We start from the raw sequence: 112,386 nt of genomic DNA, 5'->3' as shown, positions 1-112,386 counted from the left end.
CGGCCACAACGTGCTGGTGGCATGGAAGGAAACGCGCGAGTCCGCGCGGGCCGTGACTGCCGCGCTGCCGTGGCTGCGCAAGGCGGCGCGAGTGCATGCCGTTGCCTACGGCGAGGACGCGGAAGCGTCCCTGCAGAGATTGCAGGACTACCTGCGGATGCAGGGCATCCAGAACCTTGCCCTGCATTCCGGTGGGGAGAAGGACGACGACGTCGGCAACAAGCTGCTGTCCTTCGCCGCCGACCTGAGTTCCGACCTGCTCGTGATGGGCTGCTATGGACACAGCCGGGCGCGCGAATGGGTGATGGGTGGCGCCACGCTGTCCATGCTCCAGTGGATGACGCTGCCCGTGTTGATGTCGCACTGAGGCACCCCGTGCGCATCGATTTCCTCGGCGGCACGGGTACCGTCACCGGCTCGAAGTACCTGCTGACCCACAACGACAAGCGGCTGCTGGTCGATTGCGGACTCTTCCAGGGGTTGAAGCAATTGCGCCTGCGCAACTGGGATGCATTGCCGGTCGATCCATCCACCATCGATGCCGTGCTGCTGACCCACGCGCACATGGACCACAGCGGATTCGTGCCGCGCCTTGTCCAGCTTGGGTTCAAGGGCAAGGCGTATTGCACGTCGGCCACCCGCGAACTCTGCGACCTGCTGCTGCCCGACTCCGGCCGCCTGCAGGAAGAGGATGCCGACTTCGCCAACCGCCACGGGCACTCGAAGCACAAGCCCGCGCTGCCGCTGTACACCGAGCAGGATGCGCGGGTCGCCCTCAAGCGTTTCGAGGCCATCCCGTTCGGCCAGGAGTGCTCGCCGTGGCCGGGCTGGTCGTGGCAGTTGCGCAGGGCGGGCCACATACTCGGCGCCGGCAGCCTGCGTGTGGGCTGGGACGGCGGGAGCATCCTGTTCTCGGGCGACCTGGGGCGCGGCGACGACCTGCTGATGCGTCCGCCCGAAAGCGCCGAACCAGCGGACTACGTGGTGGTGGAGTCGACCTACGGCAACCGAAAGCATCCGGCGACGGATACGCTGGTCGAACTGGCGGGCGTGATCAACCGCACGGCCGCGCGCGGCGGCATCGTGCTCATTCCAGCCTTCGCCATTGGGCGCGCACAGACGCTGCTGCATTGCATCCAGCTGCTCAAGCAGGCGCGGCGCATTCCCGAAATGCCGGTGTACCTGAACAGCCCGATGGCGGCGGACGCCACGCGCATCTATCGCAAGCACATGGACGAGCACCGGTTGAACGCCGAACAGTGCGCCGCGATGCAAGGGAAGACCATCATCGTCAACACGATCGAGGAATCGCGACGGCTGAACTTCCTGGACTTTCCGTCGATCATTGTGTCGGCCAGCGGCATGGCAACCGGCGGGCGGGTGCTGCACCATCTGAAGGCCTATGCGCCCGATGCCCGGAACACCATCCTGTTTGCGGGCTTCCAGGCGGCGGGCACGCGCGGTGCGGCCATGGTGGCTGGCGCCGATGCGGTCAAGATCCACGGCGCCTACGTGCCGGTGCGAGCGGAAGTTGCAAACCTGGAGACACTGTCGGCCCATGCCGACCGCGATGAACTGCTCGCCTGGCTCGATGCCCAGCAGGCACCTCGCAGGGTGTTTGTGACCCACGGGGAGCCTGCGGCAGCCGATGCCTTGCGACTGGCCATCGAGGAGCGCCACGGCTGGCCGTGCACCGTGCCCGACTACCGCGAGTCGCGCGAGCTCTGAAGCCCGGCGCGCTTGTGGCTTCTCCATTTGTCTCAGCCGCCGGGACGGTGGCCTGCGGGCAAGACTGCGCCTGGACAACGCTCTCGCGCTTGATGCGGATCAAGTCTGGTCCCGGTTCAGCACACGGTCTCAGGGGACAAGCACTGCCGCGCCCTCGATGCGACCTGCGCGCAGGTCGTCCAGCGCCTCGTTGGCCTGTGCGAGCGGATAGGTCCTGACGTGCACCTGCATGGGGTGCTCCTGCGCAAAATCCAGGAACTCCCTGGCATCGGCGCGCGTGAGGTTCGCCACCGAGATCACGCTGCGCTCTTCCCACAGCAGCCGATACGGAAAGGCCGGAATGTCGCTCATGTGGATGCCGCCGCACACCACCCGGCCGCCCTTGCGCAGGACGCACAACGCGGCGGGCACCAGGTCGCCGGCGGGCGCGAAGACGATGGCCGCATCCAGCGATTCGGGCGGCCGCTCGTTCGAGCCTCCAGCCCACTCGGCGCCCAGTCGGCGTGCGAAGTCCTGCGTCTTCAGGTCCCCCGGGCGAGTGAATGCGAAGACCTCGCGCCCCTGTGCGATGGCGGCTTGCGCCACCAGGTGCGCCGCGGCGCCGAAACCGAAGATGCCCAGACGATGCGAGTTTTCGCCAGCCGCCTTCAGGCTGCGCCAGCCGATCAGGCCCGCACAGAGCAGGGGGGCGATGTGCACGGCGTCGGTCTCGGGCATGCCCAGCGGCAGGCAGAAGGCCGCCTCGGCGATCACGTGGCTCGCGAAGCCGCCGTCGCGGTGGTAGCCGGTGAAGCGTGGTGCGTCGCAGAGGTTCTCGTGGCCGTCCTCACAAAACGAGCAGCAGCCGCAGCTGTGACCCAGCCACGGCACGCCCACGCGGTCGCCCAGCCTGTACCCAGTTTCCCCGGAGCCGATTGCTTCCACCACGCCCACAATCTCGTGCCCCGGCACGATCGGCAGCACGGGCAGCGGTAGTTCACCGTCGACGACGTGCAAGTCGGTGCGGCAAACGGCGCAGGCCAGCACGCGCAGGCGCAACTCGCCCGGGCCGGGTTCCGGGATGTTGCGCCGCTCCATCTCCAGCGGCAGCAGCGCGGCGTTCAGCATCATGGCGCGCATGGTCGGCGTGCCGCTAGGGAAGGGGTCGCGGGCGATTTGCATCGCAGAGGTCGTATGCATGGCAGGACTCGCTGACGAGTGCGACGCGCATGCTCAGGCGTCCACGAGCAGGTCGTTGACCACCACGGAGACGCCGGGTGTGGCCCACGCAGCGCCTTGCACCGCGTCGCGCTCGGTCCACGAGTGGACGGTGCCGCGCAGCGTGACGTGCGAGCCATCGACCAGGATGGAGAGCTTGTGGGCTTCGCGGTCGGCCTGACGCGAGAGCGCGTCGTGAATCTTCTTCTCGACGTCGGCGGCACTCACCTTGGGCTTGACCTTCACGAGGTTCGACACGCCGGTCACGCCCATCAGGTTGCGCACGGCGATCTCGGCGGCGCTGCGCTGGTATTCCCACTCGACTTCACCGGTGAGCGAAAGCCAGCCTTTCTCCACCATGGGGCGGATCTTGTCGTCGGGCACGAGCACGTTCCATTCGAGCGCACGTTCGGCTGCCAGCGCGATGTCGGCATCGGTGCGCTGGTTGTCGAAGGGCAGCTTCACCGTCAGTTCGACAGCCAGTGCCTTGACGCCATGCACGCGCTGCGCGGCGCGCTCGACGGCGTACTTCTCGGCGTAGCTGGCCAGGTGGCCTGTGAGGGTGACCACGCCGTCCTTGACGATCACCCCGATGTCGGAGGTCTTGACGTCTGGCGCCCAGTTCAACTCGGCCTGGATGTCGTCGCGCAGTTGGGTATCGGTCTTCATGGGAGATTCCTTGCAGTGGATGAACGGAGGAGAGAAGCGGTCGGCGCCCAAAAGCGGGGGCAACCGTGGAATCCACTGTAGGAAGCGCGCGGACGGCCCGTATTGCGCTGGATCAAGGAGCGCGCGGAGTGTGCCCGGCGGCTCAGGCGATGGCGTCCAGCAGCAGGGCCTGAAGCACGAAGCGCCGGTTGTCCGCTAGAGGTGTCTTGTCGCCCAGCAGCTCGGCGAGCTGGTCGGCCGGATGGGCCTTCGTGGCGGCTCCATCGAAGACCGGTATGCCGGCGTGCTGGCCGATGCGCTGCACCAGCACGGGGTCGAGGCCCTGGCATTCCACTGCGTCGTAGAGACGGCCGAGCATGCGGGCCGTGTGTTGCACTTGCTGCGGTGCGCTCGCGAGCGACAGGCCCGGGCGCATGACGGCCACGTGCGCCCCCAGCTCCTCGGCGGCGCTGCGGAACAGCGCCTGCGACTCATCGGGCGCCGTTTCGCACAGCAGTCCCAGGTTCTTGCCGCGCAGCAGCCTAGGCGTGTTCCCGTCCAGCGCGGCGCGCTGAAGCAACCGCGCGCGGCACAGCAGACTCGTCACCTCCAGCGGCGAGAGCGATGACGGCGCAGCTTCGAGAGCGCAGGCCTGATTGGCAAGGGGCATGGGAATGGTCATATGTGACCTGCCAAGACTAAGTGCGCCGGGCCCTCCGGGGTTTGATGCAAGTCAAGGTGCGGGGCGGGCACGTTCGACTTGCTACGCGCCGCATGTCCTTGATACACGCCGGACACATTGCATTCACCGAGCGTTACCCATCGATTCCGGCCGTTGTCATTGCATTGCCGCGGGCTTCCTAGCATCCATCCATCGACACGCGACAGACAACCAAGGAGTCCCAGATGCTCAATACCGCCACCCCCTCGATGACCGCCGCGGTCGCGCCCAGCATCGGCCGGGAGTGCCCGGGACAGCACAGCACGGCAGACACACTGAAACTTCTCTGCGAGCAGCTCAAGCCGCAGCGCCGTGTCGTGCACACGGGCGACACGATCTACCAGGCGGGCGAGCGCTTCGGCAACCTCTACATCCTGAATTCGGGCTTCTTCAAGATCGTGAATCTTTCGGCCGACGGGCGCGAGCAGGTGGTGGGCCTCAAGTTCCGAGGCGACTGGCTCGGCTTCGACGGCATTTCCAGCGGGCGCTACTCGTGCGATGCGGTGGCCATGGACACCGGCGAGATCTGGGTCGTGTCGTATGAGGCCCTGCTGGCCGCTTGCGCCACGCAGCCCGCTTTGCTGCAGGTGCTGCATGCCGCCATGAGCCGCGAGATCGCGCACGACCGGGACTCCCTGATGTCCGTCTGCACGCTGCCCGCCGATGCCCGCGTGGCCGACTTCCTGCGCTACTGGGCCGAGACGCTGGCCGAGCGCGGCATGCGCACCGACGAGATCACGCTGCGCATGACGCGCGCCGAGATCGGCAACTACCTGGGCATGACGCTGGAGAGCGTGAGCCGCGCGCTGTCGCGGCTGGCGCGCGACAAAGTCATCGGGTTCGCAACGAAGGGGCGTCGCGACGTGCAGATTCCCGATGTGGGTGCACTGTCGGCCTTCGTGCAGCGCTGCCTGGCGCCGGCGCCTGCAATGCTCCAGTAAGGATCGCCGCAAGCACGCCTTCAGGCACGGCCGGCCAGCAACTTTGCCATGGCCCTTGCAAGTTCGGAGCGCGTATAGGGCTTGCGCAACAGTTCCCAGCTCTGCGGCACTTCGCGGTCGGCATCCAGCAATTCCGACGAGAAGCCAGACATCAAGAGCACCGCCAGCTGCGGAAAGCGCTGCTGCACCTCTGTTGCGAGCCGCGTGCCGCGCATGCCGGCGCCCAAGGCGATGTCGCTCAGCAGCAGATCGAAGGGCCCGGCGCCTGCATCCAGTGCCGACAACGCCTGCTCGGCCGTGGCAGCGGTGAAGACTTCACAGCCCAGCGTGGTCAGGAAGGTGTGCACGACTTTGCGGACGTCTGCGTCGTCCTCGACCAGCATCACCCGCAGGCCGGGCGGAATTGTTTCGTCGGTGAGTTCATCCTCATCGATGGGCGTGGCCGCGGCTTCTTCCAGCTGCGGCAGATAGAGCGTCACGGTAGTGCCCTGTCCGACCTTGCTGTCGATCGAGACTGCGCCCCGGGACTGATTGACGAAGCCGTACACCGTGCTCAGGCCCAAGCCGGTGCCACGGCCGGCTTCCTTGGTGGTGAAGAAGGGCTCGAAGGCGCGCTCTTTCACCTCCTCGGACATACCCGTGCCGCTGTCAGCGATGGAAACCGCGACGAAGCGCGCGAAGGCATCGCCGTGTAGGTCGTTGCGCTGGCCGTGCAGGGCCGTCGGCAGCGCACCGCACACCTCGGTGCGAAAGCGCAGCGTGCCACCCTCGGGCATGGCGTCGCGCGCATTGATGGCGATGTTCAGCAGCGCGGATTCCAGCTGACCGGGGTCCGCCACCAGGGGCGGACAGCCCGGTGCGGTGTCGATTTCGATGCGGATGCGCTGGTCCAGCGTCCGACGCAGCATGTCGGCCAGCGAGTGCAGCAGCGCATGCGTGTCGACAGCGCTCGGCTGCAGCACCTGTCGGCGTGAAAACGCCAGCAGCTTGCCGGTGAGCTCGGCGCTGCGCCGCGAAGCGCGGATGGCGGCACCCAGAAGTTGCTGCGCATAGCTGTCCTGCGCCAGCGCAGGCAATTCTTCCAGCACCTGGAGGTTGCCCTGGATGACGGTGAGCAGGTTGTTGAAGTCGTGCGCGATGCCGCCTGTGAGTTGGCCGACGCTTTCCAGGCGCTGCGCGTGGTTGAGCGCCTCTTCGGTCTGCACGCGCTGCAAGCTGGTGGCGAGCAGGCTGGACAGCGACTCGAGAAAGCGCACTTCCTCGTCGCCGAAGCGCTTGGACTCCTTCGAGCGCACAGACAGCATGCCGATCACGCGGCCGCGATCGCTCAGCGGCACGGCCAGCGCGCTGACCAGGCCGGCATCGAGATAGCCCCGGGGCACGGCGAAGCGGTGCTCCAGACGGTAGTCGGGCACCACGACCGGCCGGCCGTGGGCCAACACGAAGCCGGGCGGCGTGTTGGGCCGGTTGGCGACGCGTGTTCCGATCTCCTCGCCGGCGACCAGGCCGACGCCGCTGGCCACCCGGAATTCGAGCCGGTTGCTGTCGAGCAGCCACACCATCGCGACCTCGACCTGCAAGGCCGTTGCGATGATCTTCGGCACGTGCTCGAGCACTACCTGCAGGTCGCGAGTGTCCACGGCGAGGCGACCCAACTGGGCCAGGTGCTCGCTGTAGCGGGCGCGTTGCAGCGCCTGCTTCACGCGCGGGTAGGCACCGATGTCGCGGATGGCGGCCACCACGAAGGGCAGGCCATGGCTCTGCAGCGGGCTCAGCGCGATCTCGACCATGACCTCGCTGCCGTCCTTGCGCTTGGCCACCAGCTCCATGTGCGTGCCCATGGGGCGAGGGCGGGGCGCGCGGCCATAGGCTTCGCGGTACGAGGCGTGGCGCGGGCGGATGCTGTCGGGCACCAGCACGTCGACGTTCAGGCCCACCAGCTCGTCCACCGCGTAGCCCAGCAGTGCAGCCGCCGAAGGGTTGGCGAGCAGGATGCTGCCCGACTGGTCCACCAGCAGCAGCGAATCGGGGTAGGCGACGAAGAGCGAACGGAACACGCTGCCTTCGTCGAAATCCGAGAGCGAGCCGGGGGCGGTCGCATCGGGCAGGAAGGGCGGGTTGTTCGCAGCGTCAACCATGGGAAACCGGTGGCACCAGGATGTAGCCCGCGCCTCTCACCGATTTGATGAGCTGCGGATCGTCTGCGTCCGCCTCGATCTTCTTGCGCAACCTGCCGACCTGCACGTCGATCGTGCGGTCGAAGGGGGCGGCTTCGCGTCCACGCGTCTGCTCGAGCAGGAAATCGCGCGACAGCACGCGGCCCGGGTGACGGGCAAAGGCCTGCAACAGGTCGAACTCGCCACCGGTCAACGGCACTTCCCCGCCTTGTGGGTTTCTGAGGTTGCGCGCGGCGGTGTCGAGTTGCCAGCCCGCGAAGTGCAGCTTGTCCGGGGAGGCCGTGGCGGCCGCGGGCGTCTCCGGCATCAGCCGGCGCAGCACGGCCTTCACACGCGCCACCAGTTCGCGCAGGTCGAAGGGCTTGGTCACGTAGTCGTCGGCACCCACTTCGAGGCCCACCACCTTGTCGACCGCATCACCCCGGCCGGTGACGATGACGAGGCCGCAACGCCAGTTCTCGCGAATGCGGCGCGCGATGGAAAAGCCGTCTTCGCCGGGCAGGCCGAGATCGAGCAGTACGAGGTCGGCGGGATCGGCGTCCATCAGCGTCATGAGGCTGCGACCGTTGTGGACTTGGGTGACACGAAACCCGTGGCCCTGCAGGTAGTTGGCCAGCAGCAGCGTGATATCGACTTCGTCATCGAGGACGGCAATGTGGGGTGCGGGTTTCATGCGCTGGCAAGGGAATAGAGCACGAATTTCTTGGGCATTCTGAATCGATATGAGCGTAGCACGCAAGCGCTTGCTGGGTCCGCAAGCACCGCTGTCGGCTATCGCGTCCAGCGCCAGTTCTCGATCTCGGGCATGTCCCGGCCGTGGCGCGTGATGTAGGCCCGGTGCTCCAAGAGCCTGTCGCGCAGTTGCTGCTGCACGTGGCCCGCGCTGTCGCACAGCCTCGGCACGCGCGCGATGGCATCGGCGGCGAGATGGAAGCGGTCGAGCCGGTTGAGCACCGTCATGTCGAAGGGCGTGGTGGTCGTGCCTTCCTCGCAGTAGCCGTGGACGTGGAAGCCGGGATGGTTGCGCCGCTTGTAGATCAACCGGTGGATCAGTGCCGGGTAGCCGTGGAACGCGAAGATCACGGGCCTGTCCATGGTGAAGATGGCGTCGAAGTCCTCGTCTGAGATGCCGTGGGGATGCGCCGCGGGCGATTGCAGCGCCATCAGGTCAACCACGTTCACTACCCGCACCTTCAGATCCGGCACCTTTTCGCGCAGCAGGTCGACAGCCGCCATCGTCTCGAGCGTGGGCACGTCGCCGGCGCATGCCATCACCACGTCAGGCGCGCCGCCTTCATCGTTGCTCGCCCATTCCCAGATGCCGAGGCCCGCGGTGCAATGGCGCGTTGCAGCTTCGATGTCCAGCCATTGGGGCGCGGGCTGCTTGCCGGCCACGATGACGTTTACATAGTTGCGGCTGCGCAGGCAATGGTCGGTCACTGAGAGCAGGGTGTTGGCGTCCGGCGGCAGGTACACGCGCACGACCTCAGCCTTCTTGTTGACCACGTGATCGAGAAAGCCGGGATCCTGGTGGCTGAAGCCGTTGTGGTCCTGTCGCCAGACGTGGCTCGTGAGCAGGTAGTTCAATGACGCGATCGGTCGCCGCCAACCGATACCGCGCGACACCTTGAGCCACTTGGCGTGCTGGTTGAACATGGAGTCGACGATATGGATGAAGGCCTCGTAGCAAGAGAAGAAGCCGTGCCGCCCCGTCAGCAGGTAGCCTTCGAGCCAGCCCTGGCAGAGGTGTTCGCTCAGCACCTCCATCACGCGGCCGTTGGGCGAGAGGTGGTCGTCGCCCGGCCATATCTGGGCGGTCGTGGTCCGCCCGGTCACCTCGAACAGTGCTCCGAGCCGGTTCGATGCGGTTTCGTCCGGCCCCACCACCCGGAAGTTGCGCTGGTGCTCATTTGCCCGCATGACCTCGCGCAGGAAGTTGCCCGCGACGCGCGTGGCCTCGGCATCGATCGAGCCCGGAGTCGCCATCGGCACGGCATGCGTGCGGAAGGGCGGTATCGCCAGGTCCTTCAGCAGCAGCCCGCCGTTGGCATGCGGATTGGCGCTCATGCGGCGCCGGCCCGTAGGAGCGAGTGCGGCGATCTCGGGGCGCAGGGCGCCGCGCGCATCGAACAGTTCCTCGGGCCGGTAGCTGCGCAGCCATTGTTCAAGCAGCTCGACGTGCCCCGGCCTGGCGGCAAAATCGGTGAGCGGCACCTGGTGCGCGCGGAAGGTGCCTTCGACCTGCACGCCGTCCACGTGGCGCGGCCCGGTCCAGCCCTTGGGAGAACGCAGCACGATCATGGGCCAGCGCGGCCGCGTGCGAAAGCCGTCCTTGCGGGCGTTCGTCTGGATGGCGCGGATGCTGTCCAGCGCCGTGTCGAGCACGGCCGCCATCTGCCTGTGCATCTCGGCGGGCTGCTCGCCCACGACAAAGTACGGTTCGTGGCCGTAGCCGCGCAGTAGTTGCGTCAGTTCTTCCTCGCCAATGCGGGAGAGCACCGTGGGGCCGGCGATCTTGTAGCCGTTCAGATGCAGGATCGGCAGCACTGCGCCGTCGCGTTCCGGATTCAGGAACTTGTTGGAATGCCAGCTTGCCGCCAGCGCCCCCGTCTCGGCCTCGCCGTCGCCGATCACACAGCAGGCCAGCAGCGAGGGGTTGTCGAACACAGCGCCATAGGCATGCAATAGCGAGTAGCCCAGTTCGCCGCCCTCGTGGATGGAGCCGGGCGTCTCCGGCGCCACGTGGCTCGGAATGCCGCCGGGGAACGAGAACTGCGTAAACAGGCGTCGCATGCCGTCGGCGTCCTGCCCGATGGCCGGGTATACCTCGCTGTAGGTGCCTTCGAGCCAGGTGTTGGCGATCACGCCCGGTCCGCCGTGGCCCGGGCCCGCGATGAAGATCGCGTCGAGATCCCGCGCGTTGATGGCGCGGTTCATGTGCGCATAGATGAAGTTCAAGCCCGGCGTCGTGCCCCAGTGCCCGAGCAGGCGCGGCTTGATATGCGCCAGCGCGAGCTTCTCGCGCAGCAGCGGGTTGTCCATCAGGTAGATCTGGCCCGCCGAGAGGTAGTTGGCAGCGCGCCACCACGCGTCAAGCAGCGTGAAGTCGTCCGGATTTGCCGTGGCAGGGGAGGAAGCCATGTCGAACTGCTTTCTGGGTAGGGACGCGCCAGTATGGGCGTGCGAGCGCCCACCGGGTTGATGTCGCTCAAGGCGATAACAACCGATACAGGGCGCGCGGTCTTGTGTTGCCTTGATCCCGCGCAAGCCGGGCGGGGCGGCGCCGCGTCAGCATTCGTGTGAGCGCCCTTCGGGCGAGAGGACACACCATGAGCACCGACTTCACTTTTCCGCTGGCGCTGTGCAAGGCGCAATGCAGCATCTGGCTGCACTCGCTCGAGATGTTCGAGACGATCGGATCGCGCCTGCTGCAGGACGGCATTGCGCTGACCCGCGCGGAGGCTGATGCCGTCACGCGCGCCGAGGACTGGCACGCGCTGGCCATGGCGCCGATGCGCGCGTTGCAGTGCCCGGATACGGACGGGGTTGCCTGCGCTTCGCCGGTGGTCGAAACGCCACCATCCCGGCGAACCGCGGTGAGCGATGCGTTGCGCACCCTCCACGTCGCGCTGGCCAGGACACCCTCCGTACGCCAGCGGCATGCCGGTCGCAAGGCCACCGCGACGCGAGGCCGAGCGTGACGCTCTCGACCATCTCCGTGCACCTCGACCACACCGAGCGGTGCGAGGCTCGTACCCTGCTTGCGGCGAGGATCGCAAGACTGCATCGCAGCCACCTCATGGGCATCGTGCCGACCGGGTGCACCCCGGCGCCTTCACGTCCTTGCTCGGAAGAGCCGGCCGGCAGTGCCCTCGTCGAGGCCTCCCTGTACCTGCGTAGGCGGGCCGAAACCGTTGCGCACGTGTTTCGTAGTCGGCTGAGGCCCACCCCGTTGTCCTGCGATGCGCGGCTGGTGGACGGCGAGCCTGTACAGGCTGTCGTCCATCTCGCCAGGGCCAGCGACCTGGTCGTGGTGGGGCAGGCGGACGAGGCCGCGGCCGTGGGCAGCGCGGAGCGTCGGCTGCCCGAGGAAGTCATGCTGAACGCGGGCCGGCCCGTTCTCATCGTTCCGAGCACGGGCTGCGTCAAGGAAGGCCTGGACAGGATCCTGGTGGCCTGGGACGGGAGCAGGGAGGCGTCGATATCGCTGCGCGGTGCGATGCCACTGCTGCGCAAGGCAGCTCACGTCACGCTGGTATCTCTCCTTCGGGACGGTGACGCGAATCCGGCGGATGCGCTGAACCCGGTGGAGATGAGCGGCTGGCTGCTGCGGCACGGCGTCCAGGCCAACGTCGAGCGCCTGACCACATCGCTGCGCTTTGCCGACGTCCTGCTGGATCGCGCCGAGGCGTTGGGCTGCGAATTGCTCGTGATGGGGGGGTATGGCCATGCCCGCGTGCGGGAGCAGTTGCTGGGCGGCGTGACGCGCGACATGCTGATGCAGGCCGGAATTCCCCTGTTGATGGCGCACTGACGCGCGCGGCTACAGCAGCCCCCGGTCGATGGCCGCGATCACCGCGCGATCTCCGCTGCAGGCCGGACGGTAAGCCCGTTCAGCAGCGTCGTCATGCCCACGGTGCGGCGTGCGGCGCGTTCCGCGGCTGCCCGCTGGGCCTCGTCGGCCACCCTGCCAACCAGGGTCACCACGCCATTGGTCACGCGCACGTCGACATCGCAGGCGTTGACGGCCGGATCCCAGTTGAGCTGGGCGAAGACATCGTGTCTGAGTTGAATGTCCGGGTTCATGGCAATCCTTTCTTGAAGATCAGGGCAGGGCGGGTGTCCTTTTTTCTCGGAGCCGGCCGGGCAGGCGAATTCTCCCGCCGCGCGGTGATGCCGGTCTTGCGCCACATCAACATCGTTCCAACTCGCTGGCGGCTTGATGCGTGCCGAACCGGTGCGCCATGGCGCGTGGAGACTTCCGGTCATCTGCATGTATTGCGCGACGGTTCCCCGATTCCCGTGCTGCTGGTGCATGCCTCGCATGCAGAGGAAGCCGACCTCGCGCCGGCAGAAGCCTCTGTCGCAACCGCCGCCTGAATCACGGCGGGCCGCATGGCCCGCACGCCTGTGGAAGACCGTCAAACCTCGCCTGACCGTCGGGCTCATGCTGGCGGCGGCGCTGGCTGCTGGCCTCTTCGTTCGGCTGGCGCGACGAAGACATCGTTGAGGTTGCGCGCAACCTCAACGGGCGCTTCTACGGGTTCACGCCGACAAAGGCGGTGGGCTTGCTGAAGTCTTCAGCTCCAACACCATCCGCCGCAGGCCCGATGCGGGCGGCTCAGCCGGATCGGCCTTGAAGCCCATCGCAGCCGAAAGCTTCAGCATGCGGATGTTCTCGCGCAGCACGAGGCCGACCAGCCGCTCGATGCCTCGGCGGCGCGCATGCTCGATCAAGCATTCGAACAGCATGGCGCCCAGCCCTCGGCCTTTGAGGTCGGAGCGCACGATGATCGCGAACTCGGCCTCCACATTGTCGGGGTCGCTCACCGTGCGGGCCACGCCCAGTGTCTCAGCGCCGCCCTGTGCGTCGGTGGCCTCGGCAATAAAGGCCATTTCGCGGTCGTAGTCGATCTGAGTCAGGCGCGCGAGCTCGCTGCGCGGCAGTCCCTTGCGGGTGGTGAAGAAACGCATGCGGATGTCTTCCGCATCCAGCGACTCGAGAAAGCGCCGGTGCTGCGCCTCGTCCTCGGGCCGGATCGGCCTGACCACGATCGCACGACCATTCCAGGTCTGCGCGCGCACCCACTGCGCGGGGTAAGGCAGGATGGCGAAGCGCTCCGCGCCGCTCACCGGCGTGGGCGAAAGCCGCACGCGCGCGTCGAGCGCCAGCGCGCCGTCCTCGTCGACCCAGAGCGGGTTGATGTCCAGCTCGGCCAGCTGCGGCAGATCGGCCAGCATCTGCGACACCGCGATGAGCACGTCGTACAGCGCATCGAGCCGGGCCGGCGGATGGTCGCGAAAGCCCGCAAGAAGACGTGCCACGCGCGTGCGCGACACCAGTTCGTGCGCGAGCGCGCGGTTCAGGGGCGGCAGCGCGATGGCCGTGTCGTCGACCACCTCGACCGCCGTGCCCCCTTGGCCGCAGAGGATCACGGGGCCGAAAACTCTGTCTATGCTCGCGCCGACGATGACTTCCTGCGCATGTGGTCGGTGCACTGTCCGTTGCACGGTGAAGCCATCGATCCGCGCCAGCGGCCTGGCGGTTCGCACCGTGTCGAGCATCTCGCAGGCGGCTTTGCCCAGGGCAGCTTCATCGCACAACCCGAGCCGCACGCCGCCCACGTCCGACTTGTGGGTGATGTCGCGCGAGAGGATCTTGAGCGCCACCGGGTAGCCCAGCCCGCGAGCCGCCTCGACGGCCGCCTCGGCGGTCGCTGCCACTGCCAACGTGGGCACCGTTTCGATTCCGTAGGCTTGCAGCAGCGCCTTTGCCTCCTGCTCGCCCAGCCACTCGCGCCCCTCGGCCATGGCGGCGGCGAGCGTTGCCCGCACCGATGCGCCGTCCGGCGCGGCGTTGCGGCTGGCGCTCGGCGTTTCCATCAGGGTCTGCTGGTTGCGCCGGTAGGTCTGCAGCATCGCGAAGGCGTGCACCGCCTCTTCCGGTGTGGCGTAGTCGGCCACGCCCGCGTCCTCGAAGAGCTTGCGCGCCTGCGCCACCGCGTTGTCGCCGAGCCAGGTGCTCATCACGCGCGAAGCGTGGCTGCGCACCAGCGGCAGGCAGGCGCGCGCAATGTCCTCGCTGCGCACAATGGCCGTCGGCGCATGCATGAAGAGCACCGCGCCGGCCGATTCATCAGCCAGCAGGGCTGAGAGTGTTTGGGCATAACGCTCGACCGGTGCGTCTCCGATGATGTCGATCGGGTTGACATGTGACCAGTTCGCGGGCAGCACCGCGTCGAGACGGGCCAGCAAGTTCGTACTCGGGTCGGCGAGCGTGACTCCTTCACGCGCGGCGGCATCGGCGGCCATCACGCCGGCGCCGCCGCCGTTGGTCATGACCGTGAGCGTGCTGTGCCGGTTGCCGCGAAAGCGCGACAACGTTTCCGCGGCGATGAAAAGCTCCTGCAAGGTATCGACGCGCAGCATGCCGGCTCGCCGGATGGCGGCGTCGTAGACGGTGTCGGAACCCGCCAGCGCGCCCGTGTGCGAGGCCGCGGCCTTCATGCCGTTGCCCGCGCGTCCGGCCTTCACCACGATCACCGGCTTGTTGCGCGCGGCCGCCCGTGCGGCCGACATGAACTTGCGCGGCGATTCGATCGCCTCCACGTACAGCAGGATCGACCGCGTGCGCGCATCGCTGGCCAGGTGGTCGAGCAGGTCGCCGAAGTCGACGTCGCAATGGTCGCCCAGCGAGATCAGGTGAGACAGGCCGACGCCGCGGCTACGCGTCCAGTCGAGCACGGCCGTGACCAGTGCACCCGACTGCGAGACAAAGGCCACGTCGCCCGCCAGCGCATCGGTGTGCGCGAAGCTCGCGTTCAGGCCAATGTGGGGACTGAGCAGCCCAAGGCAGTTGGGGCCGAGCAGCCGCAGCGTGAAGGGGCGCGCCGCCTCCAGCGCGGCCTGTTTCTGCTGCGCGCTCAACCCTGCCGTGACGATCACCACCGCGCGGGTGCCGAGCGCGCCGAGTTCCGCGATCAATGGCACCACAGTGGCCGGCGGCGTGCAGATCAACGCCAGGTCGGGCGCGGCGGGAAGATGCACCGCGCTGGAGAAGATGGGCACGCCATCGAGCGAGCCGTGCTTCGGGTTCACGCCGTACACCGGCCCCGCGAAGCTGCCGGCGCGCAGGTTGCGCCAGACCGTGGCGCCGACGCTGCCTGGTCGATTGGAAGCGCCGAACACGGCTACGGAGGCCGGCGACAGCAGGCGGTCGAGGTGGCGAATGCTCAAGGGAGGCTCCGAAGTGATCGTCCATGGTGCGACGCAGCGCCGGCCTTGGGCTTGATGCACGTCAACCCGAGGGCGCGCAGACCGGACGGACCCTGCACAAGGCGCGGATTGTGGGCGCAGCGGCAAGACCCGACGGGTGATCTCGCAGGTGGGCGATGGGAGTCAGGCGTGTTGACCTGCATCAAAGCCCGGAGCCAGTGCAGTCCGCAAAATCGTCCGCACTATTCACGAGGTACGAATGCAATCCCTGCTTTATTCCGGCGCTCTCGATCTTTCCTGGTGGGGCGTGGTGCTGGCCGCGCTGGCGCTCACGCACGTCACCATCGCTTCGGTCACCATCTTCCTGCACCGCCACCAGGCGCATCGCGCTCTCGACCTGCATCCGGCGGCGAGCCATTTCTTCCGCTTCTGGTTGTGGCTGACCACCGGCATGGTGACGAAAGAGTGGGCCGCGGTGCACCGCAAGCACCACGCCAAGTGTGAAACACCTGAAGACCCGCACAGTCCGCAGGTGTACGGGCTCAACAGGGTGCTGTGGGGCGGTGTGTTCCTCTACGTGCGCGAAGCGGGGCATGCGGAAACGCTCGAGCGCTACGGCCACGGCACGCCCGACGACTGGCTGGAGCGCAATCTCTATTCGAAGCACAAGATCCTCGGCATCGTGCTGATGGGCATCGTGGACATGGCACTCTTCGGCGTGGTGCCGGGCGGCCTGGTCTTGCTCACGCAGATTGCGTGGATCCCGTTCTGGGCGGCCGGCGTGGTCAACGGCATCGGCCACTACTGGGGCTACCGCAACTGGCCCGCCCGTGACGCCAGCACGAACATTTCGCCGATCGGCATCCTGATCGGCGGGGAGGAGCTGCACAACAACCACCACGCCTTTCCCAGCTCGGCCAAGCTCTCGAGCAAGTGGTTCGAGTTTGACATTGGCTGGCTCTACATCCGCACGTTGCAGGCCCTGGGGCTGGCGACGGTGAAGCACGTGGCACCCACGCCGCGCCTTGTTGCGCCCAAGGCAAATGTCGATCTCGCCACGGTGCAGGCAGTCATCCGCTGCCACTACGACGTGCTGTCGAACTACACGCGCTCGCTGAAGAAGGCCTGCGCAGTGGAGCTCGATCGACTGCGCCGCATGTCGCCTGAAGCCGCGCGTGCCCTCAAGGCGGTGAAGCCATTGCTGGGCAAGGACCAGGGCCTGCTCGGCCCGTCGCGTTACCAGCAGGTGATGCAGGCATTGAACACATCGCAAGCGCTGGCTACGATGTACTCGATGCGTGGGGAACTGACCGCCTTGTGGAGCCGTTCCACGACCACCGGCGAGCAGCTCGCCCGGCAATTGCAGGACTGGTGCCAGCGCGCCGAGGTGAGCGGCATCGCGCCGCTGGCGGATTTTTCGCGGCGCCTGCGTTCCTACGCCTGAACGGCCCTGCGCCCAGGAGATGCAAATGAAACTTGCGCCGGTGCTTTCCGCTTCGTGCGTTGCACTGGCGCTGGCCGCCTGCGGCAGCTTTCCCGGGCGCACACCAGCCGGCAGCATGCTCACCGGAACTCTCGCGGGTACGGCGCCCGGCAGCGTGGCGGCCAGGGCGATGGACGACAACGACCGCCGCCGCGCGGCGAGCGCACTTGAAACGCTGGCGAACGGCGAGTCCTCTGTCTGGCGCAATCGCGAGACGGGCGACAGCTTCGTGTTCACGCCCACGCGCAGCTTCGACCAGCGCGGCGCCCGGTGCCGCAACTTCAAGCTGGAAGTGTCGGTCGGCGGGCGGTCCGACAGCATCGGCGGCAGCGCGTGCCGGCAGGCCGATGGGGCCTGGCGCATCCCGGGCTGAGGCACGAGGACAGGGGACCGAGCCGTGGTCCGGCGATTCGATGTCTGCAATGGCGACGCCGACGGCCTCTGCGCCGTCGTGCAGTGGCGGTTGCACGAGCCCGGGCCGGCTGAACTCGTAACGGGGCTCAAGCGCGATATCGCGCTGCTCGGCCGTGTTCAGGGACAAGCCGGCGACGAAGTCAACGTGTTCGACATCTCGATGCAGCGCAATCGCGGTGACCTGCTGCGCCTGCTCGATGACGGCGCACGCGCGCGCTACTTCGACCATCAAGCCGCCGGCGATGTGCTGGTGCACCCTAACTTCGAGGTGCAGTTCGACGAGAAGAGTGCGGCCTGCACCAGTCTGCTGGAAAGGCGCTGGACGAAGTTTTGGCGGGCGCAGCCGCTCAGTGCGCCATCCAGACCGGGACCGTGGCCGATTCCAGCATCGCGCGGGTGGCGCCTCCGAGCACGAGTTCGCGCGCACGGCTATGGCCATAGCCGCCCATGACGATCAATCCGGCGCCGATCTTCCCCGCCAGCGACAGCAGCGCTTCGCCAGAGTGCCTGCTGTCTTCCAGGGCCCGGTGCTCCTGCACCTGCCCAATGCCGTGCAGGCGCAGGTAATCCCGCAGCCGGGACATCGGCGGCACGGGGTCTTCGCTGTCTGCAGAAGCCACCAGGTGGACCTCCTTCGCCGCCTGCAGCACGGGCAGGGCCGTGGTGAGTGCGTGGGCGGACTCGCGTGTCGGGCGCCAGGCGACCAGCACCTTCTCCGGCTTCGGGGACACCCTGCCGGCAAAGGGAACGATCAGCGCAGGCTTGCCGCTGCCGAGCATGACTGCCTCGACGAAGTCGCCGGGCACATCGAAGCCGGCCGCGTCCCGCGGATTGCGTTGCCCCAGAACCATGAGGTCGCAGGTGAGCGCGCGGCGGACGAAGCTCTCGATGACGGGTTCGCCGCGCAGTTCGCGCCAGTCGCTGCGGTTGGCGTGGTCTTGCAGAAGGCGCTCGAACACCGCTGCGGCATGGGCGCGGTGGTCGGGATCGATCTCTCCGGCCATCGGCATCGACGGAATCCCGCCCATCAACGGCAGCACCGCCAGCACGGACGGGGATACGGCGAATAGCGCGGTCAATGCCGACTCGTGCATGGCAGCGAGCCGGTGCGCAAGCCGCAGCCGTACTTCGGCGCGGTCCGTGCCGTCCAGGTGAACGAGGATTGAGCGCAGTGTGTTCATTTCAGGAACCATGCGCAGCGGACATGCGTTCGGTGTCCGCCAAGCCCGCTTCCAGCGGAATGCCAGTGGCCTGGAGCAGGGCGGTGCGCCCCGGTTCCGTGGTCCCGAACGGGATCCGGATGGTGATGTCGGTAATCGGGTAACGACGTGCCATGGATTCTTCTCCTGAATCTGCGGCCCGTGTCGGTACCGCGTCGCGCGATGCGGATGTATTTGGTGAATCAGGGGAACTCTAGATGTCTGCCGAGCCCGGCGTCTTGCGTTGGATCAAGGTGCCGGAAGGGCATGAAGCTTCTCACCCCCCGAGCCAGGCCGCTACGCAAGCGCAGGCCAGGCTCGCCGCCAGCGCGGCCGCCACGCGCAGCGCATAAGCCCTGCCGCCGGCAGCCAGCGCCACTGCGCAGCGTGTGAGCGTGTTGGCTCCGACCGCCACGAGCACGCCGCGGACGAACTGATCCGCGGACAAGGCGCCGGCCGCATGCAACGAGGCGAGCGAGGCCACGGGCGCGTGCGCGTCGACCAGCGCCGCGAGTGCGATGCCGACCTGCAGACCGGTGTCGCCGAAGTGTCGCTGCGCCGTGCCGACCAGGAGCGCAACGAGCGCCAGCGCCAGAGCGACGGCCAGTGCTTCGCGAGGGCGCAGCGCGCTGCGCGTGCTGGCGGGCGGCTCGATCGCCGCGGATGGTCGGGAAAACAGAAGCGGCAACAGGCCCGCGGCCGCAGCGCCTGCCGCGCCGGCAAGTGCCATCGGCAACAGCGCGAGCCCGGCCTGCGGCGACAACGCGGCGGTCATCGCCAGGGCCAGCACCCACGTGGCCACCGCCGACAAGGCCGCGGCGCCGGCCAGCAGGCCGGTGTGCAGCGGCTGATCGCGCGCACGGTTGCCGAACGAGGCCACGGTGGCCGTGCTCGACACGAACCCTGACGCAAAGCCCGCGCCCAGCAGGCCGCCGCGCACGCCAAGCCATCGCACCGCGGCCTGTCCCGCGGCCTGTATCGCCATGATCAGCAGCACCATGGAAGCCAGCGGCCGCGGATTGATGCCGCCGAGCATCTCGATGGGCCGGGAGGGGATGAGCGGTAGCGCGATGAGGGCGAGCGCTGCCAGCAGAACGCCGTCGTGGAGCTCCTGCTCGCCGAGCAGTTCCGTCGCAAACCGGTGAAGCCTGCGGCGCGCCGCCAGCAACAGCGCCAAGCCGGTTCCACAGGCCGCACCCAGCGAGGGCTCGATGACGCACAGCACGCCGATCAGGTACGTGGCGAACAGGGCGATCTCGGTGGTCATGCCCGGGTCTTGCGAGCGGCTCTTCCAGTGCGACACGGCTGCCAGGATGGCGACGAGCGCTCCCCCGATCGGAACGAGCGTCAGGACGGGCAGGATCTGCGCGATGGCCCCAGCCAGCGCCACGATGGCGAAGGTGCGCAATCCCGCGGCCGCGCGCCGGTCGCCGTCACCCTTGCGGCGCTCGCGCTCGACGCCGACGATGAGGCCGATGCCCAACGCCACGGCGAGCCCGACGATCGCAGTCGATGGGCTGGTGGTGTTCATGCCTTCAGTGTCGCCCCGGGCGGCGTCGCGTCAAGACTCCGCAGCCGCCGGGCCCTGCACGAGATCACGCGGGCTTGATCTTCCGCAAGCCGGGAACACCGGGTGGTGCCGAGGATGGTTCCGTCTCCGTTCCGCCGAACACCATGTCCAGAAAAATCCTCTTGCTGCAAGGCCACCCCGATGCGTCAGCCGTGCATTTCGGCCACTCGCTCGCCGAGGCCTACGCGCGAGCCGCGCGGGCCGCCGGCCATGAAGTCCGGATCATCCGGGTCGCGGACCTGGAATTTCCACTGCTGCGCAGCAAGGCGGCGTGGGACACCGAGGCCATGCCACCGATGTTGCAGCCAGCGCAGGATGCGATTCTGCGGGCCGAGCACATCGTGCTGTTCTTTCCCTTGTGGCTCGGCGGGATGCCGGCCATCACCAGGGGTTTTCTCGAGCAGGTGCTTCGCCCGGGGTTTGCGCTCGCACGTTCATCGGAAGGCAGCATGAGTGCGAAGCTGCTCAAGGGGCGTTCGGCGCGCATCGTCGTGACGATGGGAATGCCGGCGCTGGTCTATCGCTGGTATTTCCGCGCCCACAGTCTCAAGGCGCTGGAGCGGAACATCCTCGGTTTCGTGGGCATTTCGCCAGTCAACGAAACACTGGTCGGCCTGGTCGAGGGCATGGACGACGCCCAGCGCGGGCATTGGCTGCGCCACTTCGCGGTCCTGGGGCGCGAGGGCAGGTAGAGGCCGTCCTGCACAGCGATGCGGGGATTCCTTGCGCTATCTCAAATGGCGAACGGGCGCACGCGCATAACGTGGCGGCATGAAAGCACTCGTCTACCAAGGCCCCGGCCTCAAGTCGCTCGAAGACCGTCCCAAACCGGAAATCCAGGCCCCGGGCGATGCGATCGTGCGGATTCTCAAGACGACCATTTGCGGCACCGACCTGCACATCCTCAAGGGCGATGTGCCGACCTGTACGCCGGGCCGCATCCTCGGGCACGAGGGTGTGGGCGTGGTCGAGGCCGTCGGCGCGGGCGTGACGGCCTTTCGGCCAGGCGACCATGTGCTGATCTCGTGCATCTCCTCGTGCGGCAAGTGCGAGAACTGCCGCCGCGGCATGTATTCGCACTGCGTCACCGGCGGCTGGATCCTGGGCAATACCATCGACGGCACGCAGGCCGAATACGTGCGCATCCCGCATGCGGACACCAGCCTGTACCCTGTGCCGCCCGGAGTGGACGAGGAGGCGCTGGTGATGCTCAGCGACATCCTGCCGACCGGTTTCGAGTGCGGCGTGCTCAACGGCAAGGTCGCGCCCGGCAGCACGGTGGCCATCGTGGGAGCAGGACCGATCGGCCTGGCTACGCTGCTGACGGCCCAGTTCTATTCGCCGTCGCAGATCATCCTGATCGATCTTGACGACGGCCGGCTCGAGGTTGCGCGCCGCTTCGGCGCGACGCACACGATCAACAGCACCGACGGGAAGGCAGCCGAGGCGGTGCTCGCGCTGACCGCCGGGCGCGGCGTGGACGTGTCGATCGAGGCAGTCGGCATACCCGCCACCTTCGTGCTGTGCCAGGACATCGTGGCGCCTGGCGGCACCATCGCGAACATCGGCGTTCACGGGCATCCGGCCGATCTGCATTTGGAGCGGCTGTGGTCGCAGAACATCGCGATCACCACGCGGCTGGTCGACACCGTGTCGACGCCGATGCTGCTGAAGACGGTGCAGTCCCGCAAGGTAGACCCGGCCCGGCTGATCACGCACAGGTTCCGGCTCGACCAGGTTCTCGATGCCTACGACACCTTCGGACGCGCTGCCGAGACGCGCGCTCTCAAGGTGATCATCGAAGCGTAGGAGCCTTGCGGAGGCATTCATGAATTTCAAGACCATCCTCGTCCACCTGGACCACTCGAACCGAAGTCCTGCGCGCGCCGCCATGGCCTCCCGGTGGGCCCGGGCGCACGAGAGCCACTTGATCGGGCTCGTGCCCACGGGCTTGTACGACGGCGTGATTCCCGCCGACGCCATCGCCACCGGCATGGCCGACTACATCGCCGAGTCGGCCGACTATCTGCGGCGGCGGGCCGAAGCCATCGCACGGGAGTTCAGGGAAGGCATTGCCGGGGCGGGTCCCTTGTCGTACGAGGTGCGGTTGGTCGATGGCGTCACGATGGATGCAGTGGTGCGGTACGGGCATGCGAGCGATCTGTTGGTGCTCGGACAGAGCGATGACTCGAACGGAAAGGACACCACGGGACGGGGGCTCGCCGAGCAGGTGTTGATGGAAGTGGGGCGGCCGGTGCTGCTCGTTCCTTCGGCCGGCATCTTCCCTGATGTACCGAAGAACATCGTCGCGGCCTGGGACGGTTCGCGCGAAGCCGCCATGGCCCTCCGGGCGGCATTGCCCGCGTTGCGCGGTGCACGACGCGTCACGCTGGTGTCGCTGCGCCATCCGCGCGACGAGGACAACGCGCAGCGGTTGCTGGTGTCGGACATGATCCAGTACCTGCTGCGTCACGGCGTGCGGGCGTGTGCCGAGTCCGAGGTGACCGAGATCGACATCGCGGACGCGCTGCTGTCGCGGGTCTCGGACCTGGGCGCAGACTTGCTGGTAATGGGCGGCTACAGCCATTCGCGCCTGCGCGAGCGCATTCTGGGCGGCGTGACGCGGCAGATCCTTGCGCAGATGACAGTGCCGGTCCTGATGGCGCACTGATATACCCGGGCGTCATGGCGCCTTCTCGTAATTTCTTAAGGCCATTGAATCGAAAAGACGCCATATGGACACCACGCTGGTCTGCGCACTGCGAGAAGCACTCCAGCGGGAGACCGGGCAGCCGGTGGCGCTGGTCGAGACGCACATTTCCTGGGTGCTGCTGACGCAGACGATGGCCTTCAAGCTCAAGAAACCGGTGCACCTGCCGTTCGTGGATTTCAGCAGCGTCGAGGCCCGCAGGCATTTCTGCCAGGAAGAACTGCGGCTGAACCGGCGCTTTGCACCGGCGCTCTATCTGGACGTGGCGCCGGTCTGCGGCACGAGCGATTCGCCGCGCATCGGCGGCGCCGGAGTGCCGATCGACCACGTGGTCCGGATGCGGCGATTTCCGGAGTCGTCGCTGCTGCGTGATTTGCTGCCGGCGGGGCGGTTGGAGTACGGACTGCTCGACGGCTTCGCCCAGCGGTTGGCGGCCCTGCATGGAGCCGCGGAACGGGCGACGCCGACGTCCGGCTTCGGCAGCCCCGACCTGATCGCCCGCGCCGCGACGGACGTGCTGGCCACCTTGCAGTCGCAAGGGCAGGGCGACGAAGCTCACCTTGCCGCGCTGGGCACGTGGGTTCAAGAGCAAAACCAGGCGCTGCGCATGGCCTGGATCGCCCGCCAGCAGAGTGGGGCCGTACGCGAATGCCATGGAGACCTACACGCGGCCAACGTGGCCCTGGTCGACGGCGCACTCACGCCTTTCGACTGCATCGAGTTCGACCCGGCACTGCGCTGGATCGACATCATGAACGACGTCGCGTTCCTCTCCATGGACCTGAAGGCCCACGGTCGCGGCGATCTCGCGTTCCGCTTCCTGGATGCCTGGCTGCAGCACAGCGGCGACTATCCGGGACTGCAGGTACTGCGCTTCTACGAGGTCTATCGGGCGCTGGTGCGGGCCGTGGCCTCGGGACTGGGGCCAGGGCGAGCGGACGGAGACACACGGCCCGACTACATGGCGTGCGCGATGCGGCTGGCGGCGCAGCCTGAAGGAGGAGCCCGCCTGATGATCACGCATGGCTTCTCGGGCTCGGGGAAATCCAGCATCGCCTCGCAACTGCTGTGTGCCGCGGGAGCCATTCGCCTGCGTTCGGACGTGGAGCGCAAGCGCCTGTACGGGCTCGATCCGCTGGCGCGCTCGGCTGCCCTTGGCGTCGACATCTACGGCGCGGAGGCGACCCGCCGAACCTTCGACAGGCTGCGCGCCTGCGCCCGCGACGCGCTGCTGGCGGGGTACCCGGTGATCGTGGATGCGGCCTTCCTGCGCGTCGCCGGGCGACGCAGCTTCGAGGCCCTGGCGACGGAGCTGCGCGTGCCTTTCGCGATCCTGGATTGCAGCGCCTCGCCGGCCACGCTGCGCCGCCGCGTGGTCGCTCGCGATGCGGCTCGCGCGGACGCCTCGGAAGCGAGGCTCGAAGTGCTGGAGCGCCAACTGGAAGGGCACGACCCACTGGAAGCCGACGAACGTGCTGCGGCGATCGAGGTGTCCACGGAAGAGGGTGTGGACATTGAACTGGTCGAGGCGCGCTGGTGCGCCTCGACCGTGTTGCGCTGAATCCTCACTGACTGGCGAGTACCCCGCTCGGCAGCGTGAAGCGCTCGTGTTCAGTCTTGGCGCTCTCGGGTGCACGAACAAGCAGCACCGGTACGGGCGACATGCGCAGGATGTGCTCGGCGCTGCTGCCCATGACCCAGCGGCCGACCCCCCGTCGGCCATGGGTGCCGATGACGATCAGCTCGGCCTTCGAAGCCTGTGCTTCGGCGATGATCTGGTCGTACACGGTGCCCTTGAAGCTGTCGAGCAGCGCGACGTCCGCCTCGACGCCTTCCCCGGCCGCCTTGGCCCGTGCGTCATCGAGAAGCTTCGCAGCGTTGCCGCGCAGCTCTTGGAGCCAATTGCCGGCATAGCCCGCGTAGGCATCCATGGCCAGCGCGAACGACAGCTCGTCGATGACGTGCGCCACGCGCAGGCGACCACCCGTGAGCTTTGCGAGCTGGATGGCTTCGGCCAGGCCACGGGCGGACGTGGAACTGCCGTCGATGGGAACAAGAATTCGCTGGTACATGGCACGACTCCGGTTTGTTGATTGGATCGCTCCAGTATCCGGACGGGCTCCGCGGCACGGCTTGATATCGATCAAACGCGAAGTCCGTGGCCGAACGGGGTTTGATCTGGAACAAGCCCGCGCGCCATGAAAGCGCGACCCTCGGGACATGCACAGGAAGAAACTCATGCCCCACGCCACCGTTCGCATCATTCGCCAGGAGCACGCCGCGCTCGCCGCCATGCTTCGCTCCATCGTCATGCTGCTCGAGCAGCACCGCAAGAAAGGCACATTGCCCGACTTCGCGACGCTCCGGGCCATGCTCTTCTACGTGGACGAATTTCCCGAGAAGCGCCACCACCGCAAGGAGACCGAGCTGCTGTTTCCCAAGCTTCGCGCAAGGACGCCGATCTCGCGGGATCTGCTGGACAAGCTCGACGGCGACCATGCAAAGGGCGAACGCAGGATCCGGAACGTGGAGCACGCGCTTCTCGCGTTCGAGATGCTCGGAGAGTCGCGGCGCGAGGACTTCGAGCGCACGGTCGGCGAGTACGTCGACTTCTATCTGGACCACATGGCGCTCGAGGAGCGCGAGATCCTGCCGCTCGCCGAGCGCGTGCTGACCGAAGACGACTGGCACGACCTGGACGAGGCTTTTGCTCAGAACCGCGATCCGATGACCGGGCATGCGCCCGACCTCGAATACAACGCGCTCTTCACGCGCATCGTCAACATCGTTCCCGCGCCCATCGGGCTGGGCCCGGCCCTCTAGACCGGCTTTCCGCGCTGCTCCACAGCGCGGACCGCCAGCAGCCCAAGGATGACGATGACGAGTGACGTCGCCTTCCCATTTCAGTGCCGGTGGCTTGCTTCCAACGCTGTCTGGCACGCGGCGCACCGGATGGCGGTGGGCTGCGCGAACAGCCGCGCGCGCGGAATTTCCGCGCCGCAGTCTTCGCAGACACCGTAGCGCCCGTCCGCCAGGCGCGCGAGCGCAAGGTCGATCTCCTCGAGCCTGGTGCGATCGATCTCGATCTCAGCCAGCTTCACGTCGGTGGCGCGCTCCGCCTCGGCCTCGTCGGCATGGGTCGTCACGTCCCGATTGCCGCCCGATTCCAGGAACTGGGCCGTGGGCGCCGAGGCGCGGAGTTCGTCGAGGACCTGGCGCTTCAGCATGTCGAGCTGCCGATGAAGTGCACGGCGGTCGGCGGTGTCGAGGTGTTTCATGGCGTGTCCTTGCGATGAATGGAGCTGTAAGCGGGGCTTCGCGCCGGCGTCAGGTGCTGCCGCGGCGCGAGGCCGGAAGGCGGACCGCCACATAGGCGAGCCGGCGGTCGCGCATCATCAGCAGCGCGACCGTGTTCCCGGGCGGTACCTGCCAGAGCGCCCGCTTGAGGTCTTCGATGCGATAGAGCTTCGTCGTGTTCACGGCCACGACCACGTCGCCCGCGCGGATGCCTTCGCTGCGGGCGAGGCCGCCGGCCTCCCGTACCATCAGGCCGCTGTCGATGCGCAGTTGCAGTCGCTGCGCCGCAGAAAGTTCCCCCAGGCTCAGGCCCAGGCCGTCGTTCCATTCGGGCGTCGCGGCTGTGAAGGACGTGCCTGCGGAGGCCTGCATTGCCAGCGCCACTTGGAGGATGCGGGCCTTGCCCTGCCGCCACACCTCGAGCTGCATGCGGCTGCCGGGCGGGCGTTGCGTGATCTGTTGCGGAAGGTCGATGAAGTGCGCGATTGGCTTGCCGTCGAGGGCCAGCACCGCGTCGCCTTGCGCGAGCCCTGCAGCTTCCGCGGGACTGCCGGCCTCGACGCGGACGACCAGGCCACCAGTCTTTGCTGGCAGGCCGAAGGACTGGGCCAAGGCCTGCGTCATTTCCTGGAACTCGGCGCCCAGGTAGGACCGGCGCACCGAGCCGTGTTCCTGGAGTTCGCCGGCGATGCGCAGCGACAGGTCGATCGGCACCGCGAAGGACAGGCCCATGTAGCCGCCGCTGCCGCTGTAGATCATCGAATTGATGCCCACGACCTCGCCGCGGCTGTTGAACAGTGGGCTGCCCGAGCTGCCCGGATTGATGGCCACGTCGGTCTGGATGAAGGGGATCTCGCCCGTACCGCCCATGACACGGCCAACGGCGCTGACGACGCCCGCCGTCACGCTGCCGTGGAAGCCGAAAGGCGAGCTGATCGCAGCCACCCAGTCGCCGGGGCCGAGCGCCGACGAGTCGCCGATGACGGCCACTGGCAGGGCCGTCGCATCGATCTTCAGCAGTCCGACGTCGGTGCGCTTGTCGACGCCCATCACGCGAGCCGTGAAGCGGCGGCCGTCGTCCAACTGCACCTGCACCTCGTCAATGTTCGCGATCACGTGGGCGCTCGTGAGAATCAGGCCGTCGCTGCGAATGATCAGGCCCGAGGCGAGGTCGCGGATCTGGCTGATCCGCGTGCTCGCCGGCAGAGGCCAGGCCAGCCGGTCGGCGAAGTCGTGTTCCGGGGCGATTTCCAGTTCGATGTCCTCCGGGCTCTCGTCACGTCCGATGCGCAGCGTGCTGATGTCGACCACGGATGCACTGCGGCTCGCGACCAGGGATGAAAAGCCGGCCACGGGGGGCACTGGTGCAGACCGGGTCACCGACGCCGGCCCCGTCGCGGCGCAGGCGCAGAGAAGGAAGAGGCCCGCGATGAACGAACCGGCGAGGCGGGTGGTGCGTTGCATCGCACCCGCATGAAGGAAGAGGGCTGTCACGTCGATCCGGTCCCGGCCTTCAGATCGATTGCGGCGACAGCATGACGGGGCGCGCCACGGCTTGCGAATCTTCCGCACTCCTGACGGCGGTGCCGAAGGCCTGAAGACGCGCCGCGCAACTGCCGTCGTCCACCTCGCGCATCGTGACCGAGGAACTCAGGATGGGGGCACGCTTCAGGATGTCGCCGATTTCGGCAGCCGCGTTCGGCGCCCCCTGGCCACCCATGACCGAGAGCACGGCAACGTCAGGCAGTCGGCTGCGCTGGCGGGCGACGAAGCTGCGCATGGGACCGGCCAGCCTCAGCATCCAGATCGGCGACACCAGCACCACGGCGTCGAAGTCACCGGGCGGCGGACCGTCATAGCGGATGGCAGGCTGTCGGCGGAAGAAGGAGTCGAGCATGCAGCGCAAGCTGCCCAGGGCACCGCTGCGAGGACGCACGTCGGTGACGTTCGCGATGTGCCAGTTCTGCTGGTTGCACAGGAGTTCAGCGACCCGGCGAGAAGTGCCGGTGTAGGAATAGACGATCACAAGGATGTTGTTCATGGCTGCCTCTGCTGCGTTCATGGCAGTCAATGTAGGCAGCGTGGGGGGGCGCGGACTTGCGCCAAATCAAGAGGTGAGGGTGTTGTCGCAGCACGCTGCGAGCCGTCGGGATTCTTGATTTGGCGCAAGGGCTCGCACGAGTTGTGCAACGACCATCGAAGCACCGGGGAACATCCCGCCCTGAAGGAAATCATCATGAAAATCCTGCTTGCCGTCGACGGCAGCGACTACACGACTCGCATGCTGTCTTACCTGACCAGGCACAAGGAATGGGCGAATGCGGGCCACGCATTCACGGTGTTCCACGTCGTGCTGCCCGTGCCGCATCGCGCCGCGGCCTTCGCGGGACCGGACATCGTGCACGGCTACTACGAAGACGACGCGCGGGTGGTCATCGAGCCCGTACGCGCCCTGCTGGCCGGGAGCGGCATCGAGGCCCGCTTCGAACACCGGATCGGCCACCCCGCCGAGGAGATTGCCGCACTCGCGCAGAGGGGCGAGTTCGATCTCGTGGTCATGGGTTCGCGAGGCCATGGCGCTCTGGCGAACCTGGTGCTGGGCTCGGTTGCCACCAAGGTGCTGGCCGCGTGCACGGTGCCGGTGTTGCTGGTGCGCTGAATGAACGCCGTCACCTTCGCGCGGGGCGCGATCGTCGCCGCCTTCTTCGGCGCATTCGCGCTGGCGGGCGGAACGAATGCCTGGTCGCAGACGCGCTCTTGCCTGGAGCGAGTGCGGTCGGCGTCACAAGCCGCCGATTTCTCGGCGGCCGCAGCGCGGCAATCGCCTGCGGTGGTGAGCGTCATGGTCACGGGCCCTGGCAACGACCGGGCCGCTGCGAGTGACCTGCGGCCCGCTATGCCATGGGGGCAGGGTGTGGGACGCGGCTTCGCATCGGGATTCGTCATCGGCAGCGACGGCTACGTCCTTACCAGCGCGCACGTGGTGAGCGGCGCCCAGGCGATCCACGTCACCACGGCCGACCAGCGCCGCTTCGACGCCGAGGTGGTGGGGATCGACCGCCCGACCGATGTCGCGCTGCTCAGAGTCGCTGCGACCGGCCTGCCGGTCGTCGTTCTGGGCCGCAGCGGCGAGCTGTGCCCGGGCGAGTGGGTTGCCGCAATGGGCGCTCCGTTCGGCTTCGAACGCAGCGTGACCGCCGGCATCGTGAGCGCCAATCCCCGCTATTTACCTGGTGGAAGCGGGGTGCCGCTGATACAGACCGACGTCGCGCTGAACCCGGGCAACTCGGGTGGACCGTTGTTCGACGAACGGGGCGAGGTGGTGGGCATGAACTCGATGATCTACTCTCCCGATGGCGGGTACTTCGGCGTGTCGTTCAGCTTGCCCATCGACACGGCGATGCACATCGCGGACGAACTCCGCACCAGCGGGCGGGTGACGAGGGGCCACATCGGCGCGCGTACTCAGCCCTTGACCGCCGAGCTGGCGCCAGCCTTCGGCCTCGATGCCGCACTGGGAGCCCTGGTGGTGAGAGTCGATGCAAACAGTCCGGCCGATGAGGCGGGACTTCGCAGCGGCGACGTGGTGCTGGCCGTCGGCACAGCTGCCGTGATGAGCTATGCCGAGATCCAGAACCGCGTGGCGGCAGCCCGCAAGGGCAGCCAGATCACGCTGAAGGTCTGGCGTCACAAGGCACCGCTGACGATGTTGGTGGGCGTGGCCGAGAACCCACCGGATACCGTACCCAGGCCGGCCGCGCGTGCCGTGGCGGGAGAGACGCGGTTCGGGCTCGAACTGGTGGAGCGCAAGGGCGTACTGGGCATCAGCCTGCCAGCGCCCGGGCTCTATGTGGAGTCGGTCTCGGGATCGGCCCAACTGGCGGGATTGCGCTTTGGAGATGTACTTATCGCGGTCAACGATGTGGAAGTGGCCAGGCTGGCGGATTTCGATTCGGCGATCAGGTCCGTTCGAGAAACCGATACGGTGGCGCTGCTGGTCATGCGCGGATCGGTTCGAAACTATGTGCCGATTCTTCCTCGCAACTCGCAGCGCGCGCCGGGGACTCGGCACGCAGGCGACGCCGCCACGTTGACGCCCTGAGTCCTGCGCGATGGAAAAGTCGACCAGTTGCGGCGTTCTGGTGCTCGATGCAACTGGGCAGTTGCTGCTATGCCATGCAAGCGACAGTCGGTATTGGGACATCCCCAAGGGCGGACGCGACGCGCGGGAGCAGGGCGCCCAGACGGCCGTGCGCGAAGCGTTCGAGGAATGCGGGTTGCGGCTGTCGCCCGCGCAATTGAGGGAGATCGGACTTTTCCGTTACCGCAAGGAAAAGGATCTTTGGCTCTTTGCGGTGCTGGTGAGACATTTCGAGGCGAAATCCTGCGTGTGTTCAAGCTTCTACACGGATCGCCACGGAAGACAGCGCCCCGAGATGGAAGGGTTCCGCTGGGTTGCATTCGAGCAGCTGTCCCGGTTCTGCGCCCCAAGTCTTGTCACCGTGCTGACGCAGGCGCTCTCGCTGGCCGCCATTCATGGGCAGTTGCTCTATGAGGTCGGTCCGGTCGACGCGGTGCCGGGATCGCGCAACCTCTCCGGGATTGATCCTGCGCAAGATCGCTTGCAGCCGCTCGCTCAAGAATGACCGCAGGCCATTCCAAAAACGCCCATCACGAGGTCACCCCATGAACATCACATTGAATGCAGCCCTGCAAGTTGTCGGGTTCTGTATCGGAACGCTCCTGGCCACAGGTGTTCTCGTGTTGGCGGAGCTGAGTGAGCGCAACGCCGCGCCGGGCAGTCTGGCACTCATCTCACACACGACGAAAGATCCACGATGAAATCCAACCGCCGCATCTTCATGCTGACCATTGCCGCGACAGGGGCCGCAGCCTCCGTCACGGGAGCGTTCGCGCAGGCCCGGCTCGACGAAAAAGATCCGCAGGCCGCGGCCCTGGGGTACGTTGCCGATTCGGCGAAGGCCGATGCGAAGAAATTTCCAAAGCATGACAACGCCCAGCTCTGCAACGGCTGCGCGCTTTGGCAATCGAAGCCGGCGGACGCGCAGGGAAATTGCGCGTTGTTTGCAGGGAAACAAGTGAATGCCAAAGGCTGGTGCAGCGCTTGGGCAAAGAAGGCCTGACGACGCTGCGTGTGAACCGATCGTGAAGGGCTTGGCGGGAGAGCGATCACACGTCTGTACCTGAACGAGATTCACGCTCGTTCTCGACCTCCAGATTGCATCGGGCGAAGAGTGGGTGACCCAGTTCGCCCCGCGACTCGAAGCCGCAGACCGCCGAAGCGCTGTATCGCCGAATCCTGGCTGACGATCCTTCCTACGCCCATGCCTATCTGAACCTCGGGTTCATGCTGTGTGAATCCGGCCGTGCCGAAGCCGCTGCGACGCTGTATCAGCTTGCGAGAAGGGCAATGTCAAATTGCGTGCATAGTCTGGTCAGCGCCATTCGTGGTTTCTCAACAGTCACCACCGAGGACGGCCCGGCCTCTGTGGAACCTGGCGGGGCGGCCGGTCTGGCAGCCGCGATGTTTCGTCGCTTCCCAGCGGATGCTTCGGGCGTGTTGACGATTCTCTCGGGCGGCAACGTGGACGCGAAAGTCTTCGAACGCAGCATTGGCCGTGTGCCCCGCTGAACGAGTGTCAAATCAAGGTGATCTTTTGCCGGCTTTCAGCTGGCGTATGACCCGTTGGAAATTCGCAGTGAAATTCTTCAAGTGCAGCTCCGGCTTCGTTTCGCAGATCCTGTTCGCAGCAAGGTGCTCGGCCATGTTTGCGGCGGTGTGCGTGCTCCCCGGAGGATGCGCCACGGCAACACCCTCAACGCCTGCCGCGACAGCGGTCTTCCCCGGCGCATCCTGGGCGGCGGCACCCGAGCCTGAACCAGGCAGCGCCTGCCGCCGCGAACTTGACGCCACCCGCAGCTACCTGCGAACGCTGGATACAACCGCTCTCATGGCGGTACAGGATGGCCGTGTGCTGTTCAGTGAGGGGCCGGTCCAGAGCGTCAGCATCGTGTTCTCGGTGCGCAAGAGCGTGCTCTCGATGATGTACGGCAAGTACGTGGCCAACGGCACCATCGACCTCGATAGCACGCTGGCCGACCTGAACATCGACGACGTGGGCGGCCTGCTGCCCATCGAGCGACAGGCCAAGCTTCGCGACCTGCTCGCCGCGCGTTCGGGGGTCTACCACGCAGCTGCAAATGGCGGTGATGACGCGGCGGCAGCGCCCCCCGTGGATCACATATGCCCGGCAGCTACTTCTTGTACAACAACTGGGACTTCAACGCCGCGGGCACCGTCTTTGAACGCCTGACCGGGCGCGACATCTACCGGGCTTTCGCAGACGATCTGGCTACACCTCTGCAGCTCGAGGATCTCGACCTGGCCCGCCATGCACGCAGCGGCGACGCGCGGCGCTCGCAGCACTTGGCCTACCCCTTCTACCTGTCCACACGCGACATGGCGCGTCTGGGCTACTTGATGCTACGCCAGGGCAATTGGCGTGGCCAGCAACTCGTGCCGGCCGACTGGGTCAAACAAGTGACGAGCCAGACGACGCCCGCTGCACAGATGCACCCGCCGCACACGGCACGACGCGGCTTCGGGTACGGCTACCTGTGGTGGCTGTTTGAAGAGCCGCAAGACTCGCAGCTGAACGGCGCGTACATGGCGTGGGGCGTGCATGGCCAGTACATCCTCGTGGTGCCGAAACGCGATATGGTGATCGCGCACAAGCGCCAAGTGCCGGTCGCGGGCAATTGGAACGTCAGCTGGGTCGGGCCGGTAGCATTTCTGCGGGCAGCGCGGATGTTGGCCGCAGCACCGTGCCGCATGGAGGAGTGGTGAGTATGCTGCTCGCCTGATGTGACGAACGGCGAACGCCGCCGCCCGTTCCATCTTGACGGCAGCTAGGACTGGCGCGTTCAGCCCAAGGCTTTCATCGTCTACCGAGAGCCGCACTCCCGCTGCCTATGCAGCGACGAGGCGGGGGGAAACTTCTGTCCGTTGCCGAGCAACCCGCGCCCCGAGCCAATCACGTCCGAGCCGTCCGCCGCACGCAAATCCATTCCGGCGCATCGATCCCGGCTTGGCTTGCTGACCTCCCTTGCGTTCGTCGTGTTGATGGTCGACCAGGTCACCAAAGCCTGTGCGCTCTCCGCTCTGGAGCAAGGGGTGCGACGTGCCTGCGAAGCAGTGCAGGGTCCGTGCACGGCGCGCAGCTAGCCTCGGAGTTGCCTGCGATTTCGGTGGTGACGCCCTGGCTGATCTGGCTCTGGACGCGCGAGTCTTCCAGGAGTGCGGCGTCCGAGTGCATACCCGAACGGATTCCGAACCACTTCGTAGCCCAGACTCTCAAGCGGCCCGGACACGGAGCGTGGAATGCGATTCGAAATCAGTGCAGCAGATAGAAGCGATAGTCCGAGCCGCCAACGGACGCCCTCCTTCGACAGCCCTGCGCTGGCGGCGCGAAACGCCCCCACTCGCAGAATGAAGCTCAGCGCTTTTGCGATGACCATGGTGCGGGCTTGCTACGCCCCGCGCCGCAGGACCTTGCCGGGTCGCGCTTCAGTCATCGCGGCGTCGCGCATCACGGCCGCGCCGTTGACAAAAACGTGAGTCACACCTGTCGACCTGACGTTCGGGTTTTCCAACGTGGAGTGACAGTGGATTCGATCGAGATCGAAGACTGCTAGGTCCGCGTAATATCCAGCCCGGAGTTCTCCCCGATGCTCCAGCTGGAAACGCCGTGCTGGAGTCCAGGTCAGGCGTCCTACCGCCTCGACAATATCCAGAACGCGCTGATCTCTCACGTACTTCTGAAGGAACGACGCTGCCCACGAGAAAGCGATCGGCGAGAACCGCAGGTCTTTCAAAGCGCCCACTTCACTGACGGACACGCCATCGGAAATCACCATGCAGTCGGGCTGCCGGATCAATGTGTCAATGTCTGCTTGGCTCGATACCCGCCCGCACCACATCAAGCGAGACATCTCGGCACCTTCTTCCAGGAGGAGGTCGCAGATGCAATCCCAAGGCGTGGATTGCCGCTCGACGGCAATCTGCTGAATGGTTTTTCCCATGTAAGACGGGTTCGCTCCGCAATGGTAGAGAACCAGCCAGTCCCACCGGTGGTCGGCGAGCAACTTCCAGTTGGGAAATGCGTTCTCCTGCAAGCGCGCACGGGAAGGTCCGGGTCGCAGTAGGGACCGCAGTTCGTCGCTTGGCAGCTCAAGTGCCCAAGCCGGGAGAGACGCAACGACTTTCGTGGGCCCCCATTCATCGGGAATGACATCGAAGCCCACATCGGCGCCATCCTCGCGCGCCCAGCGCACCATCTCCAGCAGACGATCCGCCGCGCCCTGCGGCGCACCGTACTTCGGAGCTATGTGAGACAGCTGGAGTTTGGACCGGGTCGTGCGAGCGACGCCGAGCGCTTCACCGACTCCCATTTCGATCAACCAGTCGCGGTTGCGGACGTGACTGGCGTACACCACGTCGAACTCCGCCGCAATCGCACCTGCCTCCAAGAGCTCCACGGCGCTCGCGTGCATGCCTGGCGCGTACTCCAGCCCAGTGGAGATACCAATCGCGCCGTCGTCTAGAGCTTGGCGCAGATACTTCCCCATCGCTGAGAGTTCGTCCGCACCGGCTGCGGAACTAGCTGTTCCCTTAACAGCAAGGCGAACGGTACCGTGGCCAACGTATGAAGCGACGTTCAATACGGGGCGCGTGGCCTGTAGCACGTCGAGGTACTCGGCGAACGTGCTCCAGGTGATCTCTGTCGAATCTTGCACCGCGAGAAGGTGCTTCCTCAGCAAAATAGGGTCGGCGCAAGGTGCACAGCTATGACCGCAGTTGCCGGCAATCTCGGTCGTGACTCCCTGAGTGATCTGACTCTGGCCACCCGAATCCTTGAGAAATGCAGCATCCGAGTGGGTATGAATATCGATGAACCCAGGTGCAACGATCAGGCCAGAACAGTCGATCCTCTGACGCGCAGGTGTGTCAACGATGCCTTGCTGCACCCACACGATTCGTTCTCCTGCGATTGCCACCGTGCCTATGAAGGGCTCCGCTTGGCCCTCGCTGGCGACAACCTGGCCGCCGATGAGTAGGTAATCGATCACCATGCGAGTTGGCCTCAGTTGTCGATGCGAATGTTCTTCGCCTTGATCAGCCCGGACCACCGACCTTCTTCGGCCGCCATGAAGCGAGAGAACTCGTCGGCATTTTTTGGCTGGACCACCATGCCCCGGCCTCGCAGGTCTTGCAGCACCGTGGGGTCCTTCAAGACTTCTAGGATTTCCTTCGCCAGGTAATCCTTGATGGCAGAGGGCGTCTTGGCGGGCGCCGTGATGCCATACCAAAGTGAGACATCGATTCCAGGAAGGCCCTGTTCTGCAAGGGTTGGGACGTTGGGGAAGGCGTCCATCCGCTTATCTACTGTCACCCCCAGAATTTTCACCTTGCCCGATTTTTCGAACTCAACGGCACTCAGCGCCGACAGGAACATGAGATCGATCTGTCCACTGAATACTTGAGCCATCGCAGGAGCCGTTCCCGGAAAGGGAACGTGCAGGAGTTCCACGCGTGCGGTCTGCTCCATCAATGCGATAGCGGCGTGCGCAGTGCTTCCAACCCCCCAGCTTGCTGCCGACACTGAGCCGGGCTGTTGCTTTGCCGCGCGAACGAGATCCGGAACAGTGGCCGCCTTCGAGCTCGGGTTGGCAACGAGCGCAAAAGGCATGACGCCTATGAATGCCACTGGGTCGAGATCCTTCGAGGAATAGCCGGTGTTTTTGTACACCATCGGGTTCAGCACGTTAGTCTCCGGCAGCGCCAACATGAGGGTATAGCCGTCAGGCTGCGCATGAGCGACGGCCGTCGTGCCGATGATTCCGTTCGCGCCGGGCTTGTTGTCTACCACCACCTGTTGATTTATTCGCGCCGAAAGCTTCAAGGCCATCAGCCGTGCGATACCGTCCGTGTTGCCCCCTGCGCTCCAAGGTACGACCAGCCTGATTGGTCGGGATGGGAACTTGTCGGTCTGTGCGGAAGCCGGCAGAAGGATGGCCGCCAGCAGGGCGCCGAATGCGAGATTGCGGAAAGACATGGTGGGTTCCTAGGTAGTGACGTTCCAAATCTAGTTGGATCGATTTCTGCCCCGCATGCCACTTTGTCGGAAAGGGAAAGACCGGTTACGGACTTTCGGATGCACTACTTATCGCGGGCCCAAAGGTGCCGCGCGCCGCAGGACACGCAGGTCCTGGATTTTTCAAGCCGGAGGGTCAGAGGAGGGCGCGCGTGCACAAGGTCACGCAACTGCGTCATCAGGCGCCAGGTGAACACCCTCACCCTCAGTGGCAGACCACGACGAACTCGCATTGTCCCAGCGTGCAATTCGGCCATCGCGGACTTGAAGAATCTCGATGGCTCGAGTGTGCTGCAGCGTTGAGTGTTCAGGCGACTTCCAGCGCAATCGCGCGTCACAGATAACCAGGTCGCCGGCGACTGCGCGAACAGTCTTGCGAAGGTCGTAGTGGGTGTATCTCGAATACCGATCACGGATGATCGGACGCAGCTGCTCCTTGCCGGTAAGGAGGACTGCGCCGAGGTCGGCGATAACGTCATCCGTGAAGATATCTAGGATGAGATCAGGATCCAGGGTGCTGCAGGTCGCCACCACTTGATTCAGCCAATTCTGTGCGGTCTCCGCATCGAGGGCTGCACAGCCGTCTTGATAGCTCTTCCAATCGGTCATGGGAATATCTCCGGTAAATAAAGGTGGAATCAGGTCGCCTGACGATCAAGCCTCGTAAGCCACGCCGTCGCGGCCAGGGTCGGCGCCACCCTCGAGCCGTTCGCCGTTGATGCGGATCCCGTGCACAGATGCAATCGTGTACCCGAAGGGGTTCCGAACCACTTCGTAGCCCAGACTCTCAAGCGGCCGGGACACAGAGCGTGGAATGCGATTCGAAATATCGATGATGTTGCTCGTGGACGAGAAGCGTGGAGCAGATACGGCTTCTTGCATGTTCATCCCATGATCCGCAACGTTCAGGATTACCTGCAGTACTCCCATCGCGATCTGCGTTCCGCCCGGCGCGCCGAGCACAATTTCGGGCTCGTCTCCGCGGAACACAATGGTGGGACAGGCCGAAGTGAATCTTGCTTTTCCGGGTGCGATGCTGCCCGTTCTGCCTGGTCGCGGGTCGAAAACACCCATGCAGCCGTTGTACATGAAGCCAAGGCCGGGCGTCATCACACCGGATGGCATCGCGAGCGAATGCGTGATGGCGGCACAATTGCGTTCCCCATCCACCACGGACAGGTGCGTCGTGTCCTTGGGAACAGTTGCCCCCAAGTTGAGACGGGGCACGTCGGCCTTCTCGCCGGCTTTGATGGCGGCAGCAGCCTGCGCCGCGTAGGCTTTTGAGAGCAGGCGATCCAGCGGCACCTCTAGAAACGCCGGATCGCCGAGATGACGGTCTTTGTCGATGGTGGCGCGCTTCATGGCCTCACATACGATGCGGATGTATTCCGGCGTGTTGTGCCCGAACGCCTTCAGGTCGAACTGCTCCAGAATGTTGAGCATCTGGAGCAGCATCGCGCCGCCACCGGGGGGCTGGTTGGTGGTGATGCGCCGGTCCCTGTAGATTCCTACCAGCGGAGCGTTCTCGCGTGGTGCGTAAGTCGCGAGATCTTGCAAAGACAGCAGGCCACCGTGGGTAGCAAAGTCCTCCACCATACGGTGGGCGAGCTCACCGCGGTAGAAGGACGCTGCTCCATCACGCGCGATCGTTTCCAGCGTGTTCGCGTAGTCCGGGTTTCGCAGCGGTGTGCCGATGGTCTTAGGAGTGCCGTCCGGCCGGCAGAAAAGTTCCCGACCGGAGGCCGAGTAGAGGAGCCGATCTCTGTTGCTTGCTCGACCAGCGAGCGGCTCGTCGATCCAGAACGCATACATTGCCGGCCGTACCATGAACCCGTCCCGGGCCCATGCAATGGCTGGCGCGACCACTTCTCGCCACGGAAGGCGGCCATGCCGCTCGTGCAGGCGCTCCAGCCCGCTGAGCGTTCCCGGAACGGCGATGGCCTGGTAGCCGATGTCGTTCAAGCGGCCCTTGATGCTGAAGCCGAAACCGTCGCGCGTCTCACCCTCCAGCAAGTGCTCCCACATGTCTGCGCGAGCGCCAAGCGGCGCGGGAGCGTGGAAGTCCACATACTCGTGAATGCCGGCTTCTGGGCGGTGTACGACGGCCGTGCCGAAGCCGCCAATGCTGCACATCAGCGGATCCACCACGGTTTGCACAAGGGCGCAGGCGACTGCTGCGTCGACCGCGCTCCCGCCTGCCCGCAGGATTTCAACGCCCGACTCGGCCGCTTCAGGCTGCGGACAGCTCACCATTCCTTTGCTGCTCATGTCGACTCTTGTATCAAGTTGAGCCCACGGCGCCGATGGCCGCTGCCGCTTCTCCGGGCGGAGTGTGCTATCGGAGCGTCACGCGTCCGGAGTGTTATCGACCTCCTGCCGTTCCACGCTGGGCAGCTTCTCGTACTCCTCGATGTACCGCGGCACCGGGACGTCCTGCCGCCCTTGGGGATCGCGGATGGCACCCGCGAAGACCTGCTTAATCAGCAGTTCACCGGCCCAGCAATCGCGGTCCAGATCGAACTCGAAATCCGTGGGCGGACCCGACCGCATCTTTGCCACAGCCTCGGCAATGGGAATGCGCATCACCGTCGTGCTGTTCAACTCCTTGGAGTTCGGAGGCCTCACATCGGCAAAACGGCCTTTCAGGACGTGGCGCGCGTAGGCCTCGAAGGAGGCGACTTTCTCCTGTGGATCCGTCACTTCTTCTGGACGCCCGAACACCACCACGGAACGGTAGTTAACGGAGTGGTTGTAAAGTGCGCGTGCCAAAACCAGGCCATCCACATGAGTGACAAGGACGCACACCTCCCCACTCAGCGCCGCGCTGAGCATGGTGCTCTGGTTGGAGCCGTGAATGTAGATGTAGTCACCAATCCGGCCGTAGCCAGTCGGCAACACGCGGGGCGCGCCTTCGTGGACGTAGGCCACATTGCACATGAACCCTTCGTCCAGGATGGCGCGGATGGCCTCCTTGTCGTAGATCCCACGGTGCGGACGACGGGTTAACTTCGTCCGTTCTGTCACTTCATACGTCTCAGTCATCGACTTTCCTTCGGATTGCGGGGCTCTTCCCCTGGAGCGCGGGGTGCGAAAAAGTGTCTTGCTAAATATTCTTGACGGATCTAAGTGTCACTGTCGGGCCACTTCGCGGCATTGCTGCAGGCCACTTTGGGAGCGTGCATGCTGCACGGCCGCCTCAAGCCTCAATCTACTTCGCGGGTCTGACCTATGCCGGTCGCCTCGCGATGAAATCCCCGCGGATCTGCTCGTATGCCGCTCCTGCACGCAGCACCTTGGCGTCGCCGCCGTACCGTCCGATCAGCTGGATGCCCATGGGCCAACGGCCGTTCGGATGGAAGCCGGCGGGTACCACCAAGGCCGGCAAGCCGCCCAGGGTGGCATAGATTGCGACCTCCATCCAGCGGTGGTAGGTGTCCATCTCTCGTCCTGCGATCTGTCTGGGCCAGCGCTCCCCCGCGTTGAACGGCCAACACTGCGCGGAGGGCAGCACGAGCAGGTCCCACCGATCCAGCATGGTGCGCATGTGCTGGTAGTAATTCGTGCGAACCTGGCTTGCCTGACGGAAATCGGTGAAGCTCATGCCGAGCGAGCACTCGTACTCCCACTGAGCCTCCGGCTTGATCTTCTCCTTGGCACCCGGCAGTTGCATGAGCGCCCCGACACGTGGCCCCGCGCCTGCGCGGCGCCAAGTCAGCCAGCATTCCCACAGCTGCTTGGGATCGAACCCCAATGGCACCTCTTCGACCACGGCGCCCGCCGCTTCGAGGTGATGCAGCGCTTCGCGACAGGCGTCCAGCACCCCGGTTTCCATGGCGAGGTGGCCGCCAAGGTCGCCCAGCCAGCCTATGCGCATGCCCCTGAGAATCCCCGGATCGACGGCCTCGTTTTCGTTACAGCCCAAAGGCATCTGCATGGAAAGCGGCGAGCGCGGATCGAAACCGCTTTGTGTGGTCAAAAGCCGCCCCACATCGCGGATGCTACGGCCCATGGGACCCTCGTTCGAGAGCAGGTCGATCCACACGTCCGACATTCCAGCCTGGGGCACCCTTCCTTGCGACGGGCGCATACCGAAAACATGGTTCCAGCCTGCCGGGTTCCGCAGTGAACCCATTCCGTCTGACCCGTCCGCGACCGGGAGCATGCGCTGCGCCAGGGAAACGGCCGCGCCTCCGCTGCTGCCGCCGGCGCTCACTGCCGGATCCCATGCATTGCGGGTCACACCCCACAGAGTGCTGAACGTATGCGAGCCCAGTCCGAACTCAGGCGTCGTCGTCTTGCCGATCACGATGCAGCCTGCGGCCTTCATGCGTGCAGTCAGGATGGAGTCGCTCGTCGGCATATTGCGGGCCAGTAGCTCGCAACCTTTCGTGGTGGGGAAGCCAACGACGTCTGCGAAATCCTTAACGGCCACGGGGATGCCATGCAGCCAGCCCCGCACCTCGCCGCTGGCCAGTTCGACGTCGGCAGCATCGGCTTCAGCCAATAGCTTCTCGACCGGAGCCATGTTTACGATGGTGTTGAAGATGGGGTTGAGCGCATGAATGCGATCGACCGTGGCCTGCATCAGCTCGCGGCAAGAGAACGACCGGCGCCGCAGGCCATCGGCGAGTTCGGAGGCCGTCAGGTCGGTCAAGGCAGGCCTCACGGAGGCGGTTTCACTCATCATTTCTCCTTGGATCGCGGCAGGGCGCATAACAGAATCCCCCCACGTCGAGCCACTTAACGTCGTCCGTCATATAAGTGGCATGCCACTTGCGTCATCAGCGAGCCACACTCGGCAACATGCCGAAGCCTCTTGGCGCATTCTTAACGGTGAACAGCGCGATGAACGGGCCACTTTCAATCGATGAATCGAACCACTTCGGTGCACAGCCCAAGCCCCGGCGACGGCGAGCGCGGGCATCCAGGGCACGCCTGCTCGAGACCCTGGTGATCAACCGGCAAAGCCCGGTGACCGTGGTGGACCAGGTTGCCACCGGAATTGAACACCTGATCGTCACCGGCGGCCTGAAATCAGGCGACCTCCTGCCGTCGACGCGCGAGCTCGCCCGAACGCTGGACATCGGCAGGGCCACTGCGCTCAGCGTCATCGCCAGGCTCAGCGCGGAGGGGTTCGTCGAGACCCGCGTCGGCTCTGGCTCCCGAGTGCGCGAGCGATCGGCCGACTTGTTGACCGGGAGTGCCGCGCCCGCGCCAAGCGTGCTCAAGCGCAGCCATGTGCCGGGCGCCGTGGCCATCCAGCAGCAGGTTGCCTTGCTGGACACCTTGCCAAAGCATGTCTCGCGCAGTACCAGTTTGATGGATTTGCAAAGCCTGTCGGTGGCTACGCCTTTCGCTCCAGGGATGCCGGCAATTGATCAGTTCCCGTATCACTCCTGGAGCGACTTCTGTGCAAAGGCCTGGAAGCACGCAACGTCCGCCATGCTGGAAACTCGCGACCCGGCCGGCTACAGGCCGCTTCGGGAGGCGCTATCTGGCTACCTTGCGAGTGCTCGTGGAGTACGTTGTACAGCGGACCAGATCATCATTGTGTCTGGTGCTCAACACGCGTTCGACCTGACCTTGCGCGTGCTGACGCAGCCGGGTGACCGGGTGCTAATCGAGGATCCCGGATTTCTTGGCGCCAGAAATGCGATGTTGTCGGCAGGCTTGAATCTGAGAGGCATCCCGCTGGATGAAGAAGGTGTCATGGTGCCGGATGACAACGGCGGCGCCAAGCTGCTCTACACCACCCCGTCGCACCAGTATCCGATGGGTAGGACCATGAGCCTCGCGCGCCGCCGGGCACTCCTCGAGTGGGCGCGCCGGACATCCTGCTTCATCTTTGAAGACGACTACAGCAGCGAATTTCGGTATGACGGCAAGCCTTTGCCCTCCCTGCAGGGGGCTGACGAGTACAGCCGGGTGATCTACGCTGGAACGTTCAACAAGATCATGTTTCCGTCCCTGAGGCTGGGTTACCTCGTCGTCCCGGAAGAACTCGTTGATGTTTTCCTGGGTATCCGAACCTGGTCGGACGGCTGTCCTCCGGGCGTGATCCAGGCTGCCATGCTCCAGTTCATCGAGCGGGGAGCTTTTTACTCGCACATCCGTCGGTTGCGAGAGATCTACACAGCACGCCACTCGCTGCTGTGCGAGCTGATCTCCCAGAGGATGGGACTGATGCTGTCGGTCATCTCGGATCCGGCTGGACTGAACCTCGCGGCGGTCGCGAAGCGCCCGATGGACGACGTGGCCCTCTCACGCCGTGCTCGCAATGCGAATATCGTCTGTCCGCCCCTGTCTCAGTACTTCGTCCATGTGGAACCGCAATGTGGGTTTCAGTTTGGCTTTGCTTCAAGCAACGAGGCTCAGATGAAGGCGGCCATCGACCGGCTCGAAGTGGTCTGGGGCCAAGGCGCATCGACTGCTGCTTAACTGGTCTGAGAAACTGGCGCGAAGTGGCCTGCAGCAGGAGGCCTTCGGTGCATACGCTTCTCGGATCACGAAGGGAACAGCTTATGCTTCAGACTCGAATTGGCTACGAACTTGCTCAAGATGACACAGAGGCACGCCGCCTAGCGCTGATCGTGCTACGCACGGACCGCACCATCGAGGGCGAAGTGCGATCAAGCCTTCCGACCTCGCAGCCCACCTCTCTGTACCACAGCCGCATCTACAACGACTTCGAGATCTCTGCCGCGACTTTGGAAGCCATGTCGGACCTGCTGCAGCCGACGGCGGCCTTGATCCCCGCCGAGTTCAAGCCGCATGTGGTGGCTTACGGCTGCACGTCGGCCACGATGCTTCTGGGAGAGCAACGGGTCGCAAGCATCATTCGCCAAGCGCATCCAGGCGTGGAGGTGACCGAACCAGTTACTGCTTGTATTGCAGCATGTAGGTCTCTGGGCATGAAGAAGATCAAGCTGGTCACTCCGTACGAGAGTACGGTGAACCGGAAAATTGTGGACGGACTGCGCGCCCGCGGGCTGGACGTGGACTCCGTGGTCTCTTTCGAAGAGCCCGATGATCTGAAGGTGGGCGGGATTTCCACGAACAGCGTTGTCGAGGCCGCCGTCCATGCGGGCAGTGGAGTGAAGTCGGACGTCGATGGTGTCTTCATCTCATGCACCACGCTGCCGACCTTCAATGCCATTCCGATCATCGAGCGCCTCACGGGCAAGCCCGCGACTTCAAGCAATCATGCGCTGGCGTGGCACATGCAGAAGCTTGCCGGCATCAAGAAGTTCCAGAGCTCGCTCGGGCGCCTCTACGCAGACTAGCCGTGGCAGGCGTCCTCCGACGGAGTTCCCGCCTCTTGCGACATGCTTCGCCGCCGCACCTTCATTCGTGAGAACACCGTCACCTCTGATGCTCGACCTCAACGAATACTTGAATAGGATCCTCACGGCCCGTGTGTACGACGTGGCCGTGGAAACTCCTTTGCAGCCTGCCAGAGAGTTGTCGAGCCGGCTCGGCAATCAGGTTCTCCTGAAGCGCGAAGACCAGCAAGCCGTGTTCAGCTTCAAGCTCCGCGGCGCCTACAACAAGATCGCACAGTTGTCGCCCGAGGAGATGCGTCGCGGAGTGATCTGTGCCTCTGCGGGCAACCATGCTCAAGGTGTCGCACTTGCCGCGCGGCGCTTGGGCGCGACCGCAGTCGTCGTCATGCCTTTTACGGCGCCGCGCGTCAAGATCGAGGCGGTCAAGGGACTGGGGGGCACCGTGGTGCTGCACGGGGAGAGCTACTCCGAGGCATACGCTCATGCCCTGGAACTACAGGAGGCAGGCGGGTTGACGTTTGTGCATCCGTTCGACGACCCCGATGTGATCGCCGGGCAAGGCACGGTAGGGATGGAGATCCTGAGGCAGCATCAAGCGCCGCTGCAAGCCGTGTTCGTGCCAGTCGGCGGTGGCGGGTTGATCGCTGGCGTCGCTGCGTACGTCAAGGCGCTCCGCCCGGAGGTTCAAGTGATCGGGGTGCAGACCGTCGACTCGGATGCCATGGCGCGATCGGCTCTAGCTCGCAAACGCGTCACACTGGGCGACGTGGGCTTGTTCTCGGATGGAACGGCCGTGAAGCACGTGGGCGCGGAGACCTTTCGCATCGCCAGCAGCCTTGTGGACGACTATGTGACGGTGGATACGGACTCCATCTGCGCGGCGATCAAGGATGTATTCACGGACACTCGCAGCATCGTGGAACCGGCCGGGGCGCTGGCAGTGGCCGCCGTGAAGCAGTACGTCAAGCAGCGAAAGACGCGCGGAGAGACGTATGTAGCCATTCTCAGCGGCGCCAACATGAACTTCGACAGGCTTCGGTTCGTTGCGGAACGGGCGGAGATCGGTGAAGAGCGGGAGGGCCTGCTCGCGGTCACGCTTCCCGAATCACCTGGAAGCCTGTTGCGCTTGTGCAAGACCATCGACACCCTGTCCGGCCCCGCCCGCAGCATCAAAGAACTTAAGTACCGTGTATGCGACGCCAAGGAGGCCTCGGTGCTGGTCGGGTTGACGATCCACTCCGCAGGGGAAACCACACGCGTTGCAGAAGTCCTAATGCAGGCTGGCTTCTACGCTCAAGATCTGACGCACGATGAAATGGCCAAGGAGCACATGCGTCACATGGTTGGAGGGCGCTCGCCGCTCGCTACGGGTGAGCGTGTGCTGCAGTTTGTCTTTCCAGAGCGTCCGGGTGCCTTAATGCAATTTCTCTCCTCTTTGCCGTTTAACTGGAACATCACGATGTTTCACTACCGCGACCAAGGCGCCGACTATGGCCGGGTGTTGGTTGGCCTACAGGCGCCTAGCCTAGCCGAGGACGATTTCCGTAGTGTTTTAGAGAGCGTGAGCTATCCGCATGAGGAACTGACATCAGCTCCTTCCTACCGTTTTTTCCTGGGGCCACGCAGCTAAGAGCAAGACCAGCCGTCGCCGAGTGCTCGTGCAAGACCGATTTTTGCTGAGCCCCTAGTAACTCTGCTGATTGCCGTCCAGCCATACAGAACGCGATGGCGCCAGCCGCTGCCGTGTTTTGCTGGGGATCGCTCGATCATGGGTTACCAATCCGGACGGCCATGGACAAGATTGGCAGGATCCGTCGGCTGCATGTAGCCCATTACTTCCACGTCGCAGTTACGGGCAGTTCAGGGCAAGACGTACACCCACCACAGCCGACGATTACCGCGGCGCTCCCCCCTTAGTTCTCACTTAGACGTCGCGTGCTCACGCTACTTCGGTGCGGACCCGCCTGAACCTCGACGCAACACGCTGCAGTGCCGATGGGGTGTTTCTGAGGTGCCTTGTCTTCTGATACGTCATCGCAAAGTGGCGTGGCCCAAAAACCATAAGTGGCTATTAAGTCGGCCAACTTTCAACTTAATCTCAACCCGCACCAGCGTGATTGGCACCCAATCAAGAGCTCCCGAGGTGCCGACCGGATTCGAGACCAACAAATGATGTCAATGCCTAACGAGTCAGTCTTGGAGGGAGTGCTAGTTCTCGACGCGGCCACTTACATTGCGGCGCCGTTGAGCGCGTCGATCCTTTCGGAATTCGGTGCACAAGTCATAAAGATCGAACATCCGCGTTCTGGGGATCCGCTACGGCAATTTGGGACAAAGGGGACTGATCCCAGTGCCTCCATGCAGTGGCTCAATGAGAATCGCAACAAACGCTCCGTCACTCTGGATCTGAGCAAGCCGGAAGGCCGCGATCTGTTCATCGCCCTTGCGCAGCGAGCAGATGTAGTGGTCGAGAACTTCCGCCCCGGCACCTTTGAGCGCTGGGGCTTAGATTGGGAAACGCTGCACGCGGCCAACCGGCGTCTGGTGATGCTGCGTCTTTCGGCGTTTGGTCAGAATGGTCCCCTAAGAGAACACATCGGACTCGCACGCATTGCGCATGCATTCAGCGGCGTCCTGTCCATTAGCGGCGAAGTGGACCGCCCACCGGCAAACCCCGGGCCTACCTCGCTCGCAGATTACGTGGCAGGGGTCTATGGTGCACTAGGACTGATGCTGGCGCTGTTCGAGCGGGAGCGCTCTGGACTTGGGCAAGTCGTGGACTTGGCGCTCTATGAGCCCATGCTTAAGACGATGGACGAAGCATTTGCCGTGTTCAACCGCACCGGGTTCGTGCGTCAACGATTCGGATCGCAAGTTGCCACTGTTGCGCCAACTGCGAACTATGAGTGCGCTGACGGCCGCTTTGTCACCATTGGCGTACCGGACGACAAGATGTTCGCGCGCCTTTCCACCGCGATGTGCGCGCCGCATCTGGCGGACAGCAACTCTAAATTCGCCACCAACGCGCTGCGAGTCGAGCACAGGGACGAGATAGAGGGCATCGTGCGCACCTGGGTACAGTCGCATGATCGCGACGCAGTGATCCGCCTGCTTCAGGAGCGCGATGTTCCTTGCGCGCCGATCCTAGACATAGCAGAAGTCGCGGCTCACCCCCAAGTAGCAGCCCGTGAAAACTTCGTGACGCGTCCAGACGGCGCCGGCGGTACGGTCACGATGCAAGCACCTGTTCCCAAACTGTCGCGAACACCTGGGCGTGTTGTCACATCGGGTCCATCGCTAGGTGAAGCGACTAGCGAGATCTTGCAACGATTGCTTGGACTGAGCGACTCGCAGCTTGCCGACTTGCGGTCAAAAAAAGTCATATGAGTTCGCTTTTTTATCGGCGTTCCACGCTCGAACTTCGCCGTTGCGACGGTGTGATGGTGGTGGCACTCAATCGTCCTGAGGCGCTTAACGCGATCAACCGCACGATGCGGGACGAGCTGCGCCAAACGCTCGACGAAACGCGGCGCGATCGTGATATCGCGGCTGTCGTGCTGACCGGCAATGGCAGAGCGTTTTGTGCCGGGCACGACGTCAAGGAGCTATTGGCCCTCTCACCATCCGCAGCGAACGCCATCATGCTGGAGATCGGTGACCTATACCGCGCTTTGCGCGCCTACCCGAAACCCTTGGTCACTGCCCTCAACGGACTTGCCCTCGGTGGCGGCGCGGCGCTGGCGCTTTTCTCCGACGCGCGCCTCGCGACCCCTCAGTTCGAACTCGGTTTTCCGGAGATTGACCGAGGGCTTGTTACAGCACTCGGACCTTGGCTGCTAGGGCTCTTCCTACCCCCGGCACTTGCACATCAGATTGTGCTCAGCGGCACGAGCCTGTCAGCTCAGCAATGCGTACATCGTGAACTTGTATCAGGAATTGTCGACCCGAGCGATTTGGTTTCGACCAGTGTCTCCAGCGCATTGTCGCTGGCAAAAAAACCACAAAGCACGTTCTCAATAACCAAGGCGCGCTTTGCGGCGGTGACCGAAAACGGATTTTGCGAGTCATTGGAAGCAGGGGCAAAAATGCAAGAGCTCGCGCAGGCGGCACGTGCCGCTGAGAGCGTATGACGACGTTGGCTTTGTTACCTCAATCAGTGCCAGCTCTCTGATTCTGTGTGGCTCTCCCAAGACCGGCCATTGACAACAATTTCGCGCTCAGTCAGCTATGCGTCTGAGCAAAGTGCTTTAGCGCCCCCTGTCAGGCCGTAACAGCAGCCTGTGCACGCGTGGCCACGTTCGATTAGCAGGAGAATGTATGAATAACGCGATACTAATTGACCAAGTTAATTACGAAAGTGTTCCTATTGAACGGGCACGATACAGGGCTGTATTGGCAAGCGGAATTGGTCACTTCTTGGAGTGGTTCGAATTCGCGACGTACGGCTATCTAGCAGTAATCTTTTCAAAAAACTTCTTTCATTTCGCTTCGGAGGGCACCTCGCTGTTGCTTTCCCTTGCGACGTTCGGCGTCGGGTTTGTCGCACGCCCACTCGGCGGCATCGTTTTGGGACAACTCGGCAATCGCTTAGGGCGGCGCTCATTGCTTGTCATGACGATGTGGACAATGGCAGTCGCAACCTTTGCGATTGGCTGCTTGCCAACTTACGACAGCATCGGGCTTTTTGCGCCTGGATTGCTCGTTGCGCTGCGCCTGATTCAGGGCTTTTCTCTCGGTGGCGAGTGGGCCGCGGCCGCCATGTATATGGTCGAGTGGGCACCGGAGTCGAAACGCGGGTTCTTCGGAAGCTTGAATCAGGTGTCCGGGGCGCTAGGGCTCCTGCTCGGTTCAGTCACCGTAGCGGTACTCAGCTCGGTCCTGACCCAGGAAGCGCTGACGTCTTGGGGATGGCGAGTCCCGTTTTTCTTTGCCGCATTGATCGGTCCGATTGCCGTATTCATTCGAAAACGGATTGGAGAAACACCCGTCTTCGAAAAAATGAAGGCGGAGCGCGCTTCGGGCAAGAAACCAGTCGCTGGAGCGAATCAGTCGCGTAAGCTGAAAGGTTCCGCTGTAACGTTCTGTTTGGCCGCGTGCTGGGCACTCCTTTTTTACATCGTGATGAGCTTTATGCCCACGTTCCTCCAGAAGCAAGTGAAGATTTCTGCATCAGACACATTCTGGATTACAAGCATCGGGATTGTTGCTTTGTGTCTATCGACTCCGATAATGGGGGCGCTGTCGGATCGAGTGGGGCGTCGCCCCGTATTGTTCGTGGGCTGTCTCGCCTTTACGCTATTACCTTATTTCTTGTTTTCGTATTTGTTGGCAGGAGTCGACTTTCGAGATGCGGTGATCGTCCAAGTCATTCTGGCGTTGATGCTGTCTCTCTTTTGTGGGCCAGGCACAGCCACGATGACTGAGATCTTTCCGACCGAACTTAGGGCCGGCTGGATGTCGTCTGTCTACGGTGTATCTGTCGCGATCGCCGGGGGATTTGCACCGATGATTGCTACGTGGCTCATCGGTGTCACGGGCTCGGCAATTGCGCCCACAATACTGGTCGCGGTATTCGCGTTGATCGGCATCGTCACCGTAGTCGCCATGCGTGAAACTGCCTTTGCCGAGCTGGCATGATGGGACGGACATCTCTGATTTTCAGTTCGTCGCAGTATGCACAGTAATTGTTCGCCTCTTCCGCCTCGATGTCAGCAAGAGGACTCGAACGATAATGCGTCGACTATGTCATTGAGCTGGCTCAGGCTGGGGCGTCCATTCCGAATCTTCGCGTTCAAAAAGCAATTTTCAGCGCCACCTCGCAGCCCGGTTTGGCAGAAATTTATAAAGCGCTCCCACAGCGCGACGTATTGGATTAAGACCTGCCGCAGAGTTTTCCTCTTCTCAAAACCGAATTCCACTATTGTGGGAAAGACAACATTTAAGGTTTATGTTGGCTGTGGCGGCGCCGTGTGCATCGTGGACGAGCCGAAGCGAGACTGCGTTGGAGATCACGACGCACTGCCGTCGATGGGCCAGCGCCACTTGAGCCACGGACGCCCGGGCTCTGCGCATGCGGCCAGCACTTGCCGCTTCAGTTCGGCCGCGTGGCGCCGCCGGCCGCTGCCGTGTTGACGCTCAGGGAGCGCTCGATCGCGAGTCGATCGATTGGTCGATCCGGATGGCCGTTTTCCGGCAGAAACCGATGCTCGGGTTCGAGGGGCCCAATGCCAGACGGCTCATAGGCGGAATAGCGCGGATGGAGGTCACCCGAAGGAGTTGACCGGCGTCACTATCACGAAGAGCCGCGCGGGTGAAGGCCCACGTTCTTGCCGCTGTGTGGCTGTTCGCAAGAGAAGTGGACACAGTCGCCTGGCTCGAGCACCAGCATTTTGTCGCCGATTCGGAATTCAAACCGCCCGTCCAACAGGTACAGCATTTCCTCGCCTGCGTGCGTCAGGACCTCCGGGTTCATCGGCTCGCCGACCGGGTAGACCAGTTCAAAAGCGCTCATCTGCTGATCGATGAGCTCTCCACTCATGAGGTGGTACGAGTATCCCCGAGCAGTGAGTGACGGTTCGCCACCGCGGTCCTCCTGGGACTACTACAAGGTGGTTGCCACCGTCCCTGCGGAGCAAGCGTTCCAGCCGCTCGGTGCCAGTGCGTGCCCGCTGGTCAAGAAGTAATCAGTTTCCAACCCGTTCCAAGGAGAAAAAAGTGAGCGATTCCATCCGAATGAAACTCGACGAGGTCCACGAGCTCGCAACAACGCTGTTGCTCGCCCAGGGCTTCAACCAAGCCCACGCCAACGCCATCGCCAACACGGTGACTGCGGCCGAGCGCGACGAGTGCCGCCATCACGGCTTGTTCCGCATTCCCTTCTACGTCAATGCGTTGCGCGCTGGGCAAGCTTCCGGTGATGCGGAGCCGACAGTCGACGACCTTGCACCAGCCGTGGTGCGAGTCGATGCCCACTATGGCTTTTCACCACTGGCGCTGGAAGTCGGCGATGAGCTCCTCGCCAAGCGGGCGCAGGAGACGGGCATCGCTGCACTGGCCGTCAACAACGCCCTCAACGTGGCGGCCTTGTGGCCAGAGGTCGAGCGCCTGGCGAACCGTGGCTTGGTCGCGTTCGCGTTTGTCGCCGCAGCGCCCTACGTTGCGCCGCATGGCGGCACCAAGCCGCTTTACGGCACCAATCCTATGGCCTTCGCCTGGCCTCGACTCAACAAACCGCCGATGGTCTTCGACCAAGCTTCAAGTGCAAGCGCGCGTGGCGAAATCCAGGTTCGTCTGCGTGATGGCAAGCCGCTGCCCGAAGGCTGGGCGGTAGGCCCGGACGGGAAGCCGACAACGGACCCGAAGGCCGCTCTTGCCGGCGCCCAGCTGCCGTTCGGCGGTGTCAAGGGCGCTTCCATCGCGATGATGGTCGAGTTGCTCGCAGGTCCGCTGGTCGGTGATCTGCTGAGCTACGAGTCCGGCGAGAAGGATGCCGCGAACACCGGCGCGCCATGCGGCGGCGAGCTGATCATTGCCATCGACCCCGTTCGATGCCTCAAGAACGGCAACCGCAAGGCGCAGTTGGAACATGGGGAGCGACTGTTCAGCAAGATCCTCGAGCAGGAGGGAACGCGCCTGCCGTCGCAGCGGCGGTATGAAGCTCGCGCACGTACGGCAGTGGAGGGCGTCACCGTGCCGAAGTCGCTGTACGACACGCTGAAGCTGTTCAGCACGGGCACCTACGTGCGGCAGGAAAATGCCTACGAAGGCGATGATCTGCTGCGCGGAAAGCCGGCGAAGGCTGTGGCGTGAACATGGCCAACGCGAGCCAAGCCTCTGAGTACGGGCCAACGCCGCGTACCCAAGTTCGACGTCGGCCGGAGCGGGCCAGCTACGACCGCGAGCTGGTTCACTCGATCATCGACGAAGCGATCGTCTGTCACGTGAGCTTCCTTTACGAAGGGGAGCCGTGCATCATTCCGACGACGATCCTTCGCATCGATGAAGACATCTATCTCCACGGCAGCCCGACGAATCGAATGCTGTGCGTCCTCGCTCAAGGTGTACCGGCTGCCATCGCCGTCACCCACATCGATGCTGTTGTGGCGGGGCGGTCCGGGTTCGGTTGCAGCGTGGACTATCGATCCGCCATCATCTACTCCAGCGGGCAACTCGTGGAGGGACCGCACAAGGCGGAGATCGTCGACAGCGTGATTCAGTCGGTCGTGCCGGGTCATCGGGTGCGTGCGCCAAAGCAAAAGGAGCTCGACGCCACGATGGTGCTGCGCTTCCCAATAGTCGAGGTCTCTGCAAAAGTCCGCGACCTCGGCGTGCGCGACTACGAAGAGGACCTGGAACTGGACTTGTGGGCCGGCACGATACCGTTGCGCGTCGTGGCCGGAGCACCGGTCAATGCGCCGGATCTGCGGCCGGGCATCAGGACTCCGGATTACGCGCTGAACTACCAACGCGGCAGGGGCTAATCGCGGTTTCGCTTACCGCGCACAAGGACCAGCATGTGCATTCGCGGCGTACGGAGGTCCGCTGCGCCGGCGTGCCCCGGCGCCCGGCCGCCGCCTCGACAAGGGCGCCGCTTGACTATCGGAACCAAGCAGCGGTTCCGGACCATCAACGCTATTCGGACAACTGGCGCGCGATGAGTGAATCAACGCGAAGACGCCTGGTGCATTGGTCCGACGATGGGCGCTTCCCCAACGTCGAGCAACGGCGTCCGGACCAGACTGGTTGTCGCCAACCAGCTCGTTGCCTGACGCAAGACGCGAAAGAGCCGGTCGGGTGTTTCAAGAGGTGCATCGCCCGCAGATGCCGTCTCGCAAAGTGGCACCGTCCGAAAGCCATAAGTGGCTAGTAGGTCTGCGAATTGCCAGCCTAAGCTCAACCCGCGCCAGAGTGATTGGCACTCCGATCAAAAGATCGCGAGGTGGCGATCTTCCTCGAAACCCACAACGTATGTCATTGCCTAACGCCTCTGTCTTGGAGGGTGTTCTCGTTCTCGATGCGGCCATCTACATTGCGGCGGCGTTGAGCGCGGCGATCCTCTCGGAGTTCGGCGCTCAAGTGATCAAGATCGAACACCCGTGCTCCGGGGATCCGCTGCGGCGCTTCGGAACGAGGGGGACTGATCCCGGCGCCTCCGTGCAGTGGCTCAACGAGAGCCGCAACAAGCGGTCGGTCCCGCAAATACGCCGGCGGCCATCAAGGACTACTTGGCCAAGGAGATTCTGGCAGTTCTGCAGGAACCCGCCGTGCTGAAAGAGCTGCGCGATCGCACGATGGTGATCACGCCGCAATCTGCCGCCCAGTTCTCGCGGTTCCTGAGTGACGAAGAAGCGCGCTGGACCAGCCTCATCAAGGCCAAGAACATCCGAATCGACAACACTAGCCCATGACCACCGACCCGTACGCCCGCGCTCAACCTTCTCCATACGCAGGCCTTCGCCTGGGCATCATCGGAGGAGGCAATATGGCGCGGGCTATCCTTGGGGGGCTCCTGCGGAATGGCCTGGATCCAGCGCAGGTGACAGTCGTGGAGCCCCATGGCGACGCGCGTGCGCGGCTCGGTACGGAGCTTGGGATCTCTGCTGACGCCGAGCCAAGTGGCAGATTGAAGAGCTGCACCGCCGTGCTGTGGGCCGTCAAGCCTCAAGCCTTTGCGGAGGCGAGCGCGCCTGTCCTCAAATATCTCGCTGAACCGCTGCACATCAGCGTCATCGCAGGGCTGGGAGTCGAATCCCTTCAGAGCCAGTTGGGTTCGGGTCGCGTCATTCGCTGTATGCCGAATACGCCAGCGGCCGTCGGAGCGGGGATTGCCGGGTGCATTGCTGCTGGGGAAGCGTCAGAGTCCGATCGACGAGTCGCCGACGATCTGCTGCGGCCAACGGGGGAGGTTCTTTGGCTCAACTCAGACGCGGATCTGGACCGCGTGACGGCAATCTCGGGGTCTGGGCCGGCGTACCTTCTCTACGTCATCGAGGCTGTCATCGACGGCGGCGTAAGAATCGGGCTTCCGAAAGAGGTGGCCCGCCGGCTTGCGATTGCCACGGTCGTCGGCACCGGTGTGCTGGCGCGAAGTTCGAATGAGGAGATCTCTGAACTTCGCGGTCAGGTGACATCCAAAGGGGGCACCACGGCAGCGGCGATCGATGTATTGAGCTCCGCAGGAGTGCACGACGCAGTTTGCGCTGCCGTGGAGAGCGCTCACCTCAGGGCGCGGCAGCTCTCGGCGATGTAGCCGTCCGGATCGAAAGTATTTCCGGCCCAACGACGGAAGGCCTGGGCTCCTGCCTCAGAGCGGCGCGTTCACCATGCTTCAACATGACGAGTATCTGAAGAGGATGCTTCAGGCGCAGGTGTTGGAATCCGCCGAGCTCTGATCGGCGGAATTCAACAGGTCGAATACAGCGTCCCCCTCGGAGAATCACTGAAGGCGCCGTTCCAAGCGCTGTTCCAGTGGTCGGTTGCGAACGCGCAGGAAATCGAGGCAGCAAAGAAACGGTTCGACCTCTCCATCGCGGGTGGCGAGCCTGCGGATGGCGCCGTCGAAGGCGCCGACGACTGACGAGCACCCGCAGCTGCTTTCGACAGGCGTGCCTTCATGCTCACGCTCGAGGTTCAGCGGCGCGATCGACACCTTTGAACTGTTCGATCATGTGAGCTAATTGGCAGCGCTCATGGGAGCGGCCTGCCTAGCCACGCGTAGCAGTACGCGATCGCTCAGTAACCAGGCCGGTGACGACGATCTCGACGACGCCGTCACCCGAGAACCTGACTGGTGGTGCAAACGTGTCCGCGAGCCTCAGGAACGGCGGCTAGTCTTGTTCTTGCGTCCAGCGACCTTCGGTGCCGCGGACGCAAGGAGTGCGTCGCGGCAAACCGCCAGGAATTCATCGGCCAGAGGCGAGTCGTCGGGACACGCTCGCGACATGACGATGGCGCCCACGGCATGCGCCAGCGCGTCCAGGGTCTTGGCTCGCGCCTGGCCAGCATCTGCTGAACCCGACGCCGCGCGCTGGCTGGTCAGTGCGGCGACGAGGTCTTCGACGCCGGCCGCAAACGCGATTCTCACGGTCTCGGGCTGGCGTGCGGTATCCCCTCCAAGGGCCGCCATCGTGCAGCCGGTAGCCCGTGAGTCTCGGTGCTCTCGCGAGAGGTATTGCTCCACGAACTCCACCGGGCCAACACCATCGGTCATCGCAACGGTCTGCGCGATGCCGCACGCCGTCGATTCCGCAATCAGGTCGGCCTTGGATTCGAACTGCTTGTAGAAGCCGCCATGGGTGAACCCCGCAGCCGCCATCAGGTCGGCCACGCCAACCCCGTCGTATCCGTGCTCACGAAACAGCGTGGACGCCGTCTCGACGACGTGCGCCCGGTTTGCCTGAGCCTGTGCCTTGGTGACCTTCATTCTTCGACAACTGTGAGTTCGTTCCTGAACAAGCCCACTATACATTGATGTCGATCATCATCCAATACTTGACATGTTGGATTATGATCATCATCATTGAGCCATCGACAGTTTCCAGCCCTCGCGCCAGAGCCAGCTCGCTCGGCTCTCGGACTCGACAGCAGGAACTTCGAAGCGTTGCGCCCGCGCTTGCGGCCCCCTTCCAGCAGGAAACCGATCATGTCCATCCTCCCTACCGTCCTCATCACCGGCGCCTCCACGGGCATCGGCGCCACCTACGCCGAGCGCTTCGCGCAGCGCGGCCACGACCTCGTGCTCGTTGCCCGCGACAGATCGCGGCTGGAGGCGCTCGCCGCCCGCCTTCGCACCCAGCACCACATCGCAGTCGACCTGATGCCGGCCGACCTGACGCAGCAAGCCGACCTGGCCGCGGTGGAAGCCCGGCTGCGCGACGATGCCCGCATCGGGATCCTCATCAACAACGCCGGCATGGCGCAATCAGGCGGCTTCCTGCAGCAGAACGCTGACGGCGTCGACCGCCTCATCGCGCTCAACATCACCGCGCTGACGCGTCTCGCGGCCGCCGTTGCCCCGCGCTTTGCGCAGTCCGGCACGGGCTCCATCGTCAACATCGGCTCGGTCGTCGGCTTCGCCCCTGAATTCGCCATGTCGATCTACGGGGCGACCAAGGCGTTCGTCCTGTTCCTGTCGCAAGGCCTGAACCTCGAGCTTTCATCCAAGGGCGTGTACGTGCAGGCGGTACTGCCCGCGGGGACCCGCACGGAGATCTGGGAGCGTGCCGGGATCGACGTCAATTCGCTCACCGACCTGATGGAAGTGGGCGACCTGGTCGATGCGGCCCTCGTCGGCTTCGATCGCCGCGAACTGGTCACGATCCCGCCATTGCAAGTCGCCGGTCGCTGGGACGCGCTGGATGCCGCTCGCCAAGGCTTGCTCTCGGACATTCGCCAGGCGCAGGTGGCCGAACGCTATCGCTCGCAAAGCTGACCGCCTCCCACCCCATCCAACCCTGCAAAACTGCCATGACTTCATCTCCGCTGAGATCCAGCCTCTACGCCCTGGCGCTTTGTGCCGTGCTTGTGTCGCCGCATGCCGAGGCCAACGGCGCCCTCTCAACGGATGCGAGCCCTTCGAGGGCCATGGGTGTTCGGCCGGTGACCTGGAAAGAGGTCCCGACGCAGTTCGTCTCTGCAGGCGGCGTGGACTTCGCGTACCGGGAACTCGGTCAGCGCAACGGCGGCGTCCCCGTCGTGCTGCTCGTCCACCTGGCCGCTGTCATGGACAACTGGGATCCGCGCGTGGTGGATGGCCTGGCCGCGAAACACCACGTGATCGCCTTCGACAATCGCGGCATCGGATCGTCGAGCGGCAAGCCGGCCAACACGATGGAACAGATGGCCGACGACGCCATCACGTTCATCAAGGCCAGGGGATTCAAGCAAGTCGACCTCTTCGGCTTCTCGATGGGCGGGATGATCTCGCAGGAGATCGTGCTGAAGGAGCCGCAGCTGGTGCGCAGGATGATTCTTGCGGGCACCGGTCCGGCCGGCGGCGAGGGCATTAGCACGGTGGCGGGCGTGGCGAACTACGACCTGATGCGCGCGAAGCTCACCGGGCAAGACCCGAAGCAGTACCTGTTCTTCACGCGCACGCCCAACGGTATCGAGGCCGGGAAGGCCTTCCTGAAGCGCCTGCAGGAGCGTACGTACAACCGTGACGCGGAGATCGCGATCGGCGCCTATGTCGCGCAGCTCCAGGCGCTCAGCGCGTGGGGGCAAAAGGCGCCGGCAGACCTCTCGGTCGTGAAGCAACCCGTCCTGGTGGTCAACGGCGATGCGGATCGAATGGTTCCGACCCCCAACTCGCACGACCTTGCACGGCGCCTGCCCAACAGCCAGCTGATCATCTATCCCGATGCTGGCCACGGCGGCGTCTTCCAGTACCAGGAAGACTTCGTGCCCAAGGCCCTGGCCTTTCTCGCGAACTGAACCTCCGGGCGAGAAGGTACGCAAGCGCACTCACGGCGCAAATCTCCTGGTTTCAAAGGCAAGCACATGACTGACACGCACCTGACCGCACCCACGCGCTTCGTGGAAGTCGGCGGCACCCGATTCGCCTATCGCCGCTGGGGCAATGGAGCTGCTTCGCAGCCTCCGATGCTGTTCCTGCAGCACTTCCGCGGTGGCATGGATCACTGGGACCCGTTGATGACCGACGGCCTGGCCACCGGGCGTGAGGTGATCTTGTACAACGGCCGAGGTCTTGCCTCGTCCACCGGGGCGCCGCGCACCCGGATCGAGGATATGGCCGATGACGCCGCGGCGGTGATCCGGGCCCTGGGCTTGCGCCAGGTCGACGTGCTGGGCTTTTCGCTGGGCGGCTTCCAGGCCCTGGACCTCACGTGGCGCCACCCCGACCTGGTGCGCAAGCTGATGCTGCTGGGCACCGGGCCGCGCGGAGGCAACCCCGAAATGGAAGAGCGTGTGCTGACCACGGCCGTCAACCCGACGCCCACCTTCGAGGACTTTCGCTACCTGTTCTTCGGCCGGTCGGACCAGGCTGAACACGCCGCTCGGGCGTTCTGGGAGCGGCGTCACCAGCGGGTGGATCAGGACCCGCCGAGCTCTTTGGCGCTGATGCAGGGCCAGATCGAGGCCAACGTGCTGTACCTGCCCCGGCTGCAAGAGGACGACCCTTTCGCCTACCTGCGCGGCATCCACCAGCCCACGTTCATCCTCAATGGCGTGCACGACGTGATGGTGCCGACCATCAACTCGTTCTACATGGCGCGCAACCTGCCCAACGCGCAGTTGTTCATCTACCCCGATGCCGGCCATGGGCCTCAGTTCCAGTACCCGCAGCGGTTCCTGCAGCACGCGGTGCAGTTCCTGAGCGAATGACGGCCAGCGCCGCCGCCGCCCCCAGCGTCGCTTGATGTCAACCACCTTCTTCGAAGAGAGAACGCCATGTTCAAGTTCAAGTTCCTGTTGTGGGCCTTTGCACAACTGCTGCAGCGAAAGATCCGCAGCAACGCAGAGTGCGCCCGCTACCTCGGCGACAGGAAGCTCGTCTTCCAGATCCGCACAGCCTCAGGCGCTGGCCGCTGGTACGTCATTCAGAACGGCACCGTTCGCTCCTTCGCCGGCCTGGCCGACAACGCGGCGTTCACGTTCACCTTCTCGAATGCGGCCAAGGGCTTCGAGATCCTGTCGGCCAAGGACGCACAGCTCGCGTTTCTGCGCGGGGTGGGTAGCAAGGATCTGGTCGTGAGCGGCGACTTCCGCGAAGTGATGTGGTTCCAAGGTCTGACCGCCTACCTGCAGCCGCCCAAGGTCGTCACGCCCTGGGAGCGCAGCCCGTTCTGACAGCCGCTGGACCTGGCGCGCACGCACGCGCCAGGCCGGCAACACAACAACAAACGGAGACAAACCATGACGACATCGCCGGGAGCTGCCGTGCCCGACCCCATGCTGCACGCCGCGCATGCAGACACAGCGCCCTATGACTTCGACCACATCGTGATCGGCTCGGGCTTCGGTGGCAGCGTCTCTGCCCTGCGGCTGTCGGAGAAGGGCTACACCGTGGGCGTCATGGAAATGGGGCGACGCTGGAAGCCTGAAGACTTCCCCAAGTCGAACTGGGATGCACGACGCTATTTCTGGCGGCCGGGTCTTCGCATGTTCGGCTTCTTCAACATGCGGCTGTTCCGCCACGTCGTGGTGATGTGCGGCAACGCTGTCGGCGGCGGCTCGATCGCGTATGCCAGCGCCTTGCTCAAACCATCGCCGGAGGTGTGGGACCAGGGCTCCTGGGCCGGCCTGCAGGATTGGAAGCGGCTCATGCCAGCGCACTACGCCACCGCCGAACGCATGCTCGGTGTGGCCGACAACACGCTGCTGGGCGAGGCCGACCGGCGGCTCGAAAAACTTGCGCGCTTGGCCGGAGTAGGGGACAGCTATTACGCCGGCCGTTCGGGCACCTTCTTTCCGCCCCCCGGCGAACGCGGTGGCAAGACCTACCCTGACCCGTACTTCGGCGGCGAAGGCCCGGAGCGCAGTACCTGCATTGGCTGCGGTGGCTGCCTGGTGGGCTGTAGGCACAACGCCAAGAACTCGCTCGACAAGAACTACCTCTACCTCGCCGAGCGGCGCGGCGCCCAGGTCTTTGCGGAGACGCGGGTGGTCGATGTTCGTCCACTGAACGGCAAGCCCGATGGCAGCGACGGCTACGAAATTCACACCGAGTCGTCGACCGCGCTCTTCGACAAGCGGCGGCGCGTCTTTCGCTGCCGCACCGTGTTGTTTGCCGCGTCGTCGCTGGGTACGGTGGAACTGCTGCTGAGGCTGAAGGAAGGTGGCTCGCTGCCGCGACTCAGCGATGATCTGGGCAAGCGCATCCGCACCAACGCGGAATCTCTCCTCGGTCTGCGCTTCCCCGGGCGCGAGCCCAGCATGTCACCGGGCATCGCAGGCGGTGCCGCCCTCTACCTCGACCGGCATACCCATGTCGGCGTCGTGCGCTACGCAGAGGGCATGGATGGCACCAGCCTGCTGATGACGGTGATGCGCGGCGCCGCATCGGGCTGGAGACGCATCCCGGCGTGGCTCTGGCGCATGCTGCGCCATCCGCTCCAGGCGCTGCGGGTCCACAACCCGATCGGCTTTGCGCGCCAGACCATGCTCTTCGTGGTCATGCAGAACAAGGAAGGCCACATCGACCTGCGCCTGCGTCGCCCCTGGTACTGGCCGTTCGGCAAACAACTGAGCACCGAGGGGGCGCCGATTCCCGCCCACATTCCAGAGGCGAACGCCTTCGTCGAACGTGCGGCCAAGGCCCTCGGCGGCCTTCCCATGTCGCTGCTCACCGAAACCCTGTTCAACGTTCCCACAACGGCCCATTGCATGGGCGGTTGTGCGATGGCACAGACCGCCGAGCACGGCGTGATGGACGCCCGCAACCGCGTGTTCGGCTACCAGAACATGCTGATCTGCGACGGCTCCATGCTCAGCGCCAACCTGGGCGTGAACCCGAGCCTGACCATCGCGGCGATGACGGAGCTCGCCATGTCCCACATCCCGGCCAAGTCATCTCCCAACCCCGTTCACGACACATCACGCAGCGACATGCCCATGCCCAAGACATCCAACGCCAGCCACCAGCTTCTGAACCAGCCCCTGACATTGCCCAACGGCACGGTCCTGCGTAACCGGTTGGCCAAGGCCGCCATGAGCGAGACACTCGGCACCTACGACAACCGGCCGACGCCCAGCCTCGTTCGGCTATATGAACGTTGGGGCGCCTCGGGCCTGGGCCTGATCGTGACGGGCAACATGATGATCGACCGCCGCGCTCTGGGCGAGCCCGGCAACGTCGCCGTCGAGGACGAATCCGACCTGACCGTCTTGCGCCAGTGGGCAAAGGCGGCGACGGCGCAGGGCGCCGCCATCTGGGCGCAACTCAACCATCCCGGCAAGCAGTCCACCAAGGGCTTGAATGCCTTCAACCTCGCGCCTTCGGCCGTCCCCTTCCGCGAGGACATGGCAGCCTTCTTCGAGACTCCACGTGAAGCCACCGGGTCCGAGATCCACGACATCATCGAGCGTTTCGGGCGCAGCGCGGCCATCGTCAAGAAAGCCGGCTTCAGTGGCGTTCAGATCCATGGTGCCCACGGCTACCTGGTCAATCAGTTCCTGTCTGCGCATCACAACCGTCGCGACGACCAGTGGGGGGGAACCCTCGAGAAACGGCGACGCTTCCTGATGGCCGTCTATGCGGAGATCCGCCGACAAGTCGGTCCGGAGTTCCCGATCGGCATCAAGCTCAACTCGGCCGACTTCCAGCGTGGCGGCTTCACCGAAGAAGAATCGTTGGCCACGATCCGCGCGCTGGCCGAGGCAGGAATCGACTTGATCGAGATCTCCGGCGGGACCTACGAAGCGCCCGCCATGAGTGGCACGATGCAGGAACAGGCAAGGGCATCCACCGCGGCTCGTGAAGCGTATTTCCTCGACTTCGCCGGGAAGGTTCGTTCCGCTGTCCAGGTGCCCCTGATGGTCACAGGCGGATTCCGCACTGCGGCCGGCATGGAAGCCGCGCTGCGAACGGGCGCGCTCGATGTGGTGGGCCTGGCGCGCTTGCTGGCGATCGACCCCGACGCGCCTGCCGCACTACTCCGAGGTCGCGACAGCCTTCAACGCGTTCGCCCGATCAACACCGGTCTCAAGGTCGTGGATCGCATGGGAATCATGGAGGTGCTTTGGTACACGCGCCAACTCGGGCGCATTGCCAAGGGTAGAGACCCACAGCCGAGGGAAGGTGGGCTGTCTGCCTTCCTGAAGTCAGCGCTCATTAGTGGTTGGGGAACGTTTCGCACACGTCGCCTGCGCGCGCGCGGTTGAGCGTGCTCCTCGCACAAGCAGGCATTGCTGACTACCAAATGACGCGCACCAGGGCTGGATCCAAGAACGCTTCGCACGACCGCATCGCCGCGGCCGGCGCGCGGGCGATTCGCCGCAGCGGGTACGGCGGCGTCAGCATCGCTGACATCATGAAGGAGGCGAGTCTCACGCATGGCGGGTTCTACGCCCACTTCCCTTCACGCGAGGCCATGCTGGTCGAGTTGTCAGACCGAGCCGGCGCCGACGCCATCGCCATCTTCGCGCGCGTCGCGGAGGAGGCGCCGCCCGCGCAATCGCTGCGGGCGCTTCTGAGCACCTATCTCTGCGAAGAGCATTTGAGGCAGCCTGAGATTGGCTGCCCGATCGCCGCGCTGGGCACGGAAATGCCGCGACAGGCGCCGCCAATTCGGCGCGCGGTCACCCGCCGCATCAAGGAGATGATCGATCTGGTCTCGCGCGAGTCATCCGACTTCGGGCTGCCGGGCGCGCACGACCGAGCTCTGGTGATCACCGCCACCATCGTCGGGGCGCTGGTTCTGGCACGGGCGATCGACGAAGCGGCGTTATCCGAATCGGTGCTGAACGCAGTACGCGAGCACCTGATTTCCTCGCCGAGATGACTTATGCATGACCGCGCGCATTGAGCGCCCTGGCGCTGCACTGCATAACCCCGAAACCCCGCGGCGCACCAACGCCCCGACGACACACCCACCTGGCTCCGCCATGACAAAGGACGAAGACATTGAAAGCACTCACGTTCAAGCGCTACGGCAAGTCGCCCGGCATCGGCTTTGCCGAGATTGCCAGCCCCTCGTTGAAACCAGACGAAATGCTGGTGCAGGTCCATGCCGCGGGGGTGAACCCCATCGACAACATGGTCCCTGTGGGAACGTTCAAGCTCGTCCTGCGCTTCGACTTGCCCGCGACGTTGGGCAGTGATCTGGCAGGCGTGGTGGTCGAGGTGGGCAGCCGCGTAACCCGCTTCAAGCCTGGCGACGAAGTCTTCGCCAGCCTCTTCGACCTCGGCAAAGGATCTCTTGCAGAGTTCGCGGCGGTGCCGGAGAGCGCCGCCGCCTTGAAGCCGCACAACCTGGACTTCGTTCAAGCTGCGTCGATTCCGATGGTCGGACTTACCTCGTGGCAAGCACTGAAGGAGCGGGCAGGTCTGCGTCGAGGCCAGAAGGTGTTCATCCCGGCGGGCTCCGGCGGCATCGGTACGTTCGCGATCCAACTGGCTCACCACCTTGGCGCCAAGGTGGGCACCACCGTCAGCACGGGCAATGTCGAACTGGTTAGCAAGCTCGGTGCCGACGAAGTCGTCGACTACAAGAAGCAGGAGTTCGAGAAGGTACTTCGGGGCTATGACGCCGTGCTCGGCACCGTCCGGGGAGATGCCATCGCGAAATCCGTCGACATCCTCAATCCGGGCGCCAGGATCGTCTCCCTCATCGGCCCACTCGACGCTGCGTTCGCGCGCGCGAAGGGCTTGAACCTCATCCTGAGGTTTGTGTTGGGATTGATGAGCCGCAAGATCTTGCGCCTCGCGAGAAAACGGGACGTCAACTACTCATTCCTGTTCATGCGCCCCGACGGGAAGCAACTCGGGGAGATCGGTGAACTGCTCAAGTCCGAACGCATTCGGCCGGTGATCGACAAAGTGTTCCCCTTCGAGCAGGCCAAAGAGGCTCTCGACTACCTGGCGCAAGGACGAGCCAAGGGAAAGGTCGTCGTTCGTATCAAGTAGCCCGTCGTCATCGCCACGATCCGCAGCCGTGGCGGCACGCCCGCATTTTCAACACCTCGTTTTTCCATCAAGGACCATCATGCTTTTTGAACCTCTTGCCACGCCTTCGCTGCAACTCGCCAACCGCATCGTGATGGCGCCGATGACACGCAGCCGGGCCGTGGAGGCCAACACGCCGAACGACCTGATGGCCGAGTACTACGGACAGCGAGCTGCAGCCGGCCTGGTCATCACGGAAGGCACATCGCCGTCTCCGAACGGCCTGGGCTATGCACGCATCCCCGGGCTCTTCAACCAGGCGCAGGTGCAGGGATGGCGGCGGGTCACCGACGCCGTCCACGCCAGGGGCGGCAATATCTTCATCCAACTGATGCACACCGGACGCGTGACCCATGTGTTGAACCTGCCGGTCGCAGCCGAGGTCCTGGGGCCCACCGCCGATGCCTGTCCCGGTCAGATGCATACCGATGCGAAGGGCATGCAGCCGCACAGCCGCCCACGGGCCATGAGCCAGGACGACATTGCGCATGCCGTCGACGAATACGTCCAGTCGGCGCAACTCGCGATCGAAGCAGGATTCGACGGAGTCGAATTGCACGCCGCGAATGGCTACCTGATCGAGCAGTTCCTCAACGCCAATGTGAACCAGCGCACCGACCAATACGGCACCGGCATCGACGGTCGCAACCGCTTTGCAATCGAGATCGCCCGTGCCACCGCGGCGGCCATCGGCCCACAGCGCGTGGGCATTCGGCTCTCGCCTTATGGCGTGTTCAACAGTACTGGACCTTTTGCCGACGTGGACGCGCAGTACCTGGCGTTGACGCAGCAGCTGTCGGAGCTGGGCCTGCTTTACGTCCACGTTCTCGATCACTCGGCGATGGGAGCTCCCGCGGTGCCTGCCGAGCTGAAGACTCGTCTTCGCGCCGCCTTCAAGGGCCTGTTCATCCTCGCCGGCGGATTCGATCAGGCCAGCGCCGAGCGCGCGCTCGAAGCCGGTCAGGCAGACCTCATTGCCTTCGCCCGGCCCTTCATCGCCAATCCGGACCTGGTCGCACGCATGCGTACTGACGCCGCGCTCAACGTGCTGGACCCCGAAACCTTCTACACCCCGGGTGCCAAGGGCTACACCGACTACCCGGTACTTGCGGACTGAGCTGTACGGTCCGTCGACTATCAAGGAGCCATGTCATGAGCGTTCAGCAAGATCCGAAAGTGAGCTGGGAGCGAAAAGCGGATCGCGACGCGGAACCACGCCCATGCAGACTTCGCGTCAAAGGCCTTGTCCTTCCTCGAAGCCTGAAACACTGACTATGCCGGTTTGAAGGTCATCAAGAGATCGAACATGCCCTATCTCCAGCTCGACGTGAATGGAAGCTACGCAATCGCGGACAAGCAGCGCCTTGCGAATGCGCTTGCGGAAACCTACGCCCGGATGATGAGCGTGGACATGCGGCGTATCAGCATTGCCATCAGAGAACTGGGGGAGGGCGCTGTCTGGCGCATGGTCGATGGCGAGGCGGTCGAAGCCGCCGTGCTGATGTGTGACATTCGACGGGGTCGCAGCGCTGAACTTCGCCTCGCCGTGGCCAAGACGCTATGCGAAGACTGCACGGAGATCCTGGGCTTGCGCAAAGATCGATTGAACGTTGAGTTCACTCAGCATTCGGCCGATGAGATGTATCACCCCACCTTGGGCGGATACAGCCCGGAATGGACGTCGGCCGAGGAGGGCGGCACATCGCCCGCGTGATCTGCCACCAGGCAACGGCCGCATCCTGGATATGTCGACATCGCACAAAGAACTGCTGCGCATATTTGGCGACGCGTGGTTCGAATCGGTTGAGCCCGCGTCACAAGAGTTATTGCTGACGCAAGGACGCTCCATTCACGTTCGAAGCCGTGAATTCGTCGTGCGCAAAGGCGACACGGCCAATGGTCTCTTCGGCGTGGTCAGTGGTGTTCTCGCCGCGTCCTCGTTACTCGAAGACGGGCGACAAATGATCTTCGGCTTGCTGGAGCCTGGAGATTGGTGCGGTGAGGCATCGTCGCTGGACGGACTGCCGCGCACGCATGACATCCATGCCTTGCGGAACTCCGAATTGCTGCACATCTCGCCGCCTCTGTTCGAGCGGTTGATGCAGGATGCCAGTTTTGTGCGGGCGATTGCAGTCCTGCAGACGGCACGCATCCGAACCATGTTCGGCTTCTTCGAGGATGCGGCGCTGCGCAGCACGCGGGCCCGTGTCGCGCGCCGGCTACTGAGGCTGGCGCGCGGCGATGCTTCGGCCTTGCCTCGTTCCCGGCGCGTGATTCCCATCACACACGAGACCCTCTCGATGATGTTGGGCATCACCCGTCAGACCTTGTCGCTTGAACTCAAGGCCTTGGCTGCGACGGGTGCGCTGTCGCTGTCGTACGGCCGCATCGCCATCGAGTCGGAGCAAACGCTGAGCGCACTCAGCGAGGTCTGAATACGGGACGGCGACGCCCGGCTGCCGGGCGTGGGCCTCGGGACTTACCCGCGGAATGTCAGCTGGCATGCATTCGTGTGGAGGCACTGATTCCTACCATCGTGCGTCATTCATCAGAAGAGCCTACTCCCATGACCGATCGCGCGAAATTTCGTAGTTTTCAAGAAAGCACGGCCCAAGATTGGAAGGTGATCGCGGGCGAGTTCCAAGCCTTTTCCAAAGGTCTGGCCGACCGTGTCCTTCATCACCTGAGTCTGCTGCGCGGCGACTTCGGAGGTTTCCCCATCGACCGCCTCGATCACTCCTTGCAAACGGCAACCCTGGCCTTGCGCGATGGCCGTGATGAGGCTTACGTGTGCTGTGCCTTGCTGCATGACATCGGCGACACGCTGGGAACATTCAATCACCCCGACATCGCCGCAGCGGTGCTGAAGCCGTTCGTGAGCGAAGCGGATCATTGGATGGTGCAGAACCACGGGATCTTCCAAGGGTATTACTTCTTTCATCACCTCGGCATGGATCGCGATATGCGCGAGCAGTTCGTCGGGAATCCGCACTATGACCGCACCGCGGAATTCTGCGAGCTGTATGACAGTCCGGCGTTCGACCCGAAAGCCGAGACGCTGCCGCTGTCGGAGTTCGAGCCCATGGTGCGCCGGCTGTTCCAGCATCCGGTCAACAGCATCTACAAGAAGACTGCCTCGATGGCAGAGGTCTGACGGAACGGTGCGAGTGGGCCTTCGCCGGTCCCTCGCATTCCACAGCGGCTGCGTGCGCGGCCGCGCCAAGCCAAAAGATGTGCAAACGCAAGAAAAAGTTGGAGACACACGATGAATCGAGCGACAGGCCCCGCCGCGGCAAGACCACATGACGATGCGCGCAGAGACGCGATGTACCGCAAGATCACCTGGCGGCTTATCCCGCTGCTGTTCCTTGCCTACGTGGTTTCCTACATCGATCGCATCAACGTTGGCTACGCCAAGCTTCAGATGAGCTCGGACCTGCATCTGACCGATGCCATCTATGGACTCGGCGCGGGCATCTTCTTCGTCGGGTATGCGCTCTTCGAGGTTCCCAGCAACGTGCTCCTGATGCGCATTGGTGCACGCCTGACGATCATGCGCATCATGGTGTGCTGGGGTTTGGTCTCGGCGGCGACGATGTTCATCACCACGCCGATGCAGTTCTACATTGCCCGCTTCCTGCTCGGGGCCTTCGAGGCCGGGTTTTTTCCCGGCATCGTGCTGTACCTGACCTTCTGGTTTCCGGCGGCACGCAGAGCGCGCATCCTCGCCTTGCTCATGAGCGCGGTGGTGGTGGGCGGGCTCGTTGCGGGTCCGATGTCCGGCTGGATCCTGCAGAACCTCGATGGCTGGCACGGCCTGCGTGGCTGGCAGTGGATGTTCTTGCTCGAAGGTGTGCCGGCCGCGGCATTGGGCTTCGTGGTCTATGCCTGCCTGTCCAACTCGCCCGACGAGGCTCGGTGGCTCTCCGAGGACGAGAAGCGCATGATCCGTATCGACCTGCCCAAGGAGACGGCACCCCACGCGTCCACACCTCCTGTGGAAGCCGCACTTGACGCCCTGCGCGACCCAAAGGTCTACCTGCTGTCGTTTCTGTACTTCGCGGCTGTTTGCGGTGGCACCACCCTGAGCTTCTGGATGCCCACGATGATCCAGAGCCTCGGCGTCAAGAGCATGCAGACGATCGGCCTGATTTCTGCCGTGCCCTACGCGTTTGGTGCGCTGGCGATGATCCTGTACGGCCGCCACTCGGACAAGCGTGGCGAACGCCGCTGGCACTACGCGGTGGCAGTGGCCATTGGTGGGGCAGGGCTTGCGCTTACGAGCTGGACCGCTGCCTACATGTGGCTGTCGGTGGCGCTGATCGCGATCGCAATCGCGGGCTCTGTTTCTTCGCTGCCGGTGTTCTGGGCAGTCGCGACGACGCAGCTGTCGCGGCAATCGACCGCCGCCGGCATCGCGATCATCACAAGCCTGGGCAATCTGGCTGGACTGGCGTGCCCTTACATCCTGGGCGTGATCAAGCAGTCCACCGGCAGCCTGACGGGCGGCCTCCTGATCATCGCCGGCGTCATGCTGATGGGTTCCCTCGTGATGGTCGGCAGTGGTTCGATCCGGCGCGGTGCCGCCGCGCTCCGCCCTGCGCTGATCGAGAAGATGCCGGACGCCTACGCGCGCTGACCCTTGGCCGAGGAAGACGCCTTGACCCTCTTGCCGCTGGGCCCTGGCGTGCGCCCACGCCAGGCCGATAACGGAAACGGCCTCCACATGCATTGGCTTGAAGCGGGCGATGCAAGTCCCGAGACGCCAATGGTCGTGCTGCTGCATGGTTTCCCCGAGCTGGCGTTCAGCTGGCGTCACCAGCTGCTCGCGCTCGCGCAGGCCGGCTTCCACGTGGTGGCTCCTGTCCAGCGCGGTTACGGCCGCACCACGGGCTGGACCGCCAATGTCGATACCGACCCACGTGCCTTTCGCATGGACAACCTGGTGCGCGATGTTCTGGGGCTGATCCATGTGCTTGGGAAGAAGTCGGTGCACGCCGTGGTCGGCCACGACTTCGGCTCGCACGTCGCGGCCTGGTGCGCGCTGATCCGCCCCGATATCTTCCGTTCGCTGGCCATGCTGGCCACGCCGTTCACCGGGCCGCCGGCAATGCCGCTGGGTGCTGCCGACACGCCGGACCCGCGCGCCCGACAGCTCGCAGAAGCGCTTGCCGGCCTGTCCACCCTGGAGCGCCCGCGAAAGCACTATCAGCTGTACTACTCAGGTCTCGAAGCCAACGCCGAGATGCACGGCGCAAGCCAGGGCCTGCGCGAGTTCCTTCGGGGCTACTACCACCTCAAGAGCGCGGAAGGCGCCGACAAGCGGCCCGCGCCTTTGCCCGACCTGAGTGCGGCGTCGCTGGCCGGGCTTCCGACCTATTACGTGATGGATGCGGACCTGGGCATGGCCGACACCGTGGCGCGAAGCATGGCGCAGCGCGAGATGCAACCGAGCCGATGGCTGTCTGAAGAGTCGCTGAACGTGTACAGCGATGAGTTCGGCCGCACCGGCTTCCAAGGGGGGCTGCTGTGGTATCGGGCCGCCACAACTCGCGGGTTGCAGCAGGAGCTGCAGATCTACGCCGGACTGACCGTCGACGTGCCCAGCTGCTTCATCGCCGGAGAAATGGACTGGGGCGTCCACATGCTGCCCGGGGCACTCGACGCAATGCAGAACGATGCATGCACGCGTTGGGTCTCGACCCGGTTCATCGCCGACGCCGGTCATTGGGTGCAACAAGAACAACCGGAGGCGGTCAATGCTGCTCTCCTCGACTTTCTCAAAACAGGCCGCTGAAATGAAATCTGTAACCATGGAATCGAACCCCGCGCCGGACGCCTTCGGCGCAAACACGCTGCTGATCAAGCAACTGCTGGAAGCCGGGCTGTCCCGCAGCCCTTCAGAAGAGATCGTGTACGGCGATGCCGTGCGCTTCGACTACACCGAGCTGAACCGGCGCATCGGCCGTCTGGCGGCCGGGCTGGCATCGCTTGGTGCGCGTCCGGGCGACACCGTCGCAGTCATGGACTGGGACACCCACCGCTATCTGGAGTGTTTCTTCGCGGTGCCAATGGCGGGCATGGTGCTGCACACGGTCAACGTGCGGCTCTCGGTCGAGCAGCTGCTCTACACAATCAACCATGCCAAGGACGACTTCATCCTCGTCAATACCGAGTTCCTGCCGATGCTTGAGGCTATCTGGGATCGGGTGGATCCGGGTAAGCAGCTGGTGCTCCTATCGGACGCGGCAAGCCCGCGGGAGACGCGCTTGCCTATCGCTGCCGAGTACGAGGCTTTACTCGGGGGCTCGAATCCGGTGACCGCATGGTCTGATCTGGACGAGTCGACGCGGGCCACGACCTTCTATACAACCGGCACCACAGGCCTGCCCAAGGCGGTGTATTTCAGTCATCGTCAGCTCGTGCTGCACACCCTGGCCAGCCGCGCTGCTCTGGCAGGGCCGGGCGCGGGCCGCTTCAATCACGACGACGTGTACATGCCGGTCACGCCCATGTTCCACGTGCATGCCTGGGGCCTGCCCTACTTGGCCACGATGTTGGGAGTCAAGCAGGTCTATCCGGGGCGCTATGTTCCCGACCGCCTGCTGGCGCTGTTCGAGCGCGAGAAGGTCACGTTTTCTCACTGTGTGCCGACCATTTTGCAGATGATGTTGGACTCGGCGGCGGCGAGGGGCCAGCGCCTGGACGGCTGGACGGTGGTCATCGGCGGAGCAGCGCTCGCCCAATCGCTGGCAAAGGCCGCCATGGGCCGCGGCGTCGACGTGTTCGCCGGCTACGGAATGTCGGAAACCGGTCCCATCTTGACGCTGGCGCAACCCCGCTCAGCAAATTCCGGAGCGCCGACCGACGAGGAGGTCACGGCCCGCTGCCATGCGGGTTGGGCGATTCCGTTCGTCCAGTTGCGCGTGGTCGACGAAGCGATGAAAGACCTGCCGCGTAATGGAAGTTCGGCCGGCGAGCTCGTGGCCCGTTCGCCGTGGCTTACACAGTCTTATCTTGGCGACCCGCAAGCCAGCCAGGCTCTGTGGCGTGGCGGATGGTTGCACACGGGCGACATCGCGGTGATGGACCCGGATGGCTGTGTTCGGATCGTTGACCGCCTGAAGGACGTGATCAAGACCGGTGGCGAATGGGTCTCCTCGCTGCAGTTGGAGGACATTCTGTTGAAGCATCCCCAGGTGCGGGAAGCCGCAGTCATCGGAATTCCCGACCCGCGCTGGAGCGAGCGTCCTGCTGCCATCGTGGTTCTCACGGCGGATGCCGTTCCCGATGCGGACGCCATCCGTGCCCACGTCAAGCAGTTTGCGGACGCTGGCGCCATCTCGAGGTTCGCGATCCCGCAGGAGGTGACCTTCGTCGACAGCCTGCCCAAAACCAGTGTGGGCAAGCTGGACAAGAAACTGATGCGGGCGCAGCAGGCGCAGATCGAAGGTGCCGTGTAACCGGAGCGTTCCGCACAACCCGACCATCCCCCATTCGAAGGAGTCTTTCGTGCATATTCCATCTCTCAAAGAAGTCGTCAGTGCCGAAGAATGGCAACTGCGTTGCGATCTGGCCGCCTGCTACCGCCTCGTGGCGCTGCACGGCTGGACCGACCTGGTATTCACGCACATCAGTGCGCGCTTGCCCGGCGACGCCCATGACTTCCTGATCAATCCGTACGGCCTGCTGTTCGACGAAATCACGGCGTCCTCGCTCCTCCGCGTCGACGCGGACGGCAATCAGCTCACCGAATCGCCTTTCACGGTGAATCGCGCCGGCTTCGTCATCCATAGCGCCATCCATGCTGCCCGGCCGGACATCCAGTGTGTGTTGCACACCCACACCCGTGCAGGCGTCGGCGTCAGCGCGCAGCAGGGCGGCGTGTTGCCCATATCGCAGCAGTCAATGGTGATCCAGGGTTCGCTGGCATATCACGACTACGAAGGCATTGCGCTGCGCGACGAGGAAAAGCCGAGATTGCAGGCGGACCTGGGCAAGGCGAACTATCTGATGCTGCGTAACCACGGCCTGCTCACGGCGGGTACTACGATCGCCGATGCCTTCCTGGCCATGTACATCTTCGAGAGTGCTTGCCAGATCCAGATCGCGGCGCAGGCAGGCGGTCCGTTGACCATGCTCGACGAGTCCATCCAGGCGACCGCGGAAGCCGATGCGCGGGCACAGACCGGTGGCATCGGTGGCCGCTTCGTATGGCCTGCGCTGTTGCGCAAGCTAAATCGCACCAATCCGGGCTACGACGTCTGATGGAACACGTGAACCCCCAAGGAGCGGCGCACGTCAAGGTCCTGGCCTTCGATGTCTTCGGAACGGTGGTCGATTGGCACAAGAGCATCATGCGAGAGGTCCAGTCGATGAAACTCGACGTGGATGGCGATCAGTTCGCGCTAGCCTGGCGAGCCGGGTACATGCCGGCGATCCGGAAAGTCATGTACGGCGAACTCGACTGGACCTTGATCGACGACCTTCATCGGATGATCCTGGACGCACTTCTGGAGACCTTCCAGGTGACCCATCTGAAGGAAGAAGAAAAGCGGAAGCTGAACGGTGTCTGGCACCGGCTGGATCCGTGGGCCGATAGCGTGGAAGGGCTGACCCGGCTGAAATCGCGCTACACGATCTGCACCATGTCGAACGGCAACATCGGTTTGCTGGCCAACATGGCGAAGAACGCCCGTCTGCCGTGGGACTGCATCCTCTCCGCAGAGATCTTTCGCAAGTACAAGCCCGATCCGGCGACTTACCTGGGCGTTGCCAAGGTCTTCGGCGTCGAACCCGGCGAGGTCATGATGGTGGCGGCCCACCAGGACGACCTGGCACATGCGCGTGCGTGCGGGCTGAAGACCGCTTACGTCGAACGGCCACTGGAGTACGGCCCTTCGCAGCAGAAGGACGTGTCGCCCCATCCGGACAACACGGTCCACTCCAGGAACTTGGTGGAGCTTGCCGCGGCGCTGAACTGTTGAACAAATGGCCGTGAGAGCATCTGCTCATGCACGCAGCTAGATCCATCAGCGTTCGGTCTGCTCGCGGGCAAGCAATCATCGCCAGCAGCGCTGAGGCAATGCTTCCGTGCTTCACCTGTCGAGCGACGATCTCGTACGCCTCGGTCCGATTCGACCTGAGGGTGGGACGTCTCAATCTTGCGACGATTGCGCCGTTTCATCGCGTGATTGTGCAAGCGAGTCTGGAACGGGCGGTCAGAGAAATGAAGACCTGCGCATGCATTGACGGTCCGAAGCCGAGGCCATTGCGTCCGGGTTGCAGCGGCGCGCGCCTCACGCCTAACAACGCCTAACACCACCCAACGCTTTCGGCGCCTATCTCGCGACCCGCGGAGTTCCAATGGTGTCTTGCGGACGAACGCGTCTGAATACGGGGAGAAAAGAACGGCGGCATCCGGACTGAGCCCACGCATTTCGCAGCCCGGGCAGTCAAAAAAAGGCCTACATCCATGCAACACCAGGAACTCACCAGACAAGAACAGGCAGCCTTGCCGGATGCCTCCGCTGTCGAGGGGCACGGGACTTCGGTAATGCAATACCGGGACTTTCGCGAACTGAGTGCCGGCACGCCGCGCCTGGAGCGCGCACGCGCCCGTGGCGCGGTCTCGTCGCTCGTGGCCGGGCGTGGCCAGACCGCGCCGGCCACTGCCGCGATGCTTCAACGCGAGTACGCGTTTCGCCATGCGCTTCGCGACGAATGGGCGGCGGTTCCGATCGCGTTGGTGCCGCACGGAGAAAGCTCCCTTCTGATACTGAACGACCCCGGCGGCGAGACGCTTCGTCGCGGCGCGGCGCCCACCGCCGATACGGCTGCCTTCCTTGCGCTCGCACAGCGCCTCACCGCTGCCGTCGGCGCGATGCACGTTGCCGGCGTCCTGCACCGCGCACTCACGCCGGACCGCATGCTGCTTGCCGATGACGGGCACGTTCATCTCACCGGCTTCGGCCATGCCACCAACGTCGCCCGCGAAGCCAAGGCCGTGGGCGACGATCAGCTCGCCTGGGACGAGGACAGCTTCAACTACATGGCGCCGGAGCTGGGCGCGCGCATGAACCTGCGAGTGGATGTGCGTGCCGACCTCTACGCGCTCGGCTGCATCTTCTACGAACTACTGGTCGGAAGGCTTCCGTTTCATGGCGCCGATGCCGCCGCTCGCGTTCACGCGCACGCGACCCAGACCGCCCGTGCGCCGTGCGACTTGGTGGAAGGCGTTCCCGAGCAACTCTCGCTGCTGGTCATGAAGCTGCTCGAGAAAGCCCCCGGGCAGCGCTATGCGGACGCCGCCGGCGTGCTGGCCGATCTGCGGCGCTGCGAGGCCCTGCTGCGCCAGCACGGACGCGTTCCGGGTTTTGCACTCGATGCTCATTCGGCCCTGCGCAGGCCCCGCGCTGCGGATCGGGTGCTGGGGCGCAATGCCGAACTCGAGACGCTGCTGGCGCTCTACCGCACGGTCGCGGACAACGCTCGTTCGCGCGCAGCCTGGGTCTCGGGCCCGTCCGGGATCGGCAAATCGACGCTTCTGCGCGAGGCGATGGCGCGCGTGCAGCCTTCCGGCGCGCCGCTTCTGGCCACAGCCAAAAGTGAAGAGGGCGGCCGTGGCAGGCCGTATGCATTGCTGGTGGAGGCGCTCGATCCGCTGCTGCAATACGTGCTCGGTTGCGCCGAAGAAGAATTCGCGCTCTGGCGCAGCCGCATCGCCGCCGCGGCAAAACCCGTGGAGCGGACCTTGGCCGCCCTGTTGCCAGCCCTGGGCACGATCGCCGGCCTGCAGCCTGGACAGCCCGCGCCTGCCGACGCGCCTGACGCGGCCCCCGCAATCGAACGCGAGCGCGTACTGCAGGGCATGGCGCGGCTGATCGCCTGCTTCGCAACGCCCGCCCGGCCGCTCGTATTGCTGCTGGATGACCTGCAATGGGCCGACTTCGAAACGCTGCAGGTGCTCGAACGCCTGCTGTACCAGCATGACGACGCAGCCTTGCTGCTGGTCGGCACCTTCCGCGACAACGAGGTGGCTGCGGACCATCCGCTGCGCGCAGGCCGGCTTGCCGAAGTGCCAGAGGCCGTCCGCATCGAACTCGGGCCGCTGGACGAAGGCGCCCTGCGCGAAATGGTTGCGGCGACGCTGCAACAGGACGTGAGCGCCATCGGAGAACTGGCCGAGGTCATCGGCCAAAAGACGGAACGAAACCCGTTCTTCGCACGGCATCTGCTCCACCTGCTGGCCGACGAAGGGCTGCTTGTCTACGATGCGGAAGCCGCCTCGTGGCGCTGGAGCGTCGAAAGGCTCGTGGCGCACCCTGGTGCCGACAACGTCGACGACCTGATGGCGCGCCGGTTCGAGCAGTTGCCCGCGTCAACGCAGGCCGTGTTGCGTCTGATGGCGTGCCTCGGCCACCGGGCATCCGACACCGCGCTCGCGCTCGCCATGAACGTGAGGCCCGGGACCGATGCGGCCGGGCGCCTGCGAGCGGCGCTGGACGACGCACGCGAGGCCGGCAGCATCCTGCGCGATGGCAACGGCTGGGTTTTCCGGCATGACCGCATTCGCGAGGCCGCCTATGGCTCGATCCCGCCCGAGGAGAGGCCGCGAATGCACCTGCAGATCGTGCGGCGCCACATCCTGCACGCGACCGACCCCGCCCAGGTGTTCGCGCTCGCCGCGCAGGCCAGCCTTGCCCGCCCGGCCGTCGACGCGCCCCAGGAGCGACGCGACTTCGCGCGCCTCAACCTGGAAGCCGGCCGCCAGGCGAAGGCCGCGACAGCCCATCATTCGGCGCTCGGCTTCTTCCGCGCTGCGCTCGCCTTTCTGGGTGAAGAAGATTGCAGCGACGACGGCCTGAACGCGCGCGCGCTTTGCGGCGAGGCCGAGTTCATGACGGGGTCGCTGGAAGCCGCCGAGGCCCGCCTGTCGGCGCTGGAGGAGGTCGCGGGAGATGGCATCTTCGGGTCCGATCTCGCGCGCCTGCGGGCGGCGCTGTACACCACGCTCGGCAGGTTCGACCAGGCGCTGGATGTCGGCCTCGCCTTCCTGTGCAAATCCGGCATCGACATGCCCAGGCGGCCCGACGATGCCGCGGTCGACCGGGAGCACGCCACACTGCAGGCATGGATCGATCGCCATGGCATCGGCGCCTTGCGGCAGTTGCCCATCGTGGCCGATCCGCTGCGCCGCGCCATCACCGACATCTTCGCCGACCTCATTCCGCCGGCGCTGTACACCGACCACAACCTGGTCGACTTCATCCTCCTGCGCATGATCCGCATCGGCATCGCGCAAGGCCACGCCGACGCCTCGGCGGACGGTTACGTCTGCATGACACAGGTCTTTGGCGTGCGCTACGGCAACTACGCCGCCGCCCGCGAATTCGGCGCACTCGCGCTGCACCTGGTCGACGAGCGCGGCCTCGCCCGGTACCGCGGCCGGGTCTACATGGCCTTCGGGACCCTGGTGGTTCCATGGACGCAGCCGGCGCGCGCGGCGCGCGACTACATCCGGCGCGCCTACGACGTCGCCGTGGCGAGCGGCGACCACACTTTCGCGATCTATTGCGGCCGCAACCAGGCGACGGGAATGCTGTTCGCCGGGGAGTACCTGGGCGACGTGCGGGACACGGTCGAACGTGGCCTGGCCATCGCCCGCGACGCGAACTTCCAGCTCGTGATCGACGCGCTGCTGGCCCAGAAGGCGCTGCTGGCGCAGTTGCAGGACGGCACCGAGGGCGATCGCGACGCCCAGCCGCGCACACCGCAGGAAGGCGAGCCTGCAACGCTCGTGGACTTCGCCTATTGGGTGTACAAGCTGCAGGCGGCGCTGATCGGCGGCAGATTGACCGAGGCGATCGACGCACGCCGCCGGGCCGAGGCCTGCGCGGCCTCGGGCCGCACCTTCGCCGAAAGCGGCGACCTGCCGTTCTACGGCGCGCTGGCGCTGCTCGCATTGCCCACGCGCGATGCACCCCAGCAGGCGGCGCTCCAGCGGGACGTGCAGCAGCTCCAGACCTGGGTCCTGGCCTGTCCGGCCAACTTCCTGGCCCGCTACCAGCTGGTAGCGGGCGGAGTTGTGCCGCATCGATGGCGATCCGCTGGCGGCGGTGGAGGCCTATGCGCGGGCGGTGACGCACGCGCGGCGACATGGCTTCACCCAGGTCGAGGCCCTGGCAGCCGAGCGCGCCGCGGCCTTTCATGCCGGCCGCGGCGACGACCTGTCCGCGCACGGCAACCTGCGCCATGCCCGCGGCGCGTGGCAGCGCTGGGGTGCCATGGCCAAGGTGCGGCAGTTGCAGTCGGCGCATCCGGGGCTCTTCGAGACCGAGGACTCTGCCGCGAGTACGCGGCGCATGCAGGCGCTGGACGCGCAGGCCGTGCTGCGCATCTCGACGGCACTCGCCAGCGAAATCGTCCCCGCTCGCCTGGTCGAAATCCTGCTGCGCACCGCACTCGAAAACGCTGGCGCCGAGCTCGGCACGCTGGCGCTGCTGCGGCACGAGGTCTGGCAGGTGCGCGCCCAGGCGCGGGTGCTCGACGGTGCCATCGCGCTCACGCAGGCGGGCGTCGCTTTCGATGCGCAGGCGCTGCCGGTGTCGATCGTCCAGGCCGTCGCGCGCACGCAGCAGCACGTCGTGGTGGACGATGCGCGCGAAAGCACGTCGCTCGCACAGGACAACTACATCCGCCACCGGCGTCCGCGCTCGATCCTGTGCGTGCCGCTGATGCGCCATGCCACGCTCATCGGCGCGCTTTATCTGGAGAACAACCTCGCCTCGCATGTGTTCACGCCCGCCAAGGCCGAAGTGCTGGAGGTGATCGCCTCGCAGGCGGCCTTCGCGTTGGAGAACGCCCGGCTTTACGAGGAGCTGATCGACCAGAACCACCAGCGTGCGCATGCCGAGGAACAACTGCGCAGCACGCTGACCGAGCTCGAGCGCGCGAGCCGCCTGAAGGCGATGGGCGAGCTGGTGGCCTCGATCGTGCACGAGGTCGGCCAGCCGATCGCGGCGGTCGATACCTCGGCCAGCGCCGCACTGCGCTGGCTTGACCGCAGCCCGCCCAACATCGGCGAAGCCCGCGAGATGCTCACGCACATCAGCAAGAGCGCGCTGCGCGCCCGCACCATCATCCAGGGTCTTCGTGCCAAGGCGCGCAACGCGGAGCCGCAGTTCGCCGCATTCGATCTCGGCGAGGCCCTGCACGAGGCGGCTGCCCTGGTCGCGGGTGCGCTCGACACCATGGGCGTGACACTCGAGATGAAGGGCCTGGACGCGCCGGTTCCCGTGCACGGCGATCGCGTTCAGTTGCAGCAGGTGGCGGTCAATCTGCTGATGAACGCGGCCGAGTCGATGGCCTCTCTCCCGCACGGCCCGCGGCCGCTGCTGCTGGCCTGCGTGAACGACGAGAGCCATGTGCGCATCGTCGTGGACGATGCCGGCCTGGGCATCGACCCCGACGCGGCGGAGCATCTGCTCAAACCCCTGTTCACCACCAAGTCGAACGGCATGGGCATGGGGCTGGCGATCTGCAAGTCGATCCTCGATGCACACGGCGGAACGCTCGCCCTGGGACAGCGCGAGACCGCCGGCACGCGTGCCGTCTTCAGCCTGCCGCGGCCAGGCCTTGCCGCGAGCTGAGCAGCTCTTGCCGATAAAAAGGACGACGACCCGATGTCCCTTCCAATGTCCACACCCATGCCCCTGCGCAGCCCCCTTCCGGGCGCCGCGCCGGATGTCCAGGCCATGCGTTGCGTGTTCATCGTCGACGATGACGAGCTGGTGCGCAATGCACTGGGCAGCCTTCTGCGCTCGATCGACCTGACGGTGCGGACCTTCGCCACAACCGAGGCTTTCCTGGCCGCGCCGCGCGCCGACGGGCCTTCTTGCTTGGTCCTCGATGTACGCCTGCGCGGGCAGAGCGGCCTTGCCTTCCAGCAATCGCTGCTCGAGCTCGGCCAGCCCCACATGCCGATCGTGTTCATGACCGGCCACGGCGACATTGCCATGACCGTGAAGGCGATGAAAGCCGGGGCCGTGGACTTTCTCGCGAAGCCTTTCCGCGACCAGGACATGATTGATGCGGTCATTGCCGCGTTGGACCGCGACGCCCGTCGCCTCGAGACCGCGCGAATGCAGCAGGCGACGCGCGACTGCTGGGAGTCGCTGACGCCGCGCGAGCGGGAGGTGGTGCAGCACGTGGCCGGCGGCCTGATGAACAAACAGATTGCTGGCCGCATGGGCATCGCGGAGATCACGGCGAAGATCCACCGCGGCCAGGCAATGCGCAAGATGAACTCGCGCTCGGTTGCCGAACTCGTGCGCAAGATGGAGGCGCTCGGTGTCGTGGAAAGCGCGCGCTGAGACTGCGCCGCGCGCCATACGTAGAGATGATGGCGCAGCGCGCTGGCGCCGGTATCCTGCAATCTTGGGCAATGGCGGGAACGGTCCCGCGCCTTCACCAGAGTACCCGCGGTAGAGAACGGGATTCCTCCTTGTCCCAGTCAGCCATCGAACTCGTTTCCATCGTCGACGACGATCCTTTCGTGCGCGCGGCGACGTGCAGTCTCGTGCGCTCGATCGGATGGGAGGCGCGCACATTCGCGTCGGCCAGCGACTTCCTGGCCTCCGGCGTGCCGAGCCGCACGCGCTGCCTCATCTGCGACATCCAGATGCCGGCCATGGACGGCATCGAGCTGCTGGAGTGCCTTGAACGCGAAGGCCTGCGCGTGCCTACGCTCTTCATCAGTGCCTTCGCCACAGCCCGTACGCGCGAGCGCGTGCAAGCCAGCCCGGCGCTGTGCCTGATCGAGAAGCCGATCGACGCCGCCGAACTCGAGGTCTGGATCGGCCGCGCGCTCGGCCGCGGCTGAGCCCATGGGGGGCCTCGCGCTACCCCGATGCATGGGGCAGGCAAACCTTCGTAGGGGTACTGCAAACGCTGGTGCGATGGTGCGCACCTTGTCCCGCGTGATGTCATCTCCCTCATGCCGACACTTGCATCGGCGACAGGAGAAAGCGAATGACAAAGAAGCCCGCAACGTCCATCAGCCCCGTCCATCCGGTGGACACATCCGAAGCGCTCGCCGGAGCCGTTCCGGATTCCGTTGCACCGGGCCGTCGCTCCCACAGCCTGGCGTTGATCGGGGCGCGCGCGATCGCGGTCGCCTCGTTCGGACAGAACGCCCATGCCGCGACGCTTGCGCCGCTGGCCTGCCCGCTCGATGACGGCATGCTGTGGGTCTTGTGCGTGTCCATGCTCGTTGGCTTCATGCTGCTCTCGGTCTTCCTCTGGATCGAGGCAACGGACCACCACGCCGGTGCGGCGCGCCTGGCACGCGCCATGGAACGTCACAGCGGCAACGCGCGCATGCCCGAGCTCGCCGAGAGCGGGCCGCGCTCGATCGCGCGGCTGGCACGCGCGATCAACACTGTTCGCTGTCGCCAGGCCGAGCGCGAGGCGGAGCATCTGGATGTGCAGGCTGCCTACGCACACGACCTGCGCACGCCGCTGACCCGCATGGGACTGCGCTGCGAGATGCTGGAGGACGACGCGCTCCGCGAAGCCATGGAGCGCGATCTCGCGCAGATGCGCGAACTGGTCGAGGCCAGCGTCGCCAGCGCGCGGATGCAGCGCAACGTGGCCGAGCCACTGCAGCGCATCGATGCCGATGGCCTGCTCGGCAACCTGATGCGCGACTACCGCGAAGCGGGCCGCGCGATCGTGCTCGACGGCCGCATCGGGCAGCCGGTGGTGGCCTGCCCGCTCGCGCTGCGCCGCGTGCTCGCCAACCTGATCGACAACGCGCTGCGCTACGGCAGCGACGTGCGGATCTGCGCTCGCGTCGATGCGAAGAGCCTGGTGCTGGCCGTGCAGGACTCGGGCCCGGGCATCCGGGCGGCGCAGATGGACGCTGTTTTCGCGCCGTGGATCCGCGCGCAACAAGGGCAGAAGGGCAAGCCGGGGTCAGGTCTGGGCCTTGCGATCGCACAGCGCCTGGCGCGATCGATGCACGGTGACCTGCAGCTGGAGAACCGTCGTGGCGGCGGTCTCGAGGCTCGGCTCACGCTGCCGCTCGTGGTCGCATGACGCCGACTCAATGCCGCGAGCGCCGCGGCAGCATCCGGTGCGGACGGGCCCGCGAACGCAGGCCCGTGAACGTCCTTGCTCAGCGCAGCGACCTGAACGCCGCACGTACTTCCTGGCTGAACAACTGCGGCTGCTCCCACGCGGCGAAGTGGCCGCCATTGTCGACCTCGTTCCAGTACACGAGGTTGTGGTACGCGCGCTCCGCCCAGCTGCGCGGGGCTTGGTAGATCTCGCCAGGAAACACGGTCACGGCAGCCGGCAGCGAGATGTCCACCGCGTTGAAGTTGTTCGAGTGATCCTCCCAGTAGATCTGCGCCGCCGAGGTTGCGCTGTTGGTCAGCCAGTACAACGAGATGTCGTCGAGCATTTCGTCGCGTGGCAGCACGCGCTCGGGCACGCCGCCCGAATAGGTCCAGGTGGCGAACTTGTCGTAGATCCACGCAGCCTGGCCCGCGGGCGAGTCGGCCAGGGCATAGCCCAGCGTCTGCGGGCGCGTGACCATCATCGCGGAGTAGCCGGAACTGTTCTTGTAGAAGTCGTCGAGTTTGTCGAAGGCCGCGCGTTCCTTCGTGGACAGCCCGGCGGGCGCGGGGCGGCCCGCGGCGAGGATCGCGGCGATCTCGGCGGGCACCGTGCCCGGCATGTTGACGTGAATGCCGATCAGGCCCGGCACCTTCTGCATCGCCATTCGGTGCGATATCACCGAGCCGCAATCGCCGCCCTGCGACACGAACTGCGTGTAGCCCAGGCGCGCCATCAACACGCCCCAGGCGCGCGCGATGTGGTTGGAGTCCCAGCCGGTGGCCTCGGGCTGGCCCGAGAAGCCGAAGCCGGGCAGCGAGGGCAGCACCAGGTGGAATGCGTCCTCCGCGCGGCCGCCGTGGGCGGTCGGGTCGGTCAGCGGGCCCACGACCTTGAGCAACTCGAAGATCGAGCCCGGCCAGCCGTGCGTCATGACCAGCGGCATCGCATTGGCGTGGCGCGAGCGGATGTGCGCGAACTGGATATCGAGGCCGTCGATGTTGGTCACGAACTGCGGCACGGCGTTGAGTCGTGCCTCGCCCTTGCGCCAGTCGTAGTCGGTGGACCAGTAGCGCACCAGCGAGCGCAGCGTCGCAAGCCGCACCCCTTGCGATTCGTCGGCGACGGTCTCGGCGGTCGGCCATCGGGTCGCGGCGAGTCGTCGGCGCAGGTCGATGAGCGCTTCGCGGTCGACATTCACGCGGAAAGGCCGTACCGAGGTGTCGTCGGGGCTGGCCCTTTCGGGGCGCAGCATGGCAAAGGCGCCAGTGGCGACGGAGGCCGCGCTGAAGGCCATCGACGCGGCGAGCAGGTGGCGGCGTGAGAGGGAAGGATGAAGGACGCTCATGTTGGATCTCAATGAAGTTGGAACCGCTTCATTGAAGTTGGAGGATGTATCTGGCATGTGTGAGGAATCGCCCGAATCGTGTATGCAGGTACCTCGCGCGTGCGCAGATAAACACCTATACAAACAGGCCGGCGTAGCGACCCCGGCAAACTTCGGATCGCCCGCCTGGTCCCTCGGTTATGCTCCCGTCCGCCCGCGCCGCCGAGGATGCGGCTTGCCCGATTCCGCCGCCTGTGCAGCACGCCGCATTTCCCGATCCGTCATGAGCGACGAAAGCTTCCTCCAGACCGCTGACCCCATCTTCTTCGGACCCTTCACGCTGCGCGTTGCGCAGCGGCTCCTGGAGCGCGACGGGGTGCCTGTGGATCTTGGGGGACGAGCAATGGACGTCCTCCTCGCCCTGATCGCCAAAGCCAATGTGATCGTGAGCAAGCAGGAACTCATGGCGCAGGCCTGGCCCGGCATGGTCGTCTCCGACGGAAGCCTGCGCTACCAGATCACGATGCTGCGGCAGGCACTCGACGACGGGCGGGACGGCGCGCGGTATCTGTCGAACGTCGTCGGCCGTGGCTATTGCTTCGTCGCCCCCATCACCAAGGCGGTTGCAGGCCCCGATGCGCAGCCGAGCGCCGAAGAAAATCCGCTCGAACCAGGTCTTCCCGCACAGCCGGTGGAGCTGGTCGGCCGCGCCAAGGACCTGGCCGCGATCTCGACACAACTGCTCAAGGGACGGTTCGTCACCATCGTGGGTTCGGGCGGCGTGGGCAAGACGACGGTCGCGCTGCGCGTGGGGCAGGATCTGCTGCGCGACTTCGGCGGGGCCGTCGTGTTCGTGGACCTTTCCATGCTGATGGACCCCGGCCTGGTGCCGACCGCCATCGCGTCGATGCTGCGGCTTTCGGTGCGCTCCGCCGATCCGGTGCCCAGCCTGATCGCCTATCTGCGGGAAAGGCGGATGCTGCTGATACTGGACAACTGCGAGCACGTGATCGCGGCGGCCGCATCGCTGGCCGAGCGCATCTTCCAGGCTGCGCCCCATGTCCACATGCTCGCCACGAGTCGCGAAGCGCTGCGCGTCCAAGGCGAGCACATTCACCTGCTCGATCCGTTGGCCAACCCGCCCGACCAGCCCGGGCTCGTCGCGCGCGACATCCTCATGTATCCCGCCACACGTCTGTTCGTCGAGCGCGCCGGCGCCAGTGGCGCGATGCCGGACCTGAACGACGCAGATGCTCCCGTCATCGCGAAGATCTGCAGAAAGCTCGATGGCGTCGCACTGGCCATCGAGCTCGCGGCCCGCCGCGTTGCCGCCTACGGACTGCACCAGACAGCCACCCTTCTCGACGAGCGCCTGGCGCTTTCGTGGCCGGGGCAACGCACTGCGCAGCCCCGGCACCAGACCTTGCAGGCCACGCTGGACTGGAGCTATGAGCTTCTCGACATGCCGGAGCGCACCGTGCTTTGCCGGTTGTCGGTCTTCGTGGGCCATTTCTCGCTGGAGGCTGCCCGCGAAGTGGCAGGGGGGCAAGACCTGACGCAGGCGCAGGTGGTCGACGCCATTGCGAGCCTTGCGGAGAAGTCGCTGCTCTCCATCCGGCGCTCCGCCGCGTCGGCCCAATACCGGCTCCTCGAGAGCACACGCGCGTACGCGCATTCCAAGGCGGGGACGGACCTGGCAGACGCAGCCGCGCGGCGCCATGCGATCTACTTCCGACAGCGACTGGAGCAGATGGCCACGAAGGACGATGCGTTTTCACGCGACACGGCTCGTGCGTCGGATCTCGCGGACCTGGGCAACGTGAGGGCGGCTCTCGCGTGGTGCTTCCACCGCACCGATGCCAGGGAGCTGGGCGTTTCTCTGGCGGTGGCGGCTGTGCCGGCCTTCATGGCGATGTCCTTGCTTGCGGAGTGCCACGACTGGTCCAGGCGCGCGCTCGGCGAACTGACGGCTGCCACGCGCGGCAGCCCCGCGGAAATGCATCTCCAGGCGGCTGTCGGCCTGTCGCAGATGTTCACCCGAGGGCACAGCGACCAGGTGCGCCATGCGCTCGAACGCAGCCTCGAGGTGGCCGAAGAGCTCGGCGACGCCCGCAGCCAAGTCGAGTTGCTGGGGCGCCTGCAGATCTTTCATGAGCGGATAGGAGACTTCGTCGAGTCGCTCAGCCATGCCAAGCGCTGCGCCGCCGTGGCGGCTTCCATCAACGATGAAACGGCGCAGGCGACGGCCAACTCGCTGGTGGGTCTTTGCCATCATCTGGTAGGAGACCAACCTCGTGCACGGCACTTCCTGGAAGCCGCGATAGCGGGTGCTGCGGTTTCGCGGCAGCACAGCAGCATCTACTCCGGCTTCGACTTTCACAATCGCGCGTGCATCGCGCTGGCCAGGACCTTGTGGCTGCAGGGGCATCCCTCGCAAGCCGTTGTCGTCGCGCAGCGTGCCGTCGAGGAGGCCCGGCACCTGAACCACCCGGTGACGCTGTGCATTGCCCTGATATGGGCCGTGTCCGTGTACATGTGGGTCGGCGATCTCGCGCAGGCCGAGCAGGACATCGACAGGTTCATCGCCTATGCCGAATCGCATTCGCTGACGCCTTACCTGGCGGTGGGCCGCGGCGTCAAGGGCGAGCTCGCCGTCAAGCGCGGCGATGCCGCACGAGGCGTCCAGGCGATTCAGGGGGCCCTGATCGAGCTTCGCGAATCACGCTACGAGCTGCTCACCACGTCGTTCAACATCACGCTCGCCGAAGGCCTGAACGCCGTTGGCAAGAACGACGACGCGCTGGAGTTGATGAACGACACCCTCGCGCTCGTGCATGCCAAGGGTGACCTCTACAACCTTCCGGAGCTTCTTCGTCTGAAGGCACTAGCCCTCTCGCACGCCGTGCCGCCGCGCATTGCACATGCCGAGGAATCATTGCTCGAGGCGCTGGCAATCAGCAGGCAGCAGGGCGCCCGTTCCTGGGAACTTCGCGTTGCAACGGACTTGGCGCGCCTTTGGGAAAAGGGCGAGCGCGGACAGGAGGGCCGAGACCTGCTCGCTGGCGTCCTCGCCCGCTACACCGAAGGCTTCGAGACGGCGGATCTGCAAGCAGCCCAACGGTTGCTGAGAGACTCGACGACGTAGAGCGTGCCCCGGGGCGCGGGGCCGTGAACCCAGCCGGCAAGCGATCGTGCTCAAGCTGCCTGACGGGGCTGCACAAGGCCGTTCGGGATGGCAATGGTCTTGGGCTCCAGGAATGCTTCCATGCCGAAGATGCCAAACTCCCTGCCGATGCCCGACTGCTTGACGCCGCCGAATGGCGCGATCAACTCGGGCGTGATGCGATTGACCAGCACCGTGCCGGCGCGCAACCGCGAGGCCACACCGAGGGCGCGCGTCGGCTGCGACGAAAAGACGTAGGCCTGCAAGCCGTACACGGAGTCATTCGCGATGGCAACGGCTTCATCCTCGTCGTCATAGCCGATCACCGAGAGCACCGGCCCGAAGATCTCCTCGCGTGCGATGTCCATGTCGTTGCGCACGCCGGCGAATACGGTGGGCCGCACGAACCAGCCCTTGTCAAGACCGTCCGGGCGGCCCTCGCCGCCGGCCACGAGCGTCGCGCCCTGCGCCAGACCGCGGCGGATGAAATGCTGCACGCGCTCGAACTGCGCCTTGCTCGCGAGCGGCCCGACGGCGGTGGCGGCGTCGCGCGGATCGCCCACGCGCATGGCGGCCACCATGGCCTGCAGGCGTTCGATGGCCTGCGTCATGTGCACGTTCGGGATCAGGAGTCGCGTGCCGGCCACGCAGGCCTGGCCGTTGTTCATGAAGGCCGCGTTCAGCGCCATGGGCAACACGGCGGCCATGTCGGCGTCGTCCAGTATCACGGTGGCCGACTTGCCCGAAAGCGCCAGGCTCACGCGCTTCATGGTATCCAGGCCCGCGCGCGCAATGAGCTTGCCGGTCTGCGTGGAACCGGTGAACGAGATCTTTGCGATTCCCGGGCTGGTGGAGATCTCGTCGCCGACATCGCCGCCGCGCCCGAGCAGTACATTGACGACGCCGGCTGGCAGGCCCGCGTCATGCAATGCCTCGGTCACGACCTGCGCCTGCAGCGGGCCCAGCTCGCTGGGCTTGACGACCGAGGCACAGCCTGCAGCGATGGCCGATGCCAACTTGCTGCAAATGCTTCCGGCCGTGCTGTTCCAGGGGGCGATGAGGCCGGCGACGCCGACGGGCTCCATCACCACGGTGGCGTCGCCCAGGCGGCGTTCGAAGACGTAGTCTTGCAGCATCCGTGCCGTGCTGGCGAAGCATTGCGAGGCGTAGTTGCTGACCCATTGCGAACGGGCCAAGGGGCCGCCGTACTCCTCGATCGTGGCCTCGCAGATCTGGTCGGTGCGCGCCAGCACGGCGGCCTCGAGGCGTTTGAGCATCTCGATGCGCTGTGCCTTGGTGCTGCCGGCCAGCCCCGGTTGTGCCCGATTCGCCGCATCGATCGCTCGCTTCGCATCGTCGCGGTTCGCCAAGGTCACTGTGCCGATGACCTGCTCGGTGGCGGGATTGACTATCTCCAGCCGCTCGCTGCCCTGCACGGGCACGAAGGCCCCATCGATGTATGCCTGATGGATGTCCCACATGGCTTGTATTCCTGTGCCTTGGAAGTGATTGCCCGACGACGGACGCGACTCACCCGCGCGCGACGTCGATCACGGCCTTTGCGAAGGCCTCGGGCGCTTCCTGCGGCAGGTTGTGGCCGATGCCGCCGCTCACCAGCCGGTGCTCGTAGCGCCCCGAGAACTTCTTCGCATAGGCGCTGGGCTCGGGGTGCGGCGCGCCGTTGGCGTCGCCCTCCAGCGTGATGGTCGGCACGCCGATCACGGGTGCCTTGGCGAGCCGGTCTTCCAGTGCCTGGTACTTCGCCTCGCCGTCGGCCAGGCCCAGGCGCCAGCGGTAGTTGTGCACGGTGATGGCCACGTGGTCGGGGTTCTCGAACGCGACGGCGCTGCGATCGAAGGTGGCCGCATCGAAGTTCCACTTGGGCGATGCGGTCTGCCAGATGAGCTTGGCGAAGTCGTGGCGGTTCTTCTCGTAGCCCGCGCGGCCGCGCTCGGTCGCGAAGTAGTACTGGTACCACCATTGCAACTCGGCCTGCGGCGGCAGGGGGATCTTGCCGGCCTCCTGGCTGCCGATGAGGTAGCCGCTGACCGACACCAGCGCCTTCACGCGCTCCGGCCACAGCGCGGCCATGATGCATGCCGTGCGTGCGCCCCAGTCGCAGCCGGCAACGGTGGCTGACTGAATCTTCAGCGCATCCATCAGCGCGATGATGTCCACGGCAACGACCGACTGCTGGCCGTTGCGCGGGGTGTCGGCCGACAGGAACCGCGTGGTGCCATAGCCGCGCAGGTACGGCACGATCACGCGGAATCCAGCGGCGGCCAGCTGTGGTGCGACGTCGACGAACATGTGGATGTCGTAGGGCCAGCCGTGAAGAAGAATCACCGGCGCGCCGTTGGCCGGACCTGCTTCGAAATATCCGATGTTGAGGCTGCCGGCGTCGATGCTCTTGAGCGGCTCGAGGCGCCTGACGGCGCCTGTGCCGGCAGATTGGGCGAAGGCGGGCACGATCGAAGTCAGCTGGACGGCAGCCACGCCGAGCACCGCCTTGGCCAGGAAAGAGCGACGGGGCAACTGAGAGGAATCGGTCATTTTGAAATTTCCTTGAATCCGAAGTGATTGATGAGCACCGGAGTGGTGGTCAGCCGGATCGCACGCGCCTTCCGAACTGATGGGGAGATTGTTCGGCGCGCGGAGCGCCTGGCGCCCGGTTTGCGTATGCCTGTGTATCTGGGCCGGCTTCGTCAACACTAAATTTCAATCGGAGCATTCGCACAGGCCGGTCGTTTGCAAAGTAATGTCGCAAGGCAAGCCTCGTACACATGCGCATACAGAGAAGGCTCGCGATCTGCGGGCCGCTCCTAAATTCGCCGTCGTCGGCTCCATCCGACTTAGTTTTTTCTCAACGTCGAATCAAGGAAATCGTCATGACAAAGTTCTCTCGCCGCATCGGCATAGCTCTGGTTGCCAGTTCTGTCGGCCTGGCCATCCTTGCGCCATTGCAAGCCGCCGCGCAGTCGGGTGCGGCAGCGCATCCATCCAAGCCAACGATCGTGCTCGTGCACGGGGCGTTCGCGGATTCGTCCAGTTGGGACGGCGTGGTGCGCGACCTGAAGACTCGGCATTACCCGGTCATCGCCGCCGCGAACCCGCTGCGTGGGCCCAAGTTCGATGCCGCCGCCGTCGCCAGCGGCGTCGATTCGGTCAAGGGGCCGGTCGTTCTCGTCGGCCATTCGTATGGAGGCTCGGTGATCTCGGAGGCCGCCAGCGGAAAGACCAATGTCAAGGCGCTGGTGTTCGTGGCGGCATTCGCGCCGGAGGCCGGCGAGACGGCGATCGGCCTCACCGGGAAATTTCCGGGCAGCACGCTCGGCCCGGCGCTTGCCCCGGCGGTGTCGCTGGCCGACGGCGGCAAGGACCTGTACATCCAGCAGGACAAGTTTCCAGCCCAGTTCGCGGCCGACGTGCCCCTCGAAAAGGCACGCCTGATGGCCGTCGGGCAGCGCCCCATTTCTGAAGCCGCGCTGAACGAACCGGCCGAGGCGCCGGCCTGGAAATCGGTGCCGTCGTGGTTCATCTACGGTGATCGCGACAAGAACATTCCGCCCGCAGCGATGGCCTTCATGGCCGAGCGTGCGAAGGCCGTGAAGACCGTGGTGATCAAGGGGGCGTCGCACGTGGTGATGACGTCGCAGCCCGATGCCGTGACAAAGGTGATTGTCGAGGCGGCGGCGGCGCTGGATCGCTGAGCGAGCCGAGCGGCGACCGGAGGCGCCACTTTACCGACGCGGGCGCCCAGCCTCGACTGGGCGCCCATTTTTTTGCCAACGCCGCGAGTCAGCGCGCGAGCCGAGTGAACACGTAGTCGTGGTTCTTCACCAGCGCCTGGTGACAGGAGAAGCAGGTCTGGTGCTGTGCCAGGTCGACAGGTTTGCCGTCGACGAAGCGACCGAATCCCCAACCGCCGGTGGTGGGGTATTTCTTCGAGTCTTTCACCATCACTTGCACAGTGGTGGCCGCACCCGGAATGGACGCGGGCGCAAACTCCGGCGACTGCACATGCTTCCATGCCAGCTTGACGAGCACGGTGCCGTCGGGGAACGGCAGCGTGTCCTGGTCGTAGGCCTGGATCGCCTTGGCGTTGCCGAGCACGACGCGCAATTCGTTCAGCGGCTCCGCCTCGATGGCGGGCGCAATCAACTGCCACTGCCGGTAGCCCTTGGGAAGGACGACGCCATAGATCGGCGAAGCGTTCGGGTTCTTGGCGGCACTGCCGGTTTCCTCGGCCGCGTTGGCGGCCACCGCGAAGATGCTGAAGGCCGCTGCAAATGCGAGGGCGCCGAGGCCGGTGCGCTTCGCCAGCCCGGCCTTGTGGGAAAAAGATTCCTTCGTGGCATCCGCACTGGGAACCTGATGCGTGTGGGGACTTTTCATGGGGAGCGATGTTGGTTGGGAATGAAATGCCAGCCGGATGCAAAGCCGGCCAGGCGACTGTGTGCACCGATGTTCTGCGGTTTTTTTCCTGTCCCGAGGCGTTGCGTATGCGCCTGTATCCCGCTTCGCGGTCAACACACTACGTTTCATGGACACGTCATCTCGCCGACGTCGAAGACTGCTGCTCGCCGAGGTAGTGCGGCCGTAGCCCTCCTAGGTCTTGGCCCTCACCGCGTGAGCAACCGCTTCCTCTCTGCGTGAATTGGAAGTCCCGATCCGAAGCGGGTATTGGTGATTGACGGGCTCGAGATCGCCGCATGCTCGCGACCTCAGGCCGCTTTGTGGAGCCTACGCGCCGTATGCCGCCATGAAGACCCGAACGGCCTCGCGCAGAAGAGTCCTGTTTTCCCGGGTATCCGGCATCTCGAGCTTCAGCAGTCCGCGGATGTGCCCGGAGCCCAGGAACATCGACAGGAACAGGTCCGCTGCCTGAAGCGGGTTCCGCACCTTCAGCGTGCCCGCCGAGTTGGCACGGCGCAGGTATGCAGCCAGCTCGTCGTTCACACGCTCCGGGCCCTCCTTGTATAACGCACGGCAGACTTCCGGCTGCGCCCCCGCGACGCCATAGACAGCGCGCAACGCGCCCAGCGCGTCCCCGCGCGCCAGTGCGAGAAACCGAGTGCCGATCGCCAGCAGCACCTTCTCCGGCTGGTCCGGGTCCAGCGTCCCGGCGCCCGGGAAGCCAGCCACCACGGCTGCCGTCCTGTCGCGCACGACCGCCTGGAACAGCCCCTCCTTGGAGCCGAAGTTGCTGTACACGGTCATCTTTGAAACACCTGCGTCCGCAGCGATGGCATCCACGCTGGCACGCTCCAGACCATGCTCGTCGAAGTGCCTTTGTGCCGCTTCCAGGATGCGCCGGCCCCGCTCGGGATCACGGGGCCGCCCGCGTTGGGGCTTGGGAGCAGGAACTGTGAGGCGGGTCATGGGCAGATTTAGTGGACTTGACAGTTTACTATATCTGCCTCACATTACTGTACTTGATAGTCCAGTAATCAGCCGACCCACACGGAGCCCATCACCATGAATGACGTCATCATCATCGGCGGCAGCTTTGCCGGCCTCGCCGCCGCCCTGCAGCTCGGCCGTGCCCGCCGCAAGGTCACCGTTCTCGATACCGGCCTGCCGCGCAATCGCTTCGCCGGCCACTCGCATGGCCTGCTCGGCCACGATCACAAGCCACCGCTGGACATCCTGGCCGAGGCGCGGCAGCAGCTGGCGCGGTATCCCACGATCAGGCTGGTCAATGCCCGGGCCGACAGCGTTTCCGGCGCCATCGACGATTTCTCCGTCCTCACTGGCGATGGCGAAAGCCTCGGGGCGCGCCGCGTGATCCTGAGCTACGGCGTCGCCGACCAGATGCCTGATGTTCCGGGCTTCGCCGAAAGCTGGGGCACGTCCATCGTGCCCTGCCCCTATTGCGACGGCTTTGAAGTCGCCGGCCAGCATTGGGGCCTCGTCTGGTCCGGTCCGCAGTCGCACCAATCTGCCAGGCTGTTCCACGATTGGACCGACAAGTTGACTGTCTTCGCCGATGGTCACGACATTGCGCCCGATATCCGGGCCGATCTGGCGCGCCGCAAAGTACCTGTCGTTGATGGCCGGATCATCGAGATCGCCCATCGCAAGGGCCAAATCAGCACTGTCAATCTCGATACCGGGCGCAATGTGGCGGTCGACATCCTGTTCGCCCAGCCGCGCAACAAGCCGTCCGCAAGCCTGCATGAATCACTGGGCCTCGCCACGGGGGATACGCCTACCGGCATCGTCCTCAAGGTCGACGAGCGCCGCCAAACCAGCATGCCCGGCATCTACGCCGCCGGCGACCTCGCCACGACCTTCTTGCCCTCGGTCACCCAGGCATCGTCGCAGGGCGCGATGGCGGGCATCTTCGCCCAGCAATCGATGCTGGTTTGAGGGCATGGATTCCCTTCTCCGGTTGCCGCGGGCTATCGCCAGAGGGGCGATCCCGGCGAGGGCGATCCGCAAGACTTGCCACTAGTGAGGCGTGTGCGTGGCGGGTCATGCCGGGCGCCAGGCCTCATCATGGAGTGTTATGAGCGTGCTTGAACTGAAGGTTCCTCCCCCCATCGTGGCGCTTGTCCTGGCGCTTCTCATGTGGCTGACGCCAGCCGTCGCGGGCCTCGTGCAGATTCCCTATCCGGCCCGTGTGCTTTGCGCCGTCGTTCTGGTGTGCGTCGGCCAAGGCATCAGCATCGCCGGAATGGTTGCGTTTCGGCGCGCCAAGACCACCGTGAACCCGATCAAGGCAAGCCTGGCGTCCTCGTTGGTCATACGAGGCGTGTACCGCTATACGCGCAACCCCATGTATGTCGGGCTCTTGCTTACCCTGTTGGCGTGGGCAGTGTTTCTGGCGAATCCGCTCGCTGTCCTGTGGGTTGTCGTGTACGTGCTGTACATCACCCGGTTCCAAATCATCCCGGAAGAGCGCGTTTTGGCGTCTCTATTTGGGGCAGAGTACGAGGCTTACAAAGGGCGGGTACGCAGATGGGTATGAGGCCTAACGGGTCTGCAAACGCTTTCCCTCTAAGTCAAACACGTTGAGTCGAGGCATCCAGTCTGAAGCAGGCACTCGTTGCCATTGGGGGATAGTTCACCGAGCCTTTCGCATATCTCGCGCGAACAAGTGCTCGCACAAGCCTCGCAGCCAACGGTTCGCCGGATCCTGGTTGTATCGGGCGTGCCAGTGCTGCTTGACCGTGAAAGGCGGCACGGGCACAGGGCAATCGAACACCGAAAGGCCGGTTGTCCGTGCCAGCGTCTCGCCGATCTGTCGCGGCACCGTGGCGATCAAGTCGGTGGTCGACACGATCGCAGCCAGCCCGAGAAATCCCGGGAGTTCCAGCAAGATGCGTCGCACCACGCGGTGACGCTGCAGCGCCGCTTCCAGCAACTGAACGCCGGTTCCACCCGAGATGCCGACGTGCGCTTCGGCCCGGTATTCGCGCAAGCCCATGCGCTTGCCGTTCACACGCGGATGCTTGGCGTTGACCAGGCACACCCAGTCCTGCGGATAGAGCACCTGCTGGAAGAAACCCGACTCGAGCCAAGGCACAAGGCCGATGGCCAGGTCGGCTTGGCCCGATTGCAACGCCGGCCCGGTCTGCTCGTCGATGCGTGCTGCCTCCAGGACGATGCCCGGCGCAACCGCGCGCACGTGCGCCAGCAGTTGCGGCAGCAATGTAATGTGGCTCGCATCGGTCATGCAGATGCGGAAGCGCCGCGTGGCGCTGGCCGGCTCGAAGGCCGGCTCGGGCGCAGCGACACGACGCAATGCCGACAGGGCTTCGCGTACAGGAACGATGAGTTCCGTCGCGCGTGGCGTTGGCTGCATGCCGTCGACCGTGCGCACGAAGAGTTCGTCCCCGAGTTGCTTTCTCAAGCGGCCCAACCAATTGCTCACGGTCGGCTGGCTCTGACCCATCTGCTCACCCGCGCGCGTCACGCTGCGTGTGCTGTAGATGAGGTCGAACAGGCACAGCAGCTTGACGCTCACCATGCCGGTCCCCGCATCCGTCGAGTAGTCGTCCGTTTCCATTTCAAAACGAAATGTAGATCATTTCATCCATGTCATTGGCGATATGAACTGAAAAAACTATCGTTGCGTCATTCCATCAGGAGACACGCATGAAGATCTACTTTCTGGGCGCAGGCGCCCTCGGATGCGCCATCGGGGGCACCCTCGCCGCGGGCGGCTCCGATGTGACGCTCATCGATCCGTTCCAGGCCCACGTCGACGCCATCCAACGCGATGGCCTGCGCATGAAGGACGGCGACAACGAGCGCACGGTGAATGTGCATGCGGTCACCAGCGTCGAAGGCTTGCCTCCGGCCGATCTGGTGATCGTGCTGGTCAAGTCCTTCCATACGCGTGCAGCCATCGAAGGCGCGTTGTCCGTCGTCGGTCCGGACACCGCCGTGATGTCGTTGCAGAACGGCATGGGGCATGAAGACATCCTGGCGGAGGTCGCCGGCGCGGAGCATGTGCTGGCCGGCAAGACCTATGTCGGCGGCGTGTTCCTCGGGCCGGGCCGCATCATCGCGGGCACACGCAACAAGCGCACGGTGATCGGCGAGCTCGATGGCCGCATCAGCGCACGGGCGGCAGCAATTGCCGCCGAATTCGAACGCGCTGCGCTGCCGTGCGAGGTCAGCGACAACATCATGGGCGTGATCTGGGACAAGCTGCTCATCAACGTGTCCACGGGCGCATTGAGTGCGATCACGGGGCAGGTGTACGGCAGCCTTTACTCGGTGCCGGAGATCGAAGCTGCAGCCCTTGCAGCGGTGGGCGAAGCAATGGCTGTTGCTGAAGCAAGGGGCGTGAAGTTGTCCATCGCCACGCCGCGCGACGCCTGGATGATGGCTGCCGAAGGGCTTCCTTACGAGTTCAAGACCTCGATGCTGCAAAGCCTGGAGAAGGGTTCCATCACCGAGATCGACTTCATCAACGGCGCCGTTGTGCGCGCGGGCCTGAAACACGGCGTGCCGACCCCCGTGAATCAGACGCTGGTCGCTGCCATCAAGGGCATCGAACGCCGTATGGAGGCGAAATGACCCGTCCGCGCGCTTACGTCGAACATGTCGCCATCTGGGTGGCAGACATCCACTGGCACATCCGGTTCTTTCACGAGGTCTGCGGCATGACGATGCGTGAGGTGCAAGGCACCGTCGAGGAGCCCATCCAATACTGGACGCTCGGCGGCATGCAGTTCATGGCCAAGCCTGGCTACGCCGGACCCGAGGGCCGCCTCGGCCACATCGGCGTGATGTGCGAAGACCTCGAGGCCGCACTCGCCGCGGCCCAAGCCTTCGGCGTCACCGAGATGCCGCAAGGCCGCAACTGGCTGCGCCTGCCGGATGGCCTGGCCGTCGAATTCATCCAGGCCAGCGCAGGCACCGTGGCCCGCGCGCTTGCCATCGATCCACGCGCCTGAACCTTTCAATCCAAGAGAGACACTCATGACATCACTGACCATCGAAGACAAGTATTGGGACGACGCCGTCGTCGGCGCCACCTGCGTCAGCCCGCCCTACGAAGTGACGGAGGCGCGCGTGATGGCTTACGCCGACCTCAGCGGCGACCACACCCCCGTACATACAGACGAGGCTTATGCCCGCACGACGCCGTTCGGCACCCGCGTGGCACACGGCCTGTTCGGCCTGTCGATCGCCGACGGGTTGAAGACCAGGAGCGACATGCGCTTCATGCCCGGCATGTCGCTGGGCTGGGAATGGAGCTTCGTTGCCCCGATCAAGCTGGGCGACACGGTGCGAGTGAGGTTCCACGTGGGCACCAAGCGCGAATCGAAGAGCAAGCCGGGCTGGGGCATCCTCGTGCTGCCGTCCGAACTGATCAACCAGCACGATGAGGTGGTGCAGAAGGGCGAGCACCGCGTGATGGTGCCAAGGAGGCCGGCATGAGCGCGTCATCGCAACAAGCGCTGCCGCTGGCTGGCATGCGCGTCATCGACTACAGCCACTTCCTGGCCGGTCCGTATGTGGGTCGCTGCCTCGCTGCACTAGGTGCGGAAGTCATCAAGGTCGAGCGTCCGGGGTCGGGCGACGCAGGCCGCCAGCATGCCTGGTTCGTCGGTGACCACAGCGGCTACTTCCTGCAGCAGAACATGGGCAAGAAGGGGTTGAGCGTCAACACCAAGGATCCCCGCGGTCGCGCACTGATGAAGAAGCTCGTCGACAGTGCCGACGTGTTCGTCGAGAACTACCGGCCCGGAGCACTCGACAAGCTCGGCCTGGGGTATGCCGAACTGGCCGAGACCAACCCCGGCCTCGTCTACTGCTCGATTTCGGCCTACGGCCATACCGGCCCCGACTCGCACCGCGCCGGTTTCGGCCTCATCGCCGAAGCCAAGAGCGGGATCATGCAGATGGTCGGCAATCCCGGCGAAGCGCCGCCTCTGCTGCGGATCTCGCTGGGCGACATGTACACCGGCATCCACGCGGTGGCGGCCATCAATGCGGCCCTTCTCGGTCGGGTGAAGTCCGGGCGCGGGCAGCACATCGACATGGCGCTGTACGACACGCTGGTGTCGATGCACGAGTACGCGGTGCAGTGCTACACGCTGTCAGGAGGCAAGGAAGTACCGGTGCAGACCGGGCACGACATGCCCAACTCGACGCTCTACGGCGTGTTCCGCGCGCAGGACGGCGACGTCGTCATCGCGGCGCAAGTCGACGATGCCTGGAAGAGATTCGCTGCGTTGGTAGAACAGACAGGTGGCCCGGCAGGCTTCGGCACCGACACGCTGCTGCACACCTCGGCGGGTCGCAATGCACAGCGCGCTGGCATCCTCGAAGTGGTGAAGCCCTGGGTCTCGGCAAGGCCGGTCGCGGAACTGCTGAAGATGCTGGACGGCATCGACGTGCCGGCCGCCAAGGTCCAGCGCATCGACGAGGTGCTGGCCGACCCGCAGATCCAGGCGCGCGGAATGGTGGTCGAGCAAGACCACCCGGTGCTCGGAAAGATCCGCCTGCCGAACCTGCCTTTCCACATGTCGGGCTGCGATACCTCGATCACGCAGGTCGCGCCCGAACTGGGCGAACACAACGCAGAAATCGCAGCCAGCCTGGGTTTCGACGCCGCACAGATCGCAGACATGCAGGCCGACGGCGTGCTCTACAGCGCATAAGGAGCTTCTCGAGATGACCGACAAGTACGCCGTCATCGGCAACCCCATCGGGCACACGAAGTCGCCCTACATCCACGGCAGTTTTGCAGCCTCGACCGGACAGGATATCGACTACAGCGCGATCGAAGGCTCTCTCGATCACTTCGCTGATGATCTGCATGCATTTCGCAACGCTGGCGGACGCGGCATGAACGTGACCGCGCCGTTCAAGCTTCAGGCCTTTGCCTTGGCCACGGAAAGGCTTGAGCGCGCGCAACTGGCAGGCGCGACCAATGCACTCAAATTCGAGGGCGACCGCATCGTGGCCGACAACTTCGATGGCCTGGGGCTCACCAACGACATCCAACGCAACCTTGGCTTCGCGCTCAAGGGGGCGCGCATGTTGGTGCTCGGCGCAGGTGGTGCAGTCCGTGGCGCACTGCTTCCGTTTCTCGAACAGCAACCCGCGGTGCTGGTGCTCGCGAACCGTACGCAGGGCAAGGCGGACGACCTTGCAAGGCAGTTCGCGGCTCACGGCAAGATCGAGGGATGCGCCTACGGCGATCTCTCGGGTGAAAAATTCGACATCGTCATCAACGGCACTTCGGCCAGTCTCAGGGGCGAGTTGCCGCCCTTGCCGGTTGAGGCCCTGCAGGGCGCACGCCTGGCGTATGAATTGGCCTACGGCAAAGGGCTCACTCCCTTCCTGCGCTTGGCGCAAAACGCCGGCGTGCCAAGGCTGGCCGACGGTGTCGGCATGCTGGTCGAGCAGGCCGCGGAAGCCTTCGCATGGTGGCGCGGCGTTCGCCCCGACACCCGCGCCGTGATCGACCGCATGACCATTCCCTTGGTCTGACAGCTCATTTCGGAGACGCATCATGAAGATCCTCATGCTTCACGGCATCAACCACAACATGTTCGGCAAGCGCGATCCGAAGCAGTACGGCACGACAACCCTCCAAGAAATCGACCAGCGGCTGCAAGCTCTGGGCAAGGCGCTGGGTGCCGAGATCGAGAGCTTTCAGACCAACAGCGAGGGCGAGATGTGCGAGCGCATCCATCGTGCCTTCTCGGAGGGCGTGGACGCAGTGCTCATCAATGCCGGTGCATGGACGCACTACAGCTACGGAATCCGCGATGCGCTGGCAATTCTGACGGTGCCCGTGGTGGAGCTGCACATGTCGAACATCCATGCGCGGGAGGCGTTCCGCCACCACTCGGTCTTCGCAGAGATCGTGCGGGGACAGATCTGCGGTTTCGGCGTCGACAGTTATGAGTTGGGGTTGCGCGCAGCCGTTTCCGCTGCGACGCCGGCGCAGAACTGATCCTCAGCTCGTGCGGGAAGCGGAGGGCGGCTTTGCAGCGGAAGCCGACCTCCGGCTGCCTGCGGCGAGTGTCCATGTGCGCGGCACTGGCGCACAGCGGAGGCGCGGCTTCAGGGTGCCAGGCGGATGTTCGCGTCCTTGATGATCTTCGCGTAGATGGCGGCATCCGCGCGCACCATCTTCTGGAACGCTTCGGGCTTGCCGCCGGCCACCTGCAGGCCCAGCGCCTCGATCTTGGCGCTCACGTCGGGCAGGTGCACGATGCGGTCGATCTCGTCCGAGAGCTTCTGCACCACCGGTGCGGGCGTCGCGGCGGGCAGGAACACGCCGAACCAGCCGTAGGGGTCGAAGGAGTGGTAGCCCAGCTCGGCGAAGGTGGGCACGTCGGGCAGGCCGGGCATGCGCTGCGTGCCGGTCACGGCCAGCGGGCGCATCGACTTGAGGTGCGGCCGCGCGGTGGCGCTGTCGATGAAGGCCGAGGCGAGCTGGCCGCCCACCAGGTTGGTGACCAGCGGGGCGGCGCCCTGGAACGGCACGTGCACCAGGTCGATGCCGGCCTGCATGTTCAGGAGCGCACCCTGGATGTGCGACGAGGTGCCGGCGCCGTAGCTGCCGAAGTTGTACTTGCCGGGGCTCTGCTTCACCATCGCGATGAAGTCCTTGAGACTCTTCGCGGGCGAGTCCAGCGGCACGGCCAGCATGCTGGGGCTGCGCGCGATCATCGTGACGGGCGCGAAGTCCTTCAGAGGGTCGTAGCTGAGCTTGTCCATGAGCGGCGGCTGCTGGATCAGCGCGGTGATGGCGATGAGCACGGTGTGGCCATCGGCCGGGGCCCTGGCGACAAAGCCGTTGCCGATGGTGCCGCCGGCGCCGGGGCGGTTCTCCACCAGCGCGGGCTGGCCCCAGACTTCCTGGAGCTTCTGCCCGATGGTGCGCGCCAGCGTGTCGGTGGCGCCGCCGGCGGGGTAGGGCACGATCAGCTTGAGCGGCTGGCTGGGATAGGCCGTCTGCGCCAGCGCCGGCGCGGCGAGCAGAGCCGCCAGGCCTGCGGCCGCGCAGAGCCGGCGCACCAGCATCGATGTCGTCTTCATGGGCTTGTCTCCTCTTCGGGGGTGGGAAAACTCAACGCAACGCCTCGGCCGTGCCCAGGATCGCGGTGGCCTGGCTCGACAACATGCCGCCGTTGCCATGCGCGAGCGCGGTGTGCGCGTTCTTCACCTGGCGCTCGCCGCATTCGCCGCGCAGCTGCCGCACGGCCTCGATGAGCGCGAAGATGCCGTACATGCCGGGGTGCACGCAGGACAGCCCGCCGCCGTTGGTGTTCACGGGCAGCCGCCCGCCCGGTGCGATGGCGCCGCCCGCCACGAAGCGGCCGCCTTCGCCCTTGGGGCAAAAGCCCAGGTCCTCGAGGAAGAGCAGCGTGTTGATCGTGAAGGCGTCGTACAGCTGCACCACGTCCATGTCCCCGGGGCCGAGCCCGGCCATCGCGAAGGCCTCGCGGCCCGACTGGCTGGCCGCCGTGACGGTGAGGTCCGCCATCGAGGAGATCTGCCGGTTCCACACCGCGGTGGCATTGCCCAGCACATAGACCGGCTTCCCCGGCAGGTCCCGCGCGCGATCGGCGCTCACCAGCACACAGGCGCCGCCGCCGTCGGTGACCAGGCAGCAGTCGCGCACGGTCAGCGGGTCCGACACCATGCGGGAGCCCAGCACGTCGTCGCGCGTGAGCGGCTCGCGCATGAAGGCTTCGGGGTTGAGCGCGGCCCAGGCGCGCGCCGCGACCGCCACGTCGGCCAGCTGCTCGCGCGTGGTGCCGAACGCGTGCATGTGGCGGGAAGCCGCCAGCGCGTAGGCCGACACCGGCAGCATCGGTTCGTAGGGATGCTCGTAGGGCTGCGGATCGAGAAAACGGCGCGCCGCCACGATCTCGCGCCGGCCGAAGGCAGCGCTGCGCTGCGCGCTGCCGTAGCAGATGAGCACCGCGCTGCACTGGCCGGACCGGATGGCCTGCATCGCGGGCAGCAGGTGCGCGATGAAGCTGCTGCCGCCCAGCATGGTGCCGTCGATGTAGCGCGGGTTGAGGCCCAGGTATTCGACTACCGGCAGGGCCCACATCGCGGCCGAGGCACTCGCGGTGCACAGCCCGTCGATGTCGCGCATCCGCAGGCCCGCATCCGCCACGGCCGCGTGTGCGGCGCGGGCCAGCAGTTCCATGTCGGTGAAGCCCGGCGCCTCGCCGCAGCCGAAGGTGGCGGCCCCGGCAATGGCCGCGCTGCCGCGCAAGGCCTTCAGTTCCGCGTTCATCGGGCGGCTCCTTCGACGGCATCGAACAGCACGAGCCCGCGGCCGTCCTTCAGCTGCACCCGCGCGCGCACGCGCTGGCCGATGCGCACCGCGGCGGGCGCGAGGTTTTCGATGCGACTCATGAGGCGCACGCCTTCGTCGAGCTCGATGAGGCTCACGTCGAGGTCGCCGCCATCGGCCGGCTTGCGCCGCACGGTCGTCACGGCATGCACGGTGCCCAGGCCGCTCGGTGCCTTCCATTCGAGCGCCATGCCGCCGCAGTGCGGGCAGCTCTCGCGCGGGTAGTACACCTGGCGGCTGCAGTCGCCGCAGCGCTGGATGAGGAAGCGGCCGGCGTCCAGCTCCCGCTGGTGAAAGGCCTGGACGCCGAGGGCGCCTGCTTGCGGCATCGCCGATTCGTTCGTGCTCATCCTTGCTCCTTGTTCGCGGGCCACTGGAACGCCAGTGGCTTCTTGTCGAGGAAACGGTTCACCGCCTCGCGGTGCTCGGCGCTGCCGAAGGCGAGCGCCTGCGCGTTCGCCTCGGTGTCGAGCAGTGTGGCCAGCGCGCCTGCATCGCCGGTGGCGCGCTTCACCAGGCTCACGGCCAGCGGCGAGGCGCCGGCAAAGCTCGCGGCCAGCGCCAGCGCGCGCGGCAGCAGCTGCCCGGGTTCGTGCAGCTCCATCGCGATGCCGAGCTCGATCGCCTCGGCGGCGCCGACCTCGCGTGCCGACAGCATCAGCTCGCGTGCGCGCTGCGCGCCCACCACGCGCGGCAGGCTGTAGAAGGCACCGCAGTCCGGCACCAGCCCCAGCTTCAGGAACGACATGCAGAAGCGCGCGCGCGGACTCGCGAGCACGAAGTCGGCCGCAAGCGCCAGGCTGAAACCCGCGCCGTAAGCGGGGCCATCGACTGCAGCGATCACGGGCTTGTCGAGCAGGATCAGCTCGCTGAACCAGCGCTGCGTGGCCTGCATGCGCTCGCGCCAGCCGGCGTTGTCGAGCTTCGCATCGGCGATGCCGCGCAGGTCGCCGCCCGAGCAGAACTGGCCGTCGGCGCCCGCGAGCACCAGTGCGCGCACGCCGGCATCGCCGCGCACCTGCGCGATGGCCCGCGCGAGCTCGTCGCGCAGGGCGGGGGTGAAGGCATTGCGGTTGGCGGGCGTGTCCAGCGTCAGCAGCGCGGTGGTGCCGTGGCGCTCGCAGCGCAACGCGGAAAAATCGTTCATCGGTCGTGCTCCGGGGCGGCGGCGCGATGCGCGTCCTGCAGCGCGCGCCAAAGAATCTTTCCGGTGCCGGACTTCGGCAGGCTGTCGAGGAACTCGACCACGCGCGGCGCCTTGTAGACGGCCATGCGCTCGCGGCACCACGCGACGATCTCCTCCTCGCCGACGCGGCCGCGCTGCTGCGGCTTCAGCACCACCAGCGCCTTCACCGATTCGCCGCGCCTGCCGTCGGGCACCGCGATCACGCAGGCCTCGTGGATGGCCGGATGCTCGTACATCGCGTTCTCCACCTCGGTGGGCCAGACCTTGTAGCCGGAGGCGTTGATCATTCGCTTGAGCCGGTCGCGCAGGAAGAAATAGCCCTCCTCGTCCATCGACGCGAGGTCGCCGGTGCGCAGGAAACGCTGGCCGCCGATCTCGACGAAGGCCTCGCGGTCGGCCTCGGGGTTGCGCCAGTAGCCCTTCATGACCTGCGGGCCGCGCGTCACCAGCTCGCCCGTCTCGCCGGGCGGCAGTTCCTCGAAGCTGACCGGGTCGACGATGCGCGAATCGACACCCTGCGTCGGCATGCCCAGGCACTGGCGCTTGCCGCGCGCGGGCGGGTTGGCGTGCAGGAACGAGGCGGTCTCGGTCAGGCCATAGCCTTCGTTGTACGAGAGGCCGTGGCGCTGCGCGAGCATCGCGGCCACGGCCTCGGGCATCGCTGCGCCGCCGCCCGACAGCAGCGCGAGGCTGGAGAGATCGCGCCGCTCGGCTTCGGGATGGGAGAACAGGTCGATCACCATGGCCGGCGGCGCCGACCAGGCGGTGACCGCATGGCGCTCGATCAGGCGCGCGGCCATCGCGGGGTCCCAGCGCGGCATCATCACCGCGGTGGCGCCGAGGAACATCGGCAGGTTCATGCCGTTTTGCAGGCCCAGCATGTGGAACAGCGGCGCGACGGCCAGCGTCACGGTCTCCACGTGCAGCTGCTTCCACACCGCCGAACTGGCCAGCGAGGCCGACAGCGTCGCATGCGTGTGCATGCAGCCCTTGGGATGGCCGGTGGTGCCCGAGGTGTAGGGGAGCACCGCGAGGTCGTCCGGTGACAGGGGCAGCGCGGCGGGCGCGAGGCCGAGCGCGATGGCCTGCTCGAAGCCGTGCAGGCGCGCGTCGTCGAGGGCAGCGCGCGGCGCCGTGACCCAGTCGGGCAACGCGTCGTCGCTCGCGGTGGCGTCGATGGCGTCGGCGTAGGCGTGGACGAGCACGGCGCGCAGCTCGCCCTCGCCTTCGCCGAGGGCGAGCGTGGACAGCAGGTCTTGCGCGACGCAGGCCACGCGCGCGCCGCTGTCGAGCGCGCAGTGGCGCACCTCGGCCGCCTTGCTCATCGGATTCACCGGCACCACCACCGCGCCCGCGCGCAGCACGGCGTAGAAGGCGGTCACGAACTGCGGGCAGTTCTGGCTCGCGAGCAGCACGCGGTCGCCCGGTTCGACGCCGAGGCGCTGCTGCAGGTAGCCGGCCAGCGCATCGACGCGCTGGCGCAGCTGCGCATAGGCGAGGGTCGCGCCGCAGTAGGCGATGGCCGGCTTGTCCGGGTAGCGGCGCGCGGATGTGTCCAGGTAGTCTGGCAACGTGGCGCGCGGCACGCGCAGGGTGCGCGCCACGCCCTTGGGCCAGAAGCGGAAATGCGGTGGCCGGGCGGCGCTCATCGCTTCTCCAGCGCCCGCGCGATGATCTCCTTCATCACCTCGTTGGCGCCGCCGTAGATGCGGCCCACGCGCACGTCGGCATAGAGCCGCGCGATCGGGTATTCGTTCATGAAGCCGTAGCCGCCGTGCAGCTGCAGGCATTCGTCGACGATGCGGCAGCAGGCGTCGGTGGTCCACCACTTGGCCATGGCGGCGGTGGGCACGTCGAGCTCGCCGCGCATCAGGCGCGCGATGCAGTCGTCCACGAAGGCGCGCGCCACCTGCGCCTGCGTCTCGCATTCGGCGAGCTTGAAGCGGGTGTTCTGCATCTTCAGGAGCGGCTCGCCGAACACCTGGCGCTCGCGCACGTAGCCGAGCGTGTCGCCGATGGCGCGCTGCATGGTCGCCACCGCGCCGACGGCGATCAGCAGGCGCTCGCGCGGCAGCTGCTGCATGAGCTGCGCGAAGCCGCGCCCTTCCTCGCCGCCCAGCAGGTTGTCGGCCGGCACGCGCACGTCGTCGAAGAACAGCTCGGTGGTATCCAGCGTCTTCTGGCCCATCTTGTCGAGCAGCGGCCCGCGCCGGAAGCCCGGCGTGCCTTCGGTCTCCACCATCAGCAGCGAGATGCCCTTGCCGCCGGCCGCCGTATCGGTCCTGGCCGCGACGCAGACGAGGCCCGCATGCATGCCGTTGGTGATGAAGGTCTTGCTGCCGCTGATGCGCCAGTGCCCGCCGTCGCGCCGCGCCTGCGTCTTGATGCGCTGCAGGTCAGTGCCGGCGCCGGGCTCGGTCATCGCGATGGCCGCCACCAGCTCGCCGCTGGCCATGCGCGGCAGCCAGCGGCGCTTCTGCGCCTCGGTGCCGTAGGCCAGCAGGTAGTGGGCGACGATGCCGCTGTGCACGTTGTTGCTGAAGCTCTGCGCCATGGCGCGCATCTGCTCCTCGCAGATCACCGCCTCGTGCAGGAAGCTGCCGCCGCCGCCGCCGTATTCCTCCGGGATGCTGGCGCACAGCAGACCGGCCTGGCCGGCTTTCGTCCAGATCTCGCGGTCGGCGTGATGCTGTGCGCGCCAGCGCGGCTCGTGGGGTACGCACTCGCGCTCGAAGAAGCGGCGCGCGCTGTCACGCAGCATCTCGAGTTCTTCATTCATCCACGGCCGGGTAGCGTTCATACGAAAACCTCCGCGCTGCACGCTGCGGTGCTGTTCGCCTTGGGAGCGGCCCGGCGGCTCACGGCCGCCCGCCCCCGCAGACCAGCACCTGGCCGCTCACGTAGTTCGACTCCGGAATGCAGAACAGGTAGACCGCGCCGGCCGCTTCCTGCGGTGTGCCGCCGCGGCCGAGGGGAATCAGCGCCTCGGCGTTCTTCAGGATCTGCGGGTTGACGCCGACCCTGATCTGCCGGCCCTCTATGTCGATGCTCGCGCCCGCGCTGGCGTCGGCCTCGGTCAGCCGGGTCTTGATCAGGCCGAAGGCGACGCTGTTGACCGTGACCTTGTAGCGGCCCCATTCCTTGGCCATCGCCTTGGTCAGGCCGTTGATGCCGGCCTTGGCGGCCGCGTAGTTGGCCTGGCCCGCGTTGCCGTACACGCCGGAGGTGGACGAGATGTTGACCACCTTGCGGAACACTTCGCGGCCTTCGTCGGCCTCGCGCCTGGCCGCGTCGCGGATGAAGTCGGAGGCGGCGCGCAGGATGCGGAAGGGCGCGGTCAGGTGCACGGCCAGCATGGCTTCCCACTGCTCGTCGCTCATCTTCTGCACCACGTTGTCCCAGGTGTAGCCGGCGTTGTTGACGACGATGTCCAGGCCGCCGTAGCTGTCGACCGCGGTGCGCACGAAGCGGTCGGCAAAGCCGCTGTCCGTCACGCTGCCGGGGCAGGCGATGGCGCTGCCGCCCGCAGCCACGATGTCGTTGACGGTCTGCGCGGCCGGCTCGGCGTCCAGGTCGTTGATGACCACGCGCGCGCCCTCGCTCGCGAGCTTGAGCGCGATCTCGCGCCCGATACCGCGGCCGGAGCCGGAGACGATGGCGACCTTGCCTTCGAGTTTTCTGTTGCTGCTGCTGTTCATGGGTTGTCTCCTCGGGGGTGTCAGGGCCAGGCGACGAGGGCCTCGGCGCTCAGTTTGGCGATGCCTTCGCGGTTGGCCGTCACGAGCTTCAGCCGCAGGCTGCGCCGGCCTTCGTGTTCGAGCTTCTCGGCCACCGTGCCGGTGCAGGCGATGCGCTCGCCCACATGGGTGAGGGCGGCAAAGCGCACGTCGAGCGAGCGGATCGCCGATTGCGGCACCCAGTTCGTCAGCAGCCGCGCGAGCCAGGCCGCCGACAGCATGCCGTGCGCGAACACGTCGGGCATGCCGGCGGATTTCGCGAAGTCGATGTCGACATGGATCGGGTTGTGGTCGCCCGAGGCGCCGCAGTACAGCGCCAGGTCGAGGCGGCTGATCGGCGGCAGCTCGAGCGGGGGCAGGGCGTCGCCGGGTCGCAGCGCTGTCCAGTCGGGGAGGGGGGCGGTCGTCATAGCGGGGCTTCCGGTCATGGGTTTCGCAGCACGGTCACGCAGCGCAGCTCGGCCACGAGCACGCCCTGCTGGTTGCGCACGTCGGTCTTGCGCACGACGAATTCGAGTGCGCCGTTCTTCTTGTCGTAGATGTCGTCGATGCGCTGCCGGAAGGTCAGCGTGTCGCCGGCATGGGCCATCGCGTGGTAGCTGAAGCCCTGCTCACCGTGCAACAGACGGCGGTAGTCCATGCCCAGCAACTCGCGGATGGCGGCGGGGTTCGGCGCTTCCATCTCCAGGCAGAAGAAGAAGGTGGGCGGCACCGGCAGGCCCGGGTACCCGGCGTCGCGCGCGGCGGCCTCGTCGATGTAGACCGGGTCGGTCTGGCCCGTGGCCTTGGCGAAGAAGCGCAGGCGGCCTTTTTCCACTGGCACCTGGAACGGCGGCAGCGTGTGGCCGATGTGGCGGCGGTCGATCATGCCCAGCCACCGCCGGGCCGCCCCAAGGCGGCTGGAGCCCCCTTGGGGGGCAGCGCAGTACGCGAAGCGACAAGCGTGGGGGTCAGCATGTCAAACGGCCTGGTACAGGGTGACCACGCAGGCGCCGCCCAGGCCCAGGTTGTGCTGCAGCGCGAGGCGCGCGCCCTCCACCTGGCGCTGCTCGGCCCGGCCGCGCAGCTGCCACACCAGCTCCGCGCATTGCGCGAGGCCGGTGGCGCCGAGCGGATGGCCCTTGGACAAGAGGCCGCCCGAGGGGTTGGTCACCACGCGTCCGCCATAGGTGTTGTCGCCCTCGACGATGAAGCGCTCGGCCGTGCCCTCGGGCGTGAGCCCGAGCGCCTCGTAGGTGATGAGTTCGTTGGCGGTGAAGCAGTCGTGCAGCTCCACCACGTCGAGTTCCTCGGGGCCGATGCCGGCGTCCTCGTACACCTGCCGGGCCGCGGCGGCGGTCATGTCGTAGCCCACCAGCTGGCGCATGTCCCGGCTCTCGAAGGTAGAGGGCGTGTCGGTGGTCATCGCCTGCGCAGCGATCGCCACGCGCGTGTCGAGCCCGTGCTTCTGCGCGAACCCGGCCGAGCAGACGACGGCCGCGGCCGCGCCGCAGGTGGGCGGGCAGCACTGGAAGCGCGTGAGCGGATCGAACACCAGCGGCGAGGCCATCACCTCGTCCAGGGTCAGCGTCTGTCGGAACACTGCGAGCGGGTTGCGCGCGGCATGCTGGCGCGCCTTCACCGAGATACGGCCGAAGGTGTCGCGGCGGATGCCGTGCTGCGCCATGTAGTCGCGGCCGGCGCCGCCGAAGAACTGCGCGGCGCGCGGCGCCTCGGGAACGAAGCCCTGCTTGTCGGCCATCACTTCGGCGAAGCGCGCCATCGGCGAGGGGCGGTCGTCGTAGGCGCCCTTGAGTGCGCCGGGCTGCATCTGCTCGAAGCCGAGCGCGATGGCGCACTCGACCATGCCGCTCTCGACCGCCTGGCGCGCGAGGAACAGCGCGCTGGAGCCGGTGGAACAGTTGTTGTTGAGGTTGAACACCGGAATGCCGCTCAAGCCCACGCCGTAGATGGCGGCCTGCCCGGCCGTGGAGTCGCCGTAGACATAGCCGACGTAGGCCTGCTGCACCTGTGCGTAGTCGACGCCGGCATCGTCGAGCGCGAGCTTGGCGGCGCGCGCCCCCATCACGGTGTACGGGGCGCTGGCGCCGGGCTTGGTGAAGGGGATCATGCCCACGCCGACCACATGGACGGGGCGCTGCATACGTGTCATGGAAACTCCTGTGGGGCGCTGTGTCGATGGGATGAAGTCTCGGCCGGCGCGCCGGCTTCAACAATCGCGGATCGGCCCAAAACGATTGGCCGAAACGTTCACCGGCGCACCCTTGGCGCTGCGCTCACGCCGGGTCGCGGTAGCGGAAGGTGCCCATCGCGCGCGCCGCCACGGCGCCACCGGCGTCGGTGACGGTGGCTTCGCAAAAACACACCGAGCGGCCGCCGCCGGTGGCGCGCCCCTGGGCCTGCAGCAGCCCGCCCGCGGGCCGCATGAAGGCGATGTGCATGTCGACCGTGACGACCTCCCGCGCATAGCCCACGCGCGAGAGCGCGGCATGCGCCATGGCGCTGTCGAGCAGCGTCATCAGCACGCCGCCGTGGCCGCTGGCGTGGTTGTTCAGCAGTTCGGGGCGCAGCGTCACCGACACCACCGATTCGCCGTCTTCGGCACGCTCGAGGCGCAGGCCCAGGTGCTCGGAGAAGGGCACGTGGCGCTGCGGTCCGCTGCGCGGCCGGTCGTCGCCTTCTGGCGGTGCGCTCGCGAGGTGCAGGCTCATGGCGTGGCCCCCGCTTCGACGCGGCGGCGGCCGCCGTGAAGTCGCGCGGCCCCGTCAGCGCAAGGCCGCCATCGACCGGGATGACCGCGCCCGTGACGTACGAACCCCAGTCGCTCGCGAGCATCATCGCCATGCGGCTGATGTCCTCGATGCAGCCCAGGCGCTTGAGCGGCACGCGCTCGGCCATCGCAGCCATGGTGTCGCCGGTGGGCGCGAGCCGCTTCAGGCCCTCGGTGCCGGCGATCGGCCCGGGCACGATGGAGTTGATGCGGATGCCCTGCGGACCCCACTCCAGCGCCAGCACCCGCGTCAGCATGTCGACGCCGGCCTTGGCCGCGCACACATGCGCCTGGAACGGCGTCGGCGTGAAGGCCTGTCCGGCGGAGATCTGGACCACGCAGGCACCGGGCTGGCGCAGGTGCGCATGCGCCAGCCGGGCGACGTTGAAGCTGCCCAGGAGGTCGATGTCGACCACCGTCTTGAAGGCGTTGGGCGACATGTCGAGCGCGCTCGCGAGGAAGTTGCCTGCGGCGCCCGAGACCAGCACGTCGATGGGGCCGAAGCGCTCGGCGCCCTGCGCGAAGGCGCACTCCAGCGCTTCGGGCTGGCGCACGTCGGCCGGAATGCCCAGTGCCTGCGTGCCGAGCGCTTCGAGCTGCTGCGCGGCCGCGGCCACCTTGTCGGCCGAGCGGCTGAGCACCGTGAGGCGCGCACCGGCGCGCGCGAAGGCCTGCGCGATGCCGAAGTTGATGCCGCTGGAGCCACCTGCCACGGCCACGTGGCGGCCCGTGAAATCGAATGCGGAAAAGTCCATGGGGTTCATCGCTGTGATCACTCCGGCTTGAAGCCGATCTCGGCCAGCATCCTGCGTTCGCGCTCGAACTGCGTACGGGCGTAGTCGGCATAGCTCTCGCCAGTCATCAGCTTGGGCTGCATGTCGAACAGCTCCAGCTGCTGTAGGTAGGCCGGGTCCGCTGCGGCCTTGCCGAAGGCCGCGTGCAGCCTGGCGGCGATCTTCGGATCGAGGTTCTTCGGCGCCACCAGGCCCACCGGCGACTCGATCACCATGTCATGGCCCAGCTCCTTCACGGTCGGCGCGTCGTAGCGCTTCAGGCGCTCGGCGGTGAAGGTGGCGAGCAGGCGCACCTTGCCGCCCTGCACCTGGGGCCCGAAGCCGGGGTCGCCATAGACGTCGAGATGGCGGCCGATCACCGCCTGGAAGGCTTCGCTGCCGCCCTTGTAGGGCACCAGGTTGAAGGAGGTGCCCGCCTGCCTGGCAAGCCGCTCGGCGTAGATGCGGTTGATGCTGATCGCGCCCACGTTGCCCCAGCTGACGGCGCCGGGACGCCTCCTGGCGTCGGCCAGCAGCTCGGGCAGCGACTTCCAGGGCGCATCGGCGGCCACCACGATGCCGGTGGTGAGGCCGGCCAGTCCGATCAGGTAGCTGAAGTCCTTGAGCGGGTCCCAGCTCACCTTCTGCACCAGCGGTGCGCGGATCACCGAGTTGTGCATGACCGCGATCGTGTAGCCGTCGGCCTCGTGCATGGTCGCCAGCGATGCGGTGCCGGTGACGCCGCCCGCACCCGGCTTGTGCATCAGCACGATGGGCTGGCCCAGGTCCCTGGAGGCGGCCTCGGCCAGCGTGCGGAAGATCGGGTCGAAGGAACCGCCCGGCGGAAATGGCAGCACGAGCAGGATCGGCTTGTTCGGGTAAGGGTCGGCGGCGAAGGCCGGGGTGGCCGTGCTGGCGGCGAGGGCGATCAGTGCGCCAAGCGCGCCGCGCCGGCCGAGCGAGCGGAAAGTGCGATTCATGGTGTGGTGTCTCCTGTCGTTTGAATTCGCGGTTCAGGCGGCCTGCGGCAGCGGCAGGTAGCGAAAGGAACCCTGCGCACACGCGACCACGCGGCCGGCGTCGTCGGTGACCGAGGCGCGGCACCAGGCGATGCCGGCGTCGTGCTGCACCACTTCGCCGTCGGCCGTGAGGCGGCCGCGGCCCGGTGCGTGGAAGCTGGTGTTGAGGCTGAGCGTGACGGCGGTGCGCGCAAAGTCGAACAGCGACACCGCGGCGCTTGCCATGGCCACGTCGAGCAGCGTGGCCAGCACGCCGCCATGCACCGCGCCGATGACGTTGCCGAGCTCGGGCCGCTCGTCGATCACGAGGCGTGCGCGGCCGCCTTCGGAGAATTCGCGGCGCGCCTCCAGCAGCCGCATGAACGGCACCTGGCCGAACAGGTTGCGGCGGTCCGCGCCCGTGACGGGCGTCATGCCCGCACCCGTTCGCGCAGCACGTTCTTCAGCACCTTGCCGGCGGCCGACAGCGGCAGCTCGCGCAGGAAGCTGATGCCGCGCGGGCACTTGTAGCCTGCCAGGCGCCCGCGGCACCAGGCGCGCAGTTCGTCGGCATCGGCACGGGCATCGTCGGCCAGCACGACCGCCGCATGCACCGCCTCGCCCCAGCGCGCGTCGGGCACGCCGATGACCGCCGCCTGCTTCACCTGGGGATGGCTGCGCAGCGCGGCTTCCACTTCGGCGCAGTAGACGTTCTCGCCGCCGCTGATGATCATGTCCTTCAGGCGGTCGACGATGAACAGGTGCCCGTCGGCCAGCATGCGGCCGGCATCGCCGGTGTGCAGCCAGCCGTCCTTCAGCGCCGCGACCGTGGCCTCGGGGTTGCGCCAGTAGCCCTGCATCACCATCGGCCCGCGTGCCAGTACCTCGCCGACCTCGCCGCGCGGAAGTTCGCGGCCGCTCTCGTCCGCGACGATGATCTCGGCGCCCAGGCCGGCGCGGCCCACCGAGTTCAGCCGGCCGAGCACGCGCGCATCGGGCCGGTGATTCGAAGGCAGGTTGATGCACACGGCGCCCGCGGTTTCGGTGAGGCCGTAGGCCTGGAAGAACTCGGCATGCGGCCATGCCGCCAGCGCGCGGTCGAGCAGGTCGGGCGGCATCGGCGCGGCACCGAAGGCGATGCGCGTGAGGCTGCGCACGCGCTCAGGCGTGAACGAGGGATCGTCGAGCAGCGACTGCAGCATGCTGGGCACCACGACGATGTCGCCGATGCGGTGCGCCGCGATGGCCTCGATCACGGCGGCGGGCCGGAACTGCGCCATCGTCACGCAGCTGCCGCCAACGATCAGCTGGCCCACCAGGCGGCCGAGGCCGGCGACATGGAACAGCGGCGCCACCAGCAGCGACACCGAGTCCGGCGCGTTGTTGAGCTCGGCGCCGCGGGTCATCGATGCGGTCCAGAAGTTCGCGTGGCTCAGCATCACGCCTTTGGAGCGGCCGGTGGTGCCGCCGGTGTAGAGGATGGCGGCAAGCGCGTCGCCGCCGGTGCGCGTGTCGGGCAATGGCTCCAGCGCCGCACCTTCGTCTTCGAGCGTGCCCAGGCGCGCGAGCGCGGGCGCGTCGGGCGGTGCCAGCGCCTGCAGGGTTTCATCGACGAGCAGCAGCGAGGCCTCGCTGTCCTGCAGCGCATGCGCGAGCTCGGGCGTGCTCCAGCGGACGTTCAGGGGACAGGCGACCGCGCCCAGCCACCAGCACGCGAGGATGGCGCGCACCAGCTGGTCGCTGTTGGGCGCGAGCAGCGCCACGCGGTCGCCGCGCGCGATGCCGCGCCGGGCCAGCGCGGCGGCCTGGCGCGCGACGCCGTTCGCCATCTGCGCATGCGTCTGTCGGCGCACGCTGGTCTCGCTCAGGTGGGTGAGCGCCGTCATGTCGGGATGGCGCTGGAGCGCGCGATGCAGGCCTTGGGTCAGGTACACGATGAATCCGCCGGCTGGTTGCGAAGATGCGGCACAGCTTAGGCGGCACCGCGTCTCGCACCCATGGCGGGAAGCGCCAAAGGGCTTGGCGAAACCGCTCAGCGCTCCGGACCGTGCGTCAGCCGGTATTCGCCGGGCGCCACGCCGGTCCACTGCTTGAAGGCGCGGTGGAAGGTGCTGGCTTCCGAGAAGCCCACGCGGTTGGCGATGTCGAGCAGCGGCAGCGGCGTGTGCAGCAGGTAGTCGATGGCGGCGTCGCGCCGCAGCTCGTCCTTGATCTGCTGGAAGCCACGGCCTTCGTCGCGCAGGCGCCGGCGCAGCGTCTGCGGCGTTACCGCGAGCGCCTCGCCCACTTCCTCCAGCGACGGCAGTTCGCTGCCCAGCCCCTTGCGCAAGAGCCGGCGGATGCGCTCGGTCAGGCTGCTGGTGTCGCGGTACTTCACGATCAGGTTAGCCGGCGATCCGGCGAGGAATTCGCGCAGGCTCTGCGGCGACTGCACCACCGGCAGGTCGAGCCAGCGCGCCTCGAACGACATGCCGACGTGGGCCTGCCCGTAGCGGATCGGCACCTGGTAGACGCGCGAGGTTTCGGTGTTGGTCTGTTCGGCCGTGTAGCCGACTTCGAGCAGCGGGATGCGGCGTGCCACCAGCCACGACGAGGCATTGAAGGCGAACAGCATGAAGGCCTTCACCGCGTAGTCCAGCCGTGCATCGGAAGCGCGCCGCAGCACGAACTGCACATGCGCGCCGCCGCCTTTCACCGTGAGACGCGGCACGAAGTCGTGCAGCAGCAGGTGGTAGGAAGCGAAGCCTTCGCGCAGCGCCTCGCCGAGCGTGGCGCTGCGCACGAGCCGGCGCATGCATTGGCCGAAGCTGCCCGGAGGCAGCGGGCAGCTCAGGAGGCCCCAGATCTCGTCGCGCAGTTCGCGCCGCAGCGCGCGGATCAGCAGCGCGTACTGGCGCTGCGAGATGCGCGCCAGCGGCGATTCCAGCAGCGAGGGCGCGATGCCCGCCCAGGCCAGCACGCGCGCCGCATCGACGCCGCGATGGCGCGCGCCCATCAGGATGCTGTGCACCTGCTGGATGGCAACGGTGTGGTGGGTGGGCGTCATCGATGGCGGCCGCTGCGACCCGGCCGGTGGGATTGTAGGCAGCGACCCTGCGCCGGGCGCTTCAGCCGATGGCGCCGGCCGCCCGCAGCGCGGCCACGGCCGAGGCGTCGAGTCCGGCCTGCCGCAGGATCTCGTCGGTGTGCTCGCCGGCGCGCGGGGCAGGGCGTGCGGCGCACGGTTCGAAGCCGGTCATCTTGATGGGACAGCCGAGCTGCGGCGCCGCCGCGGCATCGGCCGCCATGCGCATGCCGCGCGCGCGGAAATGCGGATGCGCCAGCGCCTCGTCGATGCGCAGCACCGGCGTCACGCAGCCGGCGCCGTCGTGGAACAGGCCGCGCCAGTGCGCGAGCGGACGCGCGCCGAAGATGG

108 protein-coding genes and 5 pseudogenes (2 of these 113 cut by a window edge) are annotated in these 112,386 nt (G+C 65.7%); 66 read left to right on the top strand and 47 right to left on the bottom strand.

The features are described from left to right. Both ACEOAB_RS23195 and ACEOAB_RS23190 read left to right on the top strand, forming a co-directional pair. Window positions 1-367, top strand: the end of a protein-coding gene (locus ACEOAB_RS23195; protein ID WP_413748664.1) for a universal stress protein. Its footprint begins 458 nt before the window's first position; 367 of the gene's 825 nt are visible here — the last part of the coding sequence; the start codon falls outside the window, past its left edge; it ends in the stop codon at window positions 365-367. An 8-nt stretch (window positions 368-375) separates the two neighbouring features. Further along, window positions 376-1,728: an MBL fold metallo-hydrolase RNA specificity domain-containing protein gene (locus ACEOAB_RS23190; RefSeq protein WP_056595043.1), complete on the top strand. Its 1,353-nt coding sequence runs from the start codon at window positions 376-378 to the stop codon at window positions 1,726-1,728. A gap of 129 nt (window positions 1,729-1,857) precedes the next feature. Here ACEOAB_RS23190 and ACEOAB_RS23185 read toward each other — a convergent pair whose 3' ends face one another. From ACEOAB_RS23185 to ACEOAB_RS23175, 3 genes are all read right to left on the bottom strand, one after another. Beyond that, window positions 1,858-2,847, bottom strand: a complete 990-nt coding sequence (locus ACEOAB_RS23185; RefSeq protein ID WP_056595040.1) for a zinc-dependent alcohol dehydrogenase family protein — start codon at window positions 2,845-2,847, stop codon at window positions 1,858-1,860. A gap of 93 nt (window positions 2,848-2,940) precedes the next feature. Then, window positions 2,941-3,594, bottom strand: coding sequence for a BON domain-containing protein (locus ACEOAB_RS23180; RefSeq protein ID WP_056595038.1), 654 nt, complete (start codon window positions 3,592-3,594; stop codon window positions 2,941-2,943). A gap of 142 nt (window positions 3,595-3,736) precedes the next feature. Beyond that, on the bottom strand, window positions 3,737-4,243 hold the full coding sequence (locus tag ACEOAB_RS23175; protein WP_413748665.1) for a Rossmann-fold NAD(P)-binding domain-containing protein: 507 nt from the start codon (window positions 4,241-4,243) through the stop codon (window positions 3,737-3,739). Between the two features lie 236 nt (window positions 4,244-4,479). Here ACEOAB_RS23175 and ACEOAB_RS23170 point away from each other — a divergent pair, with 236 nt between their 5' ends. Beyond that, the gene (locus tag ACEOAB_RS23170; RefSeq protein WP_413748666.1) at window positions 4,480-5,235 is read left to right on the top strand and encodes a Crp/Fnr family transcriptional regulator; all 756 of its coding nucleotides are present in this window, start codon (window positions 4,480-4,482) and stop codon (window positions 5,233-5,235) included. Window positions 5,236-5,255: 20 nt separating this feature from the next. Here ACEOAB_RS23170 and ACEOAB_RS23165 read toward each other — a convergent pair whose 3' ends face one another. From ACEOAB_RS23165 to ACEOAB_RS23155, 3 genes are all read right to left on the bottom strand, one after another. Next, a complete protein-coding gene (locus tag ACEOAB_RS23165) occupies window positions 5,256-7,373 on the bottom strand; it encodes a PAS domain S-box protein (RefSeq protein ID WP_495653141.1) in 2,118 nt (705 codons plus the stop codon). Next, window positions 7,366-8,085, bottom strand: a complete 720-nt coding sequence (locus ACEOAB_RS23160; RefSeq protein ID WP_413748668.1) for a winged helix-turn-helix domain-containing protein — start codon at window positions 8,083-8,085, stop codon at window positions 7,366-7,368. Before ACEOAB_RS23160 ends, ACEOAB_RS23165 begins: the two co-directional genes overlap by 8 nt. A 98-nt stretch (window positions 8,086-8,183) precedes the next feature. After that, window positions 8,184-10,553, bottom strand: coding sequence for a phosphoketolase family protein (locus ACEOAB_RS23155; RefSeq protein WP_413748669.1), 2,370 nt, complete (start codon window positions 10,551-10,553; stop codon window positions 8,184-8,186). A 188-nt stretch (window positions 10,554-10,741) separates the two neighbouring features. On the opposite strand from ACEOAB_RS23155, the gene ACEOAB_RS23150 reads away from it, so the two are divergent. Continuing rightward, complete coding sequence (locus ACEOAB_RS23150; protein ID WP_056589169.1) at window positions 10,742-11,113, top strand: hypothetical protein; 372 nt, start codon at window positions 10,742-10,744, stop codon at window positions 11,111-11,113. Beyond that, complete coding sequence (locus ACEOAB_RS23145) at window positions 11,110-11,946, top strand: universal stress protein (RefSeq protein ID WP_056589167.1); 837 nt, start codon at window positions 11,110-11,112, stop codon at window positions 11,944-11,946. Before ACEOAB_RS23150 ends, ACEOAB_RS23145 begins: the two co-directional genes overlap by 4 nt. A gap of 38 nt (window positions 11,947-11,984) precedes the next feature. Here ACEOAB_RS23145 and ACEOAB_RS23140 read toward each other — a convergent pair whose 3' ends face one another. Next, complete coding sequence (locus tag ACEOAB_RS23140; RefSeq protein WP_056589164.1) at window positions 11,985-12,218, bottom strand: BON domain-containing protein; 234 nt, start codon at window positions 12,216-12,218, stop codon at window positions 11,985-11,987. Between the two features lie 12 nt (window positions 12,219-12,230). On the opposite strand from ACEOAB_RS23140, the gene ACEOAB_RS23135 reads away from it, so the two are divergent. Continuing rightward, window positions 12,231-12,512, top strand: a complete 282-nt coding sequence (locus tag ACEOAB_RS23135) for a hypothetical protein (RefSeq protein WP_157609979.1) — start codon at window positions 12,231-12,233, stop codon at window positions 12,510-12,512. Window positions 12,513-12,677: 165 nt separating this feature from the next. Here the strand turns inward: ACEOAB_RS23135 and ACEOAB_RS23130 are convergent, their stop codons facing one another. Further along, complete coding sequence (locus ACEOAB_RS23130) at window positions 12,678-15,368, bottom strand: bifunctional acetate--CoA ligase family protein/GNAT family N-acetyltransferase (protein ID WP_413748670.1); 2,691 nt, start codon at window positions 15,366-15,368, stop codon at window positions 12,678-12,680. 238 nt (window positions 15,369-15,606) lie between these two features. Between ACEOAB_RS23130 and ACEOAB_RS23125 the strand changes: the two genes are divergently transcribed. Genes ACEOAB_RS23125 through ACEOAB_RS23115 form a run of 3 tightly spaced genes read left to right on the top strand, consistent with a single transcriptional unit; the run spans window position 15,607 to window position 17,695 of the window. Beyond that, window positions 15,607-16,791: a DesA family fatty acid desaturase gene (locus ACEOAB_RS23125; protein WP_413748671.1), complete on the top strand. Its 1,185-nt coding sequence runs from the start codon at window positions 15,607-15,609 to the stop codon at window positions 16,789-16,791. Between the two features lie 25 nt (window positions 16,792-16,816). Beyond that, window positions 16,817-17,203, top strand: a complete 387-nt coding sequence (locus ACEOAB_RS23120; RefSeq protein ID WP_056589207.1) for an RT0821/Lpp0805 family surface protein — start codon at window positions 16,817-16,819, stop codon at window positions 17,201-17,203. Window positions 17,204-17,227: 24 nt separating this feature from the next. Beyond that, complete coding sequence (locus ACEOAB_RS23115) at window positions 17,228-17,695, top strand: hypothetical protein (protein ID WP_321165002.1); 468 nt, start codon at window positions 17,228-17,230, stop codon at window positions 17,693-17,695. Here the strand turns inward: ACEOAB_RS23115 and ACEOAB_RS23110 are convergent. From ACEOAB_RS23110 to ACEOAB_RS23100, 3 genes are all read right to left on the bottom strand, one after another. Further along, window positions 17,592-18,425, bottom strand: coding sequence for a universal stress protein (locus ACEOAB_RS23110; protein ID WP_056589153.1), 834 nt, complete (start codon window positions 18,423-18,425; stop codon window positions 17,592-17,594). The genes ACEOAB_RS23115 and ACEOAB_RS23110 overlap by 104 nt on opposite strands. Window position 18,426: 1 nt before the next feature. Next, window positions 18,427-18,579: a hypothetical protein gene (locus tag ACEOAB_RS23105; protein WP_157609977.1), complete on the bottom strand. Its 153-nt coding sequence runs from the start codon at window positions 18,577-18,579 to the stop codon at window positions 18,427-18,429. A gap of 141 nt (window positions 18,580-18,720) precedes the next feature. Continuing rightward, window positions 18,721-19,974, bottom strand: a complete 1,254-nt coding sequence (locus tag ACEOAB_RS23100) for an MgtC/SapB family protein (protein WP_495653140.1) — start codon at window positions 19,972-19,974, stop codon at window positions 18,721-18,723. Between the two features lie 74 nt (window positions 19,975-20,048). Between ACEOAB_RS23100 and ACEOAB_RS23095 the strand changes: the two genes are divergently transcribed. The 4 genes from ACEOAB_RS23095 (at window position 20,049) to ACEOAB_RS23080 (ending at window position 24,284) form a co-directional block, all read left to right on the top strand. Continuing rightward, entirely contained in the window at window positions 20,049-20,705 is a 657-nt protein-coding gene (locus ACEOAB_RS23095; RefSeq protein WP_321165000.1) for an NAD(P)H-dependent oxidoreductase, read from the top strand. Between the two features lie 79 nt (window positions 20,706-20,784). Beyond that, entirely contained in the window at window positions 20,785-21,822 is a 1,038-nt protein-coding gene (locus ACEOAB_RS23090; protein ID WP_413750724.1) for a zinc-dependent alcohol dehydrogenase family protein, read from the top strand. A gap of 19 nt (window positions 21,823-21,841) precedes the next feature. After that, window positions 21,842-22,684: a universal stress protein gene (locus ACEOAB_RS23085; protein WP_413750725.1), complete on the top strand. Its 843-nt coding sequence runs from the start codon at window positions 21,842-21,844 to the stop codon at window positions 22,682-22,684. Between the two features lie 64 nt (window positions 22,685-22,748). Further along, complete coding sequence (locus tag ACEOAB_RS23080) at window positions 22,749-24,284, top strand: bifunctional aminoglycoside phosphotransferase/ATP-binding protein (RefSeq protein WP_413750726.1); 1,536 nt, start codon at window positions 22,749-22,751, stop codon at window positions 24,282-24,284. A gap of 4 nt (window positions 24,285-24,288) precedes the next feature. On the opposite strand, the gene ACEOAB_RS23075 is transcribed toward ACEOAB_RS23080, so the two are convergent. Next, on the bottom strand, window positions 24,289-24,795 hold the full coding sequence (locus ACEOAB_RS23075; RefSeq protein WP_056589137.1) for a universal stress protein: 507 nt from the start codon (window positions 24,793-24,795) through the stop codon (window positions 24,289-24,291). Window positions 24,796-24,961: 166 nt separating this feature from the next. Here ACEOAB_RS23075 and ACEOAB_RS23070 point away from each other — a divergent pair, with 166 nt between their 5' ends. Continuing rightward, the gene (locus ACEOAB_RS23070; RefSeq protein ID WP_413750727.1) at window positions 24,962-25,546 is read left to right on the top strand and encodes a hemerythrin domain-containing protein; all 585 of its coding nucleotides are present in this window, start codon (window positions 24,962-24,964) and stop codon (window positions 25,544-25,546) included. A gap of 80 nt (window positions 25,547-25,626) precedes the next feature. Here the strand turns inward: ACEOAB_RS23070 and ACEOAB_RS23065 are convergent, their stop codons facing one another. Genes ACEOAB_RS23065 through ACEOAB_RS23055 form a run of 3 tightly spaced genes read right to left on the bottom strand, consistent with a single transcriptional unit; the run spans window position 25,627 to window position 28,061 of the window. Further along, a complete protein-coding gene (locus ACEOAB_RS23065) occupies window positions 25,627-26,001 on the bottom strand; it encodes a TraR/DksA family transcriptional regulator (protein WP_056589133.1) in 375 nt (124 codons plus the stop codon). 49 nt (window positions 26,002-26,050) lie between these two features. Next, entirely contained in the window at window positions 26,051-27,484 is a 1,434-nt protein-coding gene (locus ACEOAB_RS23060) for a trypsin-like peptidase domain-containing protein (protein ID WP_413748062.1), read from the bottom strand. 49 nt (window positions 27,485-27,533) lie between these two features. Then, window positions 27,534-28,061 (bottom strand): flavodoxin family protein, encoded by a 528-nt coding sequence (locus tag ACEOAB_RS23055; protein WP_056589130.1) that lies wholly within the window; start codon window positions 28,059-28,061, stop codon window positions 27,534-27,536. A gap of 195 nt (window positions 28,062-28,256) precedes the next feature. Between ACEOAB_RS23055 and ACEOAB_RS23050 the strand changes: the two genes are divergently transcribed. The 8 genes and pseudogenes from ACEOAB_RS23050 to ACEOAB_RS23015 all read left to right on the top strand — a co-directional run bounded on the left by ACEOAB_RS23050 (window position 28,257) and on the right by ACEOAB_RS23015 (window position 32,888). After that, window positions 28,257-28,679 carry a universal stress protein gene (locus ACEOAB_RS23050; RefSeq protein ID WP_056589202.1) on the top strand — a complete coding sequence of 141 codons (423 nt, stop codon included), beginning with the start codon at window positions 28,257-28,259 and terminating at the stop codon, window positions 28,677-28,679. Then, window positions 28,680-30,122: a trypsin-like peptidase domain-containing protein gene (locus tag ACEOAB_RS23045; RefSeq protein ID WP_056589126.1), complete on the top strand. Its 1,443-nt coding sequence runs from the start codon at window positions 28,680-28,682 to the stop codon at window positions 30,120-30,122. Window positions 30,123-30,132: 10 nt separating this feature from the next. Then, a complete protein-coding gene (locus ACEOAB_RS23040) occupies window positions 30,133-30,666 on the top strand; it encodes an NUDIX hydrolase (protein WP_413748063.1) in 534 nt (177 codons plus the stop codon). Between the two features lie 40 nt (window positions 30,667-30,706). Next, entirely contained in the window at window positions 30,707-30,862 is a 156-nt protein-coding gene (locus ACEOAB_RS23035) for a hypothetical protein (RefSeq protein WP_413748064.1), read from the top strand. Continuing rightward, a complete protein-coding gene (locus ACEOAB_RS23030; protein WP_056589120.1) occupies window positions 30,859-31,164 on the top strand; it encodes a high-potential iron-sulfur protein in 306 nt (101 codons plus the stop codon). Before ACEOAB_RS23035 ends, ACEOAB_RS23030 begins: the two co-directional genes overlap by 4 nt. A gap of 152 nt (window positions 31,165-31,316) precedes the next feature. Beyond that, window positions 31,317-31,673, top strand: a pseudogene (locus ACEOAB_RS23025) (hypothetical protein); the annotation flags it as partial. Window positions 31,674-31,740: 67 nt separating this feature from the next. After that, on the top strand, window positions 31,741-32,355 hold the full coding sequence (locus ACEOAB_RS23020; protein ID WP_495653139.1) for a serine hydrolase domain-containing protein: 615 nt from the start codon (window positions 31,741-31,743) through the stop codon (window positions 32,353-32,355). Further along, window positions 32,304-32,888, top strand: a complete 585-nt coding sequence (locus ACEOAB_RS23015) for a serine hydrolase (protein ID WP_495653138.1) — start codon at window positions 32,304-32,306, stop codon at window positions 32,886-32,888. Before ACEOAB_RS23020 ends, ACEOAB_RS23015 begins: the two co-directional genes overlap by 52 nt. A 683-nt stretch (window positions 32,889-33,571) precedes the next feature. Here the strand turns inward: ACEOAB_RS23015 and ACEOAB_RS23010 are convergent. The 6 genes from ACEOAB_RS23010 to ACEOAB_RS22985 all read right to left on the bottom strand — a co-directional run bounded on the left by ACEOAB_RS23010 (window position 33,572) and on the right by ACEOAB_RS22985 (window position 40,849). Next, window positions 33,572-35,173, bottom strand: coding sequence for an N-acyl-D-amino-acid deacylase family protein (locus ACEOAB_RS23010; RefSeq protein WP_413748067.1), 1,602 nt, complete (start codon window positions 35,171-35,173; stop codon window positions 33,572-33,574). Between the two features lie 11 nt (window positions 35,174-35,184). Continuing rightward, on the bottom strand, window positions 35,185-36,156 hold the full coding sequence (locus ACEOAB_RS23005; RefSeq protein WP_056589112.1) for a tripartite tricarboxylate transporter substrate binding protein: 972 nt from the start codon (window positions 36,154-36,156) through the stop codon (window positions 35,185-35,187). Between the two features lie 201 nt (window positions 36,157-36,357). Next, window positions 36,358-36,804, bottom strand: a complete 447-nt coding sequence (locus tag ACEOAB_RS23000; protein ID WP_056589107.1) for a nuclear transport factor 2 family protein — start codon at window positions 36,802-36,804, stop codon at window positions 36,358-36,360. A 45-nt stretch (window positions 36,805-36,849) separates the two neighbouring features. Further along, window positions 36,850-38,463: a gamma-glutamyltransferase gene (ggt, locus tag ACEOAB_RS22995; RefSeq protein WP_056589104.1), complete on the bottom strand. Its 1,614-nt coding sequence runs from the start codon at window positions 38,461-38,463 to the stop codon at window positions 36,850-36,852. A 78-nt stretch (window positions 38,464-38,541) separates the two neighbouring features. Continuing rightward, window positions 38,542-39,237 carry a pyridoxamine 5'-phosphate oxidase family protein gene (locus tag ACEOAB_RS22990; protein WP_082571980.1) on the bottom strand — a complete coding sequence of 232 codons (696 nt, stop codon included), beginning with the start codon at window positions 39,235-39,237 and terminating at the stop codon, window positions 38,542-38,544. A 184-nt stretch (window positions 39,238-39,421) separates the two neighbouring features. Further along, a complete protein-coding gene (locus ACEOAB_RS22985) occupies window positions 39,422-40,849 on the bottom strand; it encodes an amidase (protein ID WP_413748068.1) in 1,428 nt (475 codons plus the stop codon). 149 nt (window positions 40,850-40,998) lie between these two features. On the opposite strand from ACEOAB_RS22985, the gene pdxR reads away from it, so the two are divergent. The 6 genes from pdxR to ACEOAB_RS22955 all read left to right on the top strand — a co-directional run bounded on the left by pdxR (window position 40,999) and on the right by ACEOAB_RS22955 (window position 49,115). Further along, the gene (pdxR, locus tag ACEOAB_RS22980) at window positions 40,999-42,633 is read left to right on the top strand and encodes a MocR-like pyridoxine biosynthesis transcription factor PdxR (protein WP_082571979.1); all 1,635 of its coding nucleotides are present in this window, start codon (window positions 40,999-41,001) and stop codon (window positions 42,631-42,633) included. A gap of 83 nt (window positions 42,634-42,716) precedes the next feature. Continuing rightward, window positions 42,717-43,478, top strand: a complete 762-nt coding sequence (locus ACEOAB_RS22975) for a maleate cis-trans isomerase family protein (protein ID WP_413748069.1) — start codon at window positions 42,717-42,719, stop codon at window positions 43,476-43,478. Between the two features lie 88 nt (window positions 43,479-43,566). Then, on the top strand, window positions 43,567-45,108 hold the full coding sequence (ilvA, locus tag ACEOAB_RS22970; protein WP_413748070.1) for a threonine ammonia-lyase, biosynthetic: 1,542 nt from the start codon (window positions 43,567-43,569) through the stop codon (window positions 45,106-45,108). A 539-nt stretch (window positions 45,109-45,647) separates the two neighbouring features. Further along, window positions 45,648-46,865: a CaiB/BaiF CoA transferase family protein gene (locus ACEOAB_RS22965; RefSeq protein WP_495653852.1), complete on the top strand. Its 1,218-nt coding sequence runs from the start codon at window positions 45,648-45,650 to the stop codon at window positions 46,863-46,865. Continuing rightward, entirely contained in the window at window positions 46,862-47,608 is a 747-nt protein-coding gene (locus ACEOAB_RS22960; protein WP_082571978.1) for an enoyl-CoA hydratase/isomerase family protein, read from the top strand. Before ACEOAB_RS22965 ends, ACEOAB_RS22960 begins: the two co-directional genes overlap by 4 nt. A gap of 187 nt (window positions 47,609-47,795) precedes the next feature. Further along, window positions 47,796-49,115, top strand: a complete 1,320-nt coding sequence (locus ACEOAB_RS22955) for an MFS transporter (protein WP_082571977.1) — start codon at window positions 47,796-47,798, stop codon at window positions 49,113-49,115. Between the two features lie 655 nt (window positions 49,116-49,770). Here ACEOAB_RS22955 and ACEOAB_RS22950 read toward each other — a convergent pair. Next, on the bottom strand, window positions 49,771-50,016 hold the full coding sequence (locus ACEOAB_RS22950) for a cupin domain-containing protein (RefSeq protein ID WP_056589076.1): 246 nt from the start codon (window positions 50,014-50,016) through the stop codon (window positions 49,771-49,773). A 176-nt stretch (window positions 50,017-50,192) separates the two neighbouring features. Here ACEOAB_RS22950 and ACEOAB_RS22945 point away from each other — a divergent pair, with 176 nt between their 5' ends. From ACEOAB_RS22945 to proC, 5 genes are all read left to right on the top strand, one after another. Next, window positions 50,193-51,287, top strand: coding sequence for an Ldh family oxidoreductase (locus ACEOAB_RS22945; RefSeq protein WP_200955394.1), 1,095 nt, complete (start codon window positions 50,193-50,195; stop codon window positions 51,285-51,287). Between the two features lie 2 nt (window positions 51,288-51,289). Further along, entirely contained in the window at window positions 51,290-51,958 is a 669-nt protein-coding gene (locus tag ACEOAB_RS22940) for a pyridoxamine 5'-phosphate oxidase family protein (protein WP_056589074.1), read from the top strand. A gap of 340 nt (window positions 51,959-52,298) precedes the next feature. Next, window positions 52,299-52,748, top strand: coding sequence for a CoA transferase (locus tag ACEOAB_RS22935; RefSeq protein WP_414930038.1), 450 nt, complete (start codon window positions 52,299-52,301; stop codon window positions 52,746-52,748). Beyond that, window positions 52,703-52,885 carry a hypothetical protein gene (locus ACEOAB_RS22930; RefSeq protein ID WP_056589071.1) on the top strand — a complete coding sequence of 61 codons (183 nt, stop codon included), beginning with the start codon at window positions 52,703-52,705 and terminating at the stop codon, window positions 52,883-52,885. The genes ACEOAB_RS22935 and ACEOAB_RS22930 overlap by 46 nt, the downstream gene beginning before the upstream one ends. Beyond that, complete coding sequence (proC, locus tag ACEOAB_RS22925; RefSeq protein ID WP_082571974.1) at window positions 52,882-53,727, top strand: pyrroline-5-carboxylate reductase; 846 nt, start codon at window positions 52,882-52,884, stop codon at window positions 53,725-53,727. Before ACEOAB_RS22930 ends, proC begins: the two co-directional genes overlap by 4 nt. Window positions 53,728-53,913: 186 nt before the next feature. On the opposite strand, the gene ACEOAB_RS22920 is transcribed toward proC, so the two are convergent. Then, on the bottom strand, window positions 53,914-54,126 hold the full coding sequence (locus ACEOAB_RS22920) for a hypothetical protein (protein WP_157609963.1): 213 nt from the start codon (window positions 54,124-54,126) through the stop codon (window positions 53,914-53,916). Window positions 54,127-54,291: 165 nt separating this feature from the next. Next, entirely contained in the window at window positions 54,292-54,900 is a 609-nt protein-coding gene (locus ACEOAB_RS22915) for a TetR/AcrR family transcriptional regulator (RefSeq protein ID WP_056589064.1), read from the bottom strand. 219 nt (window positions 54,901-55,119) lie between these two features. Between ACEOAB_RS22915 and ACEOAB_RS22910 the strand changes: the two genes are divergently transcribed. From ACEOAB_RS22910 to ACEOAB_RS22800, 23 genes and pseudogenes are all read left to right on the top strand, one after another. Beyond that, on the top strand, window positions 55,120-55,908 hold the full coding sequence (locus ACEOAB_RS22910) for an SDR family NAD(P)-dependent oxidoreductase (RefSeq protein WP_056589063.1): 789 nt from the start codon (window positions 55,120-55,122) through the stop codon (window positions 55,906-55,908). 152 nt (window positions 55,909-56,060) lie between these two features. Beyond that, window positions 56,061-56,909, top strand: a complete 849-nt coding sequence (locus ACEOAB_RS22905) for an alpha/beta fold hydrolase (protein WP_413748081.1) — start codon at window positions 56,061-56,063, stop codon at window positions 56,907-56,909. A gap of 66 nt (window positions 56,910-56,975) precedes the next feature. Further along, complete coding sequence (locus ACEOAB_RS22900) at window positions 56,976-57,821, top strand: alpha/beta fold hydrolase (RefSeq protein ID WP_056589055.1); 846 nt, start codon at window positions 56,976-56,978, stop codon at window positions 57,819-57,821. 66 nt (window positions 57,822-57,887) lie between these two features. Continuing rightward, entirely contained in the window at window positions 57,888-58,286 is a 399-nt protein-coding gene (locus ACEOAB_RS22895) for a hypothetical protein (RefSeq protein ID WP_056589051.1), read from the top strand. A 102-nt stretch (window positions 58,287-58,388) separates the two neighbouring features. Beyond that, window positions 58,389-60,002 (top strand): annotated as a pseudogene (choxAB, locus tag ACEOAB_RS22890) (cholesterol oxidase); the annotation flags it as partial. A gap of 48 nt (window positions 60,003-60,050) precedes the next feature. Beyond that, window positions 60,051-61,319, top strand: coding sequence for an NADH:flavin oxidoreductase/NADH oxidase family protein (locus ACEOAB_RS22885; protein WP_413748082.1), 1,269 nt, complete (start codon window positions 60,051-60,053; stop codon window positions 61,317-61,319). Between the two features lie 38 nt (window positions 61,320-61,357). Continuing rightward, entirely contained in the window at window positions 61,358-61,939 is a 582-nt protein-coding gene (locus ACEOAB_RS22880; protein WP_413748071.1) for a TetR/AcrR family transcriptional regulator, read from the top strand. 122 nt (window positions 61,940-62,061) lie between these two features. After that, on the top strand, window positions 62,062-63,063 hold the full coding sequence (locus ACEOAB_RS22875; RefSeq protein WP_413748072.1) for an NADP-dependent oxidoreductase: 1,002 nt from the start codon (window positions 62,062-62,064) through the stop codon (window positions 63,061-63,063). Between the two features lie 79 nt (window positions 63,064-63,142). Continuing rightward, a complete protein-coding gene (locus ACEOAB_RS22870; RefSeq protein ID WP_413748073.1) occupies window positions 63,143-64,219 on the top strand; it encodes an alkene reductase in 1,077 nt (358 codons plus the stop codon). A gap of 189 nt (window positions 64,220-64,408) precedes the next feature. Beyond that, window positions 64,409-64,816 carry a tautomerase gene (locus ACEOAB_RS22865; protein WP_413748074.1) on the top strand — a complete coding sequence of 136 codons (408 nt, stop codon included), beginning with the start codon at window positions 64,409-64,411 and terminating at the stop codon, window positions 64,814-64,816. 31 nt (window positions 64,817-64,847) lie between these two features. Continuing rightward, a complete protein-coding gene (locus tag ACEOAB_RS22860; protein ID WP_413748075.1) occupies window positions 64,848-65,537 on the top strand; it encodes a Crp/Fnr family transcriptional regulator in 690 nt (229 codons plus the stop codon). A 131-nt stretch (window positions 65,538-65,668) separates the two neighbouring features. Then, window positions 65,669-66,256, top strand: coding sequence for an HD domain-containing protein (locus ACEOAB_RS22855; protein WP_413748076.1), 588 nt, complete (start codon window positions 65,669-65,671; stop codon window positions 66,254-66,256). 171 nt (window positions 66,257-66,427) lie between these two features. Further along, window positions 66,428-67,741 (top strand): MFS transporter, encoded by a 1,314-nt coding sequence (locus ACEOAB_RS22850; RefSeq protein WP_495653137.1) that lies wholly within the window; start codon window positions 66,428-66,430, stop codon window positions 67,739-67,741. A gap of 3 nt (window positions 67,742-67,744) precedes the next feature. Then, window positions 67,745-68,899 carry an alpha/beta fold hydrolase gene (locus ACEOAB_RS22845; RefSeq protein ID WP_495653136.1) on the top strand — a complete coding sequence of 385 codons (1,155 nt, stop codon included), beginning with the start codon at window positions 67,745-67,747 and terminating at the stop codon, window positions 68,897-68,899. A gap of 16 nt (window positions 68,900-68,915) precedes the next feature. Further along, window positions 68,916-70,565, top strand: coding sequence for a long-chain-fatty-acid--CoA ligase (locus tag ACEOAB_RS22840; protein WP_413748083.1), 1,650 nt, complete (start codon window positions 68,916-68,918; stop codon window positions 70,563-70,565). A 49-nt stretch (window positions 70,566-70,614) separates the two neighbouring features. Next, entirely contained in the window at window positions 70,615-71,370 is a 756-nt protein-coding gene (locus ACEOAB_RS22835) for a class II aldolase/adducin family protein (RefSeq protein ID WP_056589024.1), read from the top strand. Then, entirely contained in the window at window positions 71,370-72,089 is a 720-nt protein-coding gene (locus ACEOAB_RS22830; RefSeq protein ID WP_413748079.1) for a haloacid dehalogenase type II, read from the top strand. Before ACEOAB_RS22835 ends, ACEOAB_RS22830 begins: the two co-directional genes overlap by 1 nt. Window positions 72,090-72,577: 488 nt before the next feature. Further along, a pseudogene (locus tag ACEOAB_RS22825) lies at window positions 72,578-74,053 on the top strand (serine/threonine protein kinase); the annotation flags it as partial. A gap of 2,335 nt (window positions 74,054-76,388) precedes the next feature. Continuing rightward, window positions 76,389-76,904 (top strand): annotated as a pseudogene (locus ACEOAB_RS22820) (GAF domain-containing protein); the annotation flags it as partial. Window positions 76,905-77,072: 168 nt separating this feature from the next. Beyond that, window positions 77,073-77,753, top strand: a complete 681-nt coding sequence (locus ACEOAB_RS22815) for a sensor histidine kinase (protein WP_495653851.1) — start codon at window positions 77,073-77,075, stop codon at window positions 77,751-77,753. 57 nt (window positions 77,754-77,810) lie between these two features. Next, a complete protein-coding gene (locus ACEOAB_RS22810; RefSeq protein WP_413748892.1) occupies window positions 77,811-78,476 on the top strand; it encodes a response regulator transcription factor in 666 nt (221 codons plus the stop codon). Window positions 78,477-78,607: 131 nt separating this feature from the next. After that, a complete protein-coding gene (locus tag ACEOAB_RS22805) occupies window positions 78,608-78,985 on the top strand; it encodes a response regulator transcription factor (protein WP_413748891.1) in 378 nt (125 codons plus the stop codon). A 149-nt stretch (window positions 78,986-79,134) separates the two neighbouring features. After that, window positions 79,135-80,202, top strand: coding sequence for a sensor histidine kinase (locus tag ACEOAB_RS22800; RefSeq protein WP_413748890.1), 1,068 nt, complete (start codon window positions 79,135-79,137; stop codon window positions 80,200-80,202). 79 nt (window positions 80,203-80,281) lie between these two features. Here the strand turns inward: ACEOAB_RS22800 and ACEOAB_RS22795 are convergent, their stop codons facing one another. Then, window positions 80,282-81,571 (bottom strand): epoxide hydrolase family protein, encoded by a 1,290-nt coding sequence (locus ACEOAB_RS22795; protein WP_413748889.1) that lies wholly within the window; start codon window positions 81,569-81,571, stop codon window positions 80,282-80,284. Window positions 81,572-81,833: 262 nt separating this feature from the next. Between ACEOAB_RS22795 and ACEOAB_RS22790 the strand changes: the two genes are divergently transcribed. Next, window positions 81,834-84,695: an ATP-binding protein gene (locus ACEOAB_RS22790; RefSeq protein ID WP_413748888.1), complete on the top strand. Its 2,862-nt coding sequence runs from the start codon at window positions 81,834-81,836 to the stop codon at window positions 84,693-84,695. Window positions 84,696-84,745: 50 nt separating this feature from the next. Here the strand turns inward: ACEOAB_RS22790 and ACEOAB_RS22785 are convergent, their stop codons facing one another. Both ACEOAB_RS22785 and ACEOAB_RS22780 read right to left on the bottom strand, forming a co-directional pair. Further along, complete coding sequence (locus ACEOAB_RS22785; protein WP_413748887.1) at window positions 84,746-86,194, bottom strand: aldehyde dehydrogenase family protein; 1,449 nt, start codon at window positions 86,192-86,194, stop codon at window positions 84,746-84,748. Between the two features lie 49 nt (window positions 86,195-86,243). Then, window positions 86,244-87,266 carry an alpha/beta fold hydrolase gene (locus ACEOAB_RS22780; RefSeq protein WP_413748886.1) on the bottom strand — a complete coding sequence of 341 codons (1,023 nt, stop codon included), beginning with the start codon at window positions 87,264-87,266 and terminating at the stop codon, window positions 86,244-86,246. 230 nt (window positions 87,267-87,496) lie between these two features. On the opposite strand from ACEOAB_RS22780, the gene ACEOAB_RS22775 reads away from it, so the two are divergent. Then, window positions 87,497-88,423, top strand: a complete 927-nt coding sequence (locus ACEOAB_RS22775; protein ID WP_413748885.1) for an alpha/beta fold hydrolase — start codon at window positions 87,497-87,499, stop codon at window positions 88,421-88,423. Between the two features lie 88 nt (window positions 88,424-88,511). Here the strand turns inward: ACEOAB_RS22775 and ACEOAB_RS22770 are convergent, their stop codons facing one another. Together ACEOAB_RS22770 and ACEOAB_RS22765 are read right to left on the bottom strand one after the other, a co-directional pair. Further along, window positions 88,512-89,108, bottom strand: coding sequence for a cytochrome P460 family protein (locus tag ACEOAB_RS22770; protein ID WP_413748884.1), 597 nt, complete (start codon window positions 89,106-89,108; stop codon window positions 88,512-88,514). A 348-nt stretch (window positions 89,109-89,456) separates the two neighbouring features. Beyond that, window positions 89,457-90,095, bottom strand: coding sequence for a TetR/AcrR family transcriptional regulator (locus ACEOAB_RS22765; protein ID WP_413748883.1), 639 nt, complete (start codon window positions 90,093-90,095; stop codon window positions 89,457-89,459). Between the two features lie 96 nt (window positions 90,096-90,191). On the opposite strand from ACEOAB_RS22765, the gene ACEOAB_RS22760 reads away from it, so the two are divergent. Both ACEOAB_RS22760 and ACEOAB_RS22755 read left to right on the top strand, forming a co-directional pair. Continuing rightward, window positions 90,192-91,085 carry an NAD(P)/FAD-dependent oxidoreductase gene (locus ACEOAB_RS22760; protein ID WP_413748882.1) on the top strand — a complete coding sequence of 298 codons (894 nt, stop codon included), beginning with the start codon at window positions 90,192-90,194 and terminating at the stop codon, window positions 91,083-91,085. 139 nt (window positions 91,086-91,224) lie between these two features. Beyond that, window positions 91,225-91,686 carry a methyltransferase family protein gene (locus tag ACEOAB_RS22755; protein ID WP_413748881.1) on the top strand — a complete coding sequence of 154 codons (462 nt, stop codon included), beginning with the start codon at window positions 91,225-91,227 and terminating at the stop codon, window positions 91,684-91,686. 96 nt (window positions 91,687-91,782) lie between these two features. On the opposite strand, the gene ACEOAB_RS22750 is transcribed toward ACEOAB_RS22755, so the two are convergent. Then, a complete protein-coding gene (locus ACEOAB_RS22750; RefSeq protein WP_495653850.1) occupies window positions 91,783-92,688 on the bottom strand; it encodes a LysR family transcriptional regulator in 906 nt (301 codons plus the stop codon). A 128-nt stretch (window positions 92,689-92,816) separates the two neighbouring features. On the opposite strand from ACEOAB_RS22750, the gene ACEOAB_RS22745 reads away from it, so the two are divergent. The 6 genes from ACEOAB_RS22745 to aroQ are packed head-to-tail and all read left to right on the top strand — an operon-like array spanning window position 92,817 to window position 97,143. After that, window positions 92,817-93,746 (top strand): ketopantoate reductase family protein, encoded by a 930-nt coding sequence (locus ACEOAB_RS22745; RefSeq protein WP_056588982.1) that lies wholly within the window; start codon window positions 92,817-92,819, stop codon window positions 93,744-93,746. Then, window positions 93,743-94,126 (top strand): VOC family protein, encoded by a 384-nt coding sequence (locus tag ACEOAB_RS22740; protein WP_413748879.1) that lies wholly within the window; start codon window positions 93,743-93,745, stop codon window positions 94,124-94,126. Before ACEOAB_RS22745 ends, ACEOAB_RS22740 begins: the two co-directional genes overlap by 4 nt. Before the next feature lie 34 nt (window positions 94,127-94,160). After that, the gene (locus ACEOAB_RS22735) at window positions 94,161-94,613 is read left to right on the top strand and encodes a MaoC family dehydratase (protein ID WP_413748894.1); all 453 of its coding nucleotides are present in this window, start codon (window positions 94,161-94,163) and stop codon (window positions 94,611-94,613) included. Next, window positions 94,610-95,839, top strand: a complete 1,230-nt coding sequence (locus tag ACEOAB_RS22730; protein WP_413748878.1) for a CaiB/BaiF CoA transferase family protein — start codon at window positions 94,610-94,612, stop codon at window positions 95,837-95,839. Before ACEOAB_RS22735 ends, ACEOAB_RS22730 begins: the two co-directional genes overlap by 4 nt. 13 nt (window positions 95,840-95,852) lie before the next feature. Then, window positions 95,853-96,674 (top strand): shikimate dehydrogenase, encoded by an 822-nt coding sequence (aroE, locus tag ACEOAB_RS22725; RefSeq protein WP_056588972.1) that lies wholly within the window; start codon window positions 95,853-95,855, stop codon window positions 96,672-96,674. A 22-nt stretch (window positions 96,675-96,696) separates the two neighbouring features. Further along, complete coding sequence (aroQ, locus tag ACEOAB_RS22720) at window positions 96,697-97,143, top strand: type II 3-dehydroquinate dehydratase (RefSeq protein ID WP_413748877.1); 447 nt, start codon at window positions 96,697-96,699, stop codon at window positions 97,141-97,143. Window positions 97,144-97,253: 110 nt separating this feature from the next. Here aroQ and ACEOAB_RS22715 read toward each other — a convergent pair whose 3' ends face one another. From ACEOAB_RS22715 to ACEOAB_RS22635, 17 genes and pseudogenes are all read right to left on the bottom strand, one after another. Beyond that, complete coding sequence (locus tag ACEOAB_RS22715) at window positions 97,254-98,234, bottom strand: Bug family tripartite tricarboxylate transporter substrate binding protein (protein WP_413748876.1); 981 nt, start codon at window positions 98,232-98,234, stop codon at window positions 97,254-97,256. Between the two features lie 31 nt (window positions 98,235-98,265). Then, window positions 98,266-99,447, bottom strand: a complete 1,182-nt coding sequence (locus ACEOAB_RS22710; RefSeq protein WP_413748875.1) for a thiolase family protein — start codon at window positions 99,445-99,447, stop codon at window positions 98,266-98,268. Continuing rightward, entirely contained in the window at window positions 99,444-99,857 is a 414-nt protein-coding gene (locus ACEOAB_RS22705) for a Zn-ribbon domain-containing OB-fold protein (RefSeq protein ID WP_413748874.1), read from the bottom strand. The genes ACEOAB_RS22710 and ACEOAB_RS22705 overlap by 4 nt, the downstream gene beginning before the upstream one ends. Then, window positions 99,854-100,654 carry an enoyl-CoA hydratase/isomerase family protein gene (locus tag ACEOAB_RS22700; protein ID WP_413748873.1) on the bottom strand — a complete coding sequence of 267 codons (801 nt, stop codon included), beginning with the start codon at window positions 100,652-100,654 and terminating at the stop codon, window positions 99,854-99,856. The genes ACEOAB_RS22705 and ACEOAB_RS22700 overlap by 4 nt, the downstream gene beginning before the upstream one ends. Beyond that, a complete protein-coding gene (locus ACEOAB_RS22695) occupies window positions 100,651-102,342 on the bottom strand; it encodes a long-chain-fatty-acid--CoA ligase (protein ID WP_495653135.1) in 1,692 nt (563 codons plus the stop codon). Before ACEOAB_RS22695 ends, ACEOAB_RS22700 begins: the two co-directional genes overlap by 4 nt. After that, window positions 102,339-103,493, bottom strand: a complete 1,155-nt coding sequence (locus ACEOAB_RS22690) for an acyl-CoA dehydrogenase family protein (protein WP_413750958.1) — start codon at window positions 103,491-103,493, stop codon at window positions 102,339-102,341. Before ACEOAB_RS22690 ends, ACEOAB_RS22695 begins: the two co-directional genes overlap by 4 nt. Window positions 103,494-103,551: 58 nt before the next feature. Next, window positions 103,552-104,391: an SDR family NAD(P)-dependent oxidoreductase gene (locus ACEOAB_RS22685; protein ID WP_056588952.1), complete on the bottom strand. Its 840-nt coding sequence runs from the start codon at window positions 104,389-104,391 to the stop codon at window positions 103,552-103,554. 20 nt (window positions 104,392-104,411) lie between these two features. Beyond that, window positions 104,412-104,840, bottom strand: coding sequence for a MaoC family dehydratase (locus ACEOAB_RS22680; RefSeq protein WP_056588947.1), 429 nt, complete (start codon window positions 104,838-104,840; stop codon window positions 104,412-104,414). A gap of 14 nt (window positions 104,841-104,854) precedes the next feature. Then, window positions 104,855-105,298: a MaoC family dehydratase N-terminal domain-containing protein gene (locus ACEOAB_RS22675; RefSeq protein WP_413750959.1), complete on the bottom strand. Its 444-nt coding sequence runs from the start codon at window positions 105,296-105,298 to the stop codon at window positions 104,855-104,857. 90 nt (window positions 105,299-105,388) lie between these two features. Then, window positions 105,389-106,573 carry a lipid-transfer protein gene (locus ACEOAB_RS22670; protein ID WP_413750960.1) on the bottom strand — a complete coding sequence of 395 codons (1,185 nt, stop codon included), beginning with the start codon at window positions 106,571-106,573 and terminating at the stop codon, window positions 105,389-105,391. A gap of 133 nt (window positions 106,574-106,706) precedes the next feature. Beyond that, complete coding sequence (locus tag ACEOAB_RS22665) at window positions 106,707-107,141, bottom strand: PaaI family thioesterase (RefSeq protein WP_495653134.1); 435 nt, start codon at window positions 107,139-107,141, stop codon at window positions 106,707-106,709. Between the two features lie 22 nt (window positions 107,142-107,163). Next, window positions 107,164-107,964: pseudogene (locus ACEOAB_RS22660) on the bottom strand (SDR family oxidoreductase); the annotation flags it as partial. Between the two features lie 8 nt (window positions 107,965-107,972). Next, a complete protein-coding gene (locus ACEOAB_RS22655) occupies window positions 107,973-108,953 on the bottom strand; it encodes a tripartite tricarboxylate transporter substrate binding protein (protein ID WP_413751015.1) in 981 nt (326 codons plus the stop codon). 33 nt (window positions 108,954-108,986) lie between these two features. Beyond that, on the bottom strand, window positions 108,987-109,406 hold the full coding sequence (locus tag ACEOAB_RS22650) for a PaaI family thioesterase (protein ID WP_413751014.1): 420 nt from the start codon (window positions 109,404-109,406) through the stop codon (window positions 108,987-108,989). After that, window positions 109,403-110,905: a class I adenylate-forming enzyme family protein gene (locus tag ACEOAB_RS22645; RefSeq protein WP_413751013.1), complete on the bottom strand. Its 1,503-nt coding sequence runs from the start codon at window positions 110,903-110,905 to the stop codon at window positions 109,403-109,405. The genes ACEOAB_RS22650 and ACEOAB_RS22645 overlap by 4 nt, the downstream gene beginning before the upstream one ends. A 98-nt stretch (window positions 110,906-111,003) precedes the next feature. Then, window positions 111,004-112,017, bottom strand: coding sequence for an AraC family transcriptional regulator (locus ACEOAB_RS22640; RefSeq protein ID WP_495653133.1), 1,014 nt, complete (start codon window positions 112,015-112,017; stop codon window positions 111,004-111,006). A gap of 61 nt (window positions 112,018-112,078) precedes the next feature. Further along, on the bottom strand, window positions 112,079-112,386 hold the final stretch of the coding sequence (locus ACEOAB_RS22635; RefSeq protein ID WP_495653132.1) for a CaiB/BaiF CoA transferase family protein. It continues 874 nt past the right edge of the window; 308 of the gene's 1,182 nt are visible here — the last part of the coding sequence; the start codon falls outside the window, past its right edge — the gene reads right to left on this strand; it ends in the stop codon at window positions 112,079-112,081.

The organism is Variovorax sp. Varisp53, from assembly GCF_059491555.1.
This window is presented reverse-complemented; position numbering and strand designations above follow the sequence as displayed.

Bases quoted from the DNA above. Each gene is read 5' to 3' on its own strand.
- ACEOAB_RS22740 (WP_413748879.1), top strand. From the start codon at position 93,743: ATGACCCGTCCGCGCGCTTACGTCGAACATGTCGCCATCTGGGTGGCA.
- ACEOAB_RS22990 (WP_082571980.1), bottom strand. From the start codon at position 39,237: ATGACTGAGACGTATGAAGTGACAGAACGGACGAAGTTAACCCGTCGT.
- ACEOAB_RS22730 (WP_413748878.1), top strand. From the start codon at position 94,610: ATGAGCGCGTCATCGCAACAAGCGCTGCCGCTGGCTGGCATGCGCGTC.
- ACEOAB_RS22880 (WP_413748071.1), top strand. From the start codon at position 61,358: ATGACGCGCACCAGGGCTGGATCCAAGAACGCTTCGCACGACCGCATC.
- ACEOAB_RS22785 (WP_413748887.1), bottom strand. From the start codon at position 86,194: ATGTGGGACATCCATCAGGCATACATCGATGGGGCCTTCGTGCCCGTG.
- ACEOAB_RS22790 (WP_413748888.1), top strand. From the start codon at position 81,834: ATGAGCGACGAAAGCTTCCTCCAGACCGCTGACCCCATCTTCTTCGGA.
- ACEOAB_RS22815 (WP_495653851.1), top strand. From the start codon at position 77,073: ATGGGCGAGCTGGTGGCCTCGATCGTGCACGAGGTCGGCCAGCCGATC.
- ACEOAB_RS22665 (WP_495653134.1), bottom strand. From the start codon at position 107,141: ATGAGCCTGCACCTCGCGAGCGCACCGCCAGAAGGCGACGACCGGCCG.
- ACEOAB_RS22685 (WP_056588952.1), bottom strand. From the start codon at position 104,391: ATGAACAGCAGCAGCAACAGAAAACTCGAAGGCAAGGTCGCCATCGTC.
- proC (WP_082571974.1), top strand. From the start codon at position 52,882: ATGACCACCGACCCGTACGCCCGCGCTCAACCTTCTCCATACGCAGGC.
- ACEOAB_RS22850 (WP_495653137.1), top strand. From the start codon at position 66,428: ATGTACCGCAAGATCACCTGGCGGCTTATCCCGCTGCTGTTCCTTGCC.
- ACEOAB_RS22700 (WP_413748873.1), bottom strand. From the start codon at position 100,654: ATGAACGATTTTTCCGCGTTGCGCTGCGAGCGCCACGGCACCACCGCG.
- ggt (WP_056589104.1), bottom strand. From the start codon at position 38,463: ATGAGCAGCAAAGGAATGGTGAGCTGTCCGCAGCCTGAAGCGGCCGAG.
- ACEOAB_RS22895 (WP_056589051.1), top strand. From the start codon at position 57,888: ATGTTCAAGTTCAAGTTCCTGTTGTGGGCCTTTGCACAACTGCTGCAG.
- ACEOAB_RS22910 (WP_056589063.1), top strand. From the start codon at position 55,120: ATGTCCATCCTCCCTACCGTCCTCATCACCGGCGCCTCCACGGGCATC.
- ACEOAB_RS22690 (WP_413750958.1), bottom strand. From the start codon at position 103,493: ATGAACGCTACCCGGCCGTGGATGAATGAAGAACTCGAGATGCTGCGT.
- ACEOAB_RS23105 (WP_157609977.1), bottom strand. From the start codon at position 18,579: ATGGCACGTCGTTACCCGATTACCGACATCACCATCCGGATCCCGTTC.
- ACEOAB_RS23170 (WP_413748666.1), top strand. From the start codon at position 4,480: ATGCTCAATACCGCCACCCCCTCGATGACCGCCGCGGTCGCGCCCAGC.
- aroQ (WP_413748877.1), top strand. From the start codon at position 96,697: ATGAAGATCCTCATGCTTCACGGCATCAACCACAACATGTTCGGCAAG.
- ACEOAB_RS22955 (WP_082571977.1), top strand. From the start codon at position 47,796: ATGAATAACGCGATACTAATTGACCAAGTTAATTACGAAAGTGTTCCT.
- ACEOAB_RS22640 (WP_495653133.1), bottom strand. From the start codon at position 112,017: ATGACGCCCACCCACCACACCGTTGCCATCCAGCAGGTGCACAGCATC.
- ACEOAB_RS22935 (WP_414930038.1), top strand. From the start codon at position 52,299: ATGCCGTCTCGCAAAGTGGCACCGTCCGAAAGCCATAAGTGGCTAGTA.
- ACEOAB_RS23000 (WP_056589107.1), bottom strand. From the start codon at position 36,804: ATGACCGATTGGAAGAGCTATCAAGACGGCTGTGCAGCCCTCGATGCG.
- ACEOAB_RS22680 (WP_056588947.1), bottom strand. From the start codon at position 104,840: ATGACGACCGCCCCCCTCCCCGACTGGACAGCGCTGCGACCCGGCGAC.
- ACEOAB_RS23050 (WP_056589202.1), top strand. From the start codon at position 28,257: ATGAAAATCCTGCTTGCCGTCGACGGCAGCGACTACACGACTCGCATG.
- ACEOAB_RS23045 (WP_056589126.1), top strand. From the start codon at position 28,680: ATGAACGCCGTCACCTTCGCGCGGGGCGCGATCGTCGCCGCCTTCTTC.
- ACEOAB_RS23180 (WP_056595038.1), bottom strand. From the start codon at position 3,594: ATGAAGACCGATACCCAACTGCGCGACGACATCCAGGCCGAGTTGAAC.
- ACEOAB_RS22710 (WP_413748875.1), bottom strand. From the start codon at position 99,447: ATGAACGCGGAACTGAAGGCCTTGCGCGGCAGCGCGGCCATTGCCGGG.
- ACEOAB_RS22705 (WP_413748874.1), bottom strand. From the start codon at position 99,857: ATGAGCACGAACGAATCGGCGATGCCGCAAGCAGGCGCCCTCGGCGTC.
- ACEOAB_RS22965 (WP_495653852.1), top strand. From the start codon at position 45,648: ATGATGTCAATGCCTAACGAGTCAGTCTTGGAGGGAGTGCTAGTTCTC.
- ACEOAB_RS23140 (WP_056589164.1), bottom strand. From the start codon at position 12,218: ATGAACCCGGACATTCAACTCAGACACGATGTCTTCGCCCAGCTCAAC.
- ACEOAB_RS22810 (WP_413748892.1), top strand. From the start codon at position 77,811: ATGCCCCTGCGCAGCCCCCTTCCGGGCGCCGCGCCGGATGTCCAGGCC.
- ACEOAB_RS22755 (WP_413748881.1), top strand. From the start codon at position 91,225: ATGAGCGTGCTTGAACTGAAGGTTCCTCCCCCCATCGTGGCGCTTGTC.
- ACEOAB_RS23030 (WP_056589120.1), top strand. From the start codon at position 30,859: ATGAAATCCAACCGCCGCATCTTCATGCTGACCATTGCCGCGACAGGG.
- ACEOAB_RS23040 (WP_413748063.1), top strand. From the start codon at position 30,133: ATGGAAAAGTCGACCAGTTGCGGCGTTCTGGTGCTCGATGCAACTGGG.
- ACEOAB_RS22870 (WP_413748073.1), top strand. From the start codon at position 63,143: ATGCTTTTTGAACCTCTTGCCACGCCTTCGCTGCAACTCGCCAACCGC.
- ACEOAB_RS23110 (WP_056589153.1), bottom strand. From the start codon at position 18,425: ATGAACACACTGCGCTCAATCCTCGTTCACCTGGACGGCACGGACCGC.
- ACEOAB_RS22650 (WP_413751014.1), bottom strand. From the start codon at position 109,406: ATGACGCCCGTCACGGGCGCGGACCGCCGCAACCTGTTCGGCCAGGTG.
- ACEOAB_RS22765 (WP_413748883.1), bottom strand. From the start codon at position 90,095: ATGACCCGCCTCACAGTTCCTGCTCCCAAGCCCCAACGCGGGCGGCCC.
- ACEOAB_RS22975 (WP_413748069.1), top strand. From the start codon at position 42,717: ATGCTTCAGACTCGAATTGGCTACGAACTTGCTCAAGATGACACAGAG.
- ACEOAB_RS23185 (WP_056595040.1), bottom strand. From the start codon at position 2,847: ATGCGCGCCATGATGCTGAACGCCGCGCTGCTGCCGCTGGAGATGGAG.
- ACEOAB_RS22715 (WP_413748876.1), bottom strand. From the start codon at position 98,234: ATGAAGACGACATCGATGCTGGTGCGCCGGCTCTGCGCGGCCGCAGGC.
- ACEOAB_RS23035 (WP_413748064.1), top strand. From the start codon at position 30,707: ATGAACATCACATTGAATGCAGCCCTGCAAGTTGTCGGGTTCTGTATC.
- ACEOAB_RS22770 (WP_413748884.1), bottom strand. From the start codon at position 89,108: ATGAAAAGTCCCCACACGCATCAGGTTCCCAGTGCGGATGCCACGAAG.
- ACEOAB_RS23165 (WP_495653141.1), bottom strand. From the start codon at position 7,373: ATGGTTGACGCTGCGAACAACCCGCCCTTCCTGCCCGATGCGACCGCC.
- ACEOAB_RS22780 (WP_413748886.1), bottom strand. From the start codon at position 87,266: ATGACCGATTCCTCTCAGTTGCCCCGTCGCTCTTTCCTGGCCAAGGCG.
- ACEOAB_RS22855 (WP_413748076.1), top strand. From the start codon at position 65,669: ATGACCGATCGCGCGAAATTTCGTAGTTTTCAAGAAAGCACGGCCCAA.
- ACEOAB_RS23150 (WP_056589169.1), top strand. From the start codon at position 10,742: ATGAGCACCGACTTCACTTTTCCGCTGGCGCTGTGCAAGGCGCAATGC.
- ACEOAB_RS22830 (WP_413748079.1), top strand. From the start codon at position 71,370: ATGGAACACGTGAACCCCCAAGGAGCGGCGCACGTCAAGGTCCTGGCC.
- ACEOAB_RS22795 (WP_413748889.1), bottom strand. From the start codon at position 81,571: ATGAGCGTCCTTCATCCTTCCCTCTCACGCCGCCACCTGCTCGCCGCG.
- ACEOAB_RS23060 (WP_413748062.1), bottom strand. From the start codon at position 27,484: ATGCAACGCACCACCCGCCTCGCCGGTTCGTTCATCGCGGGCCTCTTC.
- ACEOAB_RS22675 (WP_413750959.1), bottom strand. From the start codon at position 105,298: ATGATCGACCGCCGCCACATCGGCCACACGCTGCCGCCGTTCCAGGTG.
- ACEOAB_RS22960 (WP_082571978.1), top strand. From the start codon at position 46,862: ATGAGTTCGCTTTTTTATCGGCGTTCCACGCTCGAACTTCGCCGTTGC.
- ACEOAB_RS22915 (WP_056589064.1), bottom strand. From the start codon at position 54,900: ATGAAGGTCACCAAGGCACAGGCTCAGGCAAACCGGGCGCACGTCGTC.
- ACEOAB_RS22885 (WP_413748082.1), top strand. From the start codon at position 60,051: ATGCCCAAGACATCCAACGCCAGCCACCAGCTTCTGAACCAGCCCCTG.
- ACEOAB_RS22840 (WP_413748083.1), top strand. From the start codon at position 68,916: ATGGAATCGAACCCCGCGCCGGACGCCTTCGGCGCAAACACGCTGCTG.
- ACEOAB_RS23120 (WP_056589207.1), top strand. From the start codon at position 16,817: ATGAAACTTGCGCCGGTGCTTTCCGCTTCGTGCGTTGCACTGGCGCTG.
- ACEOAB_RS22655 (WP_413751015.1), bottom strand. From the start codon at position 108,953: ATGAATCGCACTTTCCGCTCGCTCGGCCGGCGCGGCGCGCTTGGCGCA.
- ACEOAB_RS23065 (WP_056589133.1), bottom strand. From the start codon at position 26,001: ATGAAACACCTCGACACCGCCGACCGCCGTGCACTTCATCGGCAGCTC.
- ACEOAB_RS23075 (WP_056589137.1), bottom strand. From the start codon at position 24,795: ATGTACCAGCGAATTCTTGTTCCCATCGACGGCAGTTCCACGTCCGCC.
- ACEOAB_RS23100 (WP_495653140.1), bottom strand. From the start codon at position 19,974: ATGAACACCACCAGCCCATCGACTGCGATCGTCGGGCTCGCCGTGGCG.
- ACEOAB_RS23160 (WP_413748668.1), bottom strand. From the start codon at position 8,085: ATGAAACCCGCACCCCACATTGCCGTCCTCGATGACGAAGTCGATATC.
- ACEOAB_RS22695 (WP_495653135.1), bottom strand. From the start codon at position 102,342: ATGAGCGCCGCCCGGCCACCGCATTTCCGCTTCTGGCCCAAGGGCGTG.
- ACEOAB_RS23080 (WP_413750726.1), top strand. From the start codon at position 22,749: ATGGACACCACGCTGGTCTGCGCACTGCGAGAAGCACTCCAGCGGGAG.
- aroE (WP_056588972.1), top strand. From the start codon at position 95,853: ATGACCGACAAGTACGCCGTCATCGGCAACCCCATCGGGCACACGAAG.
- ACEOAB_RS23090 (WP_413750724.1), top strand. From the start codon at position 20,785: ATGAAAGCACTCGTCTACCAAGGCCCCGGCCTCAAGTCGCTCGAAGAC.
- pdxR (WP_082571979.1), top strand. From the start codon at position 40,999: ATGCCGAAGCCTCTTGGCGCATTCTTAACGGTGAACAGCGCGATGAAC.
- ACEOAB_RS23070 (WP_413750727.1), top strand. From the start codon at position 24,962: ATGCCCCACGCCACCGTTCGCATCATTCGCCAGGAGCACGCCGCGCTC.
- ACEOAB_RS22750 (WP_495653850.1), bottom strand. From the start codon at position 92,688: ATGGTGAGCGTCAAGCTGCTGTGCCTGTTCGACCTCATCTACAGCACA.
- ACEOAB_RS22775 (WP_413748885.1), top strand. From the start codon at position 87,497: ATGCGCATACAGAGAAGGCTCGCGATCTGCGGGCCGCTCCTAAATTCG.
- ACEOAB_RS22670 (WP_413750960.1), bottom strand. From the start codon at position 106,573: ATGCAGCGCCCCGTCCATGTGGTCGGCGTGGGCATGATCCCCTTCACC.
- ACEOAB_RS23175 (WP_413748665.1), bottom strand. From the start codon at position 4,243: ATGCCCCTTGCCAATCAGGCCTGCGCTCTCGAAGCTGCGCCGTCATCG.
- ACEOAB_RS23005 (WP_056589112.1), bottom strand. From the start codon at position 36,156: ATGTCTTTCCGCAATCTCGCATTCGGCGCCCTGCTGGCGGCCATCCTT.
- ACEOAB_RS22905 (WP_413748081.1), top strand. From the start codon at position 56,061: ATGGGTGTTCGGCCGGTGACCTGGAAAGAGGTCCCGACGCAGTTCGTC.
- ACEOAB_RS22950 (WP_056589076.1), bottom strand. From the start codon at position 50,016: ATGAGTGGAGAGCTCATCGATCAGCAGATGAGCGCTTTTGAACTGGTC.
- ACEOAB_RS22865 (WP_413748074.1), top strand. From the start codon at position 64,409: ATGCCCTATCTCCAGCTCGACGTGAATGGAAGCTACGCAATCGCGGAC.
- ACEOAB_RS23055 (WP_056589130.1), bottom strand. From the start codon at position 28,061: ATGAACAACATCCTTGTGATCGTCTATTCCTACACCGGCACTTCTCGC.
- ACEOAB_RS22900 (WP_056589055.1), top strand. From the start codon at position 56,976: ATGACTGACACGCACCTGACCGCACCCACGCGCTTCGTGGAAGTCGGC.
- ACEOAB_RS22940 (WP_056589074.1), top strand. From the start codon at position 51,290: ATGGCCAACGCGAGCCAAGCCTCTGAGTACGGGCCAACGCCGCGTACC.
- ACEOAB_RS23125 (WP_413748671.1), top strand. From the start codon at position 15,607: ATGCAATCCCTGCTTTATTCCGGCGCTCTCGATCTTTCCTGGTGGGGC.
- ACEOAB_RS22760 (WP_413748882.1), top strand. From the start codon at position 90,192: ATGAATGACGTCATCATCATCGGCGGCAGCTTTGCCGGCCTCGCCGCC.
- ACEOAB_RS22860 (WP_413748075.1), top strand. From the start codon at position 64,848: ATGTCGACATCGCACAAAGAACTGCTGCGCATATTTGGCGACGCGTGG.
- ACEOAB_RS23155 (WP_413748669.1), bottom strand. From the start codon at position 10,553: ATGGCTTCCTCCCCTGCCACGGCAAATCCGGACGACTTCACGCTGCTT.
- ACEOAB_RS23085 (WP_413750725.1), top strand. From the start codon at position 21,842: ATGAATTTCAAGACCATCCTCGTCCACCTGGACCACTCGAACCGAAGT.
- ACEOAB_RS22745 (WP_056588982.1), top strand. From the start codon at position 92,817: ATGAAGATCTACTTTCTGGGCGCAGGCGCCCTCGGATGCGCCATCGGG.
- ACEOAB_RS22800 (WP_413748890.1), top strand. From the start codon at position 79,135: ATGACAAAGAAGCCCGCAACGTCCATCAGCCCCGTCCATCCGGTGGAC.
- ACEOAB_RS23010 (WP_413748067.1), bottom strand. From the start codon at position 35,173: ATGGTGATCGATTACCTACTCATCGGCGGCCAGGTTGTCGCCAGCGAG.
- ilvA (WP_413748070.1), top strand. From the start codon at position 43,567: ATGCTCGACCTCAACGAATACTTGAATAGGATCCTCACGGCCCGTGTG.